The organism is Blastomonas sp. AAP25, assembly GCF_001295965.1.
Classification (GTDB): domain Bacteria; phylum Pseudomonadota; class Alphaproteobacteria; order Sphingomonadales; family Sphingomonadaceae; genus Blastomonas; species Blastomonas fulva.
On record NZ_LJHP01000020.1, the window covers coordinates 1 to 115,343 of the forward strand.

Consider the following 115,343-nt stretch of genomic DNA (forward strand, 5'->3'; position numbering starts at 1 on the left):
GACCGGTGCTCATCGCTAAACAAAAGCTCTTGCGCCACAGGGGTCGTCCACACATGGACCTACAACGGCCCATCATTGCACAGCTACGCTCGTGCAGGAGTCGTCCACGACATCACGTCAAAACGACGCAGGCCAGCCTGAAAGCTGCCGGCCAAGACGCGGCCTAGTTGCTATCGTTGTGGGTGACCCGTTAGATGGTAACTTGGCGTCGGCTATGGCAATAATCTGCCGTTCGACACTTCGCTCAGGCAGGTCGGCAAAGTCCCACGAACGGGCATTCGCATTCGGCAGCAGTCGACCCAAAATCAGTCACTGAGTTAAGCGGAGGTCATCGTCCGCTTCCAACAGAAGCTGACGCTGGGGTGGCTCGAGGTTTAATGGGCGTTTGCTTTGAGACAGGTTTGTCCACCGCGTCAATGGTGGCCGTGAGGAGTATATGGCTTCATTGCTGCCGCTGAACCGTCCTATTCATGTCCAGCGAAGCGTTACGACCAACCCAGGCGCACTGTTCACGAACTCCAGGTCGCACCGATGCCAGTCGGCGATAGCGGCGACGAGGCTCAGGCCCAGACCGTCGCCGCCTGCGTTGCGTCCGGCAGCGCCGCGGAAAAACCTTTCAGTCACAAAATCGGCTTCGTCCGACGTCAGCCCCGGCCCGTCATCGCAAACGGAAAGAAAGGTCCCGTTCGGATCGGTGCCGGAGAGAATCGTTACCCGTCCCTGCGAATGGCCAAACTTTATGGCGTTATCGACAAGGTTGGACAGCGCCTGGAACAACAGGTCGGCGTCCGCGTCGATCGCCGCATCACCTTGCCTCGAAACGTTGATGGCGATGCTGCGCCGATCTGCTTCGGGCCGGTAATAGTCGTATACATCCTCCGCCAGCACCGCGAGATCGACGGACTTGATCCGGGCCTCATACCGTCGGCCTTCTACCCGCGAGATTCGCAGCGTCGCGTCAAGGATGCGGTTCAACCGTTCTGCTTCCTGCATGGCGGCGAACAACGATGATTTGCGCGGTTCAGACCCCAGCATGTCCAGATCGACGCGGTCGAGATGACCGATCAACCGGGTAAGCGGTGTTCGCAGCTCATGCGCAGCGCTGTCGGATACGCGCCTGACCGCCTCGAACAACATTTCGATGCGTGAGAGCATCACGTTCAGCGTGCCGGCAAGCCGATCGAAATCGTCACCAGTCCCCTTGATCGGCACGCGCTGACTCAGGTCTCCATCCATCACCGTAAGCGCAGCGCGGTTGATCGCCTCGAGCCGCTTGGTGATGGCCGCAGTCATCAGCAGCGCGCCGCAAATGCCCAGGAATATTGTTCCACCGATCAGCCAAAGTGCAGCAGCCCGCAGCTGCTCCTCGCGCGCCAGCACTTCATCGGCATCCCAACCGGTGAGCAGGCGGGCGCCATCTTCCAGCGCGCCGTCCCTCAGTATCGCGTAATGATCGATCTCCTCTCCTTCGACAAAATCATCGGCTTCGACCTCAAGCCACCGGCTCTCCTGCCTGCTCGGCCAACTTGGCAGGTTTGCTATTATCGTCCGACCGTCGCGACCGACCAGCGCAAAGAAATGATCGCGCCCGCCTGCCCCCTTTTTACGGGTGCGCAGCGCATCGATCAGGGCAGCCCTACCGCTGGTTTCGTCGATCGCCCGCATCGCCACGAAATCACGATCCGCCAGCACCCTTATCGCCAGGCGCGGTTGATGCACGCTGATCCAATAATAAGCTGCGCCCAGTAGCGTGACCGAGAAGCAGAATGTCCCTGCGTAAAGGATGGTCAGACGGACCGAGAGGCTCTTGAGGAGATATCCGGTCATTGCCGCACGATATAGCCCACGCCGCGCAGCGTATGGATGAGACGTGATCTGCCGCCCGATTCCAGCTTGGTGCGCAAACGGCTTACGTGCTGGTCGATGATGTTGGTCTGTGGATCGAAATTATAGTCCCACAAATTTTCGAGCAGCATCGACCGGGTCACCACACGCCCGGCATTGCGGACCAAATATTCGAGAAAGCGGAACTCCCGCTGGGTGAGGTCGATCCGCATGCTGGATCGTTGCGCAGTGTGTGCGATCAGATTGATTTCCAGATCCGCGAACCGCAGCAGGGTCTGCTCACTGGTCGCGCTTACGCTACCGCGTCGTACCAGGGCCTCGACCCGCGCCAGAAGCTCCGACATGGCGAAGGGCTTGGACAGATAGTCGTCCGCGCCTGCCTGAAGGCCCTTTACTCTCTCGTCCACATCGCTGAGCGCACTCAGCAGCAGCACTGGCGTTCGGTCGTCGGTTGCCCGCAAGACATTTACGATTTTCAGGCCATCGACCGATGGCAGCATGCGGTCGAGGATGATCAGGTCATAGACCTCACAGGTCGCTCGAATCAACGCCTCCTTGCCATCGGATTGCCATTCGACGACGTGCCCGCGTTCCTTAAGCCCGGAGGCGATGTAGCTAGCGACGTCATTATCGTCTTCGACAAGGAGTATGTGCATGGTTGCAGTCTGATCGTTCCGATATGCGCAGCCCGTCCAGCCAAGACCAGTTTGCTGCCCGTGTAAACCATCAATGTTCCTGATGGCATCGCCTGTCTGAGCAGGCACCCGGCTCGGTTGACGAACCTTTGCCCAAACGTTTGCAAAAACAAATGTTATAAACATCGTGGCATCAGGCGGATGCGTCATGCAATGATGGATGCACGCAACCTTCTTATCTGACTTGGCCGACCAAGGAGGCGCACGTTGTCACGACGCGACGGCCGGATGGACCGCCCTTGTACTAGCCGGTCAGCGCCCAGGTCTCGATCCGGTTGCGGCCCATTTCGGCATGCGGACGAAATCGCTTGTGCCCGTGAGCGGCGAGCCGATGCTGCTTCGCGTCTTGCGCACGATGCTCCACACACCGTGCATCGCGAGAGTGCTGGTGCTTGCGCAAGACATTGACGAGCAGATGGCTGATCCGGCGTTGCTGACCTTGAGGTCAGATCCGCGCGTGGTGGCTTGCAGATCAGGTTCAACCATCAGCGGGAGCGTGCTCGATGCCATCGGCAGAGGCGATGTCCGCTGGCCGGTCCTTGTCACCACCGCTGACAACGTCATGTTAACACCTGGGTCCGCATGCGAATTCATGCGCGGCCTGGCCGGGCAAGACGTTGGCATCGGACTGGTCGAGCGTTCCAGGCTTGAGGCGATGTGCGGCCAAAGCAAGCGCACATGGCTGCGCTTTTCCGACGGAGAGTTTACAGGAGCAAACCTGTTCGCACTCGGTTCGCCTCGGGTCGCTTCTTTGCTGCGATTCTGGGAGACCGCTGAGCGGGACCGCAAATCTATGCTCAAGCTCGCCGCGCGCTTCGGCCCGGTTCTGCTTATAAAGATTCTCCTGCGTCGCCTGTCCCTGCAGTCTGCTTTGGCAGCGGCCGGAGAACGGTTGGGGCTGGATGTCCGCCCTGTGTTGCTTACCGACGGACGCATGGGCGTCGATGTTGACAAGCCCGAGGATCATGCGCTTGTCGAAAGGCTGCTGGCCGAACAGATGGCGCACGGCGCATCCGATCAGCCGGGGCGAACCGTGAGGCCGTCCGGCGTGCCGGCCTGATGATCCGCTGACACCATGTTGCCAATCCCTGGGGAAGACCGCCTGTGTAGGCCATCGCGCTCTATGATCTGGACCGCACCGTAACGGTGGCTCCGACCTTCACGCCCTTTCTGGTGCACATGGCCGCGCGCGACGGTGGCTGGAGGATGGCAATGCTGCCGTTTTGGCTTCTGGCCATGCTGGGCTACAAGCTTGGCCTATATGGCAGGGATGGCCTCAAGCGCTTCGGTCTGTGGCTGATGGTTGGCGGTGAGGTTCGCAATCCGCGCTTGCAGCCATCGATCGATGCCTTTGTGGATCGGCAGATGGCGCGCAATATCCGTCCGGGAGCGTTGCAGCAGATCGCCAGAGACCGGGCGTCGGGCGTGCTGCTGGTGCTGTTGACCGCCGCACCAGAGATTTACGCCGCTGCAATGGCTGACCGGCTGGGTTTCGCGGTGTGTATCGCGACACGCCACAAGCGCACCGCCAGCGGCGCGTTGCTGGCCGAGATCGACGGCCGCAACAATTATGGAGCTGAGAAGGTCCGGCGGACGGAAGACTGGCTGCGCGAAAGTGGCCTCGATCGCGGTGAGCTATTGATCACGGCGTATACGGATCATGCCAGCGATGCGCCGATCCTTGATTTTGCCGATCAGGGCGTGCTGGTGGGGCGCTTTGCCAGGCCATCCGCACGCTGGCAGCAGGTGGGCTGGGGCAAATAGTGGATCGCAAGTCGCCTTTTCGTTGCAACGCGCCGGCCCAGGTGAGCGCCATGGGGCAAGTTCGCCCGTGAAACGCATCTGCTTCCTGTTTAACCACGACCAGACCCACCAGCTCGCGCACAGCCTACCCATCGCGGTGCAGATGCTGGCACAGGGTGACCATCAAATCGTGCTTGCCTATTCCAGCGACGTGATCGGCCAGGAACTTGCGCGGCTGGGCGGTGCCGCTCTGGCCGGGGCAAGCATGGTCCGACTGGGCGTGAAATCGTCGATCGCACGCCTCGCGGCCAAGGTGCTCGATCGCACCGTTCCTGCGACGAAGGCGCTGCTCTATCGCGACAATCTCGACTTTTTCCGCAGCTTCGATGCGCTCGTCGTTTCCGAAAAAACGTCGCTGCTGCTCAAGACGCGATATGGGCTCGACCGCCCAAAGATCATCCATACGCGGCACGGAGCCGGGGACCGCGCCATCGGGTTCAACCGGCAGAGCGCGCTGTTCGATCTGGTGTTGGTGCCAGGGGAGAAGATCCGTCAGCGGCTCATCAGGGAGGCAGGGCTTGCGCCGGACAGGATCGTGATCTGCGGATATCCCAAGTTCGATCTGTGCGCACACAACCGCTTTGTCGACAGCTTCCCCGCGCCTCAGCGACCTGTGGTGCTCTATAACCCGCACCCGTCGCCAAGACTGTCGAGCTGGCATCGCCACGGGGAGGCCGTGCTCGACGCATTTGCCGGTCAGGACCGCTACAACCTAATCTTTGCACCGCATGTGATGTTGTTTGCCCGCGAATGGACTGTGACCATCGATCCGCCCGCCGTGGCGCGCGTCCGGCCACCCGGACTTTCGGCATCGGTTTGCCCGCATATCCATGTGGACCTTGGCAGCGCTGCCAGCAGCGACATGTCCTATACCAACCGCGCCGATCTCTATCTCGGCGATGTCAGCAGCCAAGTCTACGAGTTCCTGCGCTCCCCGCGCCCGTGCCTGTTCCTGAACAGCCACCAGGTGGCTTGGCAGAACGATCCCAATTATCTGCATTGGACCGCCGGGCCGGTCATCGAGACCCCCGACCGCCTGATTGAGGCGGTTGACCGAGCGTTCGCAAGCAAAGCCGAATACCGGGCGCAGCAATATCGCCTGGTCGATGATACGTTTTCGGTCTCTGCCGAACCTTCCACCGTGAGGGCGGCGCGTGCCATCGATGCATTTCTCGCCTCAGAAGCGAACCGCTGATCATGGGTCGGATCGCGCGCAATCTCGGTCTGCTGATGTCCGGCAAGACGGTCGCTGGGCTGATCAGCCTCGTGTATATCGCTCTGTCAGCACGCGTGCTGGGCGTGACCGACTATGGCGTGCTCAATCTCGTGCATGGCTTTGCGACGTTCATGGGCGCGCTGATTGCCTTTTCGGGTTTTCACCCGATAGTTACCTACGGAACCCAGGCGCTGCATGAGCAGGACATGGCGCGTCTCAGCCGGTTGCTGGCGTTCATGACGCTGCTCGAATGCGCCCTTGCGCTGATTGCCATAAGCACGACGGCCGCGTTTGCCTATCCGATCGGTCTGGCGCTAGGATGGTCCTCAGACACCATCGCCTTTGCACCGCTGTACAGCCTGGCCATATTGGCAACCGTACGCGCAACGCCATGGGGGCTATTGCAGATTGCTGGCCGATTCGATTTGATCGCCGCACATCAGGCGATGATGCCGCTGGTGCGCCTCACCGGAACGCTACTCATCCTGGCCGCAGGTGGCGGGCTTCAAGCGTTCCTGATCGTCTGGCTGGTGGCGTCCGTTGCAGAAGGTTTGTCGATGTGGGCCATCGCCTGGTGGGTGTGCCGCATCCGCGGCATCAGCCTCGTTTTGCCCGGCTATGAGACGCTGAGCTCGGCCATCGCTGAAAACCCAGGAATTCTTCGTTTCTTGACGATTACCAACTTCGACCAGACCCTGCGCGAATTCGCACCCAAGGCCATCCCGCTGATCATCGGCTGGGTCTCCGGCGCAGCGACAGCCGGACTCTATGCGCTGGCGATTCGCATCGCGGCGGTGCTGACCCAGCCTCCCCAGCTACTGGGACAGGCAGCCTATTCGGTCATTCAGGAGCAGGTCGCCGCCGGGCAGATCGACCGTGCGCGACGCACCATCAATCGCGCGGCTTGGCTGGTGCTGCTGGCGGGCACAGTGGTCGCGGCAATCATGAGCATTGGTGCGCGGCAGATCCTCGCACTGGTGGCAGGACCCGAATTCCTTGCCGGGGCAATGCTGCTTGTACTGGTTCTCGCGGCCAGAGCGGTCGCTGCGGCCACGCCGCTCTGGTCCACAGCGCTGACCTCGCTGGAGCGACCGGGCAGCAGCTTGCAGATCAATCTCGCCTGCAATCTGCTGACGCTGCCGCTGCTGCCGCTGCTGCTCAGCATGGCCGGCACTGAAGGCGCGGGTTACCATGCGCTGATCCAGGCAGTGGCCTTTGCCGGACTGCTCTGGTTCGCCACCCGGCAGGCGATTACATCAACCATCAAGGGGGCCAAAGATGCAACGGCTTGCTGATTTCTGGCGCTATGGCGTGCTCAAGACCTGGCGCAAGGCAGTGGCCGCGACAATGTCGCCGGTTTACGCTGCGCTGCATCGTTCGACCGACCGGGATCCCGGCGTCTTTGTCAGCCGCTATGGGGTGAAGATGACGGGCAATTGGCGCGACCGCACGTTCCGCTATTGCATGTTCGCAACTTATGGCAACGACCTTGCCGACATTCTCGCCGCGCAGGACCGGGATTTCCAGTTCATCGACATCGGCGCGAACCAGGGGCTTTACAGCCTGCTGGCAGGGATGAATTCGCGCTGCCGACGGATCGTCGCGTTCGAGCCCGTTCCCGCGACCTTCGCCATGCTGCGCGGCAACATCGCAATCAACAACCTTGCCGACCGCGCCAATCTGCACAAGCTGGCCATCGCAGCCGAGGCGGGGCGGACCGTCATCAAGGTGAATCAGGCGCATTCTGGGACGGCAAGCCTCGCCGACCAGTCGAGCTATGCCGTCAGCGAGGAGATCACCATCCAAACCATCAACGCGCCTGTGCTCGATCAAATCCTCAGCACCGAATGGCCAGGTATCGTCAAGATCGACGTCGAAGGACTCGAACAGCAGGTCATCACCGAACTGGCGCGCGCTCGCAGCTTCCACGCCGTCTCGGGAATTTTCTATGAGATCGACGAGCGCTGGAGCGATGCAACGGCTATCCGATCCCAGCTTGAAAGAGCGGGCTTTCGTAATTTTCGACGCTATGGTCGCGGTCATCATTATGATGTCTATGCCCAGCGGTAGAAGTCGTCCTATCTCAGCACACGTGATCTACGCATAAATAAAGCGTTGCCTTACATTGGCGGCAGTTTCGGTTCATTGGGAACGGCTGTTATGGGGCAACCCTGCCGTTCCGAGGCAACTATGCGAACGGCAGCTAAGTCCCATACCCGGCCTTTTCGCGTCGGCAGCTACAAGAAGTTTGGCGGCAACCGCTTTCAATGAGCGCTCTGCCTGTTGTAGTTATCAAGACAGTGCGCGCCCTCCTCTGCCGGCGCTGCGTTCCGATGGCATCGGCCAATCAACCGTCAATATTGCAAATCTGCGCCCCATTATTTTAAGGGACTGCAGGGGGCCCACTGACCGTCTAACGGTCCAAGAACTTCGTACCGGTTCGGCGAGGGAGAGAATGCATTTCGCTCAGGCCATACCCTGGGCGATGTACTGTGCCGTTTCGATGGCCCGGATCTGGGCAAAGGTATTGCGACCGCTCGGCATGTTTTCGGGATAGGGCGGGTTCGCTGACACGACCCACTTCGCAATGACGTCGTTGTCGACCTGCTCGACTTTCAACTCTGGCAACATCATCAGCAAGGTCTCGATGCGAGCTTCGTCTTCGAGACCAGCCAATACCGATCCCGTCCTCGTAGGGCAGGATACCATGACCGCCCCACGGAGGGGGTCCAAGAACTGAAACAGCTCACCGGCAAAGCCACGCATCCCGGGCTGAGACGTATCCGTGAGCTGAAACAGGCGCGAATGCTTGCGAGACACCTTCCAAGACGATTCGGCAGGCTCAAGAGTAGCGACGGCGCACAGGTTGCCACTCATCGCACAGGCGACAATCCTTTTTGGGTTTGATGCAGGCTTAACGGACGGCGGGTCGTTCGATTTCGCGCCCTCCGTACCCGCATCGCCCGCCAATGACGGCAAAGTAGTTTCGCGATAGGGAGGATGCTCGTGCGCCAAAGGAGCGTGGAGCGCGGGCTCGGCAAACAGAGCACTGGTCGCTTCGCGCGTGAAATCGCGAGGAAGGGTGGCGTTAGAGCGAGCCTCCACCAACGGAAGGCTCACCGGTGAACTGACCGGTTCGGCAGTATCGAACTCATCTTCGGGCGCAGACGGTGCGGGAGGAATACCGTCGGTACGGGGCCGGCCGACCGGGGCGAAATCGCAGGTGAATGCATACCCGCCAAACAAATGGTTTGAGGTCAAAGTCATCATTCGCTCCCAAGCTTGAGGATTGCTGCGCCGGCGTCGCCGTGGGCTTCGTTCACGTAATGGCTAGTGGTGTGGAGGCCGGCGTGACCCAGTAACTTCTGCACAAGTGGCAGGGGTGCATACTGCGCCAAGGCGGTAGCGAAGGAGCGGCGACCCGACATGCCGGTGCAACCGCGAAAGCCCGCGCCGAGATAGAGCGCTGCATACCAGAGGAAAAGTGCGTCCGCCGTCTGGTAGCGATATTTGCCATCCTTCACCGTCCTGAACGCAACACGTTCCGCATCAGGGTAAGCGGCGACCAATCTTTCAATCGCCGCCTTCAGCTGCGGGTGCATCGGGATCTCGCGCCGCTTGCACCACTTCGAGGTCGCACCGGTTACAACCAAGGTATCGACCACAGTGCCATCAGCATTGAGAAGTGTGCGGGTCGTGAGGCCGGCTACCTCGCTCGGCCGCAAGCCCGCCCGATAAGTAGCCAACACCTTGACCGCGTCGCTCTCAGGAACGGTACTCAGTGCGTCGATCCGCGCCAACACGTGGGCCAGTTCGCGTTCACCGTAAATCTTGCCGGCGCGCTTCTTCCCAGGTCCCTCCCCCGGACGAACATAGGCCAACAGCGGCCCCTGCTTCACAGGGGTAAGCTGACTGTGTTCGCAATAGTTACCAGCATCCGCTAATTCCACTGCTGCGGCCTGATAGGGATCCCTATTCATATCGGTCAACTTCCCCACCGACGGATCCGACGTAGAGGCTGTGAACACAGCCCTGAGCATTTCATCAAATTGCATAATCATTCCTCTATTTAGCCGCTCCCGATTCGGGGCATGCCAAATGATTATGACAAAAATAACCAACGTCAATAAAAAATACGCTTTAGCCAAGTTGGTGTTTGGCCTATTACTTATTCTATAAGTAGTTTTACCAATTTTCCATGACTTAATTTAGATTTATGATTAGGCACACCGCAAGTCTTCGAGTCATTTTATTCACATTAGTGTACACATGCTGCTCATTATTTTGATCGGCAAGCAATTCCATATGACTTCCACGACTTTGCTATGCTTCGCTATGCAGCCTGATATCGTTCCAATGCGCAGCACGTCGGTGTTCGGTCATCGAATTTTCCAGGTGGGCAGCTTGGCGACGGCGGTGTCGGGCGCTCACAGATTGTATGGCTGACCGCCATTTTGAATCGCGGTGATACATGCTGCTCTTGCCGCGCGCGATCTGTGGCGCTTCGCGCCTTATGCATTGCTGGCGTCCTGTTAACCCATTCGGCGGCGCAGGTAATTAAGAGCCAAAAACGAGAGGCCGCCACTCGATCCATATTATGGACGGAAGCCATTTTATGGCGGCAGAAAGAACATGTTATACTCAACGGCTTAGTTGGTTAACGACGAAACCTTAATCCATAAGGTGACGAAAAAAGGTGAGAAAACCTTCATTCTCTATCTTTTGCGGTTTCCTCGCTTTCGGCCCGATTGAGCCCCTGCCCTTCCGGTAGACCTGGCAAGCGGAAGAAGTGATGGAACAGTCACTTAGCTCTCCCCGATCGCACCGCTTCGAACCAACGGTGGACGGGAGAAAAAGGTAAACTGGCGGTGAGAGACCACCGATCGAGCTGCTTGCACGGCCTCGCAAGGTCAGCCGAGAATGCCTCGTAATCAGACCTGCCGACAGAAGAATTAGGCAGAGCCCTCTCCGCCCAGCAGGGCGATCAATACCGGTGAACCTCGCGCTATCTTTTGAGGTCCATCAATTCTTTTCCAACCAATTCCACCCAACGTTAGAGAGGCGCTCATGTCTTATTACACGCAGACATCTAAACTACGGTCAAAGTCACTCTGGGAGTTTTTCCATTAACCTTAACGAACATTTTCTTTACTCTTGGAAAGAAATCCTTTCCTTGGTATAATCTAGCCGAATCGCAACTTGGTTAGGAGAAACAATCACAGATGACAGACTTCACGCATGGCACGATAACTGACAGAGAGGCCACTTGCTATCGCCCAATAACGAGCGCCTTCGGTTACGGGGCGACGCTCCATTTCCCAAGCGATCAAGCGTCGGCCGTCCGAATGGATGGCGTTCAGCTGTCAAACGAGCCGATCGTGCTGAAGGCCGAGGTTATGCGAGCCGTTGCAGCGCTCCAAGAATTGGGCCCCCTTCCGACTTTGCAGCCAGGTTCGAAGGCAGAGCGCCGGCGGCGCAAGGCGGCAGCAAAGCGTGCCAATACGCTCACCAAGCTGTCGATCAAGAAGGCGGAGGCCTACATCGCCGAGCACAGTCGCTCGCACGGAAGCGACTTGCTCAAGTTCAGGCTGTCCCTGCGGGGCGGCCTTCGTGCAGGCGAGATCTCCGCATTGCGCGTCGAAGACATGCTGAGCTCAAATGGGTCGATTTCAGACACAATCGAGGTGCGAACACTCAAACAGCGCTACAGCAATCGGACACGCCACGTGGATATGCACCCTGAGATTCGCGAGGCGCTCGCCCAGCTGCTTGCTGACCACCCGACCGCCACCCAGGTTGCCTTTTCGGTTGGAAGGGATGGCAAGCCACGGCACCAGAGTGCAAGTTGCGTCACCAACTGGTTTCACAGGCTTTATAAGAACGCCGGCCTGCTCGGCTGCTCTAGCCATTCCGGACGCCGGACCTTTGCGACAGATGTAGCGCGCCAGCTGCCGGCCCATCAAGGTTCGCTGCGGGACTTGCAGATCGTCATGGGGCATGCACGCATCGGTTCGACCGAGTGCTATCTGGAACCATCCGACAAGATGGGTCAGATCATCAGGAGCTTGGGCTCTTGATCGGGCCCGTCTTTCCAAGTCCGGGGGAGCCTACCGAACCCTCCCCGTACACGGGCGATGGGGTACAGGGGGCGGTGCTAATTTCGAACAACCGGCCGCGCCAATTGCAGCCGCTCAGCTTCCGTCTCACCGCCGCTGTACCTTCGGTGAACGTCGTGAGCATTGTCACTTTGAGCTGGACCGGCCGCTATCTGCGAGTGGTGCCGAAGGATTCGACATTCATACACCTCGAGTCCGAAACCCAGAGCGGCTTACGTCAGTTCAAAAACGATGTGTTCGAGTTCTTTTCGCAGCGCGATATCCCCCTGCTTTTGGTCCGTAAAGGACCAGCAACGGGACCTAATGCCATTGCGATGGGCACAGCCCGAATGGCGACCGTACTACTGTCGCTCCCGATATACTGCCCTGAACCAACTTCTCAGCGGGTCGTGGGCTGGCTCGGCCGCAACAACCCCCTCTTGCCTTCTGCCCAAAGTGGATACCCCGCCAAATTGCGGGGCTTGCAAGGTCGAGCGATCGAAACCGCCGCCTTCGGCATGGGCATAATACTCGAAACCTGCCAAACCGGCGTAACGCGGCAACAATTGACTCAAATTTGCGCTCAGGTGCTCGATGGGGAGTGAGGCCGTTCGCGCCTGCGTGGCGATCAACCCACTCGATACGCTTCTCCAACAGTCGGTGGTCGAGCAGATCGATATTCCGCCCCGGGAGGCCAGGTTTGCCGAAGCGCCCCCCCAGTTCGCCCATGGCAAACTGGGTGCCTGGCTGAAGCGCAGTCTCGGGGGCACGGATCTTCTCTACCTGCATCAGGCATTGGCGCTCGCGTCGGTTGAGCAAGATTTGAACGTGGTCGTCTCCACAGCGACCGCGTCTGGCAAATCGCTGGTCTTTATGGCCGCCGCGATCAGAAAGATCCTTTCGGGCAACTCTCGTGTGCTCGTATTCTACGTACAAAAGGCGCTTGGCAGCGATCAACTTGGCCGGTGGCGGCGGGAGCTGATAAATGCCGGGCTCTCACCCGATCTAGTCGCAGAGATCAACGGCGATATTGCAGTGACAGACCGCGAACATGTCCTGGACAAATCTCGGATTATTTTGGCGACGCCGGACGTCATTCACGCATGGATGATGCCCGCGCGAAGTGCTCCGTCGGTGGCCCGCTTTCTGGCCAAGCTAGATCTACTGATTCTCGATGAGGCCCACGTGCTCGAAGCGGTGTTTGGTTCGCACGCGTCGTTGTTCATCCGAAGGTTGAGGCTTGCTCGGCAGCTCGCAGTCACAAGCTCTGCACGGCGGACTTCTGGCTGCTTTCAGCTCATAGCGACCACCGCGACACTTTCTGATCCGACCGGGCATTTGAAGGCCCTGACCGGCTGCGAGTTCGTTTGTGTCGACGAGAACGATAATGGAGCTCCGAGCTACGGACTAACTGTGCTCCATCTTGAGGGGCCCGAGGTCGGCGCGCCGGCTGAGCGGCATTGCGCTGATTTGGTCGAGCAAGTCACCGACGGCCTGCAGGATGATGCAGCCCTCATCGCCTTTGCCGACAGCCGGCAAGGCGTAGAGAGGATCATCCGCCGGGTGGGCAAGAAGAGCGTCCTGCCTTATCGAAGCGGGTACACGCCCACAGATCGGCGTGCGATCGAGAAGCTCCTGCGCGAGAAGCGGTTGCGCGGCGTGGTCGCCACATCGGCCTTGGAACTGGGCATTGATTTGCCGCAGTTTAGCGTTGGCTTGACCGTTGGCGTCCCGCCGAACCGGAAATCACTGCGTCAACGAATTGGTCGGATAGGCCGCGCCCGGCGCGGCGTTTTCGCGGTCATTGCACCGGCGGCCGCATTCACGAAGCTCGGCAGTTCGCTTCGTGATTACATCACTGGACCGGTTGAAGGCAGCCCGCTGTATCTGGAGAACTCTTTCATTCACTTCCAGCACGCACGATGCATGCTCGAAGAAGGCACAGCGGAAGCTGCCAAGCAAGACGACCAAGAACTCAGGTGGCCACCAGCTTTCGTGGATAGGATTGCGCTCGCGCAGCCTGGGGCCGCGATCCCGAAAATGCTTGAGGAGACGGCGCTGTTCGGTCGCACGCGCCCTCACCTCGCTTATTCGCTTCGGTCGATGCCAGGGGAACAGTTCTTCTTGCGTCATGCGGTGACAGGCGAGACCATTGGCACGATCGACCACGAGAAAGCTCTGCGCGAAGCCTATCCTGGCGCGAGCTATTACCACTACACGAAGGAGTATCGCGTCGAGAATTGGCGCTCATTCGGTCATTGTAACGAGATCGAGTTGCGCCCGCAGCGAAGCATTGAGCCAACCCAGCCGCTGTTGAAAACACAAGTCAGCGTAGCTTGCGACCTCGAAGGCATAATTGACGGACGATATCTGGAATCGGATCGTGGTAGCCTCGCCGAAGTCCACCTTCATCTAACCGAATCTGTGGAAGGATACCGGTACGGCAGTACGGTGCTTCCATATAGCGAGCTCAGCCAGCGGGATCGCCGGCTCCGCCGGAAATCCCGGCGCTTTCCGACTACCGGCGTACTCATCCGGATCAACGAACCCTGGTTCGCAGGCGACGGGGATCATCAAGTAGCCAGCCGGCGGCTTATCGCGGACTCGCTGTTGGCGATGCTCGCCTCCTCGTCCACGGTTTCCGTTCGGGACCTTCGTGCTGCCCACATTGGCGTCGCGTTGCAGAACCGTGAAAGCACACGACGGGCAAATGACGCAGTTGTAATCTGCGATAACGTGGTTGGCGGTCTCAGACTCACAGAGCCGTTGATCACCAGCCTCCCGCTCATATTCGACCGGCTGCGCGTCGGAGCAGAGCAAGTTGGAGGTGACGCGCTCCTGCCGCTCGATATGGTGCACCGACTCATGCGCTGGCATGCTGAGCTTCGGTTGGCATCGCCTACCATAGCCGGAACAGCGGTCCAGACAGGAGAAATCGAAATTTTTTCGCCGGGCAGCATTGTATCGGTACGGGTCCGCGGAAGCTTCGAAGAGCGTAAAATTCTTGCGCCGGCAATGATTGCGACAGGCGCTGGAGAACAATTGATGTACCAATATGAAAGCGATGCTGGAGTTTTGGCATTTGTTGCCCACGACCAAGTGGAACCGTGTGGGGAAGATTGGTCTCGATCCACCTGGGATCCAGTGACAGGATCAATCCAAGAGCTGACCTGATCGGCCAAGGTTTCCTTGGAAACCTGTGCGAGGGTGGGTCTGGACTAGGGCATAAATGCCCGAACCAATGCACTTTTCAGCTGTGGTGGAGGTGACATTGGCGCATCGTCGGATTGGGCAGGAACGTCTTGGTTTTACATCGGAGGCGAAGTCGGCTTCGTCGCTCGATGGACTTTCCGGAACGCTCCACTGGGCCGAGATTGCGGTCCTACTCGCGGGCATTCATGCCAATGCCAAGGGGGAAGCAACTTTGCCGCAATTGGTGATGTTCAAGGCGTTGCCGCTGTCGATCTTGCATGACCTGTCGGATGTAAAGCTGGCCTAAGCGCTTGGTGACCGCGCCTCGTTCCGCCGGTTTTGCGACTTCTCCGGCACCTAGGCCACGCCTGAGCGCAAGGCCTTTGGCGGCTTCCGCGCAGCCCTGATTGCACAAGGACTGGATCGGTTAATGTTCAAGAGCTTGACCGTGCAGTTGAAGGCCAAGGCGATCACCGTCAAGACCGTGACACTAGTCGATGCGACGATCATTGCCTCCGCCAGCGAGGAAGACGGCGAGGCACACTGGATCAAGCACGAGGGAAAGCCTGCCGGCGCATCTGCACCTCCAACAGCCAAATCAAATCACACTTAGCAACGCCTCCTCGCCCTACCATTGAATCAACTAAAAATACCTTCCGCAAGTATTTCAATAGGTCCTGAGCCTAGCCCAAGCGTTGCGAATGGACACATTGTTTCCATGCCCGGATGTCGAGCCCAGCCAGACCGGTTGGATGAGGCTTGGCCATTCCAAAGTCCATGCCTCTAAAGCGTGAGTCTGGCCGGGCTCGATTTCGTGCTTTAGCGAAACAGTCAGCAGCACAGATAGACTGCTCCCCGGCCGCCACCGTATCAAAGCGCAAGAGTGGCCTGCCGAGTTGTCCAAGGGAATTGGTGGCATTGTCACCGATCTGCAATTAGGACCGCTGCAACCGCGGTGTATGTGGCGGCACAGGCCAGTTCCGCTATCTGATGTTTGGTTGCCCGAAGCAGGGGCACCAGCATTTTCTCATCGAATGAGCAAACTCCAGCGCGACGCAGTCAACGTGGAACGTGTTTCCGATCAAAAATGCGGAGCCAGCCCGTCTGCCTATCGCTGGATAGGAACGCGATCTCCAACGCCTATATAATTGCACAAACATCAAGGCCGGACCCGCAAAGACGGTCAACCGGAAAAAATAACGGGGAGGATGATCATGAAAATTTCTAGCTTCAGACTGGCACTCGCATGCTCTGCTTCAGTGCTGCCAATCCTGGCAGCACCCGCGATGGCGCAGGACACTCAGGAAGAACAGGCTTCGTCACAAGGCTTCGAAACGATTGTGGTGACAGCCCGCAAAGTCGAGGAGGACCTTCAGTCCACGCCGCTGGCGGTAACGGCGCTTTCGGCCGAAGGGATCGAAACCCAGCAGATCGTGATGGTACAGGACATTCAGCGCGTTGCCCCCGGCCTGCTGACGCGTGGAGCGGGTACAGGACCTTCGGCCATCGTCACGTTTGCCATTCGCGGCAATGCGCAGAACAGCCCGAACTCGGTCTCGGACTCGGCGGTCGGCATCTATGTCGATGGCGTCTATCTGGGTCGTCCGATCTCGAGCAACGTCGGCGTTCTCGATGTTGCCAATATCCAGGTGCTGCGCGGAACTCAGGGCACGCTGTTCGGTCGTAACACGACCGGAGGCGCGGTCCAGTTCACCACCACGCAGCCCGACGGAGAATTCTCGGGCTACGTCAAGGGAACGGTCGGCAACTATAAAGCCCGCCAGATTGAGGCAGCGGCCACGATCCCGCTGGCAGGTGAAGAGCTTTCGTTGCGTGTCGCAGGTCGCTACGCTGAGCGCGGCGGCTTCGGGATCAACGTTCCCACGGGCCGCCCAATTGGCGACCTTGAGTCGGACGTTGCGACCCGCGCAACCTTGCGCTGGGCTCCGACTAGCCTGCCGCTGACGCTAACGCTGTCAGCAGATTACGTGAAATCGAACGACAACGGCACCTTGAACGCGTTGATTGCCGTGAAGCCGACCGGCCCTCTGGCGACATTGTTCCCAGGTCAGTTCTCGCCCAACTTTCTGCAGAACAGGCAAAATTACTATAACAATTTCGGAAACCCGCGCACGGGCAATGCCAATATCGATACGCCGCTGAACCGCAACAAGGCCTATGGTTTTGCCGGAACGCTCGATGTCGAGCTCGGCGAAATCAATCTCAAGTCGATTACCGCCTATCGCAAGGCCGATTCGGCCAACACCCTCGACCTTGATGGCACCCCCGCAGGGGCCATCGCCTTCAACTCTGCCTATCTGCAGGACCAGTTCAGCCAGGAACTGCAGCTCTCGGGTGCAATCGGCAACCTCGACTGGATCGTCGGAGCCTATTATTTCCGGGAAGAAGGCAATGAGCGCTCGGACTCGTTTGCACTTTACAGCGTACCCGCGCTCGGCGGCCTCAACCTTGCGCCATCGGGGCGTAACCTTACCGATTTCGTCTCCAAATCGACGGCACTGTTCGCACAGGTCAACTACGACATCACCGACAAGCTGAGGGCAACTGCCGGTTTCCGCTACACCTGGGACAAGCGCAGTGCGGTCGGCCGCGGGGTCAACAACATCCGTGGTGTGCCTGAACCGGTGTTTGCCGGCGGGCGGGTTATTGTCATCCAGCCCAACACCTGCCGAGTTGGCACGACTGCAGGCACAACGCCACCAGCCGCTTGCGCTTTCCCGCAAGAAGCAAGCTTCAGCTATCCTGCATGGACGTTCAGCCTCGACTACCAGGCAAACGACGACATCCTGCTTTATGCGCGCACTGGAGGAGCTTCGCTTTCCGGCGGTTTCAACACACGTCCGACGCCGGTAGGGGCAGAAGCCTTTTCACCAGAAGATGTCCGCGACATCGAAGCTGGCATGAAGGCTGAGTTCCTCGATAACCGGCTGCAGACCAATCTCGCCGTCTTCCATGTCTGGCGCAATGGTGCCCAGAATATCGTCAACGGGATCGTCAACGGCAGCATCAGCCAGTTCGCGCAGAACTCTGGCAACATCCGGGCTTACGGGCTTGAGCTTGAAACCAAGGCACGGCCCTGGCAGGGCATGGAGCTGATGGCATCGGTGTCGCGATTGAAGGCGAGCTACCAGAACGGCAGCTTCATCGATATCGGCACCAATGGCCTGTTCGATCGCAGCGACGAAGTGGTGGCACAGACCCCGAAATGGACCTTCACCGCAGGGGCCACCCAGGAAATCGAAACCGGCATCGGCAAGTTTGTCGCGCACCTTGATTATGCGTATATTTCTGCCCGCAACTTCGGCCAGGAAACGGCGGATCTGACCAACCCTGCGCTGACTGCGGCACAGCGGACGACGAGACTGGCCGATGCAGCCATTGCCAATGCGTTCGGTACGCTGCCGGGCTATGGCATCTTCAACGGTCGCCTGACGTTCGAGATCGAAGACCCGAATATCGAAATAGCGCTGTGGGGACGCAATATCTTCGGTACGCGCTACGCACAGAACCTGTTCAACAGCTATAACCAGCTGGGCTTTACCGCCACCAACGCTGGTGAACCGGGAACGTATGGGATGACTGCAACGTTCCGCTGGTAAGTCCGGTCGCTCGCAAGATCGGCGACATCACACTACAGGTCCAGACAGGCCGGGCAGCTTGCCCGGCCTGTTTTCGTTTACGCAAGCGTAAGCCTCGGCGGCCTGATGCCACCCCCGCACGCCAGCCACTTCCCTTCCCGTAGATAGGTGTTCGCAGCGGGTCATTGCTGCGGAGAAGGGGCCAGTCCCCGACTGTGAAGGTCACTGGCAAGGAGCGGCTTATGGAAGCCTATATCTACGATCACGTCCGCACTCCACGCGGCAAGGGCCGTCCCGACGGCGCGCTGCACGAAGTCACCTCGGTTGAGATGGTCACGCAATTGCTTGAGGCGGTACGTGAACGCAACAGCTTGGACACGGCGCTGCTGGACGATGTCATCATTGGCACCGCCCAGCCTGTGGGCGAGCAGGGCGGGGTTCTGGCCCGCGCCGCTGTGCTCAACGCCGATTATGCCCAGTCGGTTGGCGGACAGCAGGTACACCGTTTCTGCGCATCTGGCCTTGATGCCGTCAACTTGATCGCAGCGCAGGTGCACGCAGGCGTGATGGAAGCCGGGATCGGCGGCGGAGTTGAGAGCATGAGCCGTACGGTCATGGGCTATGACAGCGGCGCCTGGACGTCGGACCCGGCGGTTGCCTATCACAATTACTACGCCCCGCAGGGTATCGGCGCCGACATGATCGCGACGCTCGACGGTTTCAGCCGCGGCGATGTGGATGCCTATGCCGCCGAGAGCCAGCGCCGCGCCGCACAGAGCTGGGAGGAAGGCCGCTTTGCTGGCGCGATCGTTCCGGTCAAGGATGGGATCGGCGAGGTGCTGCTCGATCATGACGAACACATGCGCCCTGGCACCACGGCAGAGAGCCTCGGTCGGCTCAAGCCGGCGTTCGAGGGCATGGGCAAGGGCGGCTTCGCCAACATTGCCAAGACGCGCTATCCCGAGATCGAGGAACTGAATTACGTCCACCACGGCGGAAACAGCTCTGGCATTGTCGATGGATCGGGCGTGGTGATGGTAGGATCGAAGGCGTTCGGCGAGCGCGCCGGGCTGAAGCCACGGGCGCGCATCCGGACATACGCATCGATGGGTTCTGAACCCACGATCATGCTGACCGCGCCTGCAGACGTAACTTTGAAGGCGTTGAAGAACGCCGGGATGAGCGTGGCGGACATTGACCTGTTCGAACTCAACGAGGCGTTTGCCAGCGTCGTGCTGCGCTACATGCGGGTGCTCGATATCCCGCACGACAAGGTCAACGTTTGCGGCGGAGCGATCGCGATGGGCCACCCGCTGGGAGCCACCGGCGCGATGATCACCGGCACGGTGCTCGACGAACTTGAGCGCACCGGCAAGCAGACCGGGCTGATCACGTTGTGCGCCGCCAACGGCCTGGGCACCGCCACCATCATCGAACGCGTCTGACGCGTTACCTTTTTCAGGATACCCGATATGCGACATCTCAAGATCATCAGGGCCGATGACGGCTTAGCCACGCTTGTCATGGACAATGCCGATGAATCGATGAACCTCGTCTCCGATGCCTTCATCGCCGAAATGCTCGACGCCATTGCGCAAATCACCGCAGACGAGACGATCAAGGGCGTCATCCTGACGTCGGGCAAGCCGGCCTTCATGGCGGGCGCGGACCTCAAGCAACTGGTGCAGGGCCATGCGACGCTGACGTTGAAACAGGCCTTCGATTTCAGCCAAAAGGCCAGCGGCATGCACCGCGCGATCGAAACCTGCGGCAAGCCCTGGGTGGCAGTGATCAACGGTCTGGCGCTGGGCGGTGGCTTTGAGCTGGCGCTGGCCTGCCATTACCGCATTCTGGTCGATGATCCGCGCGCCGTGGTCGGTCTGCCTGAGGTCAATGTCGGGCTGCTGCCGGGCTCGGGCGGAACCCAGCGGATGCTTCGGCTGGCCGGCGTGCAGGCTTCGATGGACCTGCTGCTCAGCGGGCGGGCGGTTTCGGGCAGCGAGGCGTTCAAGCTCGGCATCATCGATGCGGTGGTCGCGGCCGACCGGATGGAAGGCACGGCACGCGCTTGGCTGACCACCAGCCCCGATCCGGTCAAGCCGTGGGACGTCAAAGGCTATGCGATGCCCGAGGCGCGCGGACTGATCGTGCCCGAATATTCTTCCAGCATGATGTTCGCCGCCGGATCGATCACAAAGGCGGGCTATAACATGCCGGCCCCGGTCGCGATCCTGTCGTGCATCTACGAAGGGTCGATCCTGCCGTTCGACAAGGCACTTTCGGTCGAATCGAAGTATTTCGCCAAGCTGCTCACCAATGCAGTATCGCGCAACATCATCCGCACCACTTTCCTGTCGAAGGGTGCAGCCGAACGCGGCGCGCGCAGACCCAAAGGGATCGCGAAGACCGAATTCAGCAAGATCGGCGTTCTGGGTGCGGGCATGATGGGCGCTGGGATCGCCCTGGTATCGGCGCAAGCCGGATGCGACGTTATCCTGATCGACCGCGATGTGGAAACGGCGACGAAGGGCAAGGCCTATTCGCAAACCGCGCTTGGCAAGCTGGTCGCACGCGGATCGATGACGCAGGACAAGGCTGACGGGACACTGGCACGCATTACCCCCACCGACGACTTCGCGCATCTCGCGGGATGCGACCTCATCATCGAGGCAGTGTTCGAGGACATCACCATCAAGGCGGAAACCACCCGCAAGGCGGAGGCGATGATGCCTGCAACAGCCGTCTATGCATCCAACACATCGACGCTGCCGATCACCGGCCTGGCTGAAGCATCGGCCCGGCCTGATCAGTTTATCGGACTGCACTTCTTCTCGCCGGTCGAGCGGATGGGCCTGGTGGAAATCATCAAGGGAGAAAAAACCAGCTCGGCGACGCTGGCGGTGGCGCTGGATTTCGTCGCCAGGTTGCGCAAGACGCCGATCGTCGTCAACGACAGCCGCGGTTTCTACACCAGCCGAGTGTTCCAGACGCTGATCCACGAAGGTGCCGCGATGCTGGCCGAAGGCGTCCCGCCGGCGGTGATCGAGAATGCGGCAAAGGCGGTCGGCATGCCGGTCGGGCCGCTCGCGCTGCTGGATGAACTGACCTTCGACCTGCCGTTGAAGATCGTCGACCAGGCGATCGAACAGGTCGGGGAAAGCTATGTGCTTCCGGCCGGTGTCGGGGTGCTGCGCACGATGAAGCAGCATGGCCGCTCGGGCAAGAAGGCGGCAGCGGGCTTTTATGACTATCCGGCCGAGGGCGGCAAGCACCTCTGGAAGGGGCTCGCCGAGATATTCCCGGCCAGCCCCAGCTATGACGTCGAGCAGCTGAAGCAGCGCTTCCTGTATGCCCAGGCGATCGAGACGGCGCGCTGCCTTGAGGAAAACGTGATCGAGACATCCGAAGACGGCGATCTGGGAGCCGTCTACGGCTGGGGCTTCCCAGCCTGGACCGGGGGCACGCTGTCGTACATCGACACGGTCGGAACCGCGACCTTCGTGCGCGAGTGCGACCGGCTGGCGCAGCAGCTGGGACCACGGTTTGCCCCGTCGGCCTGGTTGCGCGCGCGGGCTGCGAGCGGCCAGGGCTTTTACTGAACGAAAGGAACTGCGATGCGCCGTACCATCTTCGAACCCGAGCACGAACAGTTCCGCGATTCTGTCCGCAAATTCATGCAGACAGAAATCGGCCCACATGCAGACCGCTGGCGCAAGGCGGGCCAGGTCGACCGTGAGGCTTACCTGAAGGCGGGCGCCAATGGCTTTTTGTGCACCTGGGCGGACGAGGCCTATGGCGGTGCCGGTATCGACGATTTCCGCTTCGAGCAGATCATCATCGAAGAGAACATGCGCCACGGCGACATCGGCTTCTACATCAACCTGCACAATGATCTGGTCGCGCCCTATATCGCCACCCTGGGCAATGAGGAGCAGAAGGCGCGGTTCATGCCCGACATCGTTTCCGGCGAGACGATCCTCGCTGTCGCGATGACCGAACCAAGTACAGGCAGCGATCTTGCAGGAATGAAGACCAATGCGGTCGATATGGGCGATCACTGGCTGCTCAATGGATCGAAGACCTATATCTCAAACGGTATCCTTTCGGATGTGGTGGTGGTTGCAGCGCGCACCGATCCGCAAGCCAGGCACGGCCTCGGCTTGTTCGTGGTCGAGCGCGGGATGCCTGGCTTCGAACGCGGTCGCAGGCTCGAGAAGATGGGGTTGAAGTCGCAGGATACTGCTGAATTGTTCTTCAACGATGTCAAGGTACCCAAGGCCAATGTGCTGGGCGAGCCGACGATGGGGTTCAAATATCTCGCCCGTTTTCTGGCTCCCGAACGTCTGGTAGCGGCCATCGGCTTCATGGCCAACACGCAGGTCGCGTTCGATCTGACGCTGGATTATGTCAAAGAGCGCAAGGCCTTTGGCCGACCGATCGGCACCTTCCAGAACAGCCGCTTCGTGATGGCCGAGATGAAGGCGCAGATCGATGCGCTGCAATGCTATGTTGACCAGTCGGTGCTGTTGCTGAACGATGACGCGCTGAGTGCAGAGGATGCGTCGGCGGCCAAGCTGCTGACCAGCGAACTGGAGGCCAAGGTGATGGATGCGTGCGTACAGTTGCACGGCGGCGCGGGCTTTATGGAAGAGTACCGCATCTGCAGGATGTACCAGGATGCGCGGATCAGCCGCATCTTTGCCGGCACCTCGGAGATTATGAAGGAGATCATCGGTCGCAGCTTGGGCCTTGATGATCGCAGGCTTGCCTGATGCGCAGCCGCCACCTCGTCGATCCGCAGCTGCTGCCACTGATCGACAACTTCGTTCCTATGGTGCTCTCCGATGAGACCCTGCCCCTGATCCGCGCGGCCCTGCCAGCGATGGTCGCAGCCCAGCCGCTGCCCGATCTTCCGGTCACCGTCGCCCAAGTCCATATCGATTCCGGCGAGGATGGCCGCACGATCCGCTGCCTGCAGATCCAGCCTGAACAGCGCTCAGGGATTACACCCGCCATCCTGCATTTTCATGGTGGTGGCCATGTGCTTGGCGTACCGGAAATGGATCTGGCGCAACTGATGGGCTGGGCGAACGAGCTTGGGTGCCTGATACTGTCAGTGGACTATCGGCTAGCACCCGAGACCCCCTTTCCCGGCCCGATGGACGACGCCTATGCTGCGCTGGGGTGGTTGCACGAAGAGGCGCAAATGCTGGGGATCGATCCGGCGCGTATCGCTGTCAGCGGGACAAGTGCTGGCGGTGCCATGGCCGCCTGTCTTTGCCTGATGGCTCGCGATCGCGGCGAATTTCCCATCGCATTCCAGCATCTTGAGGCGCCTCGCCTCGATGATAGGCTGCCCCACCCTGCAAACCCGTTCACCGGCGAATTCGTCTGGACGGCTGAAAACAGCACCTATTGCCGCGCAGCCTATCTGGGCAACGGCGATCCGTCGCCCTACGCCTCGGCGGCGCGGGCCGACGATCTGAGCGGTCTGCCGCCAGCCTATATCGGGGTGGGATCACTCGATCTGTTTGTCGACGAATGCCTCGGCTACACCGCTCGCCTGACACGCGCGGGCGTTTCGGTTGAGCTGATCGTCTATCCGGGCTGCTGCCACGGCTTCAAGATGGCGCGCGACGCCCCGGTCACCTTGCGGGCGGAACGGGATAACGTCTACGCGCTGCGGCGCGCCCTGTTTGCATGACGCGCCCGCTCGATCTCGACAGGCTGCTTGCCTACAAGGTGCCCGATGCGCGGGATGACTATGATCCGCGCGATGGCATCATCTATGCGCTGGGGGTAGGCGCGGGCCTGCGTCCCGACATCGACGAGACCCGTTTTCTGTTCGAGCGCCACCTTGAGGTTTTGCCGACAATGGCGCTGGTGCTGGGCACGCCCGGCTTCTGGCCGATGGACCCGCAATCCGGACTCGACTGGCCCAATATCCTGCACGGAGAACAGCATCTGCGGCTATTTCAGCCGCTCGATCCCGCAGGGATGGTCCATGGCGAGACGCGAATTACCGACGTGGCCGACAAAGGACCTGGCAAGCCAGCGCTGATCCGCGCGACCAAGATTCTCAGGACACTGGGCGGAACCCTGATCGCCGAGGCGACCGAGACGTGGGTGGCGCGCGGTGCGGGCGGCTTCGGTGGGGAACGCGATCTGCCCGGTGAGGCTTTGCCCCCGGTGCCCGATCGGACACCAGACCTTGCTATCACTTTGCCGACCTCGGTCGTGCAAGCGGCAACCTACCGACTGTCGGGCGACCGCAATCCGTTGCACATCGATTCCCAAGCAGCCCGACAGGCAGGCTATGATCGCCCGATCCTGCACGGGCTATCGACCATGGGGGTGATTGCCCGCGCGTTGATCCATGCCTGTGCCGGTGGCGAAGCCCGAGCCTTAAGCGAAATCGCGCTGCGTTTTACCGCGCCGGTCTACCCCGGCGACACATTGGCCACGCACATCTGGCAGCAGGGTGATCGGGTGCGATTTCGTACCTCGGCGAACGAACGCGGGGTCGTGGTTGCGGACAATGGGAATGCACTGTTGGTCGGCTAACCGTCTTGCTGTGCACCATCTGCAGGCGGCATCTTGAAGCAATAGGCGCAGATCTTGTTGCCATCCGGATCAAACAGATAGGCACCATATGCATGAGGCACTGCGCCGCGCGGACCGGGTGTGCCGGCATCGCTACCGCCCGCTGCCAGCCCTGCGGCATGGAAAGCATCGACCGAAGCGCGATCCGGAGCCTTGAAGCCGAGCGTAATGCCGTTGCCCGGGCTGGCGGGTGCACCATCCAGCGGTTTCAGCACCAGAAACTCTGCAGCGCGCGCGCCATAGGCCAGCCCCTGATCGAGGAAATCGCCCAGTCTGCGGATGCCCAGCGGGGCCAGCGCCGCGTCGTAGAAGCGACCGGCCTGAATCACATCGTTGGTGCCCACACAGTTGTGCGTGAAAATCCCCATCAGCGTTCCTCCGCCTGCGCCGGTGCCCGGACCAAATAAATTGCCACAATCGCCAGCAGCGAGCCTGCCGAAATGATCAGCGAGACACCCTGCAACCCCACGCCGCCTGCAAAAAGCATCCCGGCCACTGCAGGCCCCATAACGGCCCCGGCCCGCCCGAAGCCGATGCCAAAACCTGTGCCCGTCGCCCTGACGTTCGGCGGGAAGGCCATGGCGAGCAGCGCGTAGAAGCCGACCGCAGCGGCGTTCGAGAAAAATGCTGTTCCCGCCGCAATCCATCCAAGCACCTGCAGATCTCTAGGTGCCATGCCGAAGATGTTGAGCATGACGAAAGCCCCGGCCAGCGCGCCAATTGTGGCCCAGCGCATTCCGGTCTTCAAGGCCACCAGCCCCAGTACGCCGCCGCCGACCGCTCCGCCGAGCATCGCGTTGGTCAGCACGCCTGCAGCCGCCCCCGGATCGAACCCCATGTCGACAATCAGCTTGGGCACCCATTTGACGAAGTAATAATACGCTGCGACGTGAGTGAGATAGGCAAGGGTCAGCAAAAGAGTCGTGCGGATGAGCGCTGGCCGGAAAATCTCGAGCAGTGCCGCCCGTGACGCACCGGGAACGACGTCCGGAAGCGCGGTCATGCGAGCGAGACCAAAGCGGGTCAGCACCCGGTTGATGCGCTCCAGCGCATTGGGCGGTCGGCGGGCATAGAGCCAGCCGGGCGATTCCGGGATGAGCCACAGCGCAAGCGGAATGCTGCCGGCAGTCAGCAGCGCACCCAGATAGAAGACGCTGCGCCAGTCTCCCCCGCCGAGCAGCGCGCTGACCCCAAGTCCGCCGAAGAACGCGCCCAAAGGATAGCCGATCACCATCAGCGGAAGCACCAGATTGCGGTAGCGGGCGTTGGAGAACTCAGCCACCGAGGCATTGAGCGCGGCCAACATGCCGCCAATGCCGAGCCCCGTGAACAGCCGCCATATCGAAAGTTGCAAGACATCGGTCGATTGCGGGGCGAGCAGCATGCCGCCCGCCATCACGACAAGGCAGCCGATGATCGTCGGCTTGCGACCGATCCTGTCAGCCAGCCCGCCCAGCAGCAGCGAGCCTGCCGCCATGCCTATCAGCTCCATCGACAGCACCCAGCCCAGCACATCGCGCGCCACGCCCCATTCCTTTGCGATGCCGGGGGCGGCAAAGCTGATCGACATGACATCGAAACCGTCGAGGGCGTTGAGCAGGATTGTCATGGCGATCGCGGCAATCTGCCACCCGCCCAGTCGCCCGGAATCGATGATCTTCTGCGGGGTGGGCAATTCGGCTCTTTCAGCCACTTGCGGCAAAGGATGTTCGTGATCAGTCATCGCCGAACCACCGGCCAAGAGCCCCGCCCCATCGTCGTCAATCCTGCTTCTGGTCGACCGGGGTCATGTTGCGCATGAAGGCATAGAAGTCAGGGCCAAGTTCAGGCAGGTCCATGCCAAGCCGTTCGGCAAGATACAGCGTCATGAAATTGGCATTCAACGATTTGTTGTCCGCTTCAATGTTGCCGATGCCGACCTGCCGATCAAACGCTCCAACCACCACCAGTGCCATGCGCAGCGCGACCACGACGTCGTAATACGCCATATGTTGCGCCGTGCGTCCGACCGCCGCTTCCCAGCTGGCAATGCTTTCCTCGCGCGTCGGCAGGCCCTCCAGACGGGCCACGCCAAAGCGGCGACTGAACAGGTCGTCGAAATAGAGCCACCAGGCAAGGTCGAGCTCTGACGGACCGAGCGCCGCCAGTTCCCAGTCGATCAGCGCGTTGACCCGGCCGTCACCCGAAAACATCACGTTCGAAGGCGTGCTGTCGCCCCACAGGACGTTGACGGTCGTATCTGCCGGCTGGTGATCGCGGATATAGGTCATCGCCGCGTCGACATAGGGCAGCACCCGGTCCTTACGGCATCCATGATACCAGGCCTCCAGATGGCCCAGGTACTGGTCGAGCCCGGGGGTGCCCCACTCCGAACGGGCCAGAAAGGCGAACCCGTCTTTCTGCCAGTCGATCTGGCTCATCTGGGCAAAGGCTTGGATTGCGTTCTGCCAGGTTGAGGCCCGTTGCTGTGGTGGCATATCGACCAGCCAACCGGTCGTGTTGTAGTTGGGCCGCTGGGTCGCTGACTGGCCATCGACGCGGCCCATCACCAGGAAAGGCATTCCGAGTACCTCGGGATCGAGCTCCATGCCGATCCACTCAGGCACCGGGGTCACCTTCAGCCGATCCAGCGCAGCCATCATGTTGCCCTGCAGTGCAAGGCTCGATCCCAGCACCACCTCGAAGCTGGTCGGCTGCCGGCGTACCACCAGGGTCCTTGCCTGCGCGCCCGAGGCTGTTTCGAACTCGACGTCCACAAAGAATATCTCGGCGGAAAAGCCCGAGCCGAGCGACACCTCCAGCGGACGGAGCCTGACGTTCTGCCAGCCCGCGACATGCGACTCGAGCCAGTCGCGAAGCCGCGCCTGCACCTGTGCCGTCGACAGTGCCACGGCTTATAGCCCCTTTGCAGCCAGCGCGCGCCGAAGCTCTTGCGTCAGCGGACCCATGTCGTTGGGTGACGCGCCGTGCAGCAGGATTTCATCAGCGCCCGCATCCAGATAGGCCATCAGCTGATCGGCGCACTGCGCCGCGGTCCCGACCGCCGCGCCATCATCGATCCAGTGCTGTGGCAGCAAGGCGCCGACATCGACCAGTTCCTGCCGAGTATAGGCCTGGTCGGCGGGTTTGCCGTTGAGGGCGGCGATCTTCGGGTGCGCGCGGATGAGGTCGAGCACCGATTTGTCCCACTCGTTGATCTCGACGATCAGATCGCCAAAGCCGGGCAGCTCGAAATAGGTGATGGCGCGACCGCGTACCACCGCATCCTCTTCATCCTTGGGGAGGTCGGGCGCCACGATGATGTTGTGATAGATGCGCACCGACATCGGGTCCCGTCCTGCCTTTTCGGCGGCATCGCGGACAATCTTGGTGCTGTTGCGAACGCCGGTGGTGGACACGAACGGATGCAGCAGCACGCCGTCACAATGCGTGCCGGCGAACTCGAGAGATTTTGGGCCGATCGCGGTAAAGATCACCGGTGGCTTTTTGCCCTCATGCATGTCGGTGAGTTTCAGCATCGGGAATTTGCCGAGCACACCTTCGTAGCTGACCGTCTCCCCGTCCCACAGCCGCCGCATGATCGAGATATAGTCGGCAAGCCGTTCCATGGTGATGGCAGGCGCGCCCAGCATCTGCATATAGGCGGGCACCGCGCGCGCGAACATGATGCTGAACCGGTCCGCACTCATCGCCTGCATCAGGTTTGCCACGCTGGCAGTCACGATGGGGTGCCGCATCGTGGCATAGAACGTACCGTTGATCCTGATACTGGACGTCGCCTGGCTCACGGCCCCTGCCAGCACGGCAGGCTCTTTCAATGCAAAGCGCTCGGATATCCAGATCGCCCCCAGACCGATGCGCTCGGCCTCCTGCGCCTCCTCGATGCCCCGCCGGGGATCGTCCACCCGGCCCGGGAGGATGTAGGTGCCGAATTTGTCGAACAGTGCCTGTGCACCGGGTTCCTGCGCCATCATCCAGCTCCTTGATTTTTCTGTGATCGTCCTGGGCCAGACATTGTCGCAACGTCTGAGCTGTCAACCTGTCGCAAGGCAGGACTGCACCCGTCTTTTGCCGCGATGATGTCAGGTCTGAAGGAGATTGTCATGGACGCATTGGCCCGCCTGCTCGACACCGAAGCGATCAAGCTGGTCAAGGCGCGCTATTGCCGGATGCTCGACACCAAGGACTGGGACGGACTTGCCGCCTTGTTCACCGACGACGCGGTGATGGACGTGGAGCAGGATACCGGCAACCCGCCCATGATGGGCGTTGCCGCCATTATTGACCAGATCAGGTTCGCGGTGGACCATGCCGCCACCAGCCATCAGGTGCATTCGCCCGAAATCACCCTGACCGACGCCGACGCCGCCACCGGGCTATGGGCGATGCAGGATCGCGTTGTCTGGAAACCGGGCACGTCACCGCTTGCCGGTGTCGGCTCGATCACCGGCTATGGCCAGTATCACGAGCACTACCGGCGCGAAGGGGGCGTCTGGAAGATCGCCGCGCTCAAGCTCACCCGCTTCCACGTCGACATGCACGCGGATTGACCTTCAGTCCCATTGCAGTTCGAGCGCGGGAACGAAGGTGATGTTGCCGACGAAATAGCCCAGATCGAAGCCGTCGCGGACACGGAACAGCGGCACAGCCTTGAGCATTTCCTCCAAGGCGACCTGCAATTCCAGCCGGGCAAGGTGCATGCCCAGGCATTTGTGAATGCCCCCGCCCAGCGCAATATGCGCGGCCTTGCGGTCGAAACGCACCTGCGAGGGGTGATCATGTATCTTGGGGTCCTGATTGGCCACCGGCGTGCAGACGGATACATATTCGCCCGGCATGATTTTCTGGCCGTGGATCTCGATCTCGCGCGTTGCGATGCGAAACGCGGTGACGGGGCCGAAGATGCGCAGGAACTCCTCGACCGCCAGCACGATGCGATCGGGGTTTTCGCGCAGTTCCTGCTGCTGCTCGGGATGCCGGGCCAGCCAGGCAAAGCTGTTGCCCAGCATCGTCGTGACCGTATCCAGCCCGCCCAGATATAGGTTGAAGCAGTGGCCCAGCACCTCCTGGTCGTTCCACTTGCGGCCGTCTTCTGCCTCGAAATCGAAGATACGGGTGATGTAATCATCCTGCGGGTTTGCCCGCCGGGCGGCGATCTCTTCGACCAGATAGTTCTTCACCGCACGCACGGCGTTGCTTCGCACCTCCCAATCATTGGTGTGCAGCATCTCCTTTTCCCATTTCAGGAACTCGGCCATCCGGTCCTGCGGCAGACCCAGCAGATCAAGCACGATGTAGATCGGGTAGCGCTCGGAGAACTCGTTGACGAAATCACAGCTACCACGATCCTGGAACTTGTCGATCAGATCGCGCGCGCGCTTGCGCAGGTCGTCCTTCATCGCAGCCATCTTCTGCGGCGAAAAATGCGGGTTCAGCGCCTTGCGATACGCGGTGTGCATCGGCGGATCGACCTCAGTGGGGATGACCAGCCAGTCTTCGCCGATGCCTTGTGCCCATTGGCCCATGCCGTTCTTGGTGAAGTCATCGGCATTGCGCAGCATCGCCATGGTGTCTTCATAGCCGGTGAGCAGCCAGCCCGGCTTGTCGCCGGGGAAGATGTTGGTGACATAGGTGATTGGCCCCAGGCTGCTGTGCATCTGCGGGATCAGCGTTTCCTGGGGACAATCCCTGACGACTTCGCGGGCAAAGAATGGCAGCCGCATGGCCTTGTCGGCGGGGACATGCGTCGGAAGCGTGGCTGGAGGCGGGAGAGTGGTGGTCACAGTTCGGTTCCTTTACCAGATGGTGCGCATGTGCGCGGCCAGCCTGCGTTGCCGCAAAGCCTCGGCGCGTTCTGCGCGTGAAACAAGGGTCGTGTCGCCCGGCAAGGTGGACACGACATCGGCCAGCTTCACCTTGCGCAGGGTCGGCATCGGCTTTTCATCCGCCTCGAACCAGCGGCCCTGCAAGGCACCGCTGCGATAGCCCGAGGTATCGAGCCAGTTGTGAACGCCGGGATCCCGCGCCGAGATCACCGTGCGGAACACGCCATCGCTGTCCACCACGGCCTGCGTGTCGTTCAGGCTCGACTGATTGTTGTACCAGTCGGTCGTTTCATACAGATCGTTCGTGAGGATGATCGACCAGTACCGGCAGCGCGACGGCACCTTGACCTCGGTGATAAGGGCTTCGTCGTCCGCAAGTTCGTAAGCGCCTTCGTAATAGAACTGCCCGGCCAGGCCCGACATCTGCGAGACATCAAACACCTTCAGGCGGTTGAGATACCCCTCGTCGCGCAGTTCCTGAACATGGGTTGGGAAGGCCAGCGCGCACACGGCGGTGATGCCGGGCATTTCGGCAAACCTGCGGTGCAGCTCTTCGGTCGCAGGCCGCCCCCTGCCCTCATCCACATCCAGCCGGACAATACCGAAACGCGGCTCGCGCTCGGCGCCCCAGTCGCATGCGACGATTCGGACCATCAGCTTTTCACATTGCGGGTCCAGTGCGAACCAGTCGCCAGCATGATCAGCGGGCCGCTCGGGCGACAGCAGCAACTCGAAATGCCCGTGGCTATCCAGCGTCAGGCTGTCGAAATCGATCTGGCCGAGCAACGGATGGTGCTTCCCGGTGCGCAATGTGTCTGGCCCCATCTGCGCCAGGATGATCATGCGCACGCTGCCGCGGTCGCCCTTGAGCAGATAGCTGCCACCTCTTTCGATCAGGCAGCTTTTGTAGATCGTGTCCGCATTCGGCTGGAAGATGTTCTGCGCGATGTTGAGCTCCGGCACGAACATCGGGTGCCGGCGGTCGCCCACCAGCGCGTCCGAACTGGCCCGCGCCAGTCCGGCGAGCAGCAAGCGCATCGATTCGGCCATCACCTGCGGGTCGTTCCGCAACCGCTCAGGCACCCGCGCGCGCATGGCCTGCCCCAAGGGACGGAGCCCGTCGATCAGCGCCTCCCATGCCAGGCCGTCGTCTTCCATCCATCCTGCTCCAAGCCGTGTGTCGTTGTGGTCTTTGCCAAGCTGCCCGCCAAGCAACCTTTCGCCCGGTAGGTGAAGAGTGATGGCTGTCGCGCAGACTGCAAGCCTCAACAGCGATCGGCGGTCCATGAAATCGACAGACATGATGCTCGATGTAACCTCGGCTGCGGGACTGGATGAACCGACCCGGATCGCGGCTACATTGCACCTGCCCGATGATATGCCGACCGGCCAACTGCACCTGATCTTCGCCATCCATGGCGGCGGTTACCGACGGCTTTACTGGCATCCCCCATTCGCCGATGAAAGCTACAGCTTTGCCCACTGGTTCACAGACCGGGGGAAGGCCTTGCTCGCCATCGACATGCTGGGCATGGGCGACAGCAGCACCCCCGAACCCGAGCAGCGTCTGAGCACAGAGATCATTGCTGCAGCGCATGCCGATGCATTGGCACAGGTCGTGGCAATGCTCGACCGGCCTTTGAGCATCACCGGTATCGGCCATTCGATGGGGGGCATGATGATCATCACCCAAGCCGCTGCATTTCCAGCCTTTGAGCGGGTCGCGGTCCTGGGCTGGGCCAACGAGCCGATGACGCTGGGCGATACTGACGTCGCAACACTGACCGCAGGGCTCGCTCCCGGCGGCTATCTGGCGACACCGCGAGAACCGATGCGCGCGCTTTTCTATGCGCCTGATGTGCCCGCAAGCCTGATCGCTGCCGATGAAGCGCATGGATCGACAACGCCAGCCTGCCTTGGCCGCGCGGCGCTGACACCGGGCATCGTTCATGCAGCAGCAGCGAAGATCGCGGTTCCGGTGCTAGTCGTACAGAGCGAGGTCGACACCAGCCCGTCGCCCGAGCGCGAACCGGGCTATTTCAGCGCGTCACCCGAAACAGAGCTGCAGATCTTAGCTGATGCTGCACATTGCCAGAACTTTGCCGGCACCCGGCACCTGCACTGGGCAGCGCTGGACGCATGGATCGACCGGAACCGCTAGAATTGTGTGCCGCGTAGCGCCGCTGCGGCACCGCCATCGACCCTGAGGTCGCATCCGGTGATGTAGGAGGCGGCATCCGACAGCAGGAACTGCGCCGCAGTGGCGATGTCCATCGCGGTGCCCCAGCGTCCGCACGGAGTCGCATCCACCATCGCCTGCGCCCGGTGGCCGCTCGCGGCTTCGCGGCGTCCCATCGGCGTCCAGACCACGCCAGGGGACAGCGAGACGATTCTCGCCCCACGCCTGCCCCAGCCGGGAGCGCTCTTCTCGCAAAGGCGAATGATGCCGCGCTTAGAGAGCGAATAGGCCTGGCCTTCGAGCGTCCCGCCATGCGCCGCTACCACTGCGGCAATGTGCGGATGCAGGCTGTCGTACAAGTCGGGCTGAAGCGGATCATCGAGTAAAGTCTGTACCGCTGCATCCTGCGGCCCCAGATGCCCGGCGACCGACGCGATCAGGACGCACGCCGATCCCGGTGCCAGCAACGGTTCGAGCGCTGCAAGCAGTCGCATCGGCCCGATGCTGTTGGCGCGGATGATCGCCCGCCAATCGGCCTGCACCGGCGAGAGGCCTGCTGCGTTGACGATCGACCGGATCGACCCGGTGCGGGCGCAAAGCTCAGCCAGTGCCTGCGCGGTATCGGCATCGGCCAGATCTCCGGGCAGGCAATCGGCGCGATGGCCCTCATCGGCCAGAATGGTATGCAGCGCGTGCAGCCGGTCACTGTCCGCGTCGGTCAGCACCAGACGGTGGGTATGCCCGAGCAGCCGCGCGGTGGCCGCTCCGATCCCGCCCGCTGCCCCGGTGATCACCGCGACCGGCCGTAACTCAGGTCCGGCCTGATGGGGATCGAATGCGTTCATTCTGGCTTGTCCTCAAGCGCCGAGATTTCCCCGGCAATTGACTTTGCTGCAAACCAGTAGCTGGCAATCGCGAGCAACAGGAACACCCCCAGCACCAGCAGCGCCTGCTGCAGCCCGGTTCCGGATGCCGCAGCACAGGCCGCAGGCGGTGGGCCAGACTGGATGCCGATGCAATCCGCCGCATAGCCCGGCCCGTAAAGACCGCTCGCCAGCCGATCGCTCATCCAGCCGAGGAAGACCGAGCCAAGACCGAGCCCAAACACCGTCTGGCCGAACGCGTGGATCGCCGCTGCGGTGGCGCGCATCCTGGGTTCGACCAGCCTTTGAGTCACCGTCATGATTGTCGGCAGAAACGCATAGAGACAGAAGGTCGCGGCAAACAGCAGCACCGCCATGATCCGCCAGTCATCCTGATAGATCGCCGTCAGAAACAGCGGGAGAGCCAGCGATGATGACAGCATTGGGAGCAGCCCATAGCGGCGGTGATCGTCCCTGGCATAGCGGTCTGCCAGAATGCCGCCGACCACACCGCCCAGCGCCGTTGCCGCACTGAACGTCAGCGCAAAGGTGATCGCCGCCTCCTTGAGGTCGAAACCGAACCGCCGGACCAGCAAGGGGATCAGAAACAGGTTCAGCCCGAACCCGACCAAGGCCACGATGCCGCTGCCGAACGTGAAGGTGACAAAGGCGCGCGAGCCCGATACTCGGCGCAGCACCACGGCGAACCCGGGTGCGCGTGCTTCGGCGTTCTGTCGGACAGGTTCCCGGATCGTCAGCCACAGCAGCAGCGCGAGCAGCAATCCCGGAGCACCCATCACTAGGAACGCCGCACGCCAGCCATGGTTCTGCGCGATCCAGCCACCGCCCAGTGCACCGACCGCGCCGCCCACCGAAACCCCCACCGCGATCAGCGAGAACACCGTGGCGCGCTTTTCAGGAACGAACCTGTCGGCGATCAGCGACACGACCGGCGGTGTGAAGCCGGCCTCGCCGATGCCCACCCCCATCCGCGCCAGCAGCAGATGCGTGTAGTTTCCCGCAACACCGGACAGCATTGTCATGACCGACCACACCGCGGTCGCAGTGGCAACGATCCCGACCCGGCTGATGCGTTCTGCCAGCCGCGCCAGCGGGATGCCGACGCCGCCGTAGAACAGCGCAAACGCCACCCCGCCCATGATGCCAAGCTGCAGGTCTGACAGGCCGAATTCGCGGCGGATCGGCTCCCCGACCACCGAGATGATCATGCGGTCGATGAAGTTGAACATGTAGATCGTGCCGAACAGGAGGATGAACCACCAGTCACGCCCGGAAAAGCGGTTCATGCGTCTGCCTTTGTTGTTCAAGCCTTATCTATGCGCGATAGCACGGCTGGACTGTCCGGCCAGCACAATCGCTGAAGGTCTTGCACCCCTGATCGCGCTTGCATGGTCCGGGCGCAGACACCACAGCATCACAACCCGGTCATACAGACAGGGTTGGTCCACCAACCTGCCCTCGGGCAGGTTGAGCGACCGCATTTGTGTGGCTGGCCATCGTTCCAACATTACCAAGAAAAGCGCACTCCGGAGGGTTTCATGGCAGGCAGGCTTCAAGATCGCATCGCAATCGTCACCGGCGCAGCGGGCGGAATCGGGGCTGCCACCGCAGCGCGTCTCGCTGCAGATGGCGCGACAGTGGTGATGGCCGATATCGATAAGAGCCGCGTTTCGCAGGAGGCCGCAAAAGTGCCCGGTGCTGTGCCGATGGCGATCGACCTCACCAGCGAGGCCGATGTGCAGGCTATGGTCAAAAGCATCGCCGCGCAATTCGGCCGTATCGACATCCTGCACAACAACGCTGCCATCCAGAGCGAGGCGCAACGCCAGCAGGATCTCGATGTCGTCAATCTCGACACTGCCGCCTGGGACATGGCGATGTCCGTCAATGTGCGCGGAGCGATGCTGATGTGCAAATACGCGATCCCGCACATGATCGCTTCTGGCGGCGGGTCGATCATCCACAGCGCATCGGGCTTCGGGGTTGCGGGCGAAGCGACGCTGACCGCTTATGGCGCGTCCAAAGCGGCGCTGATCCAGCTCAACCGCATGGTCGCAACCCAGTACGGACGCCAGAACATCCGCTCGAACTGCGTGGTGATCGGCTTCGTGCTCACCGAAATGGCAATCGAATCGACTCCCGATATCGTCAAGGACATCCTGGCATCGCACCATCTGACGCCAGAGCTCGGCCGCCCGGAAGATGTGGCCAATGTCGTCGCCTTCCTTGCCTCCGACGAAAGCCGATTCATCACCGGCGCAGCGATCCCGGTGGACGGCGGCTTTACCGCGCATCAGGCAAGTTATGCGGATTTCCAGAAGCTGTTCGCGCAGATGGGAAGCGGCAAGCTTTAGAGGGACATTTCGGCAAGCCGGTCCATGCCGCGCACTGGGTCGGTCATGCCATCCCATTTCACGTGCGCCTGGTGCATCAGCGCCAGCGAACCAAGCATGGCGGGCGAAAGCTCCATCAGTTCGGTATAGGCGCCGTTTGCAGCGCGCGTGTCGAACAGGCAGAAGCGCTCACCCGAAGGCATCGTGCCGCTAAAGGCGATTTGATGCCCGGCCGCCGATAGCCTGGCGTGGCCCACATCGAAATCGCAGCGCGGCATGACATGATGGAGGCCCTCGCCCCGCTCGGCCAGAAAATCGCGGAAAGGCGAAGCACCGTCATTGGTCTGCTCAAGCAGTTCGATCAGCAGGCCGCCCGAGAACCCGAAGCCAACACGCATCGAGACGGCGGTCGGCGCGCTATAATAGAGCTGACCGGGCAACACCGGCGCATCGAAGACGAAGAACGGCCCCACGCCCAGATCGCGCGTCCAGTGGCGCAATGCCGCGTCCAGATCACGGGTGACATGACACAGCTCGATGATCGCGCCTTCAGCCTGCATCAGCCCATCCTTGAGGATCTGTTCGCTCTGCAAACCCCTTTGCCCGCGCGGCGACTTGTGCCCGGCGACCGGAAAGGTCGATCCTTGGAACATGGGGAGGAATGGCGTCCAGCGCGACCAGCGTCACCTTGCGGATCATGCCGTCCAGCGGCGCATCCGACGGCACACCCTGCCAACGCGCCATCATCCAGCCTTCATGCAGTCCGCAGCAGTCGATCCAGTTGGCAATTCCCGGGTCGGCCAGCGCAATTGCATAAGTGACGGTGCCATCAGCGTTGGCGCATGTCTGGCTTTTGTTCAGGCTAGCCAGTCGCAGCATCGGGTCGGGCGCGATCGTCCAGGGGTCGGTAATCTGGAAACCGGTGTAATAGCTGCCCACCGGGTCAAGCGTCACCAGCATCGCTTCATTATCGCCAATGCGGAAGCGGCCCCCTGCCAGATACCCCCAGTTGCCATCGCGGCCATTGGGGCCGACCAGCCGGTTGGGCTCGGGATAGCCCAGAAAATCGTCCTTGAAGCAGCTCCAGAAGGCGACCCAGGCGGGCATGTGCTCGATGATCGCCGCGGCTATGGCATCCTCGCTGCGCGGCTGCCATCCGGCCGGAGGATCCAGCCGCCGCACGGCAACCTCTGCCGGGCGCTGGTTCCAGTCGACCTGGCTGTCGCGGGTATAGATCTGGATGCGACCCGGCTGGCTTTGCAAATGCAGCGGCCCGCCCGGCTGCGGCCCGACCGTCAGCGTCACCGCATTGTGTGGATCGCAGTGCGGCAGCAGCTGCTGCAGGGTCAGCGCACCGATATTGTGTCCAAGGCCGGCGTGATGCTCGGGCTCCATCTCGATCACGATGCTGAACTGCGGCGGATCAGCCGAAAAGCGGATGTCGATCTGGTACTGTCCACTGCCGTCGATCGGAATTTCGCGGTTGAAATTGTCCGGATTGTCCACCGCGACCGCCGCGCCGTGATAGACATGTCCAAACCAGTGGCGCGGCGGATTGGAGACGTTCCACACGACGCGCGGGTCGGCGGTATCGCCATTGGCCTCACGCATCGCCAGCGCCAGCACCCATTGATCGAGCGCGTTGTCCAGCCGAAGCGCACCATCGCCGGTCCGGCTGACCGGATCGGCCAACATGTGCCGCCTTGCAGCCTCACGCGCGGCGAGGACATCGGCGCGTTCAATCAGGCGCAGTGCCAGCATCTCGGCGGCCTGCTGGTCGCGGGTATACAGCGGGTTGGTCATGCGATCGTCCCGACGCGGCCACCTTCGACGAAGACCGTGCTTCCGGTGGTATAGCTCGACGCGTCGGAGGCCAGCAGGATCGCTGCCCCCACCGCCTCGTCGGCAGCGCCGAAGCGCTTGATCGCGTTGCGTTCCGCCAGGCCCAGTCCCTTGTGGATGTCGGCCTCCTGGCCATCGGGGCTCATCGAGCCGACACACAGGCAGTTGACGCGCGTATGGGGCGCCTGTGTCTTGGCCAGCTCGCGCACCAGAAACAGCAGCGCCGCCTTGCTCACGCCATAGGCCACCGCAGGCGGAATCGGGGTGAACCCGCCGCAGCTCTGCACCGAGATAATCGAGCCACGACCGTGCGCCTGCATGTCTGCTTCGGTCAATTGGATCAGCCACCAGGTCGCCATGACATTGACATCCATCGCGGTTTTCCAGACCGCGTCGGTGTTTGCCCAAAGCCCGCCATCATGGGCGTAGACCACGCCGGCGGCGGCATTGTTGAACACGATGTGGATCGAACCGAACTCGGCACGGGCGCGGGTGACGAGCCGGTCGAGGTCCGCCCTGCTGCCTGCGTCAGCGACAACCGCTAGCGCCCGTCCGCCACTCAGCGCGTTGATCTCGCCAGCGATGCGGTCAAGCCGATCCTGCGATCGTGCCGAAATGACAACATTGGCACCGAGTTCGGCGTATGCCTTGGCGACGTGCTCACCAACGCCGGGGCCGACTCCGGTCAGCACCGCAGTGCGCCCATCGAGGCGGAAGCGATCGAGAACGCTCATTGCGGCCTGCCCAGCAGACTGCCAAAGCGGTCGTAGTAATCTTTCATCCGCACGCGGACTTCGGCAACATCGATGCCGTATTGTTCGGGCGAATGCTGATGCCTGCCGATGCGCTTGGCTGCAGGATTGTCGGCAAGAAACCGTTCGATCCGCAGCTGGTGGGCCTCGCTGAAATCCAGCCCGAAGCGCGTGTGGATCCGCCGGATCGCGCCCATCGGATCGGCAACGACATCCTTGTGCGCCAGATCGATAATGCGGCTTTCGATGGCCGGATCGGCGCGTGCGGCGAGCGCGCGGTTCATCCCCGCAATCCATGTGTCCACGACATCGCGGCCGATGGCCGCCTTGTCCTTGTCTCCGCCGAACGCCGCCAGAAAACCGGCGATAAAGCTGGAGAGCGACGAGAATGTCAGTGCCGGGTCGCGGTGTGTCCATACCAGCATGGCGCCAGGATAGGCTTCGAGCAGGGCAGGAAGATCGAACAGGTGCTGCGGCGATTTGAGCGTCCAGCGGCCTTTGGGTCCCTTCCACTGGAAATTCTGCAGCAACCGTCGGTGCGAGACATACTGCCCCTCCACCCGGCCTTCGCGCAGCCAGCGCGCATAATCGGGCACACCAAGTTCGGCCGGAAAATTGGTGCTGCCGAAGTGGAATTGCATGCCGTGGTTGCATTCGCCTGGCTGGGTGCAATCGAAACGCTGGATGTCGAGAAGTTGCGGCGCGTGCTGCAGCCAGTTTTCGTACATCGCAGTGACTTCAGCGATGCGCGGGTCGGTATCGAAACTCGCCGTCTCGGTCGGCGGCCAGGGAATGTACCATTCCCATTCGCGCGGCGCCCGCGCCGCAGGGTCGAGGCACAGCAGATCATAGCTGATGGTCGTTCCGGTGCGTGGCAGGCCAACAACGATGAGCGGCGGATCGATCGGTTGCGCGGCAATTTCGGGGTGGAGGCGGTCATCCTCGACGAACCGCAGCCGGGTGCTGAGCTGCCCGACGATGTTGTGCGTCGCCAGATGGCGCAGTTGGTCATTGGGCTTCATCGCCTCGACCGCCACGACGAGCCGCTCGAAGCCGTCGCGCCAGCCGGTATCCGGACCGAGATCGGTCAGTCCAGTAGCCTGACGCGCTGCGGCTTCCAGCCCGGCGACGGTCAGCGGCGCACTCACCCCATCGCCTTTGCCATCATGTCCATCAGATCGGCGTAGTGCGGCTGGTGGATCAGCCCGCCACCCGAAATCGAAATGTTCTCGCCAGTGATGTACCGGCTTTCGTCCGAGGCCAGAAAGGCGACCAGCGCAGCAATATCATCGGGAGTCCCGAACTCGGGCGTCAGGACATGGCGCTTGATGATTTCCTTGAGCCCGGGCGCCGTCTTCTCGAGCGCCGCGGTCAGCACGACACCGGGCGCGACCGAGTTGCACCGGATGTTCTGGTGGCCGTGCTGGGTCGCTACGTACTTGGTCATGGTGATGATCGCGCCTTTGGACGCGCCATAGGCGATACGTGCCAGATCACCTGCCGAGCCGCTGTTTGACGCCGTGTTGATGATCGAACCGCCGCCGCCGCGGATCATGTGCGGGATCGCGTATTTGCAGCCGAGCAGATAGCCGCGCAGGTTGATGTCGATGATCTCGTCCCAGATATCGACCGGAATGTTGACCGCATCAGTATCGAGCGGATGCTTGGCCGGATCGGTCATCGCAGCGTTGTTGTGGAGGATGTCGAGCCGGCCAAAGTGGCTGACGGTGCGCTCGACCATCGCCTCGATCGAGGCGGGATCAAGGGCATCGAACTGGATCGCAATCGCGGCATCGCCCAGCGGATCGGCAGCAGCCTGCGCGGAATCGAAGATGACGTCGGCAATGGCCACCTGTGCGCCTTCGCTCACCATGCGCCGAGCAACCGCCGACCCGATACCGCCGCCACCGCCGGTCACGATGGCAACCTTGCCCTCCAAACGCTTCATGCCCCTGATCCTTCAGTAAACATCTTGTTGAATTCTACGAACCCCTGCAGCCGCGCCTTGCGGGCCGCCTCGACCTGCGGCTGGCTTTCCTTGCCCGGACCGTCGGGAACAATCTGCAGCGGCTCGCCTGCGAGCAGCCCTGCGAGCGCATTGTGCACGACATCGGCAGGATCGAACGCTGCCGACAGGTCAAAGCCTTGAGGCACGGTGCGCAGCAGCATCGGTGTTTTCATCAGCGGGGCCGCGATGCCGATGACGTCGATTCCGCGCTCGTTATACTCTGCCCACAGGGATTCGGCGAAGTTGATCTCGAACGCCTTGGTCGCCGAATACAACGCCAGGTTGGGCTGGCCGCCCAGCCCCGCGCCCGATGCCATCACGATGATCCCGCCGCTGCCGCGGGCCAGAAAGCCCCGACCAAAGCCATGGGCAGCATCGATCAACGTGGAGATGTTCATTCGCACCAGCCGATGGGCGCCTTCAGTCTCATCCTCGAAGAAACGGGCAAAATTGTCGGCACCAGCGTTGGAGACATAAAGGCCGACATCCAGACCGGCTGCAGCCTCCACGATCTTGAGCCCTGCATCCAGCTCCGCCAGGTCCAACGCCAGCGGGTGGACAGCGACACCGTATTCGGCAGTCAGCTCGGCCCCCAGCGCCTTTAGCGCATGAAGGCGTCGCGAGACGAGCAAGAGGTTGAACCCCATCGCGGCGAGCGCCCGCGCATAGCAGGCACCCGTTCCTTCGGATGCCCCCGCAATCACTGCCCAGGGTCCGTATCGCCGGGCGAATGCATCGGCATCAAGCGGCAGCCGGGCGAGCGACTGCACCGTCAATCTGCCTTCTTCATGGCCGCCACTCGCGCCCGCGCCGCCTCGATCCCGCGGAACAGTGCGGTGCAATTGCCCGCACCAGCATAAAACAGCATGAAAAGCGGGATCTGTTCGAGCTGCTCGTCGGTGAACTCTCCGTTGACCAGCGCCCCGGTCATCTGGATTTCGACCAGGTCTTGGCGCCCCAGCATCGCCGTTGCCCCCAGCACCATCAGCCGCTTCTCCCGGATGGTGAACGCTTCATTGCCCCACAGGTTGGCAAACTGGTTGCCGACGATTTCCTGGTTGAACGGCGAATCCTTGAACGGCTTGACCATTTCCGACGCACCCGGCCCATAGACCGCGTCGAACACGTCCAACCCTTTTTCCCAGTTCTTTTCTGTCATGGCTTCGTCCTTTGTTGGCCCGGGTAAATCACAGCGGCTGGCCGAGTGGATGTTCCAGCCCGGATGTGGACCGCGCATTGGCGCAGATCATCTCGACCATCGGCAGCCGCGCCCCAAATTTGGCAGCCTCCTCGATCGCAACTTCAAGATCCTTGACCATCAGCGACATGAAGTAGTTGCGGATGCCGGTTTCCTGCGCATCGCCCTCCGGATCGGGCCGCAGAACCATCGACAGTGCGCCTTCCAGCCCGCCGCCGGCATTCGGGTCACCGGCCAGCGCCATGCGCAGCTGGGTCAGATCGACGCCGTAGTTGCGGGCAATGACCGCGCCCTCGTATCCGGCGCGCATGCATCCGAAATAGGTGGTGTTGCGCGCGATCTTGGCTGCCATGCCGGTGCCCGGCCCGCCCATGTGGATGACCGATCCGGCAAAGCCATCGAAGATCGGCTTGGCAGCAGCCAGGTCTGCATCGCTTCCGCCGGCAAGGCAGATAAGGCCGTTCTGGCCCGATTTCGGCCCGTTGGTAACACCGCAATCGAGCAGGGTCACGCCGGCATCGGCACACAGTTGCTGTGACGTCGCCAGGTCGGTCATCGATATCGTGGACAGCAGGATCACCATCTGCCCCCGCTTGCCGGCCGCAAGAACACCATCCGGCCCGGACAGCACCGCGACCGTCTGTGCACCGTTGAGCACCGCGATCAGCACGCAGTCCGACGCTGCCGCCAGATCGCGTGGGGTAGGCGACATTGCAGGTGCGCCAGGCACAGCATCTGCTGCTTCTGCCCGCACATCGTAGATTGCCGCCAGCTGCCCGGCGCGCTGCAGGCATTGCGCCACGCCGCCGCCGATGCCGCCCAGCCCGATTACACCACCCGTTTTCATCTGCGTGTCACCCTTCATGCCACAAGGGCTGCGCGCAGCGCAGATTGCGCTTTGCCGTCCAGCCCGGCTTGTTCAAAATACGCGCCCATGCCATTCCATTTGCGATCGACTTCCGCCCACGCCGCCTCGAGATAATCCGGTCGGACACCGACAAGAGCATCGATCTGTCCGCGGCTTGGCAAAAAACCATAGCTGCCCATAAACCCTGGTTCGATCGTACCATCGCGCCACATGGTCTCGCCAAAGACGCGCGAGAGCAGATAGTCCTGCATGATGACCTCGCGCGGCACCTCCGCCAGTTCGAGCAGGAAGGCAATGGCAACCCCAGTGCGGTCCTTGCCTGCAGTGCAGTTGACCATCATCGGCGCACCGTCGCCGAGCAGCGGCTCGGCAATGCGCGTCCAGTGGCGGGCGAGCGCTGCGGGAATCGAGCGGTAGGTTTCCTTCATCGTCTCGATCGCGATCTCCGGCTCGGGCCCCTGGCGCAACCGCTCGCGGCCCTCATCGCCGAACACGCGCAGATCGGCATCGACCTCGAGACCCAGCCAGGTGCACTGTGCGCCATGCCAGTCATGCGGCGCTTCGGCACGCTCCCCTGCCGAACGAAGATCGACGATCGTGCGAATACCGAGCCCTGCAAGATAGCTGCAATCTGCCGAGGTGAAGTTGCGTGGCCCCTCGCTGCGGTAGACAAGGCCAGAGCGCACATGGCCGCCCGCCGCGGGGAGGTCCCCCAGGTCGCGAAAATTGAGGCTGATGGCCGGGCGCGTCATTCAGGCGGCCGGGTAGACTGGTATAGCACCGGCCATCTGCGTGTAGAAACCAGGATCAAACCAGACGTGCTCGACGTAGTGCCCCAGCGTTGCTCGCTCGTCGGTATAGGCAAAGCGCATCACCTCGCCCATGCCGCCGCGGTACACCACAGGATGCCGCTCCGGGTCGATCGACTCCATATGCGCATCGAAGTCCGCGAGCAAACCTTCGACACGGATGCAGACATGGTGAAACTTCATGGCAAAGCTGCCGTCGGCCGGTAGGCTTTCGGCATACATGGCATTGCCGTCCAATGGCTCGATCAGCTCGATCTCGGTGCCACCGACATTCGCCAGCGCAATCCGCAGGCGATAGGGGTGCGAGCACTCCATGCCCGGCGCATCGTTGGCGAAGACAAAGAACGCGGGCACGTCGAACGCATCGCGCCACAGCGCCATCGCCTGGTCAAGATCGCTGGTGACATAGGCAATCTGGCTATGCCGGGCATCGGGGCGCGCGAACACCGTCCAATCCTCCTAGTTGCTGATGATCTTGCCGCCATCGATGACCAGCGTATCGCCGGTATGATAGCGTGAAAGATCGCTGGCGAGATAGACGGCGGCACCCCACAGATCGTCGGGATTGCCGGCCCGGCCGAGCGGGGCCTTGGCCGCCACAATCTCGGCGATCATGTTGCCGATCGCCGGATCGGCCATTGTCATTTCTGTGATGATGAACCCCGGCGCAATGACGTTGCAGCGGATGCCGTGCGGGCCAAGTTCTGCGGCGATCCCCTTCGCCAAGGCAGCAAGCGCGCCCTTGGCCGCGCCGTAATGCGTCATCGTCGGCACGCCCTGGAAGATAGAGCCGCTGCCGCAGACGATCATTGATCCGCCACCCCCGCGTTCGACCATGTGCCGGGCCACCTCGCGCAGGGTAAACACCACCCCATGCTGGTTGACGTTGATCAACTGGTGATAGGTATCGGCATCCATATCAATGAACGGCTTCTGGCTGGCGATGCCTGCATTTGCGACCACCGTGTCGATCCTGCCCATGACTCGGATCGCCGATTCGACACCCGCCACGATAGCAGCCTCGTCGGTGACATCGATGCAATCTGCATGCACCCGCACGCCCAGTGCGCGCAGCTTTTCCATGGCACGCGCGTTGGCATCGGCGCGGCGACCCCAAAGCACGATGTCGCTGCCGGCGCGGGCAAGGCCTTCGGCAAATCCGAAGCCCAGGCCCGAATTGGCACCCGTCACCAGCGCCACCTTGCCGGTCAGATCGAACAGATTTTCGGCCATGCCGCGCTTGCATCCTCACACATGTCTTATGGCACCGGGCTACGCCTGTCGCAGCATCAGGCGGCATATCTTTTGGTAGGCCAACACCAGAATTTATCCCTGTCTAGGCTGGGCAGGCTGAGGGAAGGAACAAGGCATGGGCGAAAGTGCACGGCTAGGAGAGGTGTTCGACATCGTCGACATGCACGCACCCGTGCTCAGCGAGGTGCAGCAGGCGGCGCTGACGCAGGCGGCGCAGATGCAGTTCGACTTCACGTCGGAAGCGATATTGGACGCTGCCCGGACCGGGACCGGCCTTTCCGATTTCGGCGCCATGGATTTCGTCGAGCGTCTCGACCTGTGGTGCCAATGCGTCAAGGACGATGCCTTTCTGTCGCCGGTGTCGCATGCGGCGCTGTGGATGATGTTCGTGCGCTATGCGTCGGACCGGTTGCGGGTCGAGGATATCTGCAAGCGCCATCCCGAAATTCTGGACATCCAAATCGACCGCCCGATCATCGTCGCCGGGCCGCCGCGCTCGGGAACGACCCATCTGCTCGGCCTGCTGTCGGCGGACACCCGCCTGCGCTCGCTGCCATGGTGGGAGGCGATCGCGCCTGTACCTACCGAAGCGGATGCGCCCAACCCTGCAGATACCAACCCCCGCCGCTCCCGCGCCGATGCCGGATGGCAGCAGCAGGACGCGATGATGCCGCTGTTCAAATACATGCACGAATTCTCGCCCGATCACATCAGCGAGGATATCGAACTGCAGGCGCTCGATTTTTCATCCTATCTGATCGAATGGATGGTGCTCGCGCCGAGATGGCGCGATTTTTATCTGAGCCACGACCAGACCGGCACCTACGCCTATCTGAAAAAAGGCCTGCAGGTCCTTACGTTCCTGAAAGGCCCGAACCGCTGGGTCATCAAGTGCCCGCAGCACATGGAACAGCTGCCGGTGCTGCAAAAGACCTTTCCCGAAGCGACCTATGTCATCACCCACCGGGATCCGGTGGGCTCGATCCGCTCGACGCTGTCGATGTGGCTTTATGCTGCACGGATCCTGCGCACAAAAACCGATCCGCAAGAGCCCAAGGCATATTGGATTGATCGCTACAAAACCCTGCTGTCGCGGTGCGTGCGCGACCATGATTGCCTGCCCCCTGCGCAGACTATCGATGTCTATTTCCACGAATGGATCAAGAATCCCGATGCTATCCTGCACGAGATCTATCGTAAGGCCGGGATTACGCTCGACGATGCGACGCTGGCGACGCTGCATGCATACCATGCCGACCACGACCCGGCCGTGAAAGGCCGCGTGGTCTTCAACCTCGAGCGGGATTTTGCGATCACCGCCGACGAGATACGACAGGACTTCCAGTTCTACTTCGACAGGTTCCCGGTACAACGCGAAGTCCGCTAACTTTGCCCAAGGAGCAAGATTTCATGCCCAAAATCAATCTGGTCACGCGCGACGGCACGGCATCGATCATCGAGGCAGGCACCGACCTGACGCTGATGGAAGCGATCCGCGACAATGGCTGCGACGAATTGCTGGCGTTGTGCGGCGGCTGCTGTTCCTGTGCCACGTGCCATGTCCATATCGATGACGCCTTCCTCGCCCGGATCCCGGCGATGAGCGAGGACGAAAACGATCTGCTCGACAGTTCCGAGCATCGCAACGCCAACAGTCGGCTCTCGTGCCAGATCGCGCTGACTGAAGCGCTCGACGGCATCACCGTGACGCTGGCCAAGGAAGACTGATCATGTCCGATGCGCTGGCCGAGGTTCAGGCGTTCTTCACCGAATGGCGACCGACGCTGGCAGATATGTTGGCAGCGATGGATCGCCGCTTCACGAACGAGACAGTCTGGGAGAATGTTGGTCTCTCAAAAACCGTCGGATTTGCCGAGGCCAAGGCGTTCATGGACGGATTTGCACAAATGTATCCGATCGAAAGCGCCGAGGTGATCGTCCACCACATCGCTGCGCACGGTAATATCGTGCTGACCGAACGTACCGACAATTTCTTTGATGCCATGGGGCGGCAGATCGTCTCGGTCAAGCTGATGGGGGTATTCGAAATGGACGGGCCCAAAATCGTCGCCTGGCGTGACTATTTCGACACCGCCAAGGGCTTCTGAACGTGAACGCACCCCTTCCTGTCTGGGCCGAATTGCCCGTCCTGCCGGCACGCGAATTGGTGCCTTTGGTGCAGGCCTGGGAGGACGCTGGCGTGGAAGGGCTGTGGGCACCCCAGATCTTCGGTGCTCCCTTTGCCACGCTTGCCGCTGCTGCAGCGGTGACCCGGCGCATCAAGCTGGGAACCGGGATCGCGCTCGCCTTTACCCGCAGTCCGCTTGAGACCGCCTGCAGCGCCATCGATCTGGACCATATCAGCGACGGGCGAGTCGTTCTCGGGCTCGGCTCCAGCGCAGAAAGCCAGATCGAGGGCAGCTTCGGCATGGTCTATGGCAAGCCGCTCGCGCATATGCGCGAGGTCGTATCCCAGGTGCGTGCGGTCATTGCGCAGGGGCACACAGGGCAGCTCCAGCGGCTGGAGGGAGACTATCACACGCTCGATCTGTCGCATTTCCGGCTTATCGCGCCGCCGCGCCGCTCAGCCATTCCGGTGTATCTGCCCGCGATCTTCGAAAAGGCCTGCGAACAGGCCGGCGCAATTGCCGATGGCTTGCTGGGGCATCCTTTATGGACCACCCAATGGATTGCAGAGAAGGTTATCCCCCATCTCGAGGCCGGTCTGGCCAATGCGGGGCGCCCGCGATCAGCGGTCACGGTCAACCTGATGATCTTCACCGTGATCAACGAGAACCGCGCCGAGGCCATTGCCGATGCGCGGGCCAATCTGGCATTCTACACCCAGTCCCCGCAGTATCTTCGATATTTCGAGGGCATCGGTTTCGGCAAGGAAGCCAGGGCCATCCAGGCAGCTTTTGCCGTGCAGGACTTTGACGCAATGACAAGAGCCTGTCCCGACGAGATGGTCAGCGTCATCAATATTCTGGGCAGCGCTGACGAGGTCCGCGAGTTGGTCGCGGAACGGGCAGTTTCGGTCGATGCCATTACCCCTGTGGTTCCCCAGTTCGGCATGCCGCTCGAAAAGGCAGCCGTCTATCGCCAGCGCATCGCGGATCTGTTCTATGGTTGACGACAGGGCCCCTGATCAACCGGCGTTGTGGTGGGCGGTCGCGCGGTCGGAAGAATTGTCGCAGACCAAGCCTATCAATGTCGATCTCGGCAATCAGCCGGTGGTGTTGTGGCGCGATGCGCAAGGCACAGCACGGGCGCTGGAAGATCGCTGCCCGCACCGCAGGGCTCCGTTGTCGCTGGGGTGCATTCTGGGAAGCGGCATGATCCAGTGCGGCTATCATGGCTGGACATTCGATGGTGCCACGGGCCATCTCAAGGACATTCCCAACCTCAAGAGCCAGCAGAAATTCCCGCCATTGTACAGGGCGGTGGCCTTTGCAGTGGCTGAAGCCGGTGGCTTTGTCTGGATCAGCTCTAACCCTGAGGCCACCGCTCCGCAGCTTGTCAGCAGTATCGATCTGCCGCTCGGCGGCACCAGCCAGCTTTCACTACCGCATACCGAGTTCCTCAACGCGCTTTACGATGACCCATCGCTGGTCATCGCCATCCGCGGCATCCGCTTCACCCCGTATCTTGCCACCGAACTGATGGAACAGAACGGCCTGTTGGTGATGGAACGCAACTGCCAGTGGGCCGGACCACGCTGGCCGGCACCGTTCATGCCAGAATTTCCGGTATCGCTGCGGATCGCGACCCAACCCGACACTGGTGAGAGCGAGCTTGTGCTGCGCGATGCCGCCTACAACGAACTGCTGCGCGTGATTGTCGCCCCGGTCCCTGCCGGACGAGGGGTGACGCAGGTTCGCTGGCGCGCAAGGCTTTCACCATCGCGCGCGGGCATGATGGCCCGCCTGTTGGGAGCAGGGGCCCCATTCTCCATCCGCCCGGCGGTCGATGGTGCCGCCTTGCGCGTGTTGCGGCCCTCGGTTTCGGTGCACGCCGAAGCCTTGCGACAGGACATCCTTGAGCGGCGCTCCGCCGCATTATTGCAGACTGATCCGGGAGATTGACCATGCTCGATACAGACCAGAATGCCGCCAGTGCCCATGATGGCTTGGCAGAAGCCATGCAGCCAGCCGCTTTCCAGAAGGCGGTCAACAGCTGGGTCCCGCATGACATTGTACTGAAAGACGCCTGGTTCCCGCTGGCCCACAGCTTTGCCGTCACCGCAAGGCCTGTCCGGCGCTCTGTCTATTCGCAGCCGTTTTTCCTGTGGCGCGAAGACGGGAAAGCGGTTGCGGCCGAATGTCACCCCCATGATGCCGACCGGGCCGATAGCAGTGCGTTCAGCGATGCGCGCGGCCGCTATCCCGTGCTTGAACATTACGGCTATGTCTGGGGATGGTATGGCAACCCTGCCAATGCCGACCCGGCGCATCTGCCCAGCATTCCCTATCTGCCTGATAACGGCAACCTACCGCGGCACATGCTGGGCACCGTGCGCTTCGATTGCTGCGCGCCGCTCAGCCTGGAAAACCTGATCGACCTCACCCACTCAGATTTCCTGCATGCCGATGTGGTGGGAGACGAGAAGATGGACAAGGAAGTGGTCGAAGTGTTCTATGACACCGAGACGATCACCATGGTGCGGACGTGCACCAACAAATCTGTCGCCCCGATCATGAAATGGTTCGGCGGGGTGAAGGACGATGTGCAGCAGGTTCGCCAGGTCATCCGCATCTATCTGCGCAGCCATGCCGCAATTGCTTATGGACGCTTCAGCCCGGGCGACAATGTGCAGCTGTTCCATCCGTGCGTGCCCGAAACCCGCGACCGCACCCGGCTGGATTATGCGATGAACACGTCGAACGTCAAAAAGACGAACCCGTTCCGCTACATGATGCCCAAGGCCAGCTACAAGGTATCGCGGCAGGACAGCTCGATGACCAGCCCGCAAAGCCCGCGCTACATGCACCCCGAAAGCCGCAGGGACCTGCACTCGCCGCTTGACGAGGCCGGGCAGAAATACCGCGTGCTGATGCTGGCGCTCGCAGAAAGGCAGGCGCGCGGCGACTTTGCCTATCGTGACAATGTCAGCGCCGATTGCAGCACCATCATCGGGTACGACGGCAAGTGAGCGGCCTGACCAACGCCGTCGGCGGCGAACGCAAATGGTGGGGCGTCATGCCCGTGCTGCCCGCTCCGGTGATGGGCGGCATGGCAAAACAGATGGAATCAGCAGGGTTCGAAGGTTGCTTTTCGCTGCAGATCTACGGACCGCCGTTCGTGCCGATGGCCGCCGTCGCAGCGATGACCGAGACGCTCAAGGTCTCGACCGGAATCGCGGTTGCCGGTACGCGCAGCCCGGTGGAAACCGCCTATGCCGCGATCGAACTCGACACCATCAGCCAGGGCCGCTTTGTCCTCGGGCTTGGCACGTCACTGCACAGCGCCCTGTCCGGCATCTATGGCGAACCCAAGCGCAAGCTGCTCACCCATCTGCGCGAGGTCGTCAAGGTGGTGCGCTATGTCAACGCCAACGCGCACAAGGGCATGGAGCCGGTCCATGGCGAATATTTCAACGCCGAATGGACCGAAATGATGCTGACCGCGCCCCCGGTGCGCGAGCATATTCCGATCTGGATTGCCGCGCTGAAGGACAAGCTGACCAGCATGGCACTGGAGATCGGCGATGGGCTGATGGTGCATGCGCTGTGGACGGTGGATTACACCGTGGGCAAGAAGCCTTTCATCGAGGGCGAGTTGGCGCGCTTTGGCCGCAAGCGCTCGGATGTCGAGGTCAACGCCTGGCCATGGGTGGCGATCAACGACGACAAGCAGCAGGCGATCGATGACAGCCGTGCCACCGTGGCGGGCTATGCCGGCTACAAGGAATACGAGCCGTTCTTCGATGCGATCGGCTTTGGCGATCTTGCGCGTGCATGCCAGCTGGCGGCGGGCGAGCATGGCGATGTTGCAGGCGTGATCGACAACGTCTCCGACGAGATGGTGCAGGCCTTCGTGAAATGCGGCCCGGTCGATGAGGTCCTCGACCAGATCGAACCCTTTTGGGACGTGGTCGATTCGCTGTGCCCGATGACGCCGTATCGCAACCTGACAATGGACCAGCTCACCGCCTACAATATGGGGATATATGCGATGGTGGCCGAAGCGCGGCGGCGCCAAGCGACCGGGTAACACGTCAACCGGCAAGACAGCTCAGGCCGCGCCAGCCACCGATTTGCCTGCAATATAGCCGGTGACCATCGCAGGGCCGATGTTGCAGCCATGCGCAGGCGATTTGCCCTGCCAGATCGAATTGGCATCCAGCCCTGCGGCCCAAAGACCGGCAATGGGCATGCCATCGTGGCCGATCACGCGGCACTGGACGTCGATCTTGACTCCCACGGTGGTAGACCCGTCGCCGGGGAAGATTTCGATGGCATAAAAAGGCCCTTCGCCCACCGGGCCGAAGCAGGCATTGGGCTTGTGCTTGGGATCACCGATCTCGATGTCGATCTGGGTCTCGCCCTTGCCGAACTGCGTGTCCCTGCCGGTGGCCGCATCGGCATTGACCTTCGCGACTGTCGCGGCCAGCCCCGCTGCGTCAATCCCGATCTTGCCTGCGAGTTCGGCCAGCGTTGCGCCGGTTTTCATGTATCCACAGGCGACCATCTGCTTGATCTTGCCGCCGCCGGGCAGCACCAGCCCCATCCCGTATTTCTTCACGAACGCCGCATTGGCGATGATGTGTGCCGGCACCGTGCCGGTCGCGTGCATCGCCTCGACAAAATGGACACTGGCCTCGTTGCCGAAGCGCTGCCCGGCGGCATTGACGGCAATGCAGCCGGGTTTGGACATGTCGATCAGATGCGCATAGCGCTCGACATAGCCATCGTCGCGGGTGCGCTTAGATACCACCGCCCAGACGGCGTTGACGTGGTTTTCCGCGCCCATCGCCGCGCCCGATGCGGTTGCCGCATTGATCCCGTCGCCCGTGTTTTCATAAGGCAGGATCGAGACGTGCTGTTCGGCAAACGGGATATACGCCTTGCGCATCGCGGCATTGGCGGAGAACCCGCCCGAGGCCAGAACCACGCCTTGCCGGGCAGTGATTTCGGTCGGCACCCCCTTGATCTTGGCGCGAACGCCTGTCACCCGGCCATCCGATGTCAGGAGGTCTTCCACCGGGCTCGCCTCGAACAGGTCTATTCCTGCATCCAGGCACGAATGCAAAAGCCGACCCGCAAGCGCATTGCCCATCGTGAGCCTCGAGCCGCGGCCAAGCTTGCGCTTGTCGAGCGCAAAGCGCACCGCGATCTTGGCCATGTACCACAGTGCCCCTGGAGACGGCAGCCTTGCGATATATTCGAGATCGAACAGGTCGATCATCATCCCGCCAGGGGCATTGAACTCCTCGCGCGGCTTTTGCAGCCTTTCAAAATTCTCGCCAAGTTGGGTTCCCACATATTCCGCCGGCGCCAGCAACCGGCCAAAGTCGACCGCGCCGGGAACATCGGGATACCAGTCGCTAGAAGGTGGAGAAATTTGAAAATCGACATGGCTGATGCTGGCCAACCACGCGACCATCTCAGGGCCATTGGCGAGATAGGCGTCGATGAGGTCGCGTTCCGCACGATTGCCGACCACACCCAGCACATATTCGCGGGCCTTTTCGATGCTGTCGTCAACGCCCTCGGCGATGGCCTGCGGGCTACCGGGAATCCAGATGCCGCCTCCGGAGATCGCGGTTGTGCCACCGAAATGCGGTGCCTTTTCCAGGACCGCGACCGAATGGCCCGCCTTGGCGGCAACGAGGGCTGCGGTCAGTCCGGCCGCGCCCGATCCCATGACGACGACATCATATTGCATCCCACTACCTCTCACGCGCACATGATCGCGCGCATCGCGCGATCATCGATGCCAAGCTGGCCCGCGCAATCGAGCGCATCCCAATATTCACGCCACCACGCAATCTTGCCGTCGCCATCGAGATCGAACACCCCCACGACGTGCGTGGTCGTCGCCTGACCGTTGGCGAGTTGCCTGACGGTATCGACCCGTTCGGTAAACACCGTATCGCCGCTGACCGCGACGTGAAGTATATCGCAGGCACAGTCGGCATAGAGCTTATACTGCCGCTCCATTTCCCCGCAGATGGCATCCGCGCCAATCCGCACCGGTGCGATCGGCACGATCGGCTGGTAACGGGCATCGGGTGCCAGCATCGATCGCAACGCCGCGCCATCCAGGTTGCTAGTATGAAACAGCGCCAGAAACGCGCGCACTGTCTGTTCATGCTGCATGGATCAACCTTTCTGCGCGCCGAAAAAGGCCGCAACCTTGCTGGTGTCGAAATATTCGCGCCCGTGGACAATCTGCCCGTCGCGCAGGACGAAGAGGTCATGATATTCGTTGGCGTAGATGCGATCGCCGAAATGCATTTCGGATCGCACCTCGGCGGCCACGGTGTCGCCTTCTGCCACCATGCCGATGATGGTAACGCGGCGCACGGAAGCGGTCAGCAGCATACCCTTGACCGCTTCGGTATAGGCCGCGCGGGTCATGTCACCGCCGCCTACGACCCACCATGTGCAATCAGAAGCCTGCAAAGCTTCGATAGTTGCAAGATCTCCGGCCTCGACCGCACCCAGAAACTGGTGAACGATCGCCTTGTTGGTATCTGCCTGTCCCATCGCCTGCCTCTCCCTTCTGGGCAGTGTCCTGCAGCAGGGCCGCTTTCGCGCCTTTCCTCTGGCAGGTTGCCTGCAGCAGACCTGTGCAATGTTCGACGGATACTAGTCGGTGGGAGCAGGATGGAATGACGTGACGACGGCCAGCGCGCCGCCTGGCATTTATCGCTGGTATGTGCTCGCGGTCCTGACGCTGGCGCAGACCTGCCATGGCATCGACCGGGCGATCATCGGGCTGGTCCTCAAGCCGCTGGGCGCAGAGTTTTCGATGTCAGGCGCGCAATTAGGGTTGCTCGCCGGGGTAGCCTATGGCGTGCCGTTCGCGATTGCTGCCATCCCGTTCGGCTATGCGGTCGACCGCATGAACCGCACCGCGCTGATGACCTTTGCGCTGGCGGCGTGGAGCGGCGCAACGGCGCTGTGCGGCGCTGCGACCGGCTTTTGGACCTTGGCCGCCGGGCGTGCGGCGGTCGGCGTGGCCGAGGCGGGTGGCTCACCAACCGGCATGTCGCTGCTCGCGGACTATTTCGGCACCGACCGGCGCGCGACCGCGATCGGCATCTGGTACCTCAGCGCGGGCGTAGGCTTTGCGCTCGCCTTTTTTGCCGGCGGCTGGATCGTTGCCGAACATGGCTGGCGCTGGGCCTTTATTGCAGCCGGAGTACCTGGCCTTCTATTGGCCCCGCTGCTCTACTTCACCGTTCGAGAGCCGGTACGCGGACGACAGGATGCTCCGCAGGAGCATGGCGATCACGCGCTGCGCGCGCGGCTGGGCATGCTTTTCGCCCGCCCGGGCATGACCTATGCCATTGCCGCGATCACCTGCATCGCCACCGGCATTTACGGGATGAGCACCTGGCTTGCGACGTTCCTGGTGGACAGCCATGGCTTTGGCTTACCGCAGGCGGGCCTGGTGGTTGCGATCGCCTATGGCATTCTGGGGTCGGTTGGCGGACTGACCGTAGGCTGGGGAAGTGACCGGATCAATGCGCGCCGCGGCGGCTTCGATCCCGCGCACACCGCCTTGCTGGCATCGGCGATCCCCGTGCTCACCGCCATCGCCGGTCTGCTCGCAGTCAGTGCGGGCAGCGCAACAGTCGCGGTGGCCTGTCTGATGGCGGCGGGAATGTTCAGCGCTTCTTACAACGGCCCAGTCTACGCTGTGATCGTGACGATTGCCGGGCCGCATCTGCGCGGCCTTGCGGTGTCTGCCGTGCAGATGAGCGCCAACCTGATCGGCGTCGGCCTCGGCGCCTGGCTGATCGGCATGGTCAGTGACCAGGTTGGCGGGAAGGACGGCGTCGCCTGGGGCATTGGCACTGCCATGCTGTTCTGTATCGCCGGAGGGGTCCTGCTGCTGCTCGCCAGCCGCGCCATCCGCCGCCACGACGCCACCCACCATCACGCTTGAACCAAGGACGAAATGATGAACGATCCCCAAGCAGCGCCGCAATATCACAACCCTGTCGTAGATCCGAACTGCGTGCCTCGCCCGTATCCTGCGCGCACCGACCATATCCCGACGACGATGAACCAGATCGATGCAGCCTGGCTCAGCCGAATGATGGGCTACAAATACGCCGGCGTGGTCGCGCGCAGCATGGAAACGGTCGAACTGCTCAACAGCCATACCACAAAATGGCGGATCAGGGTGGACTGGAACGATGCGGGAATCGCCGCTGGCCTGCCTGCCAATCTGTGCATGAAGGCCAACTGGTCGGGATCGTTCCACAATGTCGACATCCATGCCCTTGAGGCACGGTTCTATCACTTCATGGTGCATGAAATGAAGGTGCCGACCGCGCGCTGCTACTATGCGGACTGGGATGACGACGGCAAGGCGCACGGGTTCATCGTGCTGGAAGACCTGCATGACCGCGGCGGCAGGTTTGGCCACAGCACGCACGCCAATGGCGTCGAGATGATAATGGAGAATCTCGAGGGTCTCGCCAAGCTGCACGGCAGCCTTTGGGGCAGCGACAAGATCAGTCCGGCCAACGCCCCCTGGCTCCAGACCCAGATGGACACGCCGGTCGACAGCGATCAGGTGCGCATCATGTGGCAATGGATCGCGCTCAATCTGGAAGATCCCGCTTTTCGCGACATCGCGCCGCAGCATTATCTGGACGATCCTAAAAAGGTCGAACGCGCTTTCGACCGGCTGGGCGAAATCGAGCGCGCCAACCGCTCGCCGCACTGCATCGTGCTGGGCGACTGCCATCAGGGCAACACCTACATCCTGCCCGGCGGCGAGCGGCTGTGGCTCGACTGGCAGTTGGTCCGCCGCGGGCGTCCCTGGCGGGATCTCACCTATTTCATCATCGGCGCGCTCTCGATCGAGGAGCGCCGCAAGCACCACAAGGACATGGTCAAACAGTATCGCGAGTATCTGATCGCCACCGGCGCGCAAGGCGTGCCCGACTTCGAGGAGGCTTGGGAGCAGACCCGGTTGTTCGTGATGTACGGCCTGCAGGCGTGGGTCGCCAATCTTGACGCCTGGGGGCAGAACGGAGTGCCGATGAACGAGCGCTTCTTCACCGCTGCCGAGGATTACGGAACGTGGAAGCTGCTGGGAGAATGAGCATGGGACTGGTTGAAGGAAAAATCGCGATCGTCACGGGCGGCGGCGCCAATATCGGCGAGGCCTGTGCCAGGATGCTGGCAGCGCATGGGGCGCAGGTCGTCATTGCCGATGTCAACGCCGATGGCGCGAGACAGGTGGCGAACGACATTTGCTCGGGCGGGGGCAAGGCGGTGGCGCAGTCTGTGGATATTGCAGACGAAGACAGCATTGCGACACTGATTCAAACGGTGACCAGCCAATTCGGCCGGATCGACATTCTGCACAACAATGCCGCCAACACGGCAGCGGCGCAGATGATGCGCGACGGGGCGATCACGGCGATGGAAAGCGCGGTCTGGGATGCTGCCTTCGACGTCAATGTGCGCGGCACCATGCTGATGACAAAGCACGCGGTGCCGGCGATGATCGCTGCTGGCGGTGGGTCGATCATCAACACCGGCTCAGGGGTCTCGTTGCTCGGCGACGTACTCAACCCGGCCTACAGCGCTTCCAAGGCGGCCGTGAATGCGCTTACCCGCAATACGGCGGCGCAGTTCGGGCGGCTGGGCATCCGCTGCAATGCCGTGCTGCCCGGGCTGGTGCTCAGCCCTGTCGCCCGCGCGCAGATGAGCGAGGCCCAGCTTGGAATGATCCAGCGGCATGTACTGCTGCCGCGCGAGAGCGTCGCCGATGACATTGCAGGCGCGGTCCTGTGGTTGGCGTCAGACCTTGCCGGCTTTGTCACCGGCCAGATCATCTCTGTCGATGGCGGCATCTGCCACCATCAGCCGCATTATGCCGACATGATCGACATGATGGGCTCGGCGTAGATCAGGCAGGATCATGCCGCAGGTTCACACCAGCGGCATGATCTCCTCGGCTACCCATTGCTGGCGGTCGAGCCAAGCCTGGCTGTCCTGGATGCCGGGGGGCAACGGCACGATGGTCTCGGTAATGCCCAGCTGGGCCAGCCAGCCGATCTGATCGAGGATCTTCTGCTTGTCGGCCGTTCCAGGTGCCCGGGGATCGTCGAGAATCTCGTGATGCGCGCCCACGTTGAGCATTTCTAGCGCAAAGAATACGTCGATCGGGCGCCCGTCATATTCGGGCTGCGACTTGATGAAATCGATACACGCGGGAAAAGTCTCCGGCGGGGTGCGAAACGGCGACCAGCCATTGCCGAACTTGGCCACCCGCTTTTGTACCGCCGGAGCATCGCCGCCGAACCAGATCGGCACGGCCGGCTTCTGGACGGGCTTGGGCGCAAAGCCGCAGTTGCTGAAATTGACGAATTCGCCTTCGAATTCCGGCTCATCCATGGTCCACAGCGCGATCATCGCTGCGACATACTCATCCGCCATCTTGCCGCGCCTGTGGAAATCCACGCCAAGCATGTCGAACTCCTCTTTCAGCCAACCGACGCCGAACAAAGCCTCGGCGCGGCCGCCGGTCAGCCAGTCGAGTGTCGACCAGCCCTTTGCCTGCACGATGGGGTTCTGGAGCGGCAGGATCGTGACGGAGGAAGACAGCCGCAGGTTGCGCGTCTGCCCGCCGATATACCCCAGCGCCACGACGGTGTGGAAATACCAGTCGCCCGACAGCGCGATATGCTCTTTGGGGATGATGAAATGCTCGCCGAGCATGCATTTGTTGAACCCCAGCGCGTCTGCCGCCGCCATCAGCCGCCCGACGTCAGCTCCGGTCAACGCACCCTCCCAGGGCTGGACCATGGCGGCAACCTTCATGCTGTTTGGCACACCGATGTTCAGCTTCATTGCCAGCTTTCCCCTGTTCGAGATGACGACCGGCTTGTGCGGGCTGCGCCGCCGGATCGAACCTTCCCAAGGGCAGGACGATCAGACGGCAAATCCGCGCGCACGGATGTATCGGGCATCATCGGGGGTATCAAGATCGGCCATCAGGCCTTCTCGCTCGATCACGTTGATGTCGGGATATTGGGCGCAATGCCGGGCACGGCTGCGGGCGCCGAAGCGCATGTCGAACGGCCGGCCATCGGCAATGGCAAGCGCATTGCTGCCCTGCCCTGCCCGGTCGGTGGCCAGCGCAACGCCTCCGGCAGCCAACGCAAGCAAGGCATCGATATCCTCTACGTCCAGCAACGGCAGATCGGCATGCAGAATCAGAACCGGCGTATCACCCTGTGCGGCCCGCCAGGCGCCCAGCTCGGGATTGAGGCCGCGCCCCTGATCGCGCATCCATCCGTGCGCCCAGCCTTCGGGCCGTGTCAGTGAAAGAATAGTGATCTGTTCGGACTCGAAACGGTCCTGCAGCACGGCCAGCACATGCCCCGCCATCCGTCGCGCCAGCCCAGTGCGTGCCGTTTCGTCAAGCACGCCACCCAGACGCGATTTGCAGTCGAGACCCTGCTTGATCGGCACACATATGCGCCATGCTGTCATCCGGAGCATCCTTCGGCCAGCGCCAGCGCGGCGCGGGCCACGCGGATGCGGTCATCGGCGGTATGCATCAGCGTATCGGTGCGCGCATGCGCGACACCGGCGGGGGCATCGTCATCGCCGTGGATGAGCAGCGCGTCGAGCCAACTGCCATAATGCCCAGCGATCGTGTGGTTGGTGATAGCAAGCCCGAGTTCGGCCATCAGCTTGGCGGTCGGCCCCTTGACCGCCGTACCACCGACCAGCGGCGAAACCGCCACGACCGGCGCCGGGGTTGCTACCAGCGCCGCGCGGATCGCCGGGATGGCCAGCAGGGGATCGACGCTGAGCCAAGGGTTGGACGGTGCAACCAGCACCGCATCGCTGGTCATGATCGCCTCGACCACCCCCGGTGCGGCAGCAGCAGCTTGCGCGCCATCGAACTGGACCGAGAGCAGCCTGGGTTCGCATCGCCGCTCGACAAAATATCGCTGAAACGACAGCAGACCTTCATCGGTATCGACGAAGGTGGCAACGGCATCGTCGGTCATTGGCAGGATGGTCAGCGCCAGATTCCATGCTGCTGCGAAGCTGGCGATGATGGACGTCAGCGTTTCCCCTGATGCCAGCGCGTGTCCGCGCAGCACATGCAGCGCCAGATCACCATCGCCAAGGTTGAACCAGTTCTCGCCGCCCAGCGAAGTCAGCGCTGCCATGAAGTTCCACGTCTCGCCCTCGCGGCCCCAGCCCAGAGTCTGGTTTGACCGCCCCGAAAGCGTGTAGAGCAGCGTATCGATATCGGGCGATACCGGCAGGCCGTAATGTCGGAAATCGTCGCCAGTGTTGACGATCGCCGTCAAGCTGTGCGGCGGGAGTATGCGATACAGGCCATTGACCAGCTTCGCGCCCCCCACTCCCCCCGTCAGCACAGTGTAGCGCGCGCTCATTGGAACAGGTCCTCGGCTTGCGGACGCAGGATCGTATTGCTCCCGCGCGCATCGTGTGGAACCTTCAGTCCGCGCACGATGCAGGCCGGGATGCCTTCTGCGCCCTCGCCCATCGCCAGACCCGCAGACGCCGCCACTGCGTCGGCAAAGGCGATATGGGTCACCTCCATGGTCCGCCCATCGCGATCGGGTGTGCCGCGCATGTCGAGCATCGCAGCCATTCCGGCGACCCCGATCGCGACGTTGACGGTGCCCAGTCGCCAGGGTCGCCCGAAGCTGTCTGAAATGATGACGCCGGGAGCAAATCCGAAAACATCCTGGCAGGCATCCGATATCCGCTGAGCGCTAGCATCCGGATCGACTGGCAGAAGCAGGACCTTGCTGCTGTTGCAGCTGCCGATGTTGGAGGCATCGATCCCGGCATTGGCCATAACATGCCCCAGCCGGTGCCGAGTGATCAGCACATTGGGTGCCTTGCGGACGATGGCCGACGATTCGCTCAGCACCACCTCGACCAGCGCGGCAGGCTTGTTGACCTCAAGCCCCAGCGTGATCGCCTCTGATGAAGGGCTGATGCCAGCCAGATCGACGAAACGGTCTTCCGCCTTGGAGACGATTTTCTGCGTCACGACCAGCACGTCATCCGGCAGCAGATGCACTGGACCTGCATGCAGCAGCGCCGCCAGCCGCCGGGACAGATCATCGCCCGCCGCGATTTCAGGCAGGCCTTCCAGCGGTAGGATCTGGATCATCGCTGGCTCATGCGAACGGCTGAAGCTCGCCGGTGATGCGGATGCCGGCGCCATCGACGCGATAGTTCTTGTTGATGAAGATCAGCAGCGAGGTCATCGCCTCGGCCGCCGCCGCATTGACCAATGCTCCGGCGTGGATACCGCGCAGGCCGATGGCATCTGCCAACGCAACCACTTCGGCCCGGGCGGCCTTGTCGTCACCGAACACCAGAATGTCGCAAGCTACGTCAATGTCCTGCGCCAGCTTATGCGCGGCGACATTGTGAAATCCCGACACCAGGCGCACGCCGTCGCCCAGCACCGCCGCTGCGCAGGCAGCTGCCGATCCTTCGGCGGGCAACTGAACGCGCATGACCTTTGGCGGCATCAGGGGCACGGTGGTATCGACCACGATCTTGCCGGCAACATTCGGCGCGATTTCGGCAAGCGTCTGCGCCTGCGCGGCAAAGGGCACCGTCACCATTACGATCCCGGCAGCGGCAGCGGCATCGGCATTGCTCATCCCGCGCAGGCCATGGCCAAGCTCTGCGGCCTTGTCAGCCGCAGATTGCGCGGTGCGCGAGCCTATCACGACGTCCTTGCCGGCGCGGGCCAGTCGCCATGCGAGTGCGCTGCCGAGATTTCCTGTTCCGCCGATAATGGCGATGGTCGTGTTCATGCTGCTGTCCTGTCGTTAGTCTGCATAGGCCATCTGCCCAATGGGCTGGCCATAAATCGTTTCGCGTTGGCGAAGGGGGCGTCCGAGCCGGGCTGCCAGTGCCTGCATCTGCGGGACATCGAAGATCTGGCCGTTTTGTCCTCCGGCGGCGCGCGTGATCGATTCGTCCATCAGCGTCCCGCCCAGATCATTGGCACCCGATTGCAGCATCGCGGCCGCGCCATCGGGACCCAGCTTCACCCAGCTCGTCTGGATATTGGGAATCGCCCCATCGAGCGCGATCCGTGCCACCGCATGCATCAGCACCGCCTCGCGCCAGGTCGGGCCGGATCGGGTTTCGCCGCGCCGCCAGTTGGGCGCTTCCATGTGCACGAACGGCAGCGGGACAAACTCGGTAAACCCGCTGGTTTCGCGCTGCAAGGTCCTCACCTGCAACAGGTGCTCGGCCCAGTGCTCATAGGTTTCGACATGCCCGAACATGATCGTCGCGGTGGACTTGAGGCCCACCGCGTGCGCTGCGCGCATTACGCCAAGCCACTGGGCGGTATCCACCTTGTCGGCACAAATGATCGCGCGGACGTCGTCAGAGAGTATTTCCGCTGCGGTTCCTGGCAACGTCGCCAGCCCTGCTGCCTTGAGATCCGCGAGATACGCCTTGTAGCTCATCCCGAGAGTCGTGGCACCATGGTGGACCTCGAGTGGTGAAAACGCATGAACATGCATTTGCGGCACGGCCGCCTTCACCGCCTCGACGATGCCACGATAGGTGTTACCGTCATAGCTGGGATGGATTCCGCCCTGCAGGCACACCTCGGTGGCACCGCGATCCCACGCCTCGCGGGTGCGCCGTGCGATCTCTGCATGGTCTATGTTGTAGGCTGGTCCGCGCTCGCGCCGGGTGCTGCCCTTCGAAAAGGCGCAGAAGCCGCAGCGATAAAGGCAGATATTGGTGTAGTTGATGTTGCGGTTGACGACATGGGTGATTGTATCACCGACCCGGTCCCTGCGCAGTTCATCGGCAAAGCTACGCACATGGTCGAAATCGCGGCCTTCGGCGGTGAACAGCCGGGCGATCTGCACCTTGTCCAGCTCCTCGCCCTGTTCCACCCGGCCCAGCGCCACGACGATCTTGGGGTCGCGCCCGGTGACCAAAGATGGCATCGCATCGGGGACTTCGTCGCCGGTTCCCGCGTGCCATTGCGTCTCGCGCACCAGCCCGCGCGTATCCACCGCACGGCGGATCGCGGTCTGCAGCGCTGGGTCCACCCACCGCGTCAGATCGCGCACATGGCCAGGTCCGATCGCCAGCCGCTGGCGCAGGTGGCGGCCTGCCGCTTCGGTCTGCGTCTCTAGCTGCTCGAGATGTGGCCATGGGGCTTCGGGATTGACATGGTCCGGCGTGACGGGAGAGACCCCGCCCCAGTCGTTGACGCCCGCACCGATCAGATCGGACAGTTCGCCCGCACGCAGATTGGGCGGCGCCTGGATTGTCATCTGCGGCCCCAGCAACAGCCGCGCGGCAGCAATCGTCCAACGGTGATCATCCAGCGATGGCTCGGCAGCCCCGACCATCCGCGTCCCTGGCTTGGCGCGGAAGTTCTGGATGATGACCTCCTGAATATGACCATAGCGCGCATGCAGGTCGCGGATCGCAAGCAGTGCCTCGATGCGCTCTTGCCGGGTTTCACCGATGCCGATCAGCAGGCCGGTGGTAAACGGGACGCTCGCCTCTCCGGCAAGCCGGATCGACTGCAACCGCGCCGCCGGACGTTTGTCGGGCGAACCGAAATGCGCCATGCCCTTGCCGCACAGTCTGTCGGATGCGCTTTCCAGCATCAGCCCCATCGACGCCGAAAGTGGTCGCAGGACCGCATAGTCCTGCGCCGCCATCAGCCCTGGGTTGAGATGCGGCAGCAGGCCGGTCTCCTTCAGCACCAGTGCCGCTGCATCGGCAAGATACTCAAGCGTGGTGGCGTAACCGCGATCCGCCAGCCAGCGTCGCGCCACAGCGAAGCGGGCTTCGGGCCGGTCGCCAAGCGTGAACAGCGCCTCGCGGCACCCGGCAGCCTCACCCGCGCGAGCTATGTCCAGCACCTGTGAAAGGTCCAGAAAAGGGGCTGCCAGCTGCGAAGGGCGCTGCGCAAACGTGCAGTAGTGACAGACATCCCGGCACAATTTGGTGAGCGGAATGAAGACCTTGCGCGAATAGGTACACACGGTGCCCTGCCCCGCCAGCGTCATCGCCTCGGCCCGGTTGAACAGCTCGCCCGGCGGCATCGCCTGCAGCCAGGCCATCCATTCGCGGGCTTCGTCGGGGTTCCATGGGGAGGTCATCTGCGTTCAAACTGCCTTTCCGGCGGCCAGCGGGTCGTGATTGGTAACCGTAAACTGCTCGCGAGTGCGCACGAGGGTCAAATCGCCGTGCGGTCGGCGCCCTTGAGATGCAATATTGCGCGCGCTTCGTCGGGGGTGGCCACTGAAAGACCCATATTCTCGATGATCTCGCGCGCCATCCTGACCTGCTGCGCGTTGGTCTCGGCCAGCTTGGCACGCCCGGCCCAGAGCGAATCTTCAAGCCCGACGCGGACATTGCCGCCCATCGATGCCGCCATTGCCACGATGCTCATCTGCCGTGCACCGGCCCCCAGCACCGACCACTCGTACTGGTCGCCAAACAGCCGGTCGGCGGTCCGCTTCATGTGCATCACATCGTCGGGGTGCGATCCGATTCCGCCCAAGATGCCGAAGCAGGTCTGGATGAACAACGGTGCCTTGACCAGCCCACGGTCCAGAAAATGGGCCAGATTGTAGAGATGACTGGTATCGTAGCATTCGAATTCGAACCGGGTGCCATTCGGCGAAAGCAGGTTCAGAAGATCCTCGATATCCTTGAAGGTGTTCTTGAAAACCAGATCGCGCGAACCTTCAAGCGTGGCGGGCTCCCAATCGTGCTTCCAGTCCTTGTACCGATCCAGCATGGGAAACAGCCCAAAGCCCATCGTTCCCATGTTGAGCGAAGCGACCTCCGGCTGGAAGCGGGTAGCGGGGCGTAGCCGCTCCTGCAGCGTCATCGCAGGGTGGCCCCCGGTCGTCAGATTGATGACCGCATCACACCGCTGCTTGATGACCTTGAGAAAGGGTTCGAACAGATCGGGGTCCTGGTCGGGACGGCCATCAACCGGATTGCGCGCGTGAAGATGAATGATTGCAGCCCCGGCCTCGGCTGCACCGATCGATGCTTCGGCGATTTCCTCTGCAGTTATCGGCAAGAATGGCGACATTGAGGGGGTATGGATCGCCCCTGTCACGGCACAACTGATGATCACCTTGCCTTTTGCCACATGCTTCTCCCGCTATCGCTTTGGCTTTGAGGCATTTCTAGCGGGCAAACCCGCTGCACCAATCTTCCCTTCGATAGGTTGGCGCAGCAGTTCGCCGATTGGTGTCAGGGCAGAATTCCCAGTTGGCGTGCCCGGATTGCCGCCTGCGGACGACGCCTTACGCCCAATTTGTCGTAGATTTGCTGCATATACCATTTGACCGTGCCTTCGGTCAGGCCGAGCCTGTCGCCGATTTCGCGGTTGCGCAGACCGCCGCTGACCATCGTCAGGATTTCCACCTCGCGCAGCGACAGGCCGCTGCCCATGCCGAAGTCATCGTCCTCAGCGTCGTCCTCGCTGATATGCGGCGTGCCGCGCAAAGCCGACACCAGCCGCCCCGCAAACCGATCGACTGGAGTGTCGAGCACCGGCCCATTGGCGTAGGATTCGATCAGCAGCGATGCAATGGCCTCGCCTTCGTCAACAAACGGACGAAGCCACCCGCCAGGCTCTGCAAGTTCCACTGCTGACCGAACCGAACGCCGCGCTTCCGAGCGATTGCCCGAAAGAACCGCTATCTCCGCGAGAAGCAGTTCGAATGTCACGGCGGACCGAACCGCCCCGCGCTTGCGGACGAATTCGAGCCAGCGTTTGGCAATCTTGCGCGATCGGACCAGCCGAAACCGTTGCATTTCGAGCCGCAGCCAGGCGATGGCCATCCATTCGTTGAGCCGCGTCGGATTGAGGGTCGGCACGGGTTCGCCCTCTCCGCTCAGATCGCTGGAGTGAAACAATTGCTCGGCCTGTTCCAGCTGCCCGGCCTTGACCAGCATCCGCACCTGTTCGGATAGAACCAGCGCGCGCAAGCGGTCGAGCCCGCATTCGATAGCAACCAGCTGCGCCTCTTCGAGCCCCGAAAGCGCGCTGGCGAGATCACCGTGTGCAGCGGCCAGGCGCGCGCGGACCAGAAACCCCGACGCCAGTTGATCAACGAAGCCCCATTGCCGGATCGATGGCAGATGATCCTCGACCAGACGCGCTGCCGATTCCAGCTCGCCACATTCGTAATGCAATTCAGCAAGCGGCAATGCCGGGAGCGCAGCGAGCCCAGAGATATGGCCGTCCATCCCGGTAGCCAGACTGTGGGCCTCGGTCAGGAACTGGCGCGCCATCTGCGTCTTGCCCTGTGCCACCAATGTCGGTGCGACAGATGATTTCAGTGCGATGGAGGCAAAATCCGATCCTGGTCGTCCCAGCGCCTTGCGCAGTTCCGCTTCAAGCCGCAGCATATCGTGGAAATGATAGAGCTCCCGGCGCGCGGACAGCAGCTGTGCCAGCAACGTGCAGCTCAGATAGGGGTGATCATCCCCCAGATCATCGAGCAATGCCTCGGACTCCCGCTCGACATAGTGCATGTTGTCGCGGGCGGCCTCGAGCATAATTTTGCGGTGCCTGACCCGGCAGCCCATCTGCCTGGCAGCATAATCGTCCATCTCGCCGCGCTCGACCTTGGTCGCAATCGCCGCTTCGGCGGCCTCAATCAGGCGCTCCGACGATTTGAACGCCAGCCGCCGGCTGCGACGCCACGACATGGCAAGCAGCAGGGAGGGGCAATTCTGCACCACTTCCCAAGGCAAATCGCTGGCCAGTTCATCGACCCTGTACAGCAAGCCGCCATAGGTCATCGGCTCGGCCAGCTGGTCCAGCTGCGCGCCCAGAAACGCTGGGTCCTTGCTCTGCATCGCATGGTCGACCGCCCGCTCGTAATTGTCGATGGAGACGTAATAGCGGCTGGCCCGGCGATGCAGTTCGGCCGCGCGTTCCGGGGCACGCATCATCAACCGGCCCTGCACCATCTCCCTGAACATGGTATAGTAGCGATAGCGGCTTTGCTCTCGGTCGAGATCGGCCAGAAATAGCCCGCGCTCGAACACCTCTTCGAGCATGGTCCGTGCATTGTCCTTGTTAACCACCGCGGCACACGCTGAAGGGCTGAGTTCTTCCAGGATTGACGTATCAACGATAAAGTCGCGCAATCCCTGGGGCAGGCCTTCGATCACCTCCTCGTGGAAGTAGCTCGCAAACTCGTTGCGAAGCCCGGTTGTACTGCGCTGTGCACTGTAATCCTCTTCCTGGTCTCGCCGCCATGCGTTGACGGCGAGCACCAGGCCAGCCGCCCACCCTTGGCTGTCCGCGATCATCCGTTGCATTTCACCTGCCGGAATGGCCGTCTCGCACTCCTGCTGGATCAGCCGCATAGCCTCATCATGGTCCAGGCTGAGGTGGCGAACGGTGACTTCGGCAAGGTGACCGAGCGAGCGCATTCTGGCGAGATTGATCCCGCTTTCACCGCGCGAGGCAATTACTGTCGTAAGGGAATCTCGCGCGCTCGAAATCAATTGGCCAATAAAGTCGCGCACATCACCGGTGAGCAACTGCGCGTCGTCGATAAAAAGTACCGGCCGGGGGCCCGACTGAACCGACAGCATCGCCAGCCAGCTCCGCGGGGTCAGTCCGGCGTTGAATTTTTCCGCGTCCAGCCCGGCACCAATACAGGCCATCTGCAGCGCCTCGAGAAAAGTGTCGAGCGAATCCACACCGGCTCGCGCCGCAATCCAGAGAACCGGTCGCCCGTCTTCTTTCAGAATGTCCGCCCAGCGCAGCATGGCTGTGGTCTTTCCGAACCCTGCCGGGCTGCTGACCGTCACGACCCGCGCATTCGCGACACTTTGAGACAGCGTTTCGATCGTCCCGCGCTCGACATAGCGGTGGGCCGCGCGCGGCGGCATGATCGTGGTCAATACCACACCCATTACAGACATCCTCTTTGCCTAGGGGACCGGGAAGTTTGCAAACTGCTCTCGTGTCCAACACCTTGTTTATCGGCCACTAAAAGCACGAGTGCAAGCATCAATTCCTACCCGTAGATAGGTGGCTAGCGCCAATCCCCTATCCAATCCATCGTGGCAACGCAGGCGCAATATCGACCTGAGCGGATGTGAGGGTGCCCGAGAATGGATTTTGAACTGCCCGAAGAGCACCGCGCATTTCGCGACATGGTTCGCCGTTGGGTCGATACAGAATGCCCGAAGGCCTGGGCGCGTCAGCTTGAAGCCGACGAACACAATTATCCCCATGCCTTGTGGGACAAGTTCAGCGATGCCGGCTTTCACGGGGTCGGAATTTCCGAGGACTTTGGGGGCCAGGGCGGCGATGTGCTGATGCAGATGCTGCTGGCGCGCGAACTTGCGCGTTCGCTCGGTGGTCTCGCATGGATATGGGGCATCACCTCGTTTGCCGGATCAAAGTCGATCGGGCTTTACGGTACGCCCGAGCAACAGGCGAAGTATCTTCCCGAAATTGCGGCTGGCAGGCTGAAAGCTGCGATCTCGTTCACCGAACCAGGCGGCGGCACTGATCTGCTCGGCGGCATGACGACCAAGGCAGAAAAAGCCGATGGCGGCTGGGTGATCAACGGTGAAAAGATCTGGAGCAGTTCTGCGCATGTCGCAGACTACCTGCTGTGTATCGCGCGGACCGACAGCAACGTCGAGAAAAAGCATCAGGGCCTGACCCTCTTCTGGGTGCCGGCCAAAAGCGAGGGGATCAAGATCACCCCGCTGGCAAAACTCGGCATGCGTTCGATGGGCAGCTGCACGGTTGTTTTCGACAACGTGTTCGTCGCCGATGCCGATGTTCTGGCGGAACCGAACCGGGCCTGGCACACGCTGTTGCCGACGCTCAACAACGAGCGCATCATGGTCGGCGCATTTTGCCTGGGGGTGATCGACGGCATTCTGGAAGATGCGCTTGCCTATGTCATGCAGCGCAAGGCCTTCGGCAAATACATCGGCCAGTTCCAGATTCTGCAGCACTACATCGCTGACATCGCCACGATGCAGCAGACCACCGAGTTGCTGCTCCACCATTGCGCCGCGAAACAGGTGCGCGGCGAGAACGTCGGCAACGAGGCGAACATGCTCAAGCTGTTTGCCTCTGAAAACGCCAACAAAGCCGCCGACATGGGTATCCAGATCCTGGGCGGCATGGGCTATTCGGCCGAGACCGACATGCAGCGGTACTGGCGCGACAGCCGGTTGTGGCGGATCGGCCCGGTCACCAACGAAATGGTCAGAAACGGAATCGCCGAGGCACTCGGCCTTCCGCGATCGTTCTGAATCTCCAGGAAAGAAAAACAGATGAAAGCCCTTTTGCAGGAAACCACCGAAGGCACACAGGCTGTGCGGGTCGCCGATGTCGAAACACCGCTGCCCGGAACCGGCGAGGTCCGAGTCGCTATCAAGGCGGCTTCGATCAACCATCGCGAGATGTGGATCGCGCGCGGTTTGTACCCGGGTATGAGCCTGCCATGCACGATGGGCTGTGATGGTGCCGGTGTGGTCGACATGCTTGGAGAAGGGGTGTCGAACGTAGCCATCGGCGACGAAGTCGTCATCTATCCGGGCATGGATTGGGGCACAAACCGTCATGCGCCGAGCCCAGCCTTCGGACTGCTCGGCATGCCCCATGCCGGCACCATCGCCGAATATGTCTGCGTGCCTGCCGCGCACGTAGCCCCCAAACCTGCGTTCATGACCTGGGAGCAGGCCGCAGCGACCGTGCTGACCGGCCTGACCGCGTGGCGCGCGCTGATGTTCAAGGGCCAGTTGACTGCCGGAGAAACCTTGCTGATCAGCGGCATCGGCGGCGGGGTTGCCACCTTCGGGCTCGCATTTGCCGTAGCGCTGGGGGCCAAGGCCTATGTCACCGGCGAGAGCGAAGCGGTGCTGGCAAGGGCGATGGAAATGGGGGCGGCGGGCGGCCTGCTCTACACCGATCCGGAATGGCGCAAGCAGATCGGCAAACTCACCGGCGGCATCGACGTGGTGCTCGATGGTGCGCCGGCACCCAGCTATGCCAATTATGTCCGCGCCATCAATCCCGGCGCGCGGATCGTGATCTACGGATCGACAGCGGGCGACAAGTTCGAGGTTACCGCAACCGGCATCTTCTTAAAAAGCGCCAGCATCGTGGGCAGCCAGGTCGGCGATCTGCAGGATTTTGGCGAGATGCTGGCCTTTGTCGGCGAACACCGGATCACCCCGGTTATCGAACAAACTTTCCCGCTGGCGCAAGCGCGCGAGGCGTTGCTCTACCTTGAAGAGCAGCACAGCTTCGGCAAGGTCGTGGTGACGGTATGAGCGGATTGTTCGAACTCACCGGCCACTGGGCGCTGGTCACCGGCGGCGCGCAGGGACTGGGGCGGATGATTGCCGAGGGCCTGTTGCGGGCCGGTGCCAGTGTGATCATTACATCGCGAAAGCCCGATATCTGCGCCGCAGCCGCAGCCGAGATGGCGGCGCTTGGGCATTGCATTGCCCTGCCGGCCGATCTGACCTCGCCCGAGGCTGCGGTTGATCTTGCGGCAAAGGTCCGTTCGCTGACGGGTGGAAAACTCCATATTCTGGTCAACAATGCCGGCAAGACCTGGGGTGCGCCGATCGATTCCTTCCCCGACAAGGCGTGGCCCGGAGTGCTGGCGGTCAACGTCCAGGCGCCGTTTACGCTGGTCCGCGAGCTTCTGCCCGAGTTGACCGCATCGGCCAGCGCCGACGATCCAGCCCGCGTCATCAACATAGGCTCGGTGGCCGGGAAGGCAGCGCAGGGGCTGAGCGCCTACAGCTATGCGGCAAGCAAGGCGGCCATCCACATGCTCACGCGCGACCTTGCAGGCGACCTCGCCGATCGGCACATCACGGCCAATGCGGTGCTGCCAGGCTATTTCCCTACCAGCATGACCGCGCACATGCGGGACGACGATGCTGTCGACCCCGGACTGCTCGCCAAGATACCGATGCGGCGCATGGGCCGCGCCGACGAGATCGCAGGCATCATCGTGTTCCTGTCCTCGCGCGCGGGCGGTTATGTCACCGGAGTCGAAATCCCTGTCGACGGGGGTATCATCGGTTGCGGCTGAAGCCCGAAAAACCAAAGCCACCTATCGTCTGAAAGGATGAACGCTTCTGGCAAATCGCCAGACGTGAACAGACAACAGCCTGCCAACTGATATCCGACGGAAAGACACAGCTTGACTGCGACCAGCGAAAACCCTGCCTTGATGCGCATCTCCGTCAGTCCGCTGGCGGACATGCTGCTCAACGCGTGGGACAAGGCTCCGGAGAAGGAGGCATTGGTCTTTCCGACCGGTCGCAAGACCTATGATGCCGTCGTGCAATCGGTCCTGCATCGCGCGCGCGGGCTCATCGGCCTGGGCATCGCACCGGGCGACCATGTCGGCATCCTGCTGCCTTCAGGGGCAGAATTCATCGAAACACTTTTCGCGGTGGCCATGGTCGGCGGCGTGTCTGTTCTGATGAACGCCCGTTACCGTGCGCCTGAAGTTGCCTATGTCGCTGAAAATGCCGATCTCGTTGCGATCCTCACCAACAGCCAATCCGACGCTCATGTCGATTTCGTCGCGCGCCTGACCGAGGCCTTCCCAGCGCTGGACGAGATCCGGGATCCACTGACACTGTCGATGGCAGCCGCCCCGCGGCTCCGGCATCTGGTGTTGTTCGGCGACAGGCAGGCCAGTGGTTTCATCGATCAGACCCAGTTCGATGCGGTTGCAGCCACGATAGACGAACGCGCCGTCCACAGCGCCAGGCTCAGCGTCCGACTGCGTGATACCTGCATGGTTCTTTACACCTCGGGAACTTCGGCAAACCCAAAGGGCTGCCTGCTGAGCCACGAGGCGATTTGCCGCGAGGCAAGCAACCTGGCCCGCAATCGCTGGGCTTTCCGCGAGGATGAGCGGGTCTGGTCGCCAATGCCGCTGTTCCATATCGCCGCGATGCTGGGCATGCTGGGCGCGATCGACGTCGGAGGGACCTTTATCGGCCAGCCGCATTTCGATGCAGGCGAAAGCCTGCGCCAGATCCAGGCCGAGAAGGCCAGCATGCTGTTCCTGCCGTTCGTGACCTTCCATCAGGCGATGATTGCGCACCCGGACTGGGATGCTGCCGACATGACCTCGGTCCGGCTGATGAACAGCTGTTTCAGCCAGATGCCCGGGTGGGTCGGCGATGCCTATCGCCAGAAGGCACCCAATGCGCTGCAGGTCGGCACATTCGGCATGACCGAGGCCAGCGGCATCGTCTCGACCGGCGGCTACGACATGGAACCCGAACTGGGCTTCCAGGCGCTGGGCTACCCCATGGCTGGGGTCAGAGTGAAGATCGTCGATCTGGCCACCGGTGAAGAGCTTCCGACAGGCGAACGCGGCGAGGTCTGGATCAAGGGCTACAGCTTGCTGGACGGCTATTACCGCGATCCGGTCAAGACCGCCGAGGCACTCGGACCCGACGGCTGGTATCGCAGCGGCGACATCGGCTCGATCGATGCGCATGGCCATCTGCGCTTTCACGGTCGGTTCAAGGACATGCTCAAGGTCGGTGGCGAGAATGTCGCCGCAGCCGAGGTGGAGACTGTGCTCGCCGCGCACGAGGGTGTCCAGCTGGCGCAGGTGGTCGGGCTGCCCGACGCCAGGCTTGCAGAAATTCCGGCAGCCTTCATAGAACTCTCAGGGAAATGCGATGTCAGCGCCGACGATCTGATCGCCTTTGCACGCACGCGCATCGCTTCATTCAAGGTGCCCCGGCACATCCGATTTGTTGACGAATGGCCGATGTCGGCCTCCAAGATACAGAAGTTCAAGCTCCGCCAGCAATTGATGGCGGAACTTGATCTTTCTGACTGAAGGAATGCCCATGCGCGTCATCATCACCGGAGCAGCCAGTGGCATCGGTCGCGCCGTGGCCGAGCGGCTCGCCGCCGGAACCGTGATCCCCGGCGGGCACAAGATGCTGCTGACGGACCGTGATGCTGTGGGTCTCGCCGCAGTGACCGATGCCATCGGCCCGGATGCTGCAGGCTGCGTCGCAGATCTGGCGGATACCGGTTGCGGCGACGCCATTGTTGCTGCGGCGATGGCCCATATGGACGGGATCGACGCGGTAGTCAGCAATGCAGGCATCATCGCTGGCGGCGCACTGACCACGCTCAGCGCCGAAGATTTCGACCGCGTCTATGCGATCAACACCCGCGCAACCTGGGCCCTGGCCAAGGCTGCACATCCGCATCTGGCCGCAAGCCGGGGCGCGCTGGTTGCTACTGCATCGATGTCTGCAAGCCAGCCGACACCGGGCCTGGGCTTCTACTCCTCCAGCAAGGCGGCTTTGGTGATGCTTGTTCGCCAACTGGCGCTTGAGTGGGGCAAGGATGGCGTCCGCTGCAACACGGTATCGCCCGGCCCCACCTACACACCAATGACCCAGACAGGGTATGACGACCCGCAGCGCCGGGCCCAGCGTGAATCGATGATCCCACTCGGCAAGCTGGGCACCGCAGACGACGTCGCCAACGCGATCCTCTTTCTCGCCAGCCCGCTAGCGGGACACATCACCGGCATCGACGTCGTGGTCGATGGCGGAATGAGCAACAACCTGATGCCCGCAACCGGCGGGGGCACCGGCCAGACGGCCAGCCGCTGATTTAACTTCGGAGAAGAACATGCGCCTAGCTAGAGTCACCAAGGACGGAAAAATCGGCCTCGCCGCCAAGACGGGCGATACTGTCACCATCGCTTATGGAGATGATCTGGCCGATCTTGACGCGCATATTTCAGCAGGCACCCTTGCCGAGGCAGGCAAGCAGGCTGCTGCCGGAGAGCCAGTCGACGAGGCAAGCCTCGCCTTTCTGCCACCGGTTATGCGGCCAGCTAAGATCGTCTGCCTCGGCCTCAACTACCTCGACCACGCAGAGGAATCAGGGCTTGGCATTCCGGAGCATCCGGTGCTGTTTGCCCGCTTCGCCTCCAGCCTGACCGGACACAAAGCGCCGATCATTTTACCGAAGGTTTCTGAACAGCTCGACTGGGAGGCCGAGCTTGCGGTCGTGCTGTCCACCGGCGGCAAGGACATTGCCGAGGCTGATGCGCTTGACCATGTCGCGGGCTATTCGGTGTTTAACGATGCGTCGATCCGCGACTATCAGCTGCGTACGCCGCAATGGACCGCCGGCAAGAATTTCGACGATACCGGTGCGTTCGGGCCCTATCTGGTGACGCCCGATGAGTTGCCGGCCGGGGCGGCAGGCCTGAAGATCGAATGCCGCCTGAACGGGGAGGTGATGCAGTCTTCGCACACCGGCAACCTGATCTTTTCGGTCGCGAGGACCATCCACCTTTTGTCCAGCTTCATGACGCTGCAGGCGGGCGATGTGTTGGTCATGGGCACCCCCGGCGGCGTCGGCGTGGCGCGCAGCCCGCAGGTCTGGATGAAGCCGGGCGATGTCTGCGAGGTCGAGATCGAAGGTGTCGGCCTGCTCGTCAATCCGATCGTCGCACAATAGCCGCACCGGCAGACCACCAAGGAGAGAACCATGCCGCAAAAGCGTGCCAACGCGCTGGCAATCCACTCGATCGACCATTTCGGGCTTCAGGTGCCTGACTTTGAGGAGGCGCATGCCTTCTATGATGCGTTCGGGCTGGACGTGCGCAGTTCGGACGATGGCTTGGGGCTGCATACATATGGCAATCCCCAATGCTGGGGCAGGATCACAAAGGGTCCGGTCAAGCAATTGCGCTATCTGAGCTTCGGCATTTATCCCGAGGACGAAGCCGCGATCGCGGCGCATCTGGAAAGTCACGGCGCAACCCGAATCGATCCCGTGATCGGAGCGCCCAAAGATGGACTGTGGATCGAGGGGTTCGATGGCCTGCCGATCAACATCCGGGTCGCGGACAAATGTTCGCCTGCGGACAAGACCAGGTTCGAGACGATTTCGTCTGCGGCTGGAACATCGGGCGCGGTATTCAATTCGTCAGCGCCGAAGACTTTGCCTCGCCATCTGTCGCACTTTGCCATCTACACCACCGACGTGATCGCAGCGACGCATTGGTATGAAACGATGCTGGGATTGCGCCTGTCCGACGGCAGCGGGCCGGTGGTCGCGTTTCTGCACGGCGCGCATGGCAGCGACCATCACCTGCTGGCGCTTGTCGGGTCGACCCATCGCGGCATGCATCACAGCAGCTGGGATGTGGCCTCTTTCCAGGAGGTCGGCCTCGGTTCCGCCCAGATGTTCCGCGCCGGGTTCAAGCAGGGATGGGGTGTCGGACGGCACGTGCTGGGCGGAAATTATTTCTATTATGCGCGCGACCCCTGGGGCAGCTATGCCGAGTTTTCGGCAGATATCGACTATATCCCCGCCGATTGCGAGTGGCCCGCCGCGCAGCACGATCCAAGTGACAGCTTCTACCTGTGGGGGCCGGATGTGCCGCCCGAACTCGTCGCCAATCTTGAACCGGGAGCACCTGCGTAATGGCAACCTTTCTCTTGATGCACGGCGGCGGAATGGGTGGCTGGACCTGGAAGCACATGCGTGCGGTGCTTGAGGCCGAGGGACACACCGTATTCACCCCGACTTTCACCGGCTTTGGCGAGCGTGTCCATCTGATCGACCGCGATGTCGGCAACGCAACGCATGTCACCGACATCGTCAATGTACTGCATTATGAAGACTTGCATGACGTGATCCTCGTGGCGCACAGCTATGCCGGTACGGTGGCACCGGGAGTGCTGGCACAGGCTGGCGAGCGCATCCGCCGCGTGATCTTCCTCGATGCGATCATCGCCCATGCGGGCGAGCGGATCCTGTCGCTGCTCGGCTTTGCCAGCGAGGCGGACATGGCCGGGCTGGATGCCCTGCTCGACAGCGGACAGGGTCCGGTGGGGTCGGGCGTCCACGAACAGCAGCGCGCAATGGCCAAGGAACATCCGCACATGATGGACCGGAATCGCGAGCAATGGCTGCTCGACCGCCTGTCAGATCAACCGATGCGGGCAACCTGCTGCGCGATTGCGGTGGGCGCAGAGAGCATCACGCACCCGGCTGATTATATCGCCGCACAGCACACGATAATGACCGCGATGCACGAACGCGCCCGAACGCTCGGCTGGCCGGTGCATGATCATCCGGGCGACCATGCCTTCAACGTTGGCGATCCTGAGGGGGTCGCCAAGATCATGCTGGAGATTATCGCTTGATGGACGCTGCGGGTCTTTTTTCGGTTGCCGGCCGAGTCGCACTGGTCACAGGCGGTAGCGCCGGCATCGGCCGGATGATCGCCACCGGTCTCGCAGCTGCGGGCGCTAGGGTCTATATCTGCGCGCGCGACAGCGACAAGGTTGCGCACGCTGTTGCCGACATTGGCGGGGACTGCATCGGCCTGACCGCCGATGTTGCAACCCTGGAGGGCATCGCCGAGCTGGTGGCGCAGATTGCGGCACGCGAGCCTGCGCTGCACATTCTGGTCAATAACGCAGGCACACTGACCGACGCACCCCTCGATGCCTTCAGCGAAGACCAATGGGATGATGTCATCGACCTCAATCTCAAGACACCCTTCTTCCTGATGCAGCAGCTTCTGCCGCAGCTGCGCGCCGGGGCCAGTGCCGATCGCCCGTCCAACGTCATCAACATCGGCTCGGTCGGGGCGCTCAAGATCGGCCCGCGCGAGGTTTACAGCTATCAGGCATCGAAAGGGGCGATTCACTGGCTCACCCGTTCGCTCGCCAAGAAGCTCGGCCCCCAGCATATCACCGTCAATGCCATCGCCCCCGGGTTCTTTGAAAGCGACATGACCGTGATCACCGACGATGCGATGCGCGCGATGGTCGTATCGATGGTGCCGCGCGGCCGCACGGGAACCCCAGAGGACATGGCGGGCGCCGCCATATATCTCGCCAGCCGGGCGGGAGCCTATGTGACGGGCAGCGTATTGCCGGTCGAAGGCGGGCTGGCGATATGACGGCGCCGCATTTCGTTGCGCTGGGCGGAACAACGCGCGCAGGCAGCTCGACCGAACGAGCACTGGTGGCCGCGCTCGGCCTTGCCGAGGCCCGCGGTGCCCGCACCACCCTGCTGGGCGCCGAGGCACTGGGCCTGCCGCATTATGCGCCCGAAAACGCCAATCGCACCGAGGCAGCCGTCCATCTGGTCTCCACGCTGCGAAGCGCAGATGCCATCATCATCGGCTCGCCGGGCTATCACGGCGCGCTGTCCGGGCTGGTGAAGAACGCGCTTGATTATGTCGAGGACACCAGCGGCGATCCGCGATGCTATTTTTCCGGCGTGCCTGTCGGCTGCATCGCGACCGCAGCGGGCTGGCAGGCGGCGGTTGCGACGCTCGGACAATTGCGGGCGATCGTGCACGCGCTGCGCGGCTGGCCAACCCCGCTTGGCGTGGCGATCAACAGCATACCGGCCAGCCCGGGCGAGGATGTGATCGGCGCGCCTGCAACCCGGCAGCAGCTCGGGCTGCTGGTTGACCAGCAGTTCGAATTCCTTCGGCGATAGGCGCACGAGTTTGCGCGCTTCCTTCCGGTCGATAGGTGCAGACCGGCGCTGCGGCTGTGAACCAGACTGCAGGAGAAAATGTCGACATGGATTTCAATCTTTCGGAGGAACAGGTCGCGTTCCGTGACGTGGTGCGTCGCTGGGTGGATGCTGAACTGCCCAAGGACCTCATGCGCACGCTGGAGGCCGATGAAGAAAACTACCCTTATGTCATCTGGGACAAGCTGAAAGAGCAGGGCTTTTTCGGCATCGGGATTCCAGAGGAATATGGCGGACTGGGCGGCGATGTCGTCACCCAGATGATTTTTGCGCGCGAAATGGCGCGCACCGCAGGCGGCCTGCTTTGGGTGTGGGGCCTCACATCCTTCGGTGGTGCAAAGACCCTTACCGTCGCAGGTACCGAGGAACAGCGCCGCAAGTGGCTACCGGAAATGGCAGCGGGCAACATGCGCGTTTCGCTGTCGATGACGGAACCCGATGGCGGCACCGACGTGCTTGGCGCGATGAAGACCTATGCCGACAAGGTCGACGGCGGCTGGGTCATCAACGGCGCCAAGATGTGGACCACGGGTGCGCGCGCGGCAGACCGTCTGCTGGTTTTGTGCCGGTCGGATCGCAATGCCGCCAAGAAGCACCACGGGCTGACGGCGTTCTTCGTCGATGCAAAGTCAGACGGCATTACCGCGTCGCTGTTGCCAAAGCTTGGCATGCGGGCGATGGGCAGCTGTTCGGTCACCTATGACAATGTCTTCGTGCCCGATAGCGATGTGCTGGGCGAACCGCACATGGCGTGGGGCGCGATGCTGCCCAGCCTGAACAACGAGCGCATCATGGTCGGTGCCCAGTGCCTCGGCGCGATCGACGGCGTGCTGGAAGATGCGCTTGCCTATATGAAGACGCGCAAGGCATTTGGCAAATTTATTGGCGAATTCCAGATCCTGCAGCATTATGTCGCTGACATCGCGACATCGCAGAAGCTGACCGAATTGCTGCTATACAACGTGGCGTGGATGCAGGCCCAGGGCATGCCGTGTGGCAACGAGGCCAACATGCTGAAGATGGTGGCCACTGAAAGGGCGGTCGAGGCGGCAGATCTTGGCATCCAGATCCTGGGCGGCATGGGCTATTCCGCAGAAACCGACATGCAGCGCTACTGGCGCGATCACCGCATCCTGCGGATGACTCCCATATCGAACGAAATGGTCCGCAACAGCATTGCGGAAAACCTTGGCCTTCCCCGGTCGTTTTGAAGTCGAGGCGTTTGACATGCAAGAGACCGAACTGCCCCCTGCCCCGGACGTCGCCGGCACATCGCTGGACGGCACGAAAATCTTTACGATCACCGCTGAAGAAAACGCGGCATTGTGCCGATCGACCGGTGTGGAACCGGCAGACGACGGCAGCGCGCATCCGATCTATTACTACATCGCGACCCAGGTCGCGATGGGCAAGACTGTCGCCGGGGTGTGCGAAACCTGCGAGTTCGATGTCGAGGAAGGCCCGATGATGGGATCGTCCGGCGTGCGTTTCCAGGCACCATTGATGGTCGGCGACAGCTACCGTGTAACCGGCGAAATATTGTCGCTGGTGCGCAAGCTGAGCCGCAAGCTTGGCGTCATGGATGTCCTCACCTACCGTCTGCGCCTGCACCGGCAGGCTGACGACACCTGTGTTGTGGAGACCGACAATGTCTGGGTCCTGCCGCGCAAGGAGCTTGCCGCATGACCCATGCTGTTGGTGATGCCCTTGCGCCGTTCGTAATTCCCGGCGTCAGCCCGGAGGCGATGCGGCAATGGTCGGTGTTTCTTGCCGACCCCAATCCGATCCATCTCGACGTCGAAGTGGTCAAGGCCAAGGGGCTGGGCGATCGCGTCATCAACCAGGGGCCGATCAACGTCGCCTACATGATGAACATGCTGATGACCGCCTTCCCCGGATGCACCATCGAAACCATGGACTCGCGGTTCCTCGACAATGTCTATGGTGGCGACAAGGCAATCGCATCGGGGAGCATCACCTCCATCGATGGCAACCGTATTTCGTGCACATTCACGCTCGACGTCGAAGGACGCGGCACCGTGAACGCCGGCACTGCAACTATTCTGATCCCGAGTTAAGGAGAGTCGATATGCCAAGTGGTCCTTTTGCACATGTATGCATGGTCGTGCGCGATCTTGAAAAAGCCATCGAGGACTGGACGAAGATCCTGCGCGTCCTTGATCCGCAGAGCCTTGAAAAGCGCATCGTCAAATATGACGAATTCTCCTCGGGCGATGATGCCGGGATGAAGTGGGCGACCTTCGTTAACGAACATTCGACCGAGATCCAGTTCATCCAGCCGGCGCCGGGCACCCCGATGGGACGCAGGCTCGACAAGGTTGGCGAACATGTCCACCACCTGTGCTTCACCACCGATGACGTCCCCGGCGCGATGGCAAAGCTCAAGGCCGACGGCATCCACCTGCCCGGCGATGGCGAATGCTTCAACGACCCAGACATGACCTGGCAGAAATGGAGCTGGGTCGGCGCCCAGAGCACCCACGGGTGCCTGATCGAGGTCGCTTCACCCTATGAAAGCCGCAACGACGGCAAATGGCATCATGCGCCGAACAAGTTTGCTTATGCAGGCCCCGGTGAACACCCCTCGCACGCAGAGACCGTCGCCATCGCGGCGGAATGATGTGTCGCCGCAGACCATCCGCCTGAAGGCAGACAGGGTGGAGCTTGCCGGAAGCGCCTTTGGCGATCCGGCAGCTTCCCCTGTGCTGTTCTTCCATGGCGGAGGTCAAAGCCGCAGCGCATGGCTCGGCTCGGCCATTGCAGTGGCAAAGGCAGGATATTACGGCATCAGCGTCGATCTGCGCGGCCACGGCGACAGCGAATGGGCGGCGGACGGCGACTATCTGCTCGATGCCTATGCCCGCGATGTCGAGCGCTTGCTGGCGCACTTCGCACGGCCCGTGACGCTTGTCGGTGCTTCGCGCGGCGGTCAGGCGGCACTGGTCGGCGGATCGCGTCATCCTGGGCGGGTACGCCTGATCATGCTCGCAGATGTCGCGCCGTTGATGGAGGATTCCGGCATCAACGGTATCCGCAACTTCTTCGCAGAAGGGGCAATCGGTTTTGCGACGCTCGATGAGGCTGCGGATTCGCTCTCTCGCAATCTTGACCAGCCAAGGCTGGTCGATTCCGCCAGACTCGCTCGCGCCATGCGGCAGGATCCCTCAGGTCACTGGCACTGGCGATGGGACCCGGCAACCGGCAGAGCCGAGTTCCTGCACCCGCCGAGCGAAGGCGAGGCTCTGCTGGCCGCCGCCGCACGGGTAACATCGCCCGTGATGCTGGTGCGAGCGGAGCATAGCCATCTGGTCACCGATGCCGGAGTGGACCGTTTCCGCGCATTGGCCCCGCAGCTCGAAGTCATCATCGCCAAGGGTGCCGGGCACATGTTCACCGCCGACCGTAACGATGCCTTTGCGGCGGAACTGCTGGCCTGCCTTGCGCGCATCCCCGAAGGAGTCCCTGCATGACCCGCCATGCTGCATTTGTGGTCGGCGCAACCGGCGGGCTGGGTGCGGCGGCGGTGACGGCGCTGGCGCGTGACTGGCCCGGTGTTGCCATCGGCTACCGGTCCAGCAAGGCAAAGGCCGAAGCGGTTGCGACCGGGATATCGGGCACATGCGAGGGATTGCCGGTCCATTGCGACCTATCGGACAAAGCCTCGATCGAATCGGCGGTGTTGCAGGCCCAGGCCCATTTCGGTGGCATAGGCACCATGGTGTTCGCCTCTGGCGTGGCTATCGACCAGCCGTTCGTCAGCAAAATCGACGAGAGCCAGTGGCGCGAGGTGATCGAAACCGAACTCATCGGGCTGACCCGCGTGGTAGCAGCCACACTGCCGATCTTCCGGGCCCAGAAGCACGGCAATTTCGTGATCGTCGTTTCGGTCGCGAATTATTGCTTTCCACCGGGCGATGCACTCTCCTCAGTTCCCAAGGCCGCCATGGAGGCGGTGGGCCGGGCGATCGCGAAGGAAGAGGGCAAGTTCGGCATCCGAGCCAACATGGTTGCGCCCGGCATCATCGATGCAGGGCTAGGCAGCCATTTCCTGGAAACGCTGTATTCGCCCGATATCTGGGAAAACCAGAAGAAATCGGTGGCGCTGCGCCGGTTCGGCAGTGGCGAAGATATAGGCGATGCCATCGCCTTCCTCGCCTCGAGCCGTGCGCGGTACATCACTGGTCAGACGCTGATCGTCGATGGCGGTTTCAGCCTCTGAACGAGCGTCGAGCGTCGAGCGCCGGGCGTTGTCGGCTAAAACAAAAAAGGGGGCCGGAGCCCCCTCTTCCTGACCAACCAGGCGTGGTCCTTATTTATAGGGATCGACCGGCTGCGGTGCCTTCATCACTTCCAGATCGATCAGCATCGAAAGCACATCAGAGATCGAGTAGATGTGGATGATCTTGTCGCCTTCGAACTTGATCCAGCTGAACCACAGCACATCGAGCTGGTTTCCGGTAGGCTGCACGCCCATATAGGGGCCACCGGTGTGCTTACCGTGGTGATGGCACAGCACGCAGATTTCATCATCGCCTTTGCCCCATGCCTTGAGCGTACGGTAGACGCTCGGCGGAAAGGTCGTGAACAGCGCGCGTGGCGAAGTGTTCCATTCCTCGAACGTACCCAGATCCGGACGGTTCGGATTGTCGTAGGTCATCTTCTCGGTGTCCATGAACTCGTCGAAGCCGCCCCAGTCGCCCACGTTGAGCTTATCGTGCAGGTCCATCCACTGATTGACCATGAAGGTCTGGCGGTCGGTCAGGCCATCGCAGATCTCGGCACGCTTTTCGGGCGAAAGCTTGAAATCATCGATGGTGAAGGGGGGAATGCGGCCAGCCATATTGGGTCTCCAGTAATTCTGCCGTGATGATGCGGCCGTGGGGAAGGTGCCGTCTGGTCCAGAAGGGCCAGCCAGCCAGTCAATACGCAAGCTTTTCCAGCCCAGCGTCACACTGCAACCTACCTTCGGGCAGGCCTGTAGCCTTGCCGGGTTGCTAGGGGAAAAAGCGAAAACAATCAAAATGCGGAGCTGGATTGCCATGACCCTTTCTGTGCAGGAGATGTCTGACCGGTTCGAAATCCAGGATCTGCTGGTTGGCTATTGCTATGCGGTCGATGACCGGGATTTTGACGCGCTCGACCAGTTTTTCACCGAAGATGCCATCATCGATTATAGCGAGATGGTGGGGATCAAGGGATCGCTTGCTCAGATAAAGGCGTTCCTGACGGAGAGCCTTGCACCGATCACCGCCGTGCAGCACGCGGTCATGACAACGCAATACCGGTTTGACGGCGACCGATGCGAAACCCGCACCGTGTGCAACAATCCGATGGTGGTGCCCGGCGATGACGGGCAACCGCAGACGATGTTCTTTGGCCTTTGGTACATCCACCAGCTGCGGCGGACAGAGCAGGGTTGGCGGATCGCCAGCCTTTATGAAAAGAAGTGCTTCAACCACAATCTGCCCGACTATATCCGGCAGCTGGTGGCATGACCGCGCCGGATATGGGTGAGCCGGTCAACCCGTGGATGATGGAGACCGGAAGCTTCTGGATCTGGGGCGCGCTTGCGGTCCTGGCGATCGTGTTCACCTTGAAGGACCGTCGTATCCCGTTGTTCGGCCTGGTGCTGGTGGCGGCAACAAGTGCCTTCTGGCAGGAGTTCTTCGGTGATTGGGGCGCCTATCTCGCCTGGAACCCTGCGTTTGCGCGGCTGCCGTTCTGGGGTGAGATGGCGTTCACCACCCCGGTCAAGCCGCTGTTCATTCCCTTCAGCTGGGGCTGGTGGTTTGCCCTGTCGATCCCCCTGCTGGTCGCGCTGACCCGGTGGCTCAACCGCAGGCTTCCCCGGTTGTCCACCACCCTGATCGCTCTGGTCATCGCAATGCCGCTGTTCCTGGCCTATCAGATCAATGTCGAAGGCAGTTCGGTCGCCAATGGCTGGTGGACCTATGATGTCGTCATCGGCCCGGCGCTGGAAAGCCCCAAAGGGCGCCTGCCGCTGGTATTCCCGATCCTGCTCGGGCTGTGGGCAGGACTATTCGTTGCGCTGCTTGCCCGGCGTAATCCGCAAGGCTTCATGCCGCACGAGATGTGGGCAGGTGCCGAGGAACGCACGGCCGGCTGGCGGCGCGAATGGACCCGGCTCTGGTCGATGGTCGCTGTGTTCCAGGTGAGCTTTCTTGTCGTCAACATAGCGCCGGCGGTGATCGGTCGGGCGCTGTTCGGCGGGCCCAGCGTGCTCGTGCCATGACAATCCTCAACCGCCTGCTTGCAGCGTTGCTGCTCCTGATGGGCGGGGCGCTTGTCTGGCTCGGAACGCAGCTTATCCTTGCGGGCGGGTCCCTCTATTATCTACCCGCTGGCCTTGCCCTGCTGGCGACGGCATGGCTGTTGTGGACCCAATCGGCGCGCGCCCTGCTGCTGTTTGGCGGGCTTTGGACTGTCACACTGGCCTGGGCGTTTTGGGAATCGGGCCTGAACGGCTGGGCCTTGGCGGCTCGGCTGGGATTGCTGACCGGGATCGGGCTGTGGCTGCTGACGCCGTGGGTGCGTCGCTCGTTGGGGGTCAAGCCTGTGACCGCGCTCAGTGGCGGCCTGCTCGCGCTTGCCATAATCAGTCTTGCGGGCGGAACCGGCTGGATCTTCTGGAACGACCGCATCACCGGCGGGACCGATCTTGCCGCATCCGGCGCTGGGCCTAACGACGCACGCGATGGCGAATGGCTGCATTATGGCAATGCGCAAGGCGGCAACCGGCATTCACCGCTTGCACAGATCACGCCCGCCAATGTCGGAGCGCTCCGCAGGGCCTGGACCTTTTCGGCTGGCAAGGAGCCCAATGGCGACCCTGCCCCGTTTGAGGCCACGCCGCTGAAGATCGGCGACCGGCTGTACGTCTGCACAGGCTATAACGACATCATCGCGCTGGATGCGGAGACCGGCAGGCAAGTGTGGCGCTTTGCCGCGCACGCCGACACCGATGGCATCTTCGGCCAGACCTGCCGGGGGATCAGCTATTACCGTCAGCCCGATTCCCTGCCCGGCGCTGCCTGTGCCGAGCGTGTCTACACCGCCACGATCGATTCGCGGCTGCTGGCGGTGGACGCTGCCACCGGCAAGCCCTGCCAGGGTTTCGGCAACAGGGGTGCGGTCAATCTGCTCAAGGGTATGAGCAAGGCTCCGACAGGTTACTACCACCTCACCTCCCCGCCAGCCGTCGTGGCAGGCAGGCTGGTGCTGGGCGGCTGGGTCACCGATGGCCAGACGACCGGCTCGCCCTCGGGCGTGATCCGCGCCTATGACGCTGTCACCGGGCAGTTCGCCTGGGCGTGGGATATGGGCAGCCCCGACAAGGCGACCGAGCCGGAACCGGGCGAGACCTACACCCCCGGAACCCCCAACAGCTGGAGCGTGATGAGCGCCGACGAGGCGCTGGGTCTGGTTTACGTCCCGACCGGCAATGCGACCCCCGATTATCATGGTGCACACCGCACCCCGGCCATGGAGAAGTATTCCAGCTCGGTCGTGGCGCTCGATGTGGCGACGGGCAGGCCGCGCTGGTCATTCCAGACCACGCACCACGACCTTTGGGACTATGATGTCGGATCGCAGCCGGTGCTGGTCGATCTTGCCGATGGCCGTCCGGCGCTGCTGCAGCCCACCAAGCGCGGCGAAATCTTCATGCTCGATCGGCGCACCGGCAAGCCCATCGCGGAAGTTACCGAGCAGAAGGTGCCGGTCAGCCAGGTTGCGGGTGAGCGATCCTCTCCCACCCAGCCGTTCTCGACCGGCCTTCCAAGCTTCGAAGGACCCCGGCCGAGCGAGCCGACGATGTGGGGGCTGACCCCGATTGACCAGGCCTGGTGCCGACTCCGCTTCAGGCAGGCTCGGTTTGAAGGGACGCTGACGCCGATCGGCGATGATCGTCCGACGATCACCTGGCCGGGCGCGCTGGGTGGCAACAACTGGGGCAGCGTTGCGGTCGATCCGAAAAGCCGCATCATGATCGTCAACTCCTCGCACGTGATCAACTACAACAAGCTTCTGCATCGCGCCGTCGCCGATGCGATGGGGCTGAAGCCCGTCGCCAAGCCCAGCTTCGAGAATGTCGCAGGTCCGGTTGCGCAGCAGGGCACTCCGTTTGCCGCCGCGATCGCTCCGTTCCTGTCGCCGCTGGTCGCCCCTTGCACCCAGCCGCCCTACGGCCTGATCAGCGCAGTGGACCTGAATAGCCGCACGCTGCTGTGGCAGAAGCCGTTCGGCACGGCGCGCGACAGTGGTCCGCTGCTGATGTCCACCGGGCTGCCCATTCCCATGGGCGTGCCCAACATCGGCGGTGCGGTGGTCACCGGATCGGGGCTGGCCTTCATCGGCGCGACGCAGGAACACAGGATCCGGGCGTACGACATCCGCACCGGCCGGGAGCTGTGGAAAGGCCGTCTGCCCGCAGGAGGCAATGCCACACCAATCAGCTACTGGTCGGCAAAATCAGGCCGCCAGTTCGTCGTGATTGCCGCTGGCGGCCATGGCGGAATCCTCTCGGGCTATAGCGACCAGCTCGTCGCCTTTGCCTTGCCCCGCAAAACCAGCCGATAAGGAGAACCCGCCATGTCCTGCAATGTCGTTGTGACCGGGGCGACCCGGGGACTGGGGCGCGGCATCGCCCGCGCGTTTGCATCCTGCGGCGCGATGGTCGGTGTGACAGGCCGAGACGCATCAGCGCTGGCCGATGTGTGCACCGAGATCGAGGCGCACGGCGGCAAACCCTTAGCCCTTGAGTGCGACCACCGGGACGACGGTGCGGTGGCAGCAGCCTTCGCCAGAGTGCGCGACGAGATGGGCCACCTCGATATTCTCGTCAACAATGCGGCGGCAGTGTACGGGCAAGATCTGATCGCGCCCGGACCGTTCTGGGAAAAACCTCTGCGGCTGGCCGAGATGATCGAGGTCGGCCTGCGGTCCAACTATGTCGCCGCATGGTACGCAGCACCGCTGATGGCGGCAGCGGGCAAGGGGCTGATCGCAAGCATATCGTTCTATGGCGCGGTCTCGTATTTTCATGGCCCAGCCTATGGCGCAGCCAAGGCCGGAACCGACAAGATGACCGCCGATATGGCGGCTGACCTTGCACCCTATGGCGTGGCGGCGGTGTCGATCTGGCCAGGCTTCATCCTGACCGACGCGGTTCGGGCGATGCCGCCTGAGATGATACCCGACGACCTGCGCGCCATGCTGCCGACCTGGGAAACCCCCGAATTCACCGGGCTGGTGATCGATGCGCTTTACCGCGATCCCGAATTGATGCCGCTGTCCGGCCAGGCGCTGATCGGGGCAGAGCTAGGCATCCGGTACGGCATTGCAGACAATGATGGCAAGCAGCCGATATCCTATCGCGCTAGCATGGGCGCGCCGCGCATGCCCAATTCTGCAGCAACGGGAGAGCAGCCATGATCCAGGCTGTGCTTGTTGTGATGACCAAGGCGCATCCGGGGCGCGAGGCCGACATGGACGACTGGTACACCAACATCCACGTCCGCGATGCCTTGCGCTTTCGTGGTTCGATTGCCGCCGAGCGGTTTGCGCTCAGCACCGCCCAGCCGGTCGCCCTGCTCGACGGTTTCGACTGGCAGTGCCTTGCGCTTTACGACGTGTTCGACGCCGAGCGCTTTTCGCGCGAACATTGGGAGAATGCCCTCACCAACCGGATGATGGTCAGCGATGCCATCGATGACAGCGTGCTCGAGGATTATCATTACTATCCGCTGGCGTTCCGTAACCCCGATCCGGAGACGCCGCACGGCGGCGGCATCGTGCTGGAACAGTTCAACGCCACACCGGGGTCCGATGATCGCCTGCGCGCATGGTATGCCGACCATTATCTTCCGCAAGCTGTGCGGCGGACTGGCGTCCATTCCGCAGCGCTGCTGATGTTTCGCAGTTATGGCCAGATGATCCCGACCAGCCCGGCATACCACTATGTCGGCATCTACAGGGTCAACGATACTGCGGCCTGGCGGGGATGGCAGGATGCACCGATGCTCGCCCAATCGCCGGAAATCGATCCGGCGACATTGCGGATTACCCATTGGGACAGGCTGACCGCGCGATTGACGAAGGACGACGTCGCCCACCCGACATCGCAGGCACTTGCCGCCGAGGAGCGCGCCCGCGTCCATATGGGTGACCGGGTGCTGACCGGAGGCACCGAAAAGCTCGGCGCGGCGTAAAGGGTGCGGCCAATCAGCCCGCGGTGATGCCGTTGTCGGCGGTGTAGATGGCGCCGTGGACCGACCGGGCGCGGTCTGAAGCGAGGAACAGTAGAGGCTCGACAATGTCTTCGGGCTGCGACGGGGGGCGGATGCCGATGTAGCGCGCGACCAGGCTCTGGTCGGCATCCGGCGGAAACTCCAGCCTCTGCACCATCTCAGTCAGCATCCCGCCGGGAGCCAGCGCGTTGATCCGCACAGGCTGGTGCATGAATTCCATCGCCAGCGATTTCGTCAGGCTGAGCAGCGCCGCCTTGCTCGCCGCATAGGGCGCGAGATAGGCCTGGCCTGAAAACGCCGCCGTCGAGACGATGTTGACGACGTTGCCGCTGCTTGCCAGCAAATGCGGCATCGCCGCCTGGATCATGAAGAACGGTGCAGTCACGTTGATGGCAAATATCCGCGACCAGGCGTCAGTCGTGACATTGCCGAGCGCATGAAAGTTCAGGATGCCCGCTATGTTGCACAGTATGTCCAGCCTGCCATAGGCCGCAATCGCGGCATCAACCGCGCTGCTGCAGTTCTCGGCCTGCGCCAGATCGCAGGCAAGCTGACAGGAATCCTCGCCCGCCGCCGCAATGCGCCGCTGCGTTTCGGCAAGCCCTTCGGCGTTGATATCTACCATGAAGACCTGCGCGCCTTCGGCTGCGAAGCGCAGGCTCGCCGCGCGGCCCAGGCCTGATGCTGCGCCGGTGACCAGCACCACCTTGCCACTGAATTCTGGTCCGCTCATGACTGTCCTTTCGGTGGATTGGTGCCAAAGGCGCGCCCGGCTTGCGGCCGTGCAAAGATCAGGCGAATCACCAGCGCCGCCGCATCTGGACGCTGCGGCGGCGCGCGCGCAGCTGGCGTTGTCGCTCGTCCGGGGCAACGACGGGAGTATCTGCAGGCAGGTGGTCGCGCAGGGCCGCTGCTTCGATCACACGCAGCGAAGGCGCTGGCCCGCTGCTGGCGCGGGTCCAGCGCAGCATGATCGCGCCCTGCAGGTTGCCACCGGTATCGAGCCAGTTCGGCACGCCCGGATCGTCCATGGCGATGACCGCGCGAAACCGGCCATCGGTATCAATTCGCGCCTGCCCGCCGTTGAGGCTCGACTGGCGGTTCATCCAGTCGATGCTGTTCCACAGCATGTCGGAGAGCTGGACATTCCAGTAGAGAACGGTTTCGGGCAGGTCGGTTTCCAGCAGCAGGACCTGACCCTGTGTGAGATCGAACAGCCCCTGGTAATAATGCTGACCGGTCACCCCGCCCCGCCCCGCCCAGTCGTCGTGCTCCAGCAAGTTCCACAGGCCCTTGTCGCGTTGCGACTTGATGAACCCCAGCGCCATGCCGGCCAAGCGGCGGGGATAAGCGGCGAGCGCTGCCAGCCGTTCGGCAATCTCAGGCGCAGACCATTGCCGGGGTTGATGCGGCTTGTCGGTGCGTTCGATCGCGATCCGCGCCTCGCGCCCCACGCCCCAGTCATAACATGCCTGACGAAGCGAGAGCGACCGCGCGGCAGGGTCCAGCCGGTGCCAATCGCCGGACCAGTCGGCGGGTCGCTCCGCGCTCAGCAGCAGCGAAAAGCGCCCATTCTCATCGAGCGTCAGGCTGTCGAAATCCAGCGTGCCGAGCGAGGGGCCAAGCGGTTCCATCACGCCCAGCCCGCCCGCCACGATGTCGAGATGGACGAACAGGCCGCTGCCCCGCTCCCCCGACAGGACATAGCAGCCAGCGCCGTCGATCGAGGCGGCCCCGTAGATGAAATCGGGATTGGTGCCGACGCAGTTGAGATGCGTGTTCACCGCTGGCACGAAATCGGGCAGGTCGGAATCGGCAAAGGCGGTGAACCAGCCTGATGCGAGCGTTAGCAGGAACAGCCGCTCCGCCTCTGCCGCTTGTTGCGGATCATCGGGATCGGCCAGCAGCCCCAGGAGGTCGGATGTCGCACCAAGGCTGGCGACGGTTTCGTCCCAGCAGCTCACAAATAATCGCGATAGGCAGCGATATAGTCGGCATAGACGCTTTCGACCTGTTCGCGGGTGAGACCATAATCTGCCAGCTCATAGCGGTGCTGGCCGTGCTTGTCCGCAGGGTTGGCGGCCCACCAGGTGTTGACGGCGTTCTCGGTCTCGGGCGTGAAATCCATCTGCGCATGCGCATAGATGCCCCGCACCGCGGCGACCGGATCGGCGACGATATCCTTGAAACGAAGATCGTGGACCTTGATCTGCGGGTTGGCCTTTCGCCACGCCATCGACCGGACCTGCCCGTCATGCCAGAGATGCAGCAGTTCCCGGCCCAGCGCCGGGCGGTCGATGTCCGTGAAGCTCACGCAGCGGATGACCTCGATAAGCCGAGAGATCGACGCCATCACGGTGGCCGGATCGCGGTGCGGCTGTACCAGCACAGCATCAGGATAGACCGACATCAGCTCGGGCAGATGATAGGCGTGTTCCTGCACCTTCAACACCCAACGCTTGCGCGGATTCTTCCACGCCAGGTGCTGCAACCACATCCTGTGTACCCGGTAGCCAAAACTGGTGTCCGCCTCGCGATACCAGGCATAATAGCCGGGCAGGCTGAACAGCATGCTGGGATTGATCCCCTGGAACGCAGTTTCCAGCATCATGCCACATTCCTGCGGTACGCGCGCGCCGATCGGGTGCGCTTTCAGCACATCTGCCCAGGCGCCCGTGAAGTTCGCAGCAACATAGGCATCGAAGCCATCAGCGCGCGGATCGGTATCGAACGTATCCGCTTCGGGCGGCGGCGATGGTGCGGCGACCTCCCATTGCAGCGGCGTTCGCACCTGCGGATCGGCACCGATCAGCGCATGCAGGATCGACGTGCCACACCGCGGCAGACCCAGAATGAACACCGGCCGGTCGATGACGACATCGGCGATCTCGGGGTGCTCGGCGCGATCGCGGGCGATGGCTGCCAGGCGTGCAAGATTGTCCTCGAACTGCGCCAGCGCCCGCTCCCGGCCAGCGGGCGATAGACCCCTCTCGTCTTCCAGCGCGGTAAGCGCTGCAGCCAGGCCTGGGCGGGTGCCGGCAGCCATCTCGCCATCCAGGCCTGCTGTGGCCAGCATGGCGTCGGCATCAGGTCGCTGCAACATCATCGATTTCCCCTTTGTCCGCACGATGCAATGCGCGCATGGTTCGCGGCCCTATCTGTGGAAAGGTCCCGGCGAGGAAGCGGGAGGCAATCTGCACCGATGGAAACGTATGACTACATCATCGTCGGAGCGGGCTCGGCAGGTTGCGTGCTGGCCAACCGGCTGTCTGCTGATCCCCGCGCCCGCGTGCTGCTAATCGAAAGCGGGCCCGACGACAGAAGTCCATTCATCCGCATGCCGCGGGGGATCGGAAAGCTGCTCGCTCCGGGCAATCCCCATGTCTATGCCTATCCGGTGACCCCGGCAGGCAACCAGCCGCAGGAAGTGTGGCTGAAGGGCCGGACAGTCGGCGGGTCGAGCTCGGTCAACGGCATGGTCTACATGCGCGGGAGCCCGCAGGATTATGACGATTGGGCCAGCGCCGGGTGTGAAGGCTGGGGCTGGGACCGGATTGGCAAGCAGTTCATTGCTCTCGAAGACCACGTGCTTGGGGCCGGTGATGGACGCGGCGCAGGCGGACCTTTGCGGATCTCGCAGCATCCTTCGGGCAACCCGCTGTGCGATGCCATGCTGACGGCAGCGGGCGAGATGGGGGTTCCGCAGGTTGCCGATGTCAACGCGCTTGATGTCGTCGCAGATCAGGGCATGGGATATCAGACGCTCACAACCTACAAGGGGAAACGGTTTTCAGCCGCTCGCGCCTTTCTTGATCCGGTCCGCAGCCGACCCAATCTGGACATCCTGACCGGCGTTCGGGTCGAACGCATCCTTTTCGACGGCACGCGGGCCAGCGGTATTACTCTCAGCGGCCAGACGATCGGATGCCGCCGCGACATCATCCTCAGCGCTGGCGCTGTCGAAAGCCCCAAGCTACTCGAGCTCTCCGGCATTGGCGCTGGCGCCAGGCTGCAGGCGCTGGGCATCGAAACGCGGGTCGACAGCCCGCTGGTCGGCGAGAATTTGCGTGAGCATCGCTATGTTGCGCTCGACTGGAAGGTGACGCGGGGCAGTTCCAACCAGAAGCTGCAGGGGCTCGGACTGCTGGCCTCGGTTTTGCGCTACTTCCTGCTGGGTTCCGGTCCAATGACCGACGCGGCCCACGAGATCGGGGGCTTTATCAAGACCCGACCCGAGCTTGACCGACCCGACGCGCAGATTGGGTCGATGCTGGTGACCATGTCGATCGGCCCGGATGGCGCGCCATTGCTCGATCCATTCCCCGGCATGCGGCTGCTAGGCTATTTCACCCGCCCGGAGAGTCGGAGCTGGACGCATATCACCTCGCCCGATCCCGACGCCGCGCCCGAAATACATGCCAACCATTTCGCCGAGGACATCGACCGGCAGACAGCGCTCGACCTTTTCAAATGGCTGCGGCGCCTGGGTCAGCAGGCGGCGCTGGCGGGCTGGATTATCGAGGAAACCGGCAAAGGTGCCGCTGCCCGGACCGATGAGGACATCATGGCCAACCTGCTGCAGCTGGGCGGCACAAGCTTTCACATCGCAGGGACCGCCGCGATGGGTGCCGACGCCGGCAGTGTGCTGGACCCACAACTGCGCGTGCGCGGGGTCACGGGCTTGCGCGTCTGCGATACCTCGGTGATGCCGACACTCGTTTCGGGCAACACCAATGCACCCGCCATGGCCATCGCCATGAATGCGGCAGACATGATCCTCGCAGATAGGGCTTCAGCATGACCGTACCGTTTACCGATATCGCAACGCTCTACATCGACGGCCAGCATGTCGCGCCGCAGGGTGGTCACGAGGCGGTCATCAATCCGGCAACCGAGGCAGTGATCGGCCATGCGCCGGTTGCCGACAGTGCCCAGGTCGATGCGGCGATCGCTGCGGCGCGTGCGGCATTCGATCACGGCCCATGGCCGCAGATGACGATGGACGAACGCGGCGATGTGCTCGACCGGATGGTCGCGGCGCTGCGGGCTCGCCAGGCTGACATTGCGGCGCTGATCGTCGCTGAGGTCGGCTGCGCGCAGGGCATCACCCATTTGATGCAGGTCGCCAATCCGATCAACCATCTGGCATCGACGATCCGCTATGGCCGCCGCGATGAAGCTGATCGGTTGCCGATCGACATCACACCCAACATGATGATGCCCGGCGGCCCGCAAAGCATCGGTGGCACCACGGTGGTGCGTGAGCCGTTCGGTGTGGTCAGCGCGATTACCGGGTACAACTTCCCGTTCCTGCTGAACCTGGCAAAGATCGGTCCGGCGTTGATGGCGGGCTGCACCATGGTCCTCAAACCCTCGCCGTTCACGCCCTATTCGGCACTGCTGTTCGGACAGATCTGCGACGAGATCGGCCTGCCCGCAGGCGTGTTGAACATCGTCACCGGTGGCACCAGTGAAGGCCAGCTGCTGTGTACCGACCCCAGGGTCGACATGGTGACCTTCACCGGATCCGAGGGGGTTGGTGCCAGCATCATGGCGCAGGCGGCACCGACATTGAAGAAGGTGCACCTCGAACTTGGCGGCAAGTCCGCGATGATCGTGCGCCATGATGCCGATGTGCAGCGAGCCGCTGCGATGGCCGTCGGCTTCTTGTCGGTCAATGCCGGTCAGGGTTGCGCAATTCCCACGCGGCTGCTGGTCCACAACAGCATTCGCCCGGCCTTTGTCGCCGCCGCAACCGCATTTGCGGCACACATCCGGATCGGCAATGCGTCCGACCCGGCCGTCACGATGGGGCCGCTGATCCGCGAAAGCCAGCGCGCCAAGGTCGAGCATTACATTGCACTCGGCAAGGCGGCGGGGGCTACATTGGTCTGTGGTGGTGGACGACCCGCCGGGCTTGATCAGGGATTTTTCACCGATTTCACTCTGTTCGACAATGTCACAAACGACATGGCGATCGCGCAGGACGAGATTTTCGGTCCGGTCGGCTGCATCATCGGCTTCGACAGCGACGACGAGGCGGTGCAAATTGCCAACGATTCGCGCTATGGTCTCAACGGCGCGATCGAAACTGCCGATGCAGCGACAGGTTATGCCATGGCGATGCGCATCCGCACCGGCAGCGTGGCGCTCAATGGCGGCACCGGCACGATGAGCTTTGCACCAATCGGCGGCTACAAGCGTTCAGGGATAGGCCGCGAATATGGGCCGCACTGGCTGCGCGAGTATCAGCACGAAAAGTCGGTCTTCTATCCCATCGGCTGAGCGGTGACAGGGGCGGCGGTGGCGGGTCAGAGCCCCTGCGCCGTCTCCAGCACGCCTTGGGCAAAACAGTCCATCGATGCCTCGCGCTGGGCGGGAGCACCGACACCCCAGGCTAGATCGACAACCCCCACCCCGCAATCGCGGATCGCCTCGAACCTGCCCTTGAGCGTATCTGGTCCACCCACGAAATAAGGTTCGAGTATCAGCGGCACTACCGGCGGACCGCCCAGCGTTTGCTGCTGTATCTGCGCCTGCTCGGTTGCCTTTGCGCCGAAGAACGCGCCCATCTCGTCGAACGCCTGCGCATCGCTGGGCGCCGCATACGCGATGCCGCGATACAGGATATGCTCCGGCCCCGGCTGCCAGCCGGCCTTGTCGGCTTCGGCATGATAAAGCGCAACCCAGTTCCGCACGGCGTCTGGCGGCGCGAACGAAAACGCAATGCCCATCCGCCGGGTGGCGGCAAAGCGCACCGACTCATCACTGTTGCCCGATCCGAAGACCGGTGGGTGCGGCGTCTGCACCGTTCGGGGCCAGACCGAGACCGTGCTGAACTGGAACTGATCACCATCCCAGGCGAATGGCGAATCCTCTGTCCATGCCTTGATGATGAGGTCGATGCCTTCCTGCGTCATCGCGCGAGTGGAATTGGCATCGGTATCGTAGGTCTGGTGCTCGTTCGGCGTACCCCGCAAGAACAGCACGACCAGCCGCCCGCCGCTCAGCATGTCGACCATCGCCAGTTCCTCGGCCAAACGAACCGGGTTGCTCAGCGGAACCAGCGGGCCCAGCAGGGCAAGCCTGGCACGGCTGGTCACCTGCGCCAGTGCCGCCGCCATCACACAAGGGTTGGGGGTCATGATGTAAGGCGCATAATGGTGCTCCGACACGCTGACCCAGTCAAAACCCAGAGCGTCGGCCTTGCGCGCCATGGCGAGGCTGTGATTGAACGAGGCCAAGGCGACGTCGCGCTGGCAATAGGCAGCTTGCGCTGGCCAGATCTCAAGTCCTGGGGCGGGCCCATCATAGCCGACCATGCACAGACTCGATACCAGCATCGGCAATATCCCCTCATTGCGCCCTGCCGACATGATTGCCGAGCGGGCGGGCAATACGCCTATCCAAAGAAGGGCGTTGCGGTTGGCGCAGCAGCTAGCCTTGGCTCCACAAAAGAGGGGAGTGCCGGATGAACCAGACCATGACGGCGGGATCGAGCCTGAGCGCTCAGGATGAGCGAGACATTCACGCCATTCTGGTGGCCTATGGGACATCGATCGATCAACGCGATTGGAAGCGATTGCGCGCTTGCTTTTCGGAAGATTGCGAAGCGGATTACGGCAGTTTCGGCAAATGGCACGGCGCTGCGGCGGTCGCCCAGTTCATGAAGCAGGTTCACGCAGACCTCGGCGCAACGCTGCACCGGATCAGCAACATCGAAATCCGCAAGGTCGATGGTCAGGTGAGCACACGCGCCTATGTCGATGCGTTGCTGATGCCGGTCCAGAACGGCGGGCCCATCCACCGCGGGATCGGATATTATGATGACCAGCTGATCCGCACCAGCGGGGGCTGGCGCATTGCGCGGCGGCAGTTCACCCCCGTGCTGATTGATTGAGGAACGCGCGCATGACCAGCCTTTCAGGAAAGACCGCCGTGGTAACCGGCGCATCGGCGGGCATCGGCGAGGCGACCGCGCGGGCGCTGGCCGGTGCCGGCGCGCGCGTGATGCTGATTGCCCGGCGGCTCGATCGGCTGGAGGCACTGGCCGAAGACATAGGCGCAGGAGCCTGTTGCCTCGCGATCGATCTGGCTTCGGTCGATGCGGCCCAAACGATGCTGGACGCGGCCACCTCACAGCTTGGGCAGGTGGATATACTGGTCAACAATGCCGGTATCCTGCGCACCAGCCATGTCGATAGCTTCGACCTGGCCCAGCTGGAGCCGATGATCGCGATCAACTACAGCGCTGTCGTGCGCAGCAGCATCCTGTTTGCAAGGGCAATGAAGCAACGCGGCAGCGGGCAGATCGTCAACATCTCCAGCATCGGCGCCAGTTTGTCGGCATCAGGCGCCGGGGTCTATGGCAGCCTCAAGCTGGCGCTGGATCGCTTTACCGACGTGCTGCGCATAGAGCTTGCAGGCAGCGGCGTCAGGGTCGGACAGGTAGCCCCGGGCACCACATCGACCGAGATTTTCGAGGATATGAAGGCCAGGGGCCAGCCGGGATGGGATGAATACATTCCCGCCATGGTGCCGCAGGACATTGCCCGCGCCATCCTCTTCATGTGCGAGCAGACCGGGAACGCCAACGCGGCCAGAATGCACATCTATGCCACATCGGAGGGGTTTTAGGCCCAAACGCCAGTCAGTCCAGCCGCGCATAGGCCGACAGATCGAACGGCGCGAACGGCTTTCCCTCCCTTGCCTTGTTCACCCATTCGGCATCCATCAGCAGCGCCCGGCCGAGTGCCACCAGATCGAACTCCCCGGCTGTGAAACGGCGGACGACTTCATCCAGGTTGTCGATGGCTAACGTCGGCTGCGCAAAGCTTGCGGCAAGCTCCCTGTCGAACCCGATTCCGCCCACCGTGATCACCGCCTTGCCCGAAAGCCTGCGGACCCAGCCAGCCAGACCCATCTCCGATCCGGCGAATGCGGGCGTTGAAAACACACGGGTGCTGACATCGAAGATATCCACCCCGGCTTCTGACAGCGAATCCGTGATAACTGCGAGCTGTTCGGGTGTTTCGGCCAGCCTCGCCTCATAGTCCTGCAGCTTCCATTGCGAGAGCCGGAACACGATGGGGAAGCCGGGACCGACTGCGGTGCGCACCGCCTGGACGACCTCGGTCGCAAACCGCGTGCGGCGCAGAATGTCACCGCCCCAGGCATCGTTACACGTATTGGTGGCTGCCCACAGGAAACTGTCGATGAGATAGCCGTGGGCGCCATGCAGTGCGACGCCATCGAAACCCACAGCCTTGGCGTTGGCGGCACTGCGCGCAAACGCCGCAATCACGGCGACGATATCCTCGTCGGTCACGTTATAGGGGTCCAGCGAGGGCGCTTGCGGGTGTGGCGGCGTACCTTCCTGCCGGATACCGCCCATGTGCCAGAGCTGTGGCATGATCTTGCCGCCGACTGCGTGCACACCGTCCACGACTCTTCGCCAGCCGCTCAACGCGCCATGGCCGTGCAACACGGGGATATCGTGCTCACCCATCGAACCATGACCGATCGCTGCTGGGTGATCGACACCCACGCCTTCGGTGATGATCAGACCAACGCCAGCCGCTGCACGGCGTGCATAATAAGCCGCAACATTTTCACCCGGCACCCCGCCTGGCGAAAATTGCCGGGTCATCGGCGACATCACGAAGCGGTTAGCGAGGACTAGCGGACCACAAGCGAAGGGCGAAAACAGCGGAGCCAAATCGTTGCGCATCGTATCATCCGTCCCTCGACATTCTGGGGAGAGATACCGCAGCCAGCGCCGCACAAACCTTCCGCAAGGCAGGAGCGATGGCGTGTCTTCAGGCGGCAACCAGAGCCAGCGCGCTTTGCGGACAGGCATCGGCGGCTTCGCGCGCTGTTTCCTCCAGCTCGGGCGGGACCAGATCGCTCTCGACAAACACGATGCCGTTTTCGTCCAGCTTGAACACCTCGGGGCATATGTCTGCGCAGACACCATAGCCGCAACAGGCTGGCTTGTTGATGACAACCTTCAGCGTAACCTCTCCTGACATATCCACCTCCTCGATCTGTTTTGTTGGAACACAACTTACAGCTTGAACACATTTCATTCAATATGTATAACCCGACTCAACGAAAAAACTGAACCAGAGAGGATGCATCATGCTGCAGAAAACGAGCCTGGTCCTTCAGGACGGCACGACGCTGGATGATCTGATCAAGCGCGATACCAACGAGGTGTCGCTGCGGGTGATGACCGACAAAGAGCTCTACGAACATGAGATGGAGCGGGTTTTCGCAAAGACCTGGCTGTTGCTGGGCCATGAGAGCGAAATTCCGAAGGCCGGCGATTTTGTCGTGCGCGACATGGCGGAAGACAATGTCATCGTGGCGCGTGACCGCGAGGGCAATGTCAACGTATCGCTCAACGTCTGCCCGCACCGCGGGATGCGGGTCTGCTTGGGTGAGGCGGGCAACAAGCATGTCCACCAGTGCATCTACCATGGCTGGGCGTTCAAGCCCAATGGCGACTTCATCGGCGCGCCGATCGAGAAGGAGAAGATGCACGGCAACAACGTCGACAAGGCAACGCTGAACCTGAAAAAGGCGCGTGTCCACCTTTACGGCGGCCTCATCTTCGCCACCTGGAATGTCGATGGCCCCTCTTTCGACGACTTTCTGGGCGACATGAAATACTATCTGGACCAGTTGTTCTGCCGCACGGACAGCGGCCTTGAACTGCTGGGGCCCCCGCAGCGCTTCGTTATTCCATGCAACTGGAAGATCCCCGGCGAACAGTCCGGATCGGACGGCTTTCACACGCTGACCCTGCACCGTTCGCTGATGGAAGGTGGCGTGATGGGCGGCACCGCCGAGACGATCTATGATCAGGCACCCGGGATGTATGGTGTCGATGTGTCGTGCGAACAGGGCCACTCGCTGCGCTGCCTCGAGGCGGAAAAGACGTTCAAGATGTTTGCCGATGTCCCGTTCGAGGGCAAATCGGTTGAAGAGCGGCTCAACCTGCTGACGCCCCCCGGTGTGACCAAGGAGATGATCCCGCAGCTGTTCAAGAACCTGTCTGCCGATCAGGTCGAGCAGCTGGCAACCATTCCGCCGCAGGTTGGCGGCATGTTCCCCAACATCTTGCTGGCCTTTATCTTCGCCCCCCGCACCGATGGCGGAGCATCGGGCGCACTGGCTCTGCACACCTATGTGCCCAAGGGTCCCGACAAGGTTGAGTTCGTCAACTTCATCTTCGCCGAGAAGGATGCGCCCGAGCAGATGAAGCGCGACATGCTGCAGAATGCCGTCCAGCAGACCGGCACATCGGGCACGATCGAGCAGGACGATGCCGATGTGTGGCCTGTCATCATGCGCAATGCGCGTGGTGGCGTGAGCAAGCACATGACGCTGAAATACCAGGCCCTGCACGGCCATGAACGCCCCGAGGGCTGGAAGGGCGAAGGCCTGCTCTATCCCGGCTTCACCAAGGACGACACCCAGTGGAACTGGTGGCTGGCCTACCACAAGCTGATGAGCGAAGCCTGAGCATCACGGGGAAACACGATCATGACCACAACCAGATCCACTGCCGCTCCCGATCAGACCACCATCCTGCGTGGGCTGGTGTCCAGGGCCCGGGTTCCGCTCGGCTCGGCGATCTACAATCGGTTGCTCGAGACTTTGTACGATGAAGCTGCCGCGCTCGACGAACGGCGTTTCGACGACTGGGTCGCGATGCTGGAGCACGACCTTGTCTACACCGCACCGATCCGCCTGACCCGTACCGGCCCCAACCGTGACCGCGATGTCATGCGCACCATGTACCATTTCCATGAGGACTACGGATCGATCCTGATGCGGACCGGCCGCCTGCAGAAAAGCGCCTGGGCAGAAGATCCGCCATCGCGTTGCCGCCGGTTCGTCACCAACGTGCGCGTTGGTGAATGCGAGACCGCAGGCGAATACGAGGTTGTCAGCTATCTGTTCCTCGAACGCAGCCGTGGCGACAATCCGGAGAACGAACGGATGACTGCGGAACGTCGGGATGTGTGGCGTGAGGTCGATGGTGCCTACAAGCTCGCCCGGCGCGAGATCATCGTCGACCAGTCGGTGCTGGGCATGTCGAACTTTGCGGTGTTCCTCTAACGATCATGTCCGCAGCAAGCGCCCCTCATGTTGTCGTCGTCGGAAGCGGACTGGCCGGGTTCGGGGTACTGCGCGAACTGCGCAAGCTCTCGCCTGAAGCCAGGCTGACGATGGTGACGCTGGAGGACGGGCATTTTTATTCCAAGCCGGCCCTGTCGACAGCGCTGGCCAAGGGCAAGACAGCGGAAACGCTGGTGACATCCCCTGCCGAAAAGATGATCGCGCAACTAAAGCTTGATGGGCGCATCGGACGCGAAGCGGAAGCGATCGACCGGGCCGGCAAGGCGTTGTGCACCACCGGCGGCCCCATTCCCTATGACGCGCTGATCCTGGCGACAGGAGCCGTGCCGATCCGCCCGCAGATTGCAGGCGATGCTGCCCATCGCGCGATCTGCGTCAACCAGCTCGGCCATTACGAGCGGTTCCGCAAGGAATTGCCTGACGGCGGGACCGTTCTGGTCATGGGCGCGGGCCTGGTCGGAACAGAGTTCGCCAATGACCTCGCTACCAGCGGCTTCACCCCGGTTGTCGTCGATATGTTGGCAATGCCGCTTGGCAGGCTGGTGCCTCCAGCCGTCGGGCAGCAGGTGCGCGACCGGCTGGTGGCGGCGGGCGTGACCTGGCATCTTGGCCGCAAGGTGGTGGCGATCGATTACCGCCAGCCCGGCCCCGGTTATAGCGTGACGTTGGATGATGGAACGCAGATCGCAGTCGATCTGGTGCTGTCGGCGGTCGGGCTTGCCCCTGACATCGCGCTGGCCCGCGAGGCCGGACTGGACACCGGCGCTGGCATCAAGGTCGATGATTGCGGCCGCACCAGCGATCCACACATCTTTGCATTGGGCGATTGCGCTCAATACCAGCATGGCCTGTCGGCGTATGTCATGCCCATCATGGCCGCTGCGCGGGCGATTGCCGCGACTGCGCTTGGCACGCCCACCAGCATCCGGTTCCCGCCACTTTCGGTGCAGGTCAAGACAACGTTGTTGCCGATCAATCTGCTGCCGCCTCCCTTATCCGTCGAAGGGGTCTGGACGCTTCTGGAAGACGATGCGGAAGGCAGTTGCCATGTCTACGTCGACGCGGCGGGAAGAGAGCATGGCTACGTGCTGACAGGGAACAAATGCGGTCAACGCACGCAAATGGATCAAAGGGTGGGAGAGTTCGCATGAGCGGTTTGCTCGAAGGCAAGGTTGCCATCGTTACCGGCGGCGCCAAGGGTCTGGGCCACGGCATCTCGCGAGCCCTTGCGAAGGAGGGTGCATCGCTGTTGATCAGCGGGCGAGATGGTGCTGCAACCGCCAAGGTTGCGACGGAGATCGAGCGGGACTTTGGCACAAAGGCCATCGGCATCGCTGCGGATTCCGGCGTCAAGGAAGACGTGGTTGGAATGGTGCAGCAGGCGGTCGATACCTTCGGCGGTCTCGACATTCTGGTCAACAATGCCTCGCTGCTCTCGGCAGGCGTATTGCTGGAACATAAGACCGACGAGATGCTGCGCCGTACACTGGAGATCGGCATATGGGGCAACTGGTGGGCGATGCAGGCGGCATTCCCGCACATGAAGGCGCGTGGAGGAGGCTCCGTCATCAATTTCAGTTCGATCGACGCGCAGACCGGCGCCTGGCTGCACAGCGATTACAACATAAACAAGCTGGGCATTGTGGGGCTGACCCGCAGCGCGGCGGTGGAATGGGGTCGGTACAATATCAGGGTGAACGCGATTGCGCCGACTGGCCTGGGGCAGGTGTTTGCCAAGCTGGTCGACGAGGTCCCCGGCTTCATGGAAACTGTCGTCGCCTCCAATCCGCTCAAGCGCGCCGGCGATCCCGAAAAGGATATCGGCCCGGTCGTGGTGTTCCTGGCATCGGACATGGCGCGTTTCGTTACCGGCGAGATGATCAACGTCGATGGCGGACAGAACCTTCCCGGCTATGTCAGCGTCCCGCATAACCTGGAAGAACTCGAAGGAAGCGCAGCATGAGGCTGATCGCCACCGAGATCGAGCCCGAGCCCGCCCCCGAGGTGGAGCTGTCACCCAGCGTGATCCGCATCATGAGCGGGGCGCTCGATGCGATTGCCAGCCGCGGCGTCAAACGCCTGTCGATGAGCGACATCATCGATGCCAGCGGAGTTTCGCGCGGAACCGTGTATCGCTACTTTTCTAACAAGGACGAGGTCCTTGTCGCGGTGGCGGAATATGTCTGCGTCGGCTTCGAGACAGGGATCCGCGAAGCAGGAGCTGGCATCGACGACCCGATGGAGCGTTTCAAGGCGGTGATGCGGTTCTATGGTCGCTATACCAACGAGAATTCGCCCGATCGGGTGTTCGAGGTCGAGCCCGCCTTCCACCTGTCGTTTTTTCGCAGCCGCTTCACCCGCTACAAACAGGCGGTGCTCGATGCGCTCGAACCTAGCTTCGACTATCTCGACGGGCTGCTGGACGAAGCGATCAACCGGGATGCCATCGTCGAGACGCTGGTGCGAAGCCAATTGAGCACGCTGCTGGTACCGGCCAGTCCGGAATGGAACCGCCTGTGGGATGACACCGCAGAAAACATCGAAAAATGGGCACTCAGGATTGCCGCGACATACGCCCAAAACTCGGCACGGAAAGGAAGCAACAATGGCTAGTCTAGCAATGATCAAGACCGAAGAGTTCTCCACGTTTGCCGATAAGGCTACTGCAGATGCCATGGTGGCCAAGGCCAAGGAACTGCGGCCGCTGTTGATGGAGCAGGCCAAAGACGGCGAGATGCAGCGTTCTCCCACCAAGCTGGTCGAGAAAGCGCTGTTCGATAACAAGATCCTCTATGCCCTGCTGCCCAAGCGGCTGGGCGGCGTCGGCCTCTCTCTCACCGATTTTTGCCGCATGCAGATCGAGATCGCCAAGGGTGACCCCGCGATCAGCTGGGTGGTGCAGATCATCAACGGGACCAGCTGGGTGACGAGCCTTGCTCCAGACAGCGTGCAGGATATCGTTTTTGCCAACGGCCCGACCACGGTTTGCGGCGCTTACAACCCCCCGGGCAAGGCCCGCAAGGTCGATGGTGGCTGGATCATCAACGGGGCCTGGCCATATACCTCCGGCTCACGCCAGTCGGTCTGGGCCCAGCAGGGTGTCGTGCTCGAAGGATATGAAGGCCCCGTCGTCCCCGGGATCAGCATGTGCTACATTCCCTTCAAGGACCTCACGATCAAGGACAGCTGGTATGTCACCGGCATGCAGGGCACCGGGTCGGACACCAGCATCGCCACCGATGTCTTCATCCCCGACGCCCAGATGGTGCTAATGGATGAGCGCGCCGGCCAGATCGATCGCACCAAGCGCAACTTTGGTGCGCCAACCGATCTTCTTCCCGTTGTTCCGGTGGTCCGCACCACTGGCATCGCCCAGTTGATCGGCGCGGTCGAAGCGATGCTCGAGATCGTCACCGGCGAATCGAAAAAGCCCGTGCTGACCACGACGATCGGCCCACGCACTGGTTCTGGCTCGTATATGCGCGATCTCGGTGAAGCGGCTGCCAAGCTGGATACCGCCAAGCTGATCCTGTTCCACCTGGTCGGCGAGCTCGACAATGTCGCGCGCGGCGAGATGGAACTTACCCTGGCGGACAAGGCCCGCCACCGCGCGCAGTGTGCACAGATGATCACCTTGGTGCACGGCGCCTCGGAATCGCTGATGTTCCAGGCGGGATCGTCCGCATTCTCGACTGAAAAGCCGATCAGCCGCTACTGGAAGGACGTCTCGATGGGGCTGCGCCACATCCAGAACATCCCGACCATCGGCTATGAAATATACGGACGCAACATTGCCGGCGGCGACATGATCTCGCCACCGGGAGCCTTCTAATCGGGCATCAGCCGGTGCCGGAAAAACGCGAGTATCTCATCCCGTGCCTGAACGGTGGGCTGTCCAGCCTCATCGATCAGGTGCAGGGTGACGACGCTGTGCGGCGTCTTGAGCGGGGCATTGGGGTTGGCCGCTGAATCGGGCAGCACTTTGCCAATGAAGCGATCGCCCAGCGCATTTTGGAACGCGGCAAACCGCTCGGCGCGGCAGAAGCTGTCGCCGTCGAAGCGATAACCGAGCACGGTCAGGTCTTCCGCCTCCATCCGCGCCTTGACCGCCGCGAGGTCTGCAGGGTCGATCGCCATACCGGCCGGGTTGTTGAGCGGCAGCGATGGCTGCGACATGACCGGCGCGAGCATCGCCTTTTCGAGCATCATCGACAGCGCGAAATTGCCGGTAAAGCACATGCCGATCGCGCCTGCTCCCTTGCCGCCGCATTCGCCATGCGCCTGCGCCGCCAACGCCCTCAGCCACTGCACGACGGGGCTGGTGTCGTTGCTGGCAAACGCCCTGAACTCGCGGCTGATGCAGACGCGGGCCAATGTGAGCATCGCCTTGCCGCTGCCCGGCAGCACGCCGTCCTCGCCGAACAGCGAGGGCATATACACGGTAAAGCCGGCATCACGCACCCAGCGGGCAAAGCGCGCCACATACGGGCTGATCCCCGGAATTTCGGTCATCACAATGACCGCGGGACCAGTGCCGGCGACGTAGACCCGCTTGGTCCTGCCCATCAGCGTAATCTGACGGATTTCGAAATCATCGAGGGGATCGCGCCGGCCCGGGTCTAAACTCGCCATGCAGACACCTCTTCAATCAAAGGATGCGGCATGCCTCGTCGAAGGGCAGCCGTGGATTGCGCGGATATACACTGTCTTTACGGCCATAGCCCAAAGTGCAAATGAAATTGGCCTGCCAGAGCCCATCGGGGAAGAATTCTGCGTTGAGCGCAGTGGCATCGAACCCAGACATCGGCCCGCAGTCGAGCCCGAGCGCGCGCGCGGCGATGATCATGTACGCGCCCTGCAGCGGCACGTTGCGCGCCAGAAGATCAGCGATAACCGCGTCTTTCCCTTCGAACACCGACTTGAAATCGCGCGACGGAAAGAGCGTGAGCATCTGGTCGAAAAAGCGGGTGTCGGCGGCAATGATCACGGTAACGGGTGCAGATTCGACCTTGGCGATATTGCCGGCATTGACGCAGGCGAGAAGCCGCGCCCTTGCCTGCTCCGAGGTCACGAAGACGAAACGCGCCGGGCAGCTGTTGGCAGCCGTGGGCCCCCATTTCAGCTGATCATACAGTTGGTGCAGCAGTGGCTCGGGCACCGGGCGTTCCTGATAGGCGTTGAAAGTGCGCGCCGAGCCGAACAACGCCGCCAAGTCCATGCCGTCAATCCCAAGCCAGCGGCAGTGTCTCCGGCTGCAAAATCCCCCCGGTATGCGTCTTGACGGTGCACCCATCCTGGATGCGGAAGGGCGGGATCGCAGCCAGGAACTCCTCCAGCGCGATCCGCATTTCCCGGCGCGCCAGATGCATGCCGACGCACAGGTGCGGCCCATAGCCAAAGCTGAGATAGCGAGACTTGCGGCCCAGTATGACCTTGTCGGCATCGGGATATTCTTCCGGATCGCGCCCCGCCAGGCTGGTCGGCATCGCGATCTTGTCCCCCGGCTGGAAAGTCACCCCGCCGATCGTCACTTCGCGGCTGCAGGTGCGGAAGGTTGTGACCGCCGGATACGCGCGCATCATCTCCTCGATCGCATCGGGGATCATCGCCGGCTTGGCGCGCAGCATTGCCTGGTCTTCAGGGTGGGTGGCCAGATGACGGAACTGCCACGCCATGTTGGTCGAGACGGTATCCATGCCGCCGATAAACAAGTTGAAGGTGAACCCGACCAGTTCGTCATCGGTCAGCGGCCTCCCATCGATCGGCATCGTCACGCCGTAGCTGATCAGGTCGTCGCGCGGATTGGCCTTGCGATCAGCGATCTCGCCCCGCAGATAATCGACCACCTTGCGCGTGCTGGCTGCGATGACCGCCAGGTCGTTGGTGTGGAGCAGCCCCATTTCCCATTCGAGAAACTCCGCCGTCATCTCCTGCGGCAGCCCCATCAGTTCAAGGAACACCTTGATCGGAAACTCGAATGCAAACTCGCCCATGAATTCGCAGGACCCCCTGGCCTTGATCGCGGTGCAATAGTCGCGCGCATAGTCACGGATCTTGCGGTCCAGCTTGTTCATCTCCTTGGGCGAAAACAGCGGGTTCACCCATTTGCGGTACAACCCGTGCATGGGCGGGTCGGTTTCGGCCGGCAGCGAGCTCCAGCTTTCACCCACCAGCAGCGCAAAGGGCGCAAAATCCTTGTTGGAGAAGCTTTCGGTATCGTAATAGATCGCCTGCAGGTCCTTGACCCGTCGCACGATCCAGGCCGGCGTTCCGCCCGGATAGGCATCGAGCGCATAGAAGATCGGCGGCATTGTGCGGTGAATTTCGGGAATCATGCGATCGAAGGGGTTTTCCTCGACCAATCCGCCCATCTTTATCGGATAGTCGCGCACCAGATCGGCAGGCACATGCGGCGGAGCCTCGGTTACCTGTACACCCAGCATAAAAACCTCGTCTGTTGTCGATTTGTCCTATTGCCGTCTTGGCAGCTAAGGTGGCGCGCGGACCTGCTAAAGGATAGGTGAGCGACAACAATGTATTGCGGCGCCTACCTCCGGCAACTGTCCATTCGCGTTCCTGCCCGGCCATACCGCACGACAGGTTTTCGGTCGGGCAAAACCGTCTGAAACAGGCTTGCCATCTGTCCCAACCAGAAAGCCACAGCATGACCGTAAAGCTAGACCCGCTCGACCAGATGGTCGCCGATTATTCGCTGGTGACCAACGGCTATGCCGGCAAGGCTCCGAACAACCCCTATCCCATGCTCGCCGAAAAGCGGTCTACCTGCCCGGTGATGCACGGCGATATCCTGCAGCAGCACCAGGTGCCGAGCATGGCCGATTACATGATGACCGGCAGGCCCATCGTCAGCCTGTTCCGCTACAAGGACATTCACGCGGTACTGATGAACCCTGCTGACTGGCAGAGCTACATCGTCGGGGACGGGTTCGGCGCAGCAGTCGACAACATGCTGCTCACCGCGATGGACGGAAGCGAGCATGGCGCATTCCGCTCAACCCTGCAAAAGCCGTTCATGCGCCCGCAGATCCGCAAGCTCATCGATACTTTGATCCGTCCGGTGGTGATGAACGATTTCGTCAACCGATTGCGCCCCAACGGCAAGGCCGATCTGTTGCGCGAATTCGCGCTGCCGTTCCCGATCCGCGCGATCTATGCCTATTTCGGCTTTCCAGATGACAAGGATCTGCTCGCCAACCTTGCCAGCTGGGCAATCCAGGTAGTGGCAGCGCCGCAGTCCGACCCAGAGCTTGCAAAGATCACGGTGCCGCAGTCGATGGTTGCGGGACAGTCCATGTACGACACATTGCTGCCCGTGGTGCAGGCCTATCGCGCCCGCGGCGAGATGCGCGAAGACATATTGGGCTACATGATGCAGACGCAGCATGAGGGCCAGATGTTCACCGACGAAGAGATCACCGCCTATATCCGCATGCTGCTGCTTGCTGCGGGTGAGACGACGACGCGCAGCTTTGCCAACATGATGGTGCAACTGCTCGAAAATCCGGATGTACTCGAAGAGGTGCGACAGGATCGCACGTTGATCGCAAAGGCTGTGACCGAAACAATGCGCCGTGATCCTACGGCGGGCGCCTTGGGGCGGATTGCCGCGCGGGACATGGAGATTGACGGCATCACTATCCCCAAGGGAACCGCCGTGCTTCTGGCAATCACCGCCGCCAACCGCGATCCGCAAGTGTATGAAGACCCTGACCGACTGTGGCTCAAGCGTCCGATGCGGCCGTTGCTGAGTTTTGGTTTCGGCCCGCACATGTGTATGGGAATGCACATGGCACAGGCCGAGATGGAGGTCGCCCTTGATGCGATGCTGGACCTCCCAAATCTGCGATTTGATCCGGCGTTTCCACATCCTGAAATTAGGGGCCTCAACCTGCGCGGACCGGACGCCATCCATGTCCTTTGGGACGCGTGATGTCAGGAAGAGCAAGATGGAAGGCAGGGCAACGCCTGCCGTCTGGTAAGGCCCACGCTTGTCTTTTCGGCTTTTTTGCAGTTAGGCTAAGGACCTCTATAGTTGCCACCCGCGGTGTAAGAAGATTTTGATCCGGGTGTGCGAGTGACCGAGTGAGGCCTTCTGTAAGGCCTTTGGTTGCGGCACTGCCGAACCGCTGGCCGGTATGGTGATCCGCGGATCAGATCCAATTCTCATTGGCGAGCTGTATCGCTCGCGCTCGCTGACATACATGCCGCTGTGCTCACCCTCGCTGAGGGAGGCGATGCATCTAGCTTCGCTGACTCGCGTGACTATGAGTTGGTCACCCCCGGCGATCCGAGGTTCCTCCCGGAGAAGCAGCATGCGGTGACCATGCCAAGATTCGCGGGGAGATGCGCGAGATTGCCGCTCAGCGCCGCCGCTTCGGTCCCCGACGTGTCGCCGTCATACTCGAACGCAAGGTCCACGTGATAAACCCTAAGAAGCTCTAACGACTCTATCGCGAAGAGGGCTTGTCGGTGCGGCGACGGCGCAGTCGCAAGCGGGCACGCGGCAGTCGGACGCCGATGCCTGTGCCGGTGCGTCCGAACGATCGCTGGTAGATGGACTTTGTGGCAGACAGCTTCGGCAAGTCACGTAGGCTGCGCATCCTGGCGATCAACGATGACGCCTGCCGTGAGAAACTGTGCTTGCTAGGCGCCACCAGCATCTCTGGCGCTCGGGTTGCCCGGGAGCTGGACACGCTGGTGCTGCTCTATGGCAAACCGGCTTGCATCATCAGCACGATTGGACGGAGTTTACGAGCCGGGCAATTCTGAGGTAGGCGAGCGAGAACCGGGTCGAGTGGCACTGCATCGATCCAGGCAAGCCGCAGCAGAATGCGTTCATTAAATCGTTCAACGGTTCACTGCGCGACGAGCTGCTCAACGAGGAGCTGTCCGACAGACTTGCCGATGCCCAGCGAAAGCTGGCGGTCTGGCGCTACGACCACAACAACGTCAGGCCACACTTATCCCTGGGGAACCGCACGCCCGCACAAGCTCGCCGGCGTGCGAGCACGAATATCAAACCGGCAGACTCTTGTTATGACTGTGGGATCAGCGGGGGGCAGATCGCCAGGCACACGAGGGAGCCGGAGAGAACCTCGCCGTCACTCATATCCGCAAACGCAGCATCCTTGAATCAGGAAGTGTGGGAAAATTTGTGGGAAAACTTACAATCAAGATAGATATAATATCTTTATTTTCAGTTCTTTACTTTAATTAATGTGTATCCCTCCGTCTCCGCCAATAACCTCATATTTTCAACAGTTTAGTGAAGATTTGGGGTTCTTTGCCTACTTTAATGCCCACTTTGTGCGTGCATCAAGGCGCACTGTGACGCACTAACCCGGGCTTTAGATAGCGCCCTGTTTTGTAAGACGCTGATTGTTGAGTATCGCTGACCGATTCCAAGCCTTTCTCGCCACGGGGCATGCAGGCGGCGTCGCTTAAAATAGATTTGGCGACTTAACTCGATTCTCGGAGTTACGCTCCACGCCGGGGAACCTCATTTCCTGTAAAATAGTGCTTGCCGTAGCGGCAATGAAGCAGTTCTGTAAAATGCGGAAAACAGGAAAAATCGTCTCTTTATTATACTATTTAGAGTATTTTTACAAAATTTTTTCGTTTTAGACTTTTATTTTACAGCCAACTTACTTAGCCGGAGGAGCCTATAATTGCATTTCTCTTCTCCCAAACAAATGGGACAGGATAATCGAAACCGACATGTATCATTACAGGTTGATTTTGTTTTATGTTACAATCAACAGATAGTTGCTTCGGATATAGTATATCCTAAACGATAGCGCTACTAACGCGTCGCTCAAGGGCGCGAACGATGCTCGCACTGCCCGTACCCTGCACATACTCTATTCGGTCCCGAACTTTGTCAAATGCGCGGTAGACAGCGTGCTTGGTTGCACCCCACACATAAAGGATTACGTCCGCTGTTGCGGCCGAAGCCGTTCCTTCGCCAGCAGCGTGGTCTGTGACCACAATGATGTGCGCATCGGTTCGCTTGGCGATTTGCGCTGCGGCCTCTCGTGCTGCTCGTTCGTGCAAGGACACAATAGCAATCTTCGTAAAGCCAAAATCCCGCAGACGATCTGTGGTAAGGGCGATCTCGTCCCACGGCCCGCCCAGAGCATCGTCGGCCGCTGCAGTGTCAAGGCCTAGCCTGCGACCAAGCCGATGCCAAATCTGTTTATCGGTTACCGAAAGTCCTGCGGAATCGACCTTGATCATGACTGCACCGTCATACCAAAGCGAAAGATAGTCCTGCGAAACGCTATGTTCGGTCAGCAACTCTAGTGTTTCACCAAGCCAACTAAGACGAGAACGAACAGGACGGGCTTCCCACCAGCGGATAATCGTGGCGGCAACGGCGCGCTCGAGTTTCCCGTCAAGCCGAAGCATAGCGTCCGCGATAGTGAGCAAAAGTTGCCCATCAATGGGATCTGTTGACTGCGACCTATTGGACGACCAGATTTCAAGAACCGTTTGATAAAGTGGCAGCCTCTCCCGTCTGGGAAAGCGCTCTTCGCATATATACGCGTCAATTACCGTCGTTAGCACACGATCTGCTTCGGCCCGCTTGATTGGATCAGTTGCAATGTCGGGGTCGGTGTAAAGTTCAAAGACGAAATCGCCATCGCCTGGATCGCAAATGTCCGGCGTCATACTGGCACTTTCGAGCAGTGCGTCCAATTGAGCTAGCCCGCCATTTGCGATCAAGGACGGCACGCCTGCCCAATCTGGCCGCACTTCGGGAATAGCGACGAGATCAGAATCTAGCAGGTGCGCCTTGGCCAGATCGACCATTTCGGCCATGATCGGTTCCGGCATATCAACAATCTGGTCGATGGCTTCCACGACCTCCGGGTCGCCTAGGGCTGGTAAAGCCGTGAAGTCCGCCGCAAGCGCTACCACAATGGCGTCATCGGGAAACATTGACGCCAGGGCTCGTAAGCGGTCAGCTTCCATATTAAGCGCGGCTTCATAAGCAGCCATGCGCGCGAACACGGCATCGACTTTGCCCGAGATCGGACCGACCAGGCCTGCGAGCCGGTCGTTCAGTGGGAGATAGGCTTGGCGGGCTGCTGCAATGTCCCCGGCATGCTCTGCATCAGAAAGGTAGAATGCATGATGCGCCAGCAAGACGCTTTCGATTACGCGTCTCGGAACGCGCATCGACAACAGATCGTCGAGTTGCGGGTGGTCGACGATTGCTCGGTTATCGCCGAAGGCGGCCGCTAGCCGAATGCGCATCGACAGGGTGTTTGAGGCGGTATCGAGTTGGCGCTGATCAATCTCGTCGACAGCCTCATCAGCGGCGCCTCGGTCACCGATTGCTAGTCCGAGCGTGAACTGGCGACGAAGCATCTCCAGCGTTGGCCGGATTTGAGTCTGCCTCGCTGGCGCCTGTTCGATAACCCGTCGCATGGTCGCGAGGCGCTGGATCACAGCGGAGGTGTCGGCCGAACGGCTATACCAGCGAAAGTAGCCTTGCGGCGAATGGCGAAGAAGCAAAACGCCCATTTGACCTGTAGCGCCGGCTTCGGACACGATCGATGGTTGGCCCTCCCACCCGAAGCTCGGGAGTATCCAGCATCTCAGGTCTTCGATAACTCTACGGAGGGCATCGGCCGTTTGCGCAAACGTTACCCACAGAACATCCTGACTGAGGGCATAAGGCATAGACGCCGCCCGCCCGTCCAAGGCGGCTGCGATTTCTCCAGCTAACGGATGATCGCATCCCACGTCGCCTTGTTTCGTCAGATCGAAAGCCAACTCGCCAGGAAGGCGTGCACCGAACACATCAAGGAGTAAGATCATATTGGCCGTACTCATCCGAGAGTCTTCCAATGACGATCAAACTCGAGATAGGCCGCGGCGATTTTCGGCGGAACCCCAGCACCCGCAACACTATGGTAAATCACCTTTTCGCCGCGCACTCGGACACCATGATGCGTAATGTTCATCGAACCTTCTATATAGAAGCTGGGCGCCAATATCCCTTTCTCATGAAATTTGCTGTCACCAAGCCGACACGACAGGCGCGGCGCGGCCTTCAGCGATGCCGTGCTCATGAAAGCGGATGAGCGTTCGTTATCGGTTGTCAGCAAGCGAACATCGAAACTGGCCGACAGAAGCGCGACATAGTCTGAAAACCGGATCCAGGGATGCTCTGCAAGCCGCGGAAACAACGCAGCGTAATCACGGAAGCGATTATCGAAGAGATCGAAGTCTGTAATCCACGGACTAGCGAAATAGACTGGTCGATCATGGCCTTGAAGCAACAGCAGCGATGTGAGAGCCGATCGCAAGAGGTCCGGTAGCGGCCAGCCACCGCCATGTGTCCAGATATCGCGACTTTGCAGCAGAGCGGGCATCATCTCACCCCCATGCTGCGGATCTCAACCCCAATCCGCCATCCGTTAGGTTCGCGTTCTACCGCCGACACGATTGGCCAAACTAGGAGATAGTCACGCTCGAAAGGTTCAGTCAAAAGCGTCTGCAGAGTTTGCGCGACCGACGCGAGTTGGCCTTCATTAGCTAGGATATCGATGCGATCTTGGCTAGCGAGCAACTGGCGGACGCGCTCTGTCCACCCTTCATCGGCTGCAATGGTAGTCACTGCGGGTTGCGACGCGCTTAGCCATTGGTTCGTGAGTTCCCGAGAAGGCCGTATATCGCTTGCAAACCGGTTGCTGTTGACGAGGCATTGAGGACAACTGTCATGACAACCTGGCAGCAGGAAATCCTGGGTACGTGCGAAAAGTTGGGCCTCGGCGGGCTGTTGTCCGGCTAATTGCGCCAACATAGCAGAAAAACGTTTCCGCAACGATGGCGAGTCGACCAGCAAATATGCGAAGACCCGCGGGTCGATGGGTGAACCGAGCCGCTCCTCACGCTTGACCCAAAGTCTGTTTAGGCCGTCGAACCAGGCATCCGTTGCTAGATTGCTGTTCGGCTGAAGCAGACGGCCAACCACAGCGACGACATTTTGCCGCGATGCGCCGAGCGCTGACACTTCGAGAGCATCCATCAGTCGCTTCTGCGCTTCCAAAATCTGCTGATAGCCGCGTGCTGCTCGAGCGTGCGCAAAGGCTTTCGCAAGCGCGCTGGTGGGTCGCCGCGCTTCTGCGGCAACTGCGACTAAGCTTTTGCCGATGTGATCACGGGTGCAGAAATCCAGGGCATGCGACAAAGCTCGCTCGAATACGCCCTCGCCATCAAGAGCTATTTGCACGAAAGCTTCGATTTGCCCCACCCCCCCCGGGGCACTCTCTGAGATCAAAATCAGCGGCCGTTCTCCGTGATCCAGCACATCGACAACGAGTTCGCCCTCCCCGACATCGGTGGCTATAGCATGCACGGCGCTCAGACAGGCTTCCGCCAACGTCCGCAAGTGACGGCTACGAAGCCAGTCTTCGAAGTGCTCATCGAGATCGCACCACAACATGCGCTCCGCGCGCAGTATTTCAGCAGAGCAACCACTATCGGACCAAAGCGCCTCAAGGCGTTGCCGTGCTTTGCCACCAGCCTGATGGTCATCGGCGTCATCGTCGTCGAGTGCCGAGACGCTGAACATGCGCGATAGAACACGACCGATCGCGGCGATGCGCTTACCCTCAAGGCGTTCTTGGGCCGCCTCGAGGGTGATTTCTCCTTTGAGCGCGGTGGCACTCAGCATCGCAAGACTAGTCTGCCATACCCATTCAAGCGTGAAGCTGCTGGCAGCCTCTCGTAAAAGGGGAGATCCGAGCAAGACGTGGCGGAAATAGTCCTGCCGCAAACGTCCCATGGAGTCCGGATCGAGTTCAGGCCGGGACGCTAAATGCGCGCCGCAAACGTCGAAAATAAGCCCATCGACTGATTGCTCGAAGCCCACGGGCTCGCGGATAACTTCGCCTTGCACATTGGTTTGGCCAAGGATGATCGATCCCCGCTGCTCGACCCCGCCGTTCATCAGGATATCGAACCGGCCTTCGCTGGTGCGTCGCTGCATCAAAATAGAGTTCAGATCCCCGTGGAGAAATGCCCGCACCCGTTCGAAAATCAGCTTCCATTTCGGTTGTCCGAGAAGCGGCAATGCGCGCCCCTCTCCGATCAATTCTGCCCCATTAACCCATTGCCAAGCGGCATTGCTGCTATCTTTGACATGATGCGGTCGCTCGATGAGCGCCATGCGCAAAGGTTGGAGTGCCGCTGAGGCCTGATCGGTTCCGATTGCCAAACTATCTGGGAAAAAATGACGCGCCGGCAGGATCACAGGACTCGCAAGGGTGAGCAGCTGCTCGGATCCTGCCAGCCAATAGCCACATTCCTGCCGTCGCACCGAAAAGCGCTTTGAAACACGACCGGGACAGGACTCAATCAACTGCGCGGCAATCCCGCGCGCCTCATTCTCCTTATCGGTGCCGGGGAACTCGACAATAATGTCAAATGCCGAAAGATCAGCGAACGAAGCTGCAGGAATGAAGCTCGGGAGCGGCTGCTTGGCCCAACTGTCTTCACGGTCGTCGCTTCTGTTAGGATCAGCGAAACGCCATTCCGCCTCAAGCTTGCGTAGGAGCGCTGGCACTGCATGACGGAGCACCGGTCGAGGCGCTTCCCATAGCATGGTGTCGACGATGCGATCGACTTCTTCATCGCTCGCCGAGCGAAGCCGTTGCGTGTGACGAACAACCCAGCCGAGTTCTCGATGAAAGGCAGCATAGTCATCGCCCAGATCGAGGAGACGCCGCAGTAACGCAATAGCGCGCTTTCGCGCCGACGCGGTGTACCTGCTGGGACGGCGCAAATAGCGAACCGGGTCCGGCGCCCCGATGCGCCGACCAAGCCAGTCGAGCAGAAAACTCGTCGCTTGGACATGTTGTACATAGGGATTGAACAACGGAACTTTTATTGGCTCCACATCGGGTGCAAATAGACGTTCGCTATTCTGAAACAGCCAGCGATCGCGGCCCCAGTCTGAAAGAACGACCACCGTTGTAGGTCTCGAGCCGCGTACCCGTCCGGCGCGTCCTTTCCGCTGCAGGAAGGAGGCTATGCTGCGAGGTGCCTTGTGATGAAGCATCGCACCGACATCTGGATCATCGTAGCCAACCTCGAGACTCGCGGTTGCAAGGATAACATCGGAGGTGTTGTCGGCACCTGGATCTTGGGATGAGCAGCGTGATATACGCGCGCTTTGTAGAAGATCGTAGCCAAGAAGATCGGGCAACGCCCAGATTTGTCCATCTGCGAGCATCGCCCGTTCGGTTGAAGTAGTGATAGCCTGCCCCGACTTGGTGGCGGGCAAACGGTACTGGGCCAAGCGATTCGATTCGGCGTCACTAAGGTCGGGAAGCCAGCGATTGAGGCTGTCAAGTTGATCAGTGAACCCGAATAGCTTTCGCAAATAAATCGAACGTCCGGCAGTCGATTTTTGGTCTGGGTAGGCGACATGTGCCGGCGTAAGGAGGCGTGCCTGCAACATCGCCACCTGAATCGAGGTCGCTAGTAGTGACGCCCCTGATGCTGCGTCACCTTTGACGAGGATCGTGTACTCACGGCCTTCCGGCTCTAGTTCTTCTTCAGTTGGGGTGCACTCAACAACGCGTTCGGGATTAATACATCCGATCAACGCGAGATGCTTTGGTGCATCCTTTAACGTCGCCGAAAGTCCAACGACGTGCAAGCCTTTAAGCCGCGCCGCCTGCCGCCAGCGCGCAATGATCCAGGGCGCCTGCGCGCCGCTGAGGCCGCTATAGTTATGGACTTCATCAAACAGGAACAAGCGCGGCTTGTCATTGACCCCGATGCCAAAGGTCTTGGACCAAAGCGGATTTCCAAGTTCTCGATGCATCATTTCGAGGGAAAGAAATAGAATGTCTGGCGGATTTGCTTGCAAACCTTCGCGGGTCAGTTGGATGACGCCATCGGGGATTTCTGGGGCACCTTCGATGGCATCAGCGCGATAAAGCGTTGTGCGACCGGCTTTGCGATCCGAGTCGAGCCAGATCAATTCGCCACGCGAATCATCGAACGGTGCCCGCAGGAAAGGGATTATCCACCCCTTGTTGCGGACATATTTCCAGTTCT

The 115,343-nt window shown here is 61.6% G+C and carries 108 protein-coding genes and 2 pseudogenes (1 of these 110 running past the window's edge); 63 read left to right on the plus strand and 47 right to left on the minus strand.

Going from position 1 to position 115,343, the window contains the following annotated elements; all coding sequences use genetic code 11:
• Positions 1-468: 468 nt before the first annotated feature.
• Complete coding sequence (locus tag IP68_RS13145) at positions 469-1,827, minus strand: HAMP domain-containing sensor histidine kinase (protein WP_054135462.1); 1,359 nt, start codon at positions 1,825-1,827, stop codon at positions 469-471.
• The gene (locus IP68_RS13150) at positions 1,824-2,690 is read right to left on the minus strand and encodes a response regulator transcription factor (RefSeq protein ID WP_353737140.1); all 867 of its coding nucleotides are present in this window, start codon (positions 2,688-2,690) and stop codon (positions 1,824-1,826) included. The genes IP68_RS13145 and IP68_RS13150 overlap by 4 nt, the downstream gene beginning before the upstream one ends.
• 10 nt (positions 2,691-2,700) lie before the next feature.
• On the opposite strand from IP68_RS13150, the gene IP68_RS13155 reads away from it, so the two are divergent.
• The 5 genes from IP68_RS13155 to IP68_RS13175 all read left to right on the plus strand — a co-directional run bounded on the left by IP68_RS13155 (position 2,701) and on the right by IP68_RS13175 (position 7,629).
• A complete protein-coding gene (locus IP68_RS13155) occupies positions 2,701-3,600 on the plus strand; it encodes an NTP transferase domain-containing protein (protein WP_082382357.1) in 900 nt (299 codons plus the stop codon).
• A 68-nt stretch (positions 3,601-3,668) separates the two neighbouring features.
• Positions 3,669-4,304 carry an HAD-IB family phosphatase gene (locus tag IP68_RS13160; protein WP_255352554.1) on the plus strand — a complete coding sequence of 212 codons (636 nt, stop codon included), beginning with the start codon at positions 3,669-3,671 and terminating at the stop codon, positions 4,302-4,304.
• 67 nt (positions 4,305-4,371) lie between these two features.
• Entirely contained in the window at positions 4,372-5,538 is a 1,167-nt protein-coding gene (locus IP68_RS13165; protein WP_082382359.1) for a hypothetical protein, read from the plus strand.
• A 2-nt stretch (positions 5,539-5,540) separates the two neighbouring features.
• Positions 5,541-6,854, plus strand: coding sequence for a lipopolysaccharide biosynthesis protein (locus IP68_RS13170; protein ID WP_054135467.1), 1,314 nt, complete (start codon positions 5,541-5,543; stop codon positions 6,852-6,854).
• Positions 6,838-7,629, plus strand: coding sequence for an FkbM family methyltransferase (locus IP68_RS13175; RefSeq protein WP_054135468.1), 792 nt, complete (start codon positions 6,838-6,840; stop codon positions 7,627-7,629). Before IP68_RS13170 ends, IP68_RS13175 begins: the two co-directional genes overlap by 17 nt.
• Positions 7,630-8,025: 396 nt before the next feature.
• Here the strand turns inward: IP68_RS13175 and IP68_RS20270 are convergent, their stop codons facing one another.
• Both IP68_RS20270 and IP68_RS13185 read right to left on the minus strand, forming a co-directional pair.
• Entirely contained in the window at positions 8,026-8,826 is an 801-nt protein-coding gene (locus IP68_RS20270; RefSeq protein WP_150126287.1) for a hypothetical protein, read from the minus strand.
• Positions 8,826-9,614, minus strand: a complete 789-nt coding sequence (locus tag IP68_RS13185) for a site-specific integrase (RefSeq protein ID WP_197275805.1) — start codon at positions 9,612-9,614, stop codon at positions 8,826-8,828. The genes IP68_RS20270 and IP68_RS13185 overlap by 1 nt, the downstream gene beginning before the upstream one ends.
• Positions 9,615-10,781: 1,167 nt before the next feature.
• On the opposite strand from IP68_RS13185, the gene IP68_RS13190 reads away from it, so the two are divergent.
• From IP68_RS13190 to IP68_RS13240, 12 genes and pseudogenes are all read left to right on the plus strand, one after another.
• Positions 10,782-11,636: a site-specific integrase gene (locus tag IP68_RS13190; protein ID WP_082382360.1), complete on the plus strand. Its 855-nt coding sequence runs from the start codon at positions 10,782-10,784 to the stop codon at positions 11,634-11,636.
• A complete protein-coding gene (locus IP68_RS13195) occupies positions 11,633-12,259 on the plus strand; it encodes a hypothetical protein (protein ID WP_156318144.1) in 627 nt (208 codons plus the stop codon). Before IP68_RS13190 ends, IP68_RS13195 begins: the two co-directional genes overlap by 4 nt.
• 16 nt (positions 12,260-12,275) lie before the next feature.
• Entirely contained in the window at positions 12,276-14,828 is a 2,553-nt protein-coding gene (locus IP68_RS13200) for a DEAD/DEAH box helicase (protein WP_197275806.1), read from the plus strand.
• A gap of 55 nt (positions 14,829-14,883) precedes the next feature.
• On the plus strand, positions 14,884-15,153 hold the full coding sequence (locus IP68_RS13205; RefSeq protein ID WP_171900232.1) for a hypothetical protein: 270 nt from the start codon (positions 14,884-14,886) through the stop codon (positions 15,151-15,153).
• A gap of 123 nt (positions 15,154-15,276) precedes the next feature.
• The gene (locus IP68_RS13210) at positions 15,277-15,459 is read left to right on the plus strand and encodes a hypothetical protein (protein WP_054135475.1); all 183 of its coding nucleotides are present in this window, start codon (positions 15,277-15,279) and stop codon (positions 15,457-15,459) included.
• A 673-nt stretch (positions 15,460-16,132) separates the two neighbouring features.
• Positions 16,133-16,537, plus strand: a pseudogene (locus IP68_RS20835) (TonB-dependent receptor plug domain-containing protein); the annotation flags it as partial.
• A gap of 339 nt (positions 16,538-16,876) precedes the next feature.
• Positions 16,877-18,466, plus strand: a complete 1,590-nt coding sequence (locus IP68_RS20840; protein ID WP_369814868.1) for a TonB-dependent receptor — start codon at positions 16,877-16,879, stop codon at positions 18,464-18,466.
• 221 nt (positions 18,467-18,687) lie between these two features.
• The gene (locus IP68_RS13220; protein ID WP_054135789.1) at positions 18,688-19,890 is read left to right on the plus strand and encodes an acetyl-CoA C-acetyltransferase; all 1,203 of its coding nucleotides are present in this window, start codon (positions 18,688-18,690) and stop codon (positions 19,888-19,890) included.
• A gap of 27 nt (positions 19,891-19,917) precedes the next feature.
• Positions 19,918-22,044: a 3-hydroxyacyl-CoA dehydrogenase NAD-binding domain-containing protein gene (locus IP68_RS13225; protein ID WP_054135477.1), complete on the plus strand. Its 2,127-nt coding sequence runs from the start codon at positions 19,918-19,920 to the stop codon at positions 22,042-22,044.
• Between the two features lie 15 nt (positions 22,045-22,059).
• Entirely contained in the window at positions 22,060-23,217 is a 1,158-nt protein-coding gene (locus tag IP68_RS13230; protein WP_054135478.1) for an acyl-CoA dehydrogenase family protein, read from the plus strand.
• Entirely contained in the window at positions 23,217-24,149 is a 933-nt protein-coding gene (locus IP68_RS13235) for an alpha/beta hydrolase (RefSeq protein ID WP_054135479.1), read from the plus strand. Before IP68_RS13230 ends, IP68_RS13235 begins: the two co-directional genes overlap by 1 nt.
• A complete protein-coding gene (locus IP68_RS13240) occupies positions 24,146-25,009 on the plus strand; it encodes a MaoC/PaaZ C-terminal domain-containing protein (RefSeq protein WP_054135480.1) in 864 nt (287 codons plus the stop codon). The genes IP68_RS13235 and IP68_RS13240 overlap by 4 nt, the downstream gene beginning before the upstream one ends.
• Here the strand turns inward: IP68_RS13240 and IP68_RS13245 are convergent.
• From IP68_RS13245 to IP68_RS13260, 4 genes are all read right to left on the minus strand, one after another.
• Positions 25,006-25,416 (minus strand): VOC family protein, encoded by a 411-nt coding sequence (locus tag IP68_RS13245; RefSeq protein WP_054135481.1) that lies wholly within the window; start codon positions 25,414-25,416, stop codon positions 25,006-25,008. The two genes, IP68_RS13240 and IP68_RS13245, sit on opposite strands and share 4 nt — an antisense overlap.
• A complete protein-coding gene (locus tag IP68_RS13250; protein WP_231683981.1) occupies positions 25,416-26,723 on the minus strand; it encodes an MFS transporter in 1,308 nt (435 codons plus the stop codon). The genes IP68_RS13245 and IP68_RS13250 overlap by 1 nt, the downstream gene beginning before the upstream one ends.
• Before the next feature lie 85 nt (positions 26,724-26,808).
• Positions 26,809-27,939, minus strand: a complete 1,131-nt coding sequence (locus tag IP68_RS13255) for a phosphotransferase family protein (RefSeq protein ID WP_054135482.1) — start codon at positions 27,937-27,939, stop codon at positions 26,809-26,811.
• A 3-nt stretch (positions 27,940-27,942) separates the two neighbouring features.
• Positions 27,943-29,019 carry a TIGR03857 family LLM class F420-dependent oxidoreductase gene (locus tag IP68_RS13260; protein WP_231683983.1) on the minus strand — a complete coding sequence of 359 codons (1,077 nt, stop codon included), beginning with the start codon at positions 29,017-29,019 and terminating at the stop codon, positions 27,943-27,945.
• Between the two features lie 132 nt (positions 29,020-29,151).
• Here IP68_RS13260 and IP68_RS13265 point away from each other — a divergent pair, with 132 nt between their 5' ends.
• Positions 29,152-29,598 (plus strand): nuclear transport factor 2 family protein, encoded by a 447-nt coding sequence (locus tag IP68_RS13265; protein ID WP_054135791.1) that lies wholly within the window; start codon positions 29,152-29,154, stop codon positions 29,596-29,598.
• A 3-nt stretch (positions 29,599-29,601) separates the two neighbouring features.
• On the opposite strand, the gene IP68_RS13270 is transcribed toward IP68_RS13265, so the two are convergent.
• Together IP68_RS13270 and IP68_RS13275 are read right to left on the minus strand one after the other, a co-directional pair.
• Positions 29,602-30,831, minus strand: a complete 1,230-nt coding sequence (locus IP68_RS13270) for a cytochrome P450 (RefSeq protein ID WP_231683985.1) — start codon at positions 30,829-30,831, stop codon at positions 29,602-29,604.
• A 12-nt stretch (positions 30,832-30,843) separates the two neighbouring features.
• Positions 30,844-32,031 carry a DUF1214 domain-containing protein gene (locus tag IP68_RS13275; RefSeq protein ID WP_054135485.1) on the minus strand — a complete coding sequence of 396 codons (1,188 nt, stop codon included), beginning with the start codon at positions 32,029-32,031 and terminating at the stop codon, positions 30,844-30,846.
• A 127-nt stretch (positions 32,032-32,158) separates the two neighbouring features.
• Between IP68_RS13275 and IP68_RS13280 the strand changes: the two genes are divergently transcribed.
• Entirely contained in the window at positions 32,159-33,034 is an 876-nt protein-coding gene (locus tag IP68_RS13280; protein WP_171900234.1) for an alpha/beta hydrolase, read from the plus strand.
• On the opposite strand, the gene IP68_RS13285 is transcribed toward IP68_RS13280, so the two are convergent.
• Both IP68_RS13285 and IP68_RS13290 read right to left on the minus strand, forming a co-directional pair.
• Entirely contained in the window at positions 33,031-33,897 is an 867-nt protein-coding gene (locus tag IP68_RS13285; protein WP_054135487.1) for an SDR family oxidoreductase, read from the minus strand. The genes IP68_RS13280 and IP68_RS13285 overlap by 4 nt on opposite strands.
• On the minus strand, positions 33,894-35,222 hold the full coding sequence (locus IP68_RS13290) for an MFS transporter (protein ID WP_054135488.1): 1,329 nt from the start codon (positions 35,220-35,222) through the stop codon (positions 33,894-33,896). Before IP68_RS13290 ends, IP68_RS13285 begins: the two co-directional genes overlap by 4 nt.
• A 252-nt stretch (positions 35,223-35,474) precedes the next feature.
• Here IP68_RS13290 and IP68_RS13295 point away from each other — a divergent pair, with 252 nt between their 5' ends.
• A complete protein-coding gene (locus IP68_RS13295; RefSeq protein ID WP_054135489.1) occupies positions 35,475-36,290 on the plus strand; it encodes an SDR family NAD(P)-dependent oxidoreductase in 816 nt (271 codons plus the stop codon).
• On the opposite strand, the gene IP68_RS13300 is transcribed toward IP68_RS13295, so the two are convergent.
• Genes IP68_RS13300 through IP68_RS13350 form a run of 11 tightly spaced genes read right to left on the minus strand, consistent with a single transcriptional unit; the run spans position 36,287 to position 44,979 of the window.
• Positions 36,287-36,829 (minus strand): VOC family protein, encoded by a 543-nt coding sequence (locus IP68_RS13300; protein WP_231683988.1) that lies wholly within the window; start codon positions 36,827-36,829, stop codon positions 36,287-36,289. The genes IP68_RS13295 and IP68_RS13300 overlap by 4 nt on opposite strands.
• A complete protein-coding gene (locus IP68_RS13305; protein ID WP_054135490.1) occupies positions 36,819-38,072 on the minus strand; it encodes a hypothetical protein in 1,254 nt (417 codons plus the stop codon). Before IP68_RS13305 ends, IP68_RS13300 begins: the two co-directional genes overlap by 11 nt.
• On the minus strand, positions 38,069-38,845 hold the full coding sequence (locus IP68_RS13310) for an SDR family NAD(P)-dependent oxidoreductase (protein WP_054135491.1): 777 nt from the start codon (positions 38,843-38,845) through the stop codon (positions 38,069-38,071). The genes IP68_RS13305 and IP68_RS13310 overlap by 4 nt, the downstream gene beginning before the upstream one ends.
• Positions 38,842-40,011: a sulfotransferase gene (locus IP68_RS13315; RefSeq protein ID WP_054135492.1), complete on the minus strand. Its 1,170-nt coding sequence runs from the start codon at positions 40,009-40,011 to the stop codon at positions 38,842-38,844. Before IP68_RS13315 ends, IP68_RS13310 begins: the two co-directional genes overlap by 4 nt.
• Positions 40,008-40,811, minus strand: coding sequence for an SDR family NAD(P)-dependent oxidoreductase (locus IP68_RS13320; protein ID WP_054135493.1), 804 nt, complete (start codon positions 40,809-40,811; stop codon positions 40,008-40,010). The genes IP68_RS13315 and IP68_RS13320 overlap by 4 nt, the downstream gene beginning before the upstream one ends.
• Complete coding sequence (locus IP68_RS13325) at positions 40,808-41,641, minus strand: SDR family oxidoreductase (RefSeq protein WP_054135494.1); 834 nt, start codon at positions 41,639-41,641, stop codon at positions 40,808-40,810. The genes IP68_RS13320 and IP68_RS13325 overlap by 4 nt, the downstream gene beginning before the upstream one ends.
• 2 nt (positions 41,642-41,643) lie before the next feature.
• Positions 41,644-42,030: a carboxymuconolactone decarboxylase family protein gene (locus IP68_RS13330; RefSeq protein WP_054135495.1), complete on the minus strand. Its 387-nt coding sequence runs from the start codon at positions 42,028-42,030 to the stop codon at positions 41,644-41,646.
• A gap of 28 nt (positions 42,031-42,058) precedes the next feature.
• Positions 42,059-42,916, minus strand: coding sequence for an NAD(P)-dependent oxidoreductase (locus tag IP68_RS13335; RefSeq protein WP_054135793.1), 858 nt, complete (start codon positions 42,914-42,916; stop codon positions 42,059-42,061).
• A gap of 14 nt (positions 42,917-42,930) precedes the next feature.
• Complete coding sequence (locus IP68_RS13340) at positions 42,931-43,689, minus strand: tyrosine-protein phosphatase (RefSeq protein WP_054135496.1); 759 nt, start codon at positions 43,687-43,689, stop codon at positions 42,931-42,933.
• Positions 43,690-44,193, minus strand: coding sequence for a VOC family protein (locus tag IP68_RS13345; RefSeq protein ID WP_054135497.1), 504 nt, complete (start codon positions 44,191-44,193; stop codon positions 43,690-43,692).
• 12 nt (positions 44,194-44,205) lie between these two features.
• The gene (locus IP68_RS13350; protein ID WP_054135498.1) at positions 44,206-44,979 is read right to left on the minus strand and encodes an SDR family oxidoreductase; all 774 of its coding nucleotides are present in this window, start codon (positions 44,977-44,979) and stop codon (positions 44,206-44,208) included.
• A 136-nt stretch (positions 44,980-45,115) separates the two neighbouring features.
• Here IP68_RS13350 and IP68_RS13355 point away from each other — a divergent pair, with 136 nt between their 5' ends.
• From IP68_RS13355 to IP68_RS13385, 7 genes are read left to right on the plus strand one after another with little or no spacing between them, the layout of a single operon-like run.
• Positions 45,116-46,387 (plus strand): sulfotransferase, encoded by a 1,272-nt coding sequence (locus tag IP68_RS13355; RefSeq protein WP_054135499.1) that lies wholly within the window; start codon positions 45,116-45,118, stop codon positions 46,385-46,387.
• Between the two features lie 23 nt (positions 46,388-46,410).
• Positions 46,411-46,728 carry a 2Fe-2S iron-sulfur cluster-binding protein gene (locus IP68_RS13360; RefSeq protein WP_054135794.1) on the plus strand — a complete coding sequence of 106 codons (318 nt, stop codon included), beginning with the start codon at positions 46,411-46,413 and terminating at the stop codon, positions 46,726-46,728.
• Positions 46,729-46,730: 2 nt separating this feature from the next.
• Positions 46,731-47,108 carry a limonene-1,2-epoxide hydrolase family protein gene (locus IP68_RS13365; protein ID WP_054135500.1) on the plus strand — a complete coding sequence of 126 codons (378 nt, stop codon included), beginning with the start codon at positions 46,731-46,733 and terminating at the stop codon, positions 47,106-47,108.
• Between the two features lie 2 nt (positions 47,109-47,110).
• Complete coding sequence (locus IP68_RS13370; RefSeq protein ID WP_054135501.1) at positions 47,111-48,133, plus strand: LLM class flavin-dependent oxidoreductase; 1,023 nt, start codon at positions 47,111-47,113, stop codon at positions 48,131-48,133.
• Entirely contained in the window at positions 48,126-49,085 is a 960-nt protein-coding gene (locus IP68_RS13375; RefSeq protein WP_054135502.1) for a Rieske (2Fe-2S) protein, read from the plus strand. Before IP68_RS13370 ends, IP68_RS13375 begins: the two co-directional genes overlap by 8 nt.
• 2 nt (positions 49,086-49,087) lie before the next feature.
• Complete coding sequence (locus tag IP68_RS13380) at positions 49,088-50,152, plus strand: oxygenase (RefSeq protein WP_231683991.1); 1,065 nt, start codon at positions 49,088-49,090, stop codon at positions 50,150-50,152.
• Positions 50,149-51,213: an LLM class flavin-dependent oxidoreductase gene (locus IP68_RS13385; RefSeq protein WP_054135503.1), complete on the plus strand. Its 1,065-nt coding sequence runs from the start codon at positions 50,149-50,151 to the stop codon at positions 51,211-51,213. The genes IP68_RS13380 and IP68_RS13385 overlap by 4 nt, the downstream gene beginning before the upstream one ends.
• 21 nt (positions 51,214-51,234) lie before the next feature.
• On the opposite strand, the gene IP68_RS13390 is transcribed toward IP68_RS13385, so the two are convergent.
• From IP68_RS13390 to IP68_RS13400, 3 genes are read right to left on the minus strand one after another with little or no spacing between them, the layout of a single operon-like run.
• Positions 51,235-52,887, minus strand: coding sequence for an FAD-dependent oxidoreductase (locus tag IP68_RS13390; protein WP_054135504.1), 1,653 nt, complete (start codon positions 52,885-52,887; stop codon positions 51,235-51,237).
• An 11-nt stretch (positions 52,888-52,898) separates the two neighbouring features.
• Complete coding sequence (locus IP68_RS13395) at positions 52,899-53,321, minus strand: limonene-1,2-epoxide hydrolase family protein (RefSeq protein WP_054135505.1); 423 nt, start codon at positions 53,319-53,321, stop codon at positions 52,899-52,901.
• Positions 53,322-53,324: 3 nt separating this feature from the next.
• Entirely contained in the window at positions 53,325-53,711 is a 387-nt protein-coding gene (locus IP68_RS13400) for a nuclear transport factor 2 family protein (protein WP_054135506.1), read from the minus strand.
• A gap of 130 nt (positions 53,712-53,841) precedes the next feature.
• On the opposite strand from IP68_RS13400, the gene IP68_RS13405 reads away from it, so the two are divergent.
• The 3 genes from IP68_RS13405 to IP68_RS13415 are packed head-to-tail and all read left to right on the plus strand — an operon-like array spanning position 53,842 to position 57,101.
• The gene (locus IP68_RS13405) at positions 53,842-55,119 is read left to right on the plus strand and encodes an MFS transporter (RefSeq protein ID WP_054135507.1); all 1,278 of its coding nucleotides are present in this window, start codon (positions 53,842-53,844) and stop codon (positions 55,117-55,119) included.
• A 15-nt stretch (positions 55,120-55,134) separates the two neighbouring features.
• On the plus strand, positions 55,135-56,289 hold the full coding sequence (locus IP68_RS13410; protein WP_054135796.1) for an oxidoreductase family protein: 1,155 nt from the start codon (positions 55,135-55,137) through the stop codon (positions 56,287-56,289).
• Between the two features lie 2 nt (positions 56,290-56,291).
• On the plus strand, positions 56,292-57,101 hold the full coding sequence (locus tag IP68_RS13415; RefSeq protein WP_231683994.1) for an SDR family NAD(P)-dependent oxidoreductase: 810 nt from the start codon (positions 56,292-56,294) through the stop codon (positions 57,099-57,101).
• Positions 57,102-57,125: 24 nt separating this feature from the next.
• Here the strand turns inward: IP68_RS13415 and IP68_RS13420 are convergent, their stop codons facing one another.
• From IP68_RS13420 to IP68_RS13455, 8 genes are all read right to left on the minus strand, one after another.
• Positions 57,126-58,046 carry a TIGR03619 family F420-dependent LLM class oxidoreductase gene (locus tag IP68_RS13420; RefSeq protein WP_054135509.1) on the minus strand — a complete coding sequence of 307 codons (921 nt, stop codon included), beginning with the start codon at positions 58,044-58,046 and terminating at the stop codon, positions 57,126-57,128.
• Positions 58,047-58,127: 81 nt separating this feature from the next.
• A complete protein-coding gene (locus tag IP68_RS13425) occupies positions 58,128-58,691 on the minus strand; it encodes a hypothetical protein (RefSeq protein WP_069051910.1) in 564 nt (187 codons plus the stop codon).
• Positions 58,688-59,614 (minus strand): 2-phospho-L-lactate transferase, encoded by a 927-nt coding sequence (gene cofD / locus IP68_RS13430; RefSeq protein WP_054135511.1) that lies wholly within the window; start codon positions 59,612-59,614, stop codon positions 58,688-58,690. Before cofD ends, IP68_RS13425 begins: the two co-directional genes overlap by 4 nt.
• Positions 59,611-60,366 (minus strand): coenzyme F420-0:L-glutamate ligase, encoded by a 756-nt coding sequence (cofE, locus tag IP68_RS13435; RefSeq protein WP_054135512.1) that lies wholly within the window; start codon positions 60,364-60,366, stop codon positions 59,611-59,613. The genes cofD and cofE overlap by 4 nt, the downstream gene beginning before the upstream one ends.
• Positions 60,367-60,373: 7 nt before the next feature.
• Positions 60,374-61,024: an NADPH-dependent F420 reductase gene (npdG, locus tag IP68_RS13440; protein WP_054135513.1), complete on the minus strand. Its 651-nt coding sequence runs from the start codon at positions 61,022-61,024 to the stop codon at positions 60,374-60,376.
• A 15-nt stretch (positions 61,025-61,039) separates the two neighbouring features.
• A complete protein-coding gene (cofH, locus tag IP68_RS13445) occupies positions 61,040-63,358 on the minus strand; it encodes a 5-amino-6-(D-ribitylamino)uracil--L-tyrosine 4-hydroxyphenyl transferase CofH (protein WP_054135514.1) in 2,319 nt (772 codons plus the stop codon).
• Between the two features lie 77 nt (positions 63,359-63,435).
• Positions 63,436-64,365, minus strand: a complete 930-nt coding sequence (locus IP68_RS13450) for a 3-keto-5-aminohexanoate cleavage protein (protein WP_054135515.1) — start codon at positions 64,363-64,365, stop codon at positions 63,436-63,438.
• Between the two features lie 104 nt (positions 64,366-64,469).
• Positions 64,470-67,151, minus strand: a complete 2,682-nt coding sequence (locus IP68_RS13455; RefSeq protein ID WP_231684046.1) for a LuxR C-terminal-related transcriptional regulator — start codon at positions 67,149-67,151, stop codon at positions 64,470-64,472.
• Positions 67,152-67,358: 207 nt separating this feature from the next.
• Here IP68_RS13455 and IP68_RS13460 point away from each other — a divergent pair, with 207 nt between their 5' ends.
• The 16 genes from IP68_RS13460 (at position 67,359) to IP68_RS13535 (ending at position 81,043) form a co-directional block, all read left to right on the plus strand.
• Positions 67,359-68,522, plus strand: a complete 1,164-nt coding sequence (locus tag IP68_RS13460; protein ID WP_054135516.1) for an acyl-CoA dehydrogenase family protein — start codon at positions 67,359-67,361, stop codon at positions 68,520-68,522.
• 21 nt (positions 68,523-68,543) lie between these two features.
• Positions 68,544-69,545: a zinc-binding dehydrogenase gene (locus IP68_RS13465; RefSeq protein WP_054135517.1), complete on the plus strand. Its 1,002-nt coding sequence runs from the start codon at positions 68,544-68,546 to the stop codon at positions 69,543-69,545.
• Positions 69,542-70,321: an SDR family oxidoreductase gene (locus tag IP68_RS13470; RefSeq protein ID WP_054135518.1), complete on the plus strand. Its 780-nt coding sequence runs from the start codon at positions 69,542-69,544 to the stop codon at positions 70,319-70,321. The genes IP68_RS13465 and IP68_RS13470 overlap by 4 nt, the downstream gene beginning before the upstream one ends.
• 111 nt (positions 70,322-70,432) lie before the next feature.
• The gene (locus tag IP68_RS13475; RefSeq protein WP_231683999.1) at positions 70,433-72,103 is read left to right on the plus strand and encodes a class I adenylate-forming enzyme family protein; all 1,671 of its coding nucleotides are present in this window, start codon (positions 70,433-70,435) and stop codon (positions 72,101-72,103) included.
• Between the two features lie 10 nt (positions 72,104-72,113).
• Positions 72,114-72,896 carry an SDR family NAD(P)-dependent oxidoreductase gene (locus tag IP68_RS13480; protein WP_054135799.1) on the plus strand — a complete coding sequence of 261 codons (783 nt, stop codon included), beginning with the start codon at positions 72,114-72,116 and terminating at the stop codon, positions 72,894-72,896.
• Positions 72,897-72,915: 19 nt separating this feature from the next.
• Positions 72,916-73,755 carry a fumarylacetoacetate hydrolase family protein gene (locus IP68_RS13485; RefSeq protein WP_054135519.1) on the plus strand — a complete coding sequence of 280 codons (840 nt, stop codon included), beginning with the start codon at positions 72,916-72,918 and terminating at the stop codon, positions 73,753-73,755.
• Between the two features lie 30 nt (positions 73,756-73,785).
• Positions 73,786-74,727 (plus strand): VOC family protein, encoded by a 942-nt coding sequence (locus IP68_RS13490; RefSeq protein WP_054135520.1) that lies wholly within the window; start codon positions 73,786-73,788, stop codon positions 74,725-74,727.
• Positions 74,727-75,452, plus strand: coding sequence for an alpha/beta fold hydrolase (locus tag IP68_RS13495; protein ID WP_082382363.1), 726 nt, complete (start codon positions 74,727-74,729; stop codon positions 75,450-75,452). Before IP68_RS13490 ends, IP68_RS13495 begins: the two co-directional genes overlap by 1 nt.
• Positions 75,452-76,216: an SDR family oxidoreductase gene (locus IP68_RS13500; RefSeq protein ID WP_054135521.1), complete on the plus strand. Its 765-nt coding sequence runs from the start codon at positions 75,452-75,454 to the stop codon at positions 76,214-76,216. Before IP68_RS13495 ends, IP68_RS13500 begins: the two co-directional genes overlap by 1 nt.
• The gene (locus IP68_RS13505; RefSeq protein WP_054135522.1) at positions 76,213-76,764 is read left to right on the plus strand and encodes an NADPH-dependent FMN reductase; all 552 of its coding nucleotides are present in this window, start codon (positions 76,213-76,215) and stop codon (positions 76,762-76,764) included. The genes IP68_RS13500 and IP68_RS13505 overlap by 4 nt, the downstream gene beginning before the upstream one ends.
• An 86-nt stretch (positions 76,765-76,850) precedes the next feature.
• The gene (locus IP68_RS13510; protein ID WP_054135801.1) at positions 76,851-78,014 is read left to right on the plus strand and encodes an acyl-CoA dehydrogenase family protein; all 1,164 of its coding nucleotides are present in this window, start codon (positions 76,851-76,853) and stop codon (positions 78,012-78,014) included.
• Positions 78,015-78,030: 16 nt separating this feature from the next.
• Positions 78,031-78,489, plus strand: coding sequence for a hypothetical protein (locus IP68_RS13515; RefSeq protein ID WP_054135523.1), 459 nt, complete (start codon positions 78,031-78,033; stop codon positions 78,487-78,489).
• On the plus strand, positions 78,486-78,881 hold the full coding sequence (locus IP68_RS13520; protein WP_054135524.1) for a MaoC/PaaZ C-terminal domain-containing protein: 396 nt from the start codon (positions 78,486-78,488) through the stop codon (positions 78,879-78,881). The genes IP68_RS13515 and IP68_RS13520 overlap by 4 nt, the downstream gene beginning before the upstream one ends.
• 11 nt (positions 78,882-78,892) lie before the next feature.
• A complete protein-coding gene (locus tag IP68_RS13525; RefSeq protein ID WP_255352549.1) occupies positions 78,893-79,444 on the plus strand; it encodes a VOC family protein in 552 nt (183 codons plus the stop codon).
• A gap of 1 nt (position 79,445) precedes the next feature.
• On the plus strand, positions 79,446-80,294 hold the full coding sequence (locus IP68_RS13530) for an alpha/beta fold hydrolase (RefSeq protein WP_054135526.1): 849 nt from the start codon (positions 79,446-79,448) through the stop codon (positions 80,292-80,294).
• Positions 80,291-81,043: an SDR family NAD(P)-dependent oxidoreductase gene (locus IP68_RS13535; protein WP_054135527.1), complete on the plus strand. Its 753-nt coding sequence runs from the start codon at positions 80,291-80,293 to the stop codon at positions 81,041-81,043. Before IP68_RS13530 ends, IP68_RS13535 begins: the two co-directional genes overlap by 4 nt.
• 90 nt (positions 81,044-81,133) lie before the next feature.
• Here IP68_RS13535 and IP68_RS13540 read toward each other — a convergent pair whose 3' ends face one another.
• Positions 81,134-81,664, minus strand: a complete 531-nt coding sequence (locus tag IP68_RS13540) for an ester cyclase (protein ID WP_054135528.1) — start codon at positions 81,662-81,664, stop codon at positions 81,134-81,136.
• 37 nt (positions 81,665-81,701) lie between these two features.
• On the opposite strand from IP68_RS13540, the gene IP68_RS13545 reads away from it, so the two are divergent.
• Genes IP68_RS13545 through IP68_RS13565 form a run of 5 tightly spaced genes read left to right on the plus strand, consistent with a single transcriptional unit; the run spans position 81,702 to position 87,053 of the window.
• On the plus strand, positions 81,702-82,319 hold the full coding sequence (locus tag IP68_RS13545) for a nuclear transport factor 2 family protein (protein WP_335617668.1): 618 nt from the start codon (positions 81,702-81,704) through the stop codon (positions 82,317-82,319).
• The gene (locus IP68_RS13550) at positions 82,316-83,077 is read left to right on the plus strand and encodes a spirocyclase AveC family protein (protein ID WP_054135530.1); all 762 of its coding nucleotides are present in this window, start codon (positions 82,316-82,318) and stop codon (positions 83,075-83,077) included. Before IP68_RS13545 ends, IP68_RS13550 begins: the two co-directional genes overlap by 4 nt.
• Complete coding sequence (locus tag IP68_RS13555; protein ID WP_054135531.1) at positions 83,074-85,422, plus strand: membrane-bound PQQ-dependent dehydrogenase, glucose/quinate/shikimate family; 2,349 nt, start codon at positions 83,074-83,076, stop codon at positions 85,420-85,422. Before IP68_RS13550 ends, IP68_RS13555 begins: the two co-directional genes overlap by 4 nt.
• A 12-nt stretch (positions 85,423-85,434) precedes the next feature.
• A complete protein-coding gene (locus tag IP68_RS13560; RefSeq protein ID WP_054135532.1) occupies positions 85,435-86,277 on the plus strand; it encodes an SDR family NAD(P)-dependent oxidoreductase in 843 nt (280 codons plus the stop codon).
• Positions 86,274-87,053, plus strand: coding sequence for a hypothetical protein (locus tag IP68_RS13565; RefSeq protein ID WP_054135533.1), 780 nt, complete (start codon positions 86,274-86,276; stop codon positions 87,051-87,053). The genes IP68_RS13560 and IP68_RS13565 overlap by 4 nt, the downstream gene beginning before the upstream one ends.
• Before the next feature lie 13 nt (positions 87,054-87,066).
• Here IP68_RS13565 and IP68_RS13570 read toward each other — a convergent pair whose 3' ends face one another.
• From IP68_RS13570 to IP68_RS13580, 3 genes are all read right to left on the minus strand, one after another.
• Entirely contained in the window at positions 87,067-87,825 is a 759-nt protein-coding gene (locus IP68_RS13570) for an SDR family NAD(P)-dependent oxidoreductase (RefSeq protein ID WP_054135534.1), read from the minus strand.
• Positions 87,826-87,892: 67 nt separating this feature from the next.
• Positions 87,893-89,056 (minus strand): DUF1214 domain-containing protein, encoded by a 1,164-nt coding sequence (locus IP68_RS13575; RefSeq protein ID WP_054135535.1) that lies wholly within the window; start codon positions 89,054-89,056, stop codon positions 87,893-87,895.
• The gene (locus IP68_RS13580) at positions 89,053-90,195 is read right to left on the minus strand and encodes a sulfotransferase (RefSeq protein WP_231684001.1); all 1,143 of its coding nucleotides are present in this window, start codon (positions 90,193-90,195) and stop codon (positions 89,053-89,055) included. Before IP68_RS13580 ends, IP68_RS13575 begins: the two co-directional genes overlap by 4 nt.
• 99 nt (positions 90,196-90,294) lie before the next feature.
• On the opposite strand from IP68_RS13580, the gene IP68_RS13585 reads away from it, so the two are divergent.
• Together IP68_RS13585 and IP68_RS13590 are read left to right on the plus strand one after the other, a co-directional pair.
• On the plus strand, positions 90,295-91,893 hold the full coding sequence (locus IP68_RS13585) for a GMC family oxidoreductase (RefSeq protein WP_054135537.1): 1,599 nt from the start codon (positions 90,295-90,297) through the stop codon (positions 91,891-91,893).
• Positions 91,890-93,377 (plus strand): aldehyde dehydrogenase family protein, encoded by a 1,488-nt coding sequence (locus IP68_RS13590; RefSeq protein WP_054135538.1) that lies wholly within the window; start codon positions 91,890-91,892, stop codon positions 93,375-93,377. Before IP68_RS13585 ends, IP68_RS13590 begins: the two co-directional genes overlap by 4 nt.
• Positions 93,378-93,403: 26 nt before the next feature.
• Here IP68_RS13590 and IP68_RS13595 read toward each other — a convergent pair whose 3' ends face one another.
• A complete protein-coding gene (locus IP68_RS13595) occupies positions 93,404-94,435 on the minus strand; it encodes an LLM class flavin-dependent oxidoreductase (RefSeq protein ID WP_171900236.1) in 1,032 nt (343 codons plus the stop codon).
• A 128-nt stretch (positions 94,436-94,563) separates the two neighbouring features.
• Between IP68_RS13595 and IP68_RS13600 the strand changes: the two genes are divergently transcribed.
• Both IP68_RS13600 and IP68_RS13605 read left to right on the plus strand, forming a co-directional pair.
• A complete protein-coding gene (locus IP68_RS13600; RefSeq protein ID WP_231684003.1) occupies positions 94,564-94,992 on the plus strand; it encodes a nuclear transport factor 2 family protein in 429 nt (142 codons plus the stop codon).
• Between the two features lie 11 nt (positions 94,993-95,003).
• A complete protein-coding gene (locus IP68_RS13605) occupies positions 95,004-95,729 on the plus strand; it encodes an SDR family oxidoreductase (RefSeq protein ID WP_054135540.1) in 726 nt (241 codons plus the stop codon).
• 13 nt (positions 95,730-95,742) lie between these two features.
• On the opposite strand, the gene IP68_RS13610 is transcribed toward IP68_RS13605, so the two are convergent.
• Positions 95,743-96,822 (minus strand): 12-oxophytodienoate reductase, encoded by a 1,080-nt coding sequence (locus tag IP68_RS13610; RefSeq protein WP_054135541.1) that lies wholly within the window; start codon positions 96,820-96,822, stop codon positions 95,743-95,745.
• A gap of 88 nt (positions 96,823-96,910) precedes the next feature.
• Positions 96,911-97,123 carry a ferredoxin gene (locus IP68_RS13615; protein ID WP_054135542.1) on the minus strand — a complete coding sequence of 71 codons (213 nt, stop codon included), beginning with the start codon at positions 97,121-97,123 and terminating at the stop codon, positions 96,911-96,913.
• Between the two features lie 109 nt (positions 97,124-97,232).
• Here IP68_RS13615 and IP68_RS13620 point away from each other — a divergent pair, with 109 nt between their 5' ends.
• Genes IP68_RS13620 through IP68_RS13645 form a run of 6 tightly spaced genes read left to right on the plus strand, consistent with a single transcriptional unit; the run spans position 97,233 to position 103,074 of the window.
• On the plus strand, positions 97,233-98,621 hold the full coding sequence (locus tag IP68_RS13620; RefSeq protein WP_054135543.1) for an aromatic ring-hydroxylating dioxygenase subunit alpha: 1,389 nt from the start codon (positions 97,233-97,235) through the stop codon (positions 98,619-98,621).
• 21 nt (positions 98,622-98,642) lie between these two features.
• Positions 98,643-99,221: a 3-phenylpropionate/cinnamic acid dioxygenase subunit beta gene (locus tag IP68_RS13625; protein WP_054135544.1), complete on the plus strand. Its 579-nt coding sequence runs from the start codon at positions 98,643-98,645 to the stop codon at positions 99,219-99,221.
• Between the two features lie 5 nt (positions 99,222-99,226).
• Positions 99,227-100,393 (plus strand): NAD(P)/FAD-dependent oxidoreductase, encoded by a 1,167-nt coding sequence (locus tag IP68_RS13630; RefSeq protein WP_054135545.1) that lies wholly within the window; start codon positions 99,227-99,229, stop codon positions 100,391-100,393.
• A complete protein-coding gene (locus IP68_RS13635; RefSeq protein WP_054135546.1) occupies positions 100,390-101,205 on the plus strand; it encodes an SDR family NAD(P)-dependent oxidoreductase in 816 nt (271 codons plus the stop codon). Before IP68_RS13630 ends, IP68_RS13635 begins: the two co-directional genes overlap by 4 nt.
• Positions 101,202-101,855 (plus strand): TetR/AcrR family transcriptional regulator, encoded by a 654-nt coding sequence (locus IP68_RS13640; protein WP_054135547.1) that lies wholly within the window; start codon positions 101,202-101,204, stop codon positions 101,853-101,855. The genes IP68_RS13635 and IP68_RS13640 overlap by 4 nt, the downstream gene beginning before the upstream one ends.
• Positions 101,848-103,074 carry an acyl-CoA dehydrogenase gene (locus tag IP68_RS13645; protein ID WP_054135548.1) on the plus strand — a complete coding sequence of 409 codons (1,227 nt, stop codon included), beginning with the start codon at positions 101,848-101,850 and terminating at the stop codon, positions 103,072-103,074. Before IP68_RS13640 ends, IP68_RS13645 begins: the two co-directional genes overlap by 8 nt.
• On the opposite strand, the gene IP68_RS13650 is transcribed toward IP68_RS13645, so the two are convergent.
• Genes IP68_RS13650 through IP68_RS13660 form a run of 3 tightly spaced genes read right to left on the minus strand, consistent with a single transcriptional unit; the run spans position 103,071 to position 105,685 of the window.
• Positions 103,071-103,874, minus strand: a complete 804-nt coding sequence (locus tag IP68_RS13650; protein WP_054135549.1) for a dienelactone hydrolase family protein — start codon at positions 103,872-103,874, stop codon at positions 103,071-103,073. The genes IP68_RS13645 and IP68_RS13650 overlap by 4 nt on opposite strands.
• A 16-nt stretch (positions 103,875-103,890) precedes the next feature.
• Entirely contained in the window at positions 103,891-104,460 is a 570-nt protein-coding gene (locus tag IP68_RS13655; RefSeq protein WP_054135550.1) for a malonic semialdehyde reductase, read from the minus strand.
• A gap of 4 nt (positions 104,461-104,464) precedes the next feature.
• A complete protein-coding gene (locus IP68_RS13660) occupies positions 104,465-105,685 on the minus strand; it encodes a cytochrome P450 (RefSeq protein ID WP_054135551.1) in 1,221 nt (406 codons plus the stop codon).
• A gap of 221 nt (positions 105,686-105,906) precedes the next feature.
• On the opposite strand from IP68_RS13660, the gene IP68_RS13665 reads away from it, so the two are divergent.
• Both IP68_RS13665 and IP68_RS13675 read left to right on the plus strand, forming a co-directional pair.
• A complete protein-coding gene (locus tag IP68_RS13665) occupies positions 105,907-107,193 on the plus strand; it encodes a cytochrome P450 (RefSeq protein ID WP_054135552.1) in 1,287 nt (428 codons plus the stop codon).
• Between the two features lie 389 nt (positions 107,194-107,582).
• Positions 107,583-108,262 (plus strand): annotated as a pseudogene (locus tag IP68_RS13675) (integrase core domain-containing protein); the annotation flags it as partial.
• A 787-nt stretch (positions 108,263-109,049) separates the two neighbouring features.
• Here IP68_RS13675 and IP68_RS13680 read toward each other — a convergent pair.
• The 3 genes in view from IP68_RS13680 to dpdJ are tightly spaced (each overlapping or abutting the next) and all read right to left on the minus strand, a layout consistent with a single transcriptional unit that may run on beyond the window.
• On the minus strand, positions 109,050-111,104 hold the full coding sequence (locus IP68_RS13680) for a hypothetical protein (protein WP_054135554.1): 2,055 nt from the start codon (positions 111,102-111,104) through the stop codon (positions 109,050-109,052).
• Positions 111,101-111,646 (minus strand): hypothetical protein, encoded by a 546-nt coding sequence (locus tag IP68_RS13685; protein ID WP_156318150.1) that lies wholly within the window; start codon positions 111,644-111,646, stop codon positions 111,101-111,103. The genes IP68_RS13680 and IP68_RS13685 overlap by 4 nt, the downstream gene beginning before the upstream one ends.
• A protein-coding gene (gene dpdJ / locus IP68_RS13690) for a protein DpdJ (RefSeq protein ID WP_054135556.1) crosses the window boundary here: on the minus strand, positions 111,646-115,343 show its 3' portion. 871 nt of this gene lie beyond the right edge of the window; the window shows 3,698 of its 4,569 coding nt (coding positions 872-4,569); the start codon falls outside the window, past its right edge; it ends in the stop codon at positions 111,646-111,648. The genes IP68_RS13685 and dpdJ overlap by 1 nt, the downstream gene beginning before the upstream one ends.

Excerpts from the sequence above, each read along its gene's own strand:
- IP68_RS13145 (WP_054135462.1), bottom strand. The coding sequence starts at position 1,827 with ATGACCGGATATCTCCTCAAGAGCCTCTCGGTCCGTCTGACCATCCTT.
- IP68_RS13150 (WP_353737140.1), bottom strand. The coding sequence starts at position 2,690 with ATGACGCATCCGCCTGATGCCACGATGTTTATAACATTTGTTTTTGCA.
- IP68_RS13155 (WP_082382357.1), top strand. The coding sequence starts at position 2,701 with ATGCACGCAACCTTCTTATCTGACTTGGCCGACCAAGGAGGCGCACGT.
- IP68_RS13170 (WP_054135467.1), top strand. The coding sequence starts at position 5,541 with ATGGGTCGGATCGCGCGCAATCTCGGTCTGCTGATGTCCGGCAAGACG.
- IP68_RS13175 (WP_054135468.1), top strand. The coding sequence starts at position 6,838 with ATGCAACGGCTTGCTGATTTCTGGCGCTATGGCGTGCTCAAGACCTGG.
- IP68_RS20270 (WP_150126287.1), bottom strand. The coding sequence starts at position 8,826 with ATGACTTTGACCTCAAACCATTTGTTTGGCGGGTATGCATTCACCTGC.
- IP68_RS13185 (WP_197275805.1), bottom strand. The coding sequence starts at position 9,614 with ATGCAATTTGATGAAATGCTCAGGGCTGTGTTCACAGCCTCTACGTCG.
- IP68_RS13190 (WP_082382360.1), top strand. The coding sequence starts at position 10,782 with ATGACAGACTTCACGCATGGCACGATAACTGACAGAGAGGCCACTTGC.
- IP68_RS13205 (WP_171900232.1), top strand. The coding sequence starts at position 14,884 with ATGCCCGAACCAATGCACTTTTCAGCTGTGGTGGAGGTGACATTGGCG.
- IP68_RS13210 (WP_054135475.1), top strand. The coding sequence starts at position 15,277 with ATGTTCAAGAGCTTGACCGTGCAGTTGAAGGCCAAGGCGATCACCGTC.
- IP68_RS13220 (WP_054135789.1), top strand. The coding sequence starts at position 18,688 with ATGGAAGCCTATATCTACGATCACGTCCGCACTCCACGCGGCAAGGGC.
- IP68_RS13225 (WP_054135477.1), top strand. The coding sequence starts at position 19,918 with ATGCGACATCTCAAGATCATCAGGGCCGATGACGGCTTAGCCACGCTT.
- IP68_RS13230 (WP_054135478.1), top strand. The coding sequence starts at position 22,060 with ATGCGCCGTACCATCTTCGAACCCGAGCACGAACAGTTCCGCGATTCT.
- IP68_RS13235 (WP_054135479.1), top strand. The coding sequence starts at position 23,217 with ATGCGCAGCCGCCACCTCGTCGATCCGCAGCTGCTGCCACTGATCGAC.
- IP68_RS13240 (WP_054135480.1), top strand. The coding sequence starts at position 24,146 with ATGACGCGCCCGCTCGATCTCGACAGGCTGCTTGCCTACAAGGTGCCC.
- IP68_RS13245 (WP_054135481.1), bottom strand. The coding sequence starts at position 25,416 with ATGGGGATTTTCACGCACAACTGTGTGGGCACCAACGATGTGATTCAG.
- IP68_RS13260 (WP_231683983.1), bottom strand. The coding sequence starts at position 29,019 with ATGGCGCAGGAACCCGGTGCACAGGCACTGTTCGACAAATTCGGCACC.
- IP68_RS13265 (WP_054135791.1), top strand. The coding sequence starts at position 29,152 with ATGGACGCATTGGCCCGCCTGCTCGACACCGAAGCGATCAAGCTGGTC.
- IP68_RS13275 (WP_054135485.1), bottom strand. The coding sequence starts at position 32,031 with ATGGAAGACGACGGCCTGGCATGGGAGGCGCTGATCGACGGGCTCCGT.
- IP68_RS13280 (WP_171900234.1), top strand. The coding sequence starts at position 32,159 with ATGAAATCGACAGACATGATGCTCGATGTAACCTCGGCTGCGGGACTG.
- IP68_RS13285 (WP_054135487.1), bottom strand. The coding sequence starts at position 33,897 with ATGAACGCATTCGATCCCCATCAGGCCGGACCTGAGTTACGGCCGGTC.
- IP68_RS13290 (WP_054135488.1), bottom strand. The coding sequence starts at position 35,222 with ATGAACCGCTTTTCCGGGCGTGACTGGTGGTTCATCCTCCTGTTCGGC.
- IP68_RS13295 (WP_054135489.1), top strand. The coding sequence starts at position 35,475 with ATGGCAGGCAGGCTTCAAGATCGCATCGCAATCGTCACCGGCGCAGCG.
- IP68_RS13300 (WP_231683988.1), bottom strand. The coding sequence starts at position 36,829 with ATGCAGGCTGAAGGCGCGATCATCGAGCTGTGTCATGTCACCCGTGAT.
- IP68_RS13305 (WP_054135490.1), bottom strand. The coding sequence starts at position 38,072 with ATGACCAACCCGCTGTATACCCGCGACCAGCAGGCCGCCGAGATGCTG.
- IP68_RS13310 (WP_054135491.1), bottom strand. The coding sequence starts at position 38,845 with ATGAGCGTTCTCGATCGCTTCCGCCTCGATGGGCGCACTGCGGTGCTG.
- IP68_RS13320 (WP_054135493.1), bottom strand. The coding sequence starts at position 40,811 with ATGAAGCGTTTGGAGGGCAAGGTTGCCATCGTGACCGGCGGTGGCGGC.
- IP68_RS13330 (WP_054135495.1), bottom strand. The coding sequence starts at position 42,030 with ATGACAGAAAAGAACTGGGAAAAAGGGTTGGACGTGTTCGACGCGGTC.
- IP68_RS13335 (WP_054135793.1), bottom strand. The coding sequence starts at position 42,916 with ATGAAAACGGGTGGTGTAATCGGGCTGGGCGGCATCGGCGGCGGCGTG.
- IP68_RS13340 (WP_054135496.1), bottom strand. The coding sequence starts at position 43,689 with ATGACGCGCCCGGCCATCAGCCTCAATTTTCGCGACCTGGGGGACCTC.
- IP68_RS13350 (WP_054135498.1), bottom strand. The coding sequence starts at position 44,979 with ATGGCCGAAAATCTGTTCGATCTGACCGGCAAGGTGGCGCTGGTGACG.
- IP68_RS13355 (WP_054135499.1), top strand. The coding sequence starts at position 45,116 with ATGGGCGAAAGTGCACGGCTAGGAGAGGTGTTCGACATCGTCGACATG.
- IP68_RS13360 (WP_054135794.1), top strand. The coding sequence starts at position 46,411 with ATGCCCAAAATCAATCTGGTCACGCGCGACGGCACGGCATCGATCATC.
- IP68_RS13365 (WP_054135500.1), top strand. The coding sequence starts at position 46,731 with ATGTCCGATGCGCTGGCCGAGGTTCAGGCGTTCTTCACCGAATGGCGA.
- IP68_RS13375 (WP_054135502.1), top strand. The coding sequence starts at position 48,126 with ATGGTTGACGACAGGGCCCCTGATCAACCGGCGTTGTGGTGGGCGGTC.
- IP68_RS13380 (WP_231683991.1), top strand. The coding sequence starts at position 49,088 with ATGCTCGATACAGACCAGAATGCCGCCAGTGCCCATGATGGCTTGGCA.
- IP68_RS13390 (WP_054135504.1), bottom strand. The coding sequence starts at position 52,887 with ATGCAATATGATGTCGTCGTCATGGGATCGGGCGCGGCCGGACTGACC.
- IP68_RS13395 (WP_054135505.1), bottom strand. The coding sequence starts at position 53,321 with ATGCAGCATGAACAGACAGTGCGCGCGTTTCTGGCGCTGTTTCATACT.
- IP68_RS13400 (WP_054135506.1), bottom strand. The coding sequence starts at position 53,711 with ATGGGACAGGCAGATACCAACAAGGCGATCGTTCACCAGTTTCTGGGT.
- IP68_RS13410 (WP_054135796.1), top strand. The coding sequence starts at position 55,135 with ATGAACGATCCCCAAGCAGCGCCGCAATATCACAACCCTGTCGTAGAT.
- IP68_RS13415 (WP_231683994.1), top strand. The coding sequence starts at position 56,292 with ATGGGACTGGTTGAAGGAAAAATCGCGATCGTCACGGGCGGCGGCGCC.
- IP68_RS13420 (WP_054135509.1), bottom strand. The coding sequence starts at position 58,046 with ATGAAGCTGAACATCGGTGTGCCAAACAGCATGAAGGTTGCCGCCATG.
- IP68_RS13425 (WP_069051910.1), bottom strand. The coding sequence starts at position 58,691 with ATGACAGCATGGCGCATATGTGTGCCGATCAAGCAGGGTCTCGACTGC.
- cofD (WP_054135511.1), bottom strand. The coding sequence starts at position 59,614 with ATGAGCGCGCGCTACACTGTGCTGACGGGGGGAGTGGGGGGCGCGAAG.
- cofE (WP_054135512.1), bottom strand. The coding sequence starts at position 60,366 with ATGATCCAGATCCTACCGCTGGAAGGCCTGCCTGAAATCGCGGCGGGC.
- npdG (WP_054135513.1), bottom strand. The coding sequence starts at position 61,024 with ATGAACACGACCATCGCCATTATCGGCGGAACAGGAAATCTCGGCAGC.
- cofH (WP_054135514.1), bottom strand. The coding sequence starts at position 63,358 with ATGACCTCCCCATGGAACCCCGACGAAGCCCGCGAATGGATGGCCTGG.
- IP68_RS13460 (WP_054135516.1), top strand. The coding sequence starts at position 67,359 with ATGGATTTTGAACTGCCCGAAGAGCACCGCGCATTTCGCGACATGGTT.
- IP68_RS13465 (WP_054135517.1), top strand. The coding sequence starts at position 68,544 with ATGAAAGCCCTTTTGCAGGAAACCACCGAAGGCACACAGGCTGTGCGG.
- IP68_RS13470 (WP_054135518.1), top strand. The coding sequence starts at position 69,542 with ATGAGCGGATTGTTCGAACTCACCGGCCACTGGGCGCTGGTCACCGGC.
- IP68_RS13480 (WP_054135799.1), top strand. The coding sequence starts at position 72,114 with ATGCGCGTCATCATCACCGGAGCAGCCAGTGGCATCGGTCGCGCCGTG.
- IP68_RS13485 (WP_054135519.1), top strand. The coding sequence starts at position 72,916 with ATGCGCCTAGCTAGAGTCACCAAGGACGGAAAAATCGGCCTCGCCGCC.
- IP68_RS13490 (WP_054135520.1), top strand. The coding sequence starts at position 73,786 with ATGCCGCAAAAGCGTGCCAACGCGCTGGCAATCCACTCGATCGACCAT.
- IP68_RS13495 (WP_082382363.1), top strand. The coding sequence starts at position 74,727 with ATGGCAACCTTTCTCTTGATGCACGGCGGCGGAATGGGTGGCTGGACC.
- IP68_RS13500 (WP_054135521.1), top strand. The coding sequence starts at position 75,452 with ATGGACGCTGCGGGTCTTTTTTCGGTTGCCGGCCGAGTCGCACTGGTC.
- IP68_RS13505 (WP_054135522.1), top strand. The coding sequence starts at position 76,213 with ATGACGGCGCCGCATTTCGTTGCGCTGGGCGGAACAACGCGCGCAGGC.
- IP68_RS13510 (WP_054135801.1), top strand. The coding sequence starts at position 76,851 with ATGGATTTCAATCTTTCGGAGGAACAGGTCGCGTTCCGTGACGTGGTG.
- IP68_RS13515 (WP_054135523.1), top strand. The coding sequence starts at position 78,031 with ATGCAAGAGACCGAACTGCCCCCTGCCCCGGACGTCGCCGGCACATCG.
- IP68_RS13520 (WP_054135524.1), top strand. The coding sequence starts at position 78,486 with ATGACCCATGCTGTTGGTGATGCCCTTGCGCCGTTCGTAATTCCCGGC.
- IP68_RS13525 (WP_255352549.1), top strand. The coding sequence starts at position 78,893 with ATGCCAAGTGGTCCTTTTGCACATGTATGCATGGTCGTGCGCGATCTT.
- IP68_RS13535 (WP_054135527.1), top strand. The coding sequence starts at position 80,291 with ATGACCCGCCATGCTGCATTTGTGGTCGGCGCAACCGGCGGGCTGGGT.
- IP68_RS13540 (WP_054135528.1), bottom strand. The coding sequence starts at position 81,664 with ATGGCTGGCCGCATTCCCCCCTTCACCATCGATGATTTCAAGCTTTCG.
- IP68_RS13550 (WP_054135530.1), top strand. The coding sequence starts at position 82,316 with ATGACCGCGCCGGATATGGGTGAGCCGGTCAACCCGTGGATGATGGAG.
- IP68_RS13555 (WP_054135531.1), top strand. The coding sequence starts at position 83,074 with ATGACAATCCTCAACCGCCTGCTTGCAGCGTTGCTGCTCCTGATGGGC.
- IP68_RS13560 (WP_054135532.1), top strand. The coding sequence starts at position 85,435 with ATGTCCTGCAATGTCGTTGTGACCGGGGCGACCCGGGGACTGGGGCGC.
- IP68_RS13565 (WP_054135533.1), top strand. The coding sequence starts at position 86,274 with ATGATCCAGGCTGTGCTTGTTGTGATGACCAAGGCGCATCCGGGGCGC.
- IP68_RS13570 (WP_054135534.1), bottom strand. The coding sequence starts at position 87,825 with ATGAGCGGACCAGAATTCAGTGGCAAGGTGGTGCTGGTCACCGGCGCA.
- IP68_RS13580 (WP_231684001.1), bottom strand. The coding sequence starts at position 90,195 with ATGTTGCAGCGACCTGATGCCGACGCCATGCTGGCCACAGCAGGCCTG.
- IP68_RS13585 (WP_054135537.1), top strand. The coding sequence starts at position 90,295 with ATGGAAACGTATGACTACATCATCGTCGGAGCGGGCTCGGCAGGTTGC.
- IP68_RS13590 (WP_054135538.1), top strand. The coding sequence starts at position 91,890 with ATGACCGTACCGTTTACCGATATCGCAACGCTCTACATCGACGGCCAG.
- IP68_RS13595 (WP_171900236.1), bottom strand. The coding sequence starts at position 94,435 with ATGCTGGTATCGAGTCTGTGCATGGTCGGCTATGATGGGCCCGCCCCA.
- IP68_RS13600 (WP_231684003.1), top strand. The coding sequence starts at position 94,564 with ATGAACCAGACCATGACGGCGGGATCGAGCCTGAGCGCTCAGGATGAG.
- IP68_RS13605 (WP_054135540.1), top strand. The coding sequence starts at position 95,004 with ATGACCAGCCTTTCAGGAAAGACCGCCGTGGTAACCGGCGCATCGGCG.
- IP68_RS13610 (WP_054135541.1), bottom strand. The coding sequence starts at position 96,822 with ATGCGCAACGATTTGGCTCCGCTGTTTTCGCCCTTCGCTTGTGGTCCG.
- IP68_RS13615 (WP_054135542.1), bottom strand. The coding sequence starts at position 97,123 with ATGTCAGGAGAGGTTACGCTGAAGGTTGTCATCAACAAGCCAGCCTGT.
- IP68_RS13620 (WP_054135543.1), top strand. The coding sequence starts at position 97,233 with ATGCTGCAGAAAACGAGCCTGGTCCTTCAGGACGGCACGACGCTGGAT.
- IP68_RS13625 (WP_054135544.1), top strand. The coding sequence starts at position 98,643 with ATGACCACAACCAGATCCACTGCCGCTCCCGATCAGACCACCATCCTG.
- IP68_RS13630 (WP_054135545.1), top strand. The coding sequence starts at position 99,227 with ATGTCCGCAGCAAGCGCCCCTCATGTTGTCGTCGTCGGAAGCGGACTG.
- IP68_RS13635 (WP_054135546.1), top strand. The coding sequence starts at position 100,390 with ATGAGCGGTTTGCTCGAAGGCAAGGTTGCCATCGTTACCGGCGGCGCC.
- IP68_RS13640 (WP_054135547.1), top strand. The coding sequence starts at position 101,202 with ATGAGGCTGATCGCCACCGAGATCGAGCCCGAGCCCGCCCCCGAGGTG.
- IP68_RS13645 (WP_054135548.1), top strand. The coding sequence starts at position 101,848 with ATGGCTAGTCTAGCAATGATCAAGACCGAAGAGTTCTCCACGTTTGCC.
- IP68_RS13650 (WP_054135549.1), bottom strand. The coding sequence starts at position 103,874 with ATGGCGAGTTTAGACCCGGGCCGGCGCGATCCCCTCGATGATTTCGAA.
- IP68_RS13655 (WP_054135550.1), bottom strand. The coding sequence starts at position 104,460 with ATGGACTTGGCGGCGTTGTTCGGCTCGGCGCGCACTTTCAACGCCTAT.
- IP68_RS13660 (WP_054135551.1), bottom strand. The coding sequence starts at position 105,685 with ATGCTGGGTGTACAGGTAACCGAGGCTCCGCCGCATGTGCCTGCCGAT.
- IP68_RS13665 (WP_054135552.1), top strand. The coding sequence starts at position 105,907 with ATGACCGTAAAGCTAGACCCGCTCGACCAGATGGTCGCCGATTATTCG.
- IP68_RS13680 (WP_054135554.1), bottom strand. The coding sequence starts at position 111,104 with ATGAGTACGGCCAATATGATCTTACTCCTTGATGTGTTCGGTGCACGC.
- IP68_RS13685 (WP_156318150.1), bottom strand. The coding sequence starts at position 111,646 with ATGCCCGCTCTGCTGCAAAGTCGCGATATCTGGACACATGGCGGTGGC.